The sequence below is a fragment of the Nonomuraea sp. NPDC050202 genome (assembly GCF_040656115.1).
GTDB lineage: Bacteria > Actinomycetota > Actinomycetes > Streptosporangiales > Streptosporangiaceae > Nonomuraea.
The window spans coordinates 185,220-268,770 of the sequence record NZ_JBFALF010000015.1; the positions used below are offsets into that span (position 1 = coordinate 185,220).

The following is an 83,551-nucleotide window of genomic DNA, read 5'->3' on the forward strand; positions in this document are numbered from 1 at the left end:
GGCGGCGTTCCCGTGCAGCACGTCCAGCAGCAGCCGGCCGTAGGCAGGCAGGCCGGCGGGCGCCGGCTGCGCGGTGAGGGTGAGCGGGGCGAGGGTGTGGGCGCCGGCGCCGATGCCGGTCAGCGCCAGGGTCATGCTCTCCGGCTCCAGCCCGAACCGCAGCACGTTGGGTACGGCCTCCTCACCGAGGCCGAAGGGCAGGTGCGGTACGGGCCGGAAGCGTACCGCGACCTCCTTGCGGTCGTGGCCGAGCGCCTTGCCGGTGCGGAGCCGGAAGGTCGTGCCGGACCAGCGCCAGCTTTCGAGCTCCAGCTCCACCTCGGCGAAGGTCTCGGTGCCGATCTTCCGATCGCGCAGGTCACGCTCGCCGAGGCTGAGCGGTGGTTCCATGGCCACCAGGCACAGCACCTGGAGCAGGTGGTTCTGCACCATGTCCTTGAGCGCGCCCGCGCCGTCGTAGTAACCCGCCCTGCCTTCCAGCGCGAGCGACTCGTCCCAGACGATCTCCACCTCGGCGATGTGCGCGCTGTTCCAGATGGGCTCCAGCACCCGGTTGGCCAGGCGGCTGCCGAGCACGTTCTGGACGGTCGTCATGGCCAGGAAGTGGTCGACACGGAACACCGCCTGCTCCGGCACGACCTCCGCCAGCAGCCGGTTCAGCGCCACGGCACTGTCCAGATCCTCACCGAACGGCTTCTCCAGCACGATTCGGCTGCCCGCCACCAGGCCCGCGTCCCGCAGCGCGGCGACCGTACCGGGGAAGACCGCTGGGGGGAGGGCGAGAGGTAGACGGCGACGGGCTCGTCGCCGGCGATGGCCGACGCGACGTCGGCGACGTCGGTGGCCTCTGCCCGCAGGTAGCGGGTGGGTTTCGTGATCGCCTGCCTGGCCTCGGCGGGCGAGGAGACGTCATGCCGGTCCAGTTGCTCGGCCGCCCAGCGCTGGAACTCCTCGCCGGTCCAGTCTGCCCGGTCGACACAGGTCAGCTCGAAGCGGTCGTCGAGATGCCCGGCGGCCCGCAGGGCGGCCAGCGCAGGCAGCAGGTAGCGCGCGTTGAGGTCGCCGGTGGCGCCGAAGATGACGAGCCGGTTGATCATGCTGTCACGCCCGCCGTTCCCATGAGGCCCGGCTGGTGGAAGGCGGATCCAGATCGAGCATGCGACTTCCTTTCGTCGTACGGCGTACCACGGAGGACAGCCCGCAGGCACAAGTCGCCCCCGAAGACCGCCGGCGTCGCCGAGACAGGCAGCAGCGTGCCGCGGTGACGGAACCACACCCTCCGCTGAGCGGCCACGATGCCCTGGTCATGGACGCGCCCTGACAGTCCATGACTGGCCTACCCCCGCCGTTTCGCCATGTAAACGCCGCACTACATCAAGTCACCGCACGGCCGTCATGCCCGCCTCCTCGCTCGGGCGAGGGCGACGCCCCCATCACGGCTGCCTGTGCGATCACGTGCCCGCCGCCCTGGAGGGCGGTGCCGGCCGTCGGTGCGCCACAAGCAAGTGCCTGAAGCCGCCGCCAACGTCGCGACCACCGCCACCGCCGCCAACGTCGCGACCACCGCCACCGCGGCCGGCCTGACGGCCGCCGCTACGCCCGCGCAGGCCGACATCGAAGACCTGGAAGGCCAAGGCATCGCCACCGGCCCCACCGGCTGCGTGTTCGGCAGCAACGGCGACATCGAGACGTGCAAGGGACTCATCGCTGGCTTCGTGCCCAGCGAAGGAGCAGAGGAAGCCCGCAACCACGCCGCAGCAGCCTGACCGCTGCCGAATGGACGCCGGTGCCCGCAGGCGCCAGATGTCCACAGCGGCAGCTCCTCCCGCGCCGGAGATCGCGCGTGCCGGGATCGCCGCCTCCCGTCCGGGACCTCCACGGCGACGTCCCTGGACGGTAGGGCTGACCTCACTGCGACAAGGGGGTGTACGGCAATGTGGCCGGGGCCGGCGACCGGGAGTCTGGGCCGTAGCTCAGGTCGTCCACAGGAGGTCCGATGTCCCCTGTTCTCCGTGCGCCACTCGGCCGGGTGATGCGGTGGCATCGGCCGCTGATGCTCATGGTCGCCTCGATGCTGCTCCTGCTGGTCGTCTCGGCCGCCGGGCTCGTGTTCGACGACCGGGTCCTGCTCGGCGCCCCCGTCTGGCTCAAGCCGTTCAAGTTCGCGGTGTCGATGGCCGTCTACGGCACCACCCTCGCCTGGATGTTGTCCCTGCCCCACCGGGGCAGGAGGTGGACCTCGGGACTGGCCACCGTCTTCGCCGTCACCGGGTTCGTCGACACCGCCATCGTCGCCATCCAGGCCGCCCGTGGCACCTTCAGCCATTTCAACAAGTCCACCGCCTCCGCCGAGAGGGTCATGCAGGTCATCTTCGGCAACGGCGTGCTGTGCATCATGCTGGCCAACCTCGCGCTCGCCATCATCCTGGCCGTCCAGCGGGTGCACGCCGACCGCGCGATGAGCCGGGCGATCCACACCGGCCTCGGCCTGGCCGTCCTCGGCATGGCCCTGGGCTTCCTCATCCCGGCGCGGGGAACGGCGCAGACCGCGCTGACCACCGGCGGCGAGACGGTCCTCCTGAGCAGCGGGCACAGCGTGGGTGTGCCCGACGGCGGGCCCGGCCTGCCGCTCACGCAGTGGAGCACCACCGGCGGCGACCTGCGGATCCCGCATTTCGTCGGGCTGCACGGCCTGCAGTTCATGCTGATCGCCGCCTTGCTGCTGGCCGCGCTGGCGGCGCGCCATCCCCTCCTGCGGGAGGATCGCCTCCGTGCTCGCCTGATCGGCGTGGCGGCCACCAGCCACACCGGCCTGATCGCCCTGCTCACCTGGCAGGCCTTACGCGCCCAGCCCCTCATCCGCCCGGACGCTCTGACCCTGGCCGCCGCGGCCCTCTTGGCGGCTCTCACCGCCCTGGCCGCCGTTGCCGTCCTGAAAGCCGGGCGGGTCTCCGACGGCAACCCGCCTGCGGCTCGACAGGCCCACCTCGACGGCGGCCGAGCGGGCTGACCCGCCGCATGGGGACCAGACCGGGTCACCCGGCGGTCCGGACGGGGACCGGGCCGGGGTCACCCGGCCGCAGCGTCGAAAGCTGCAGGCAGGTCAACGGACCCGTGGTCGTGGGGACACAACCTCCAGGTGCGGCGCGTAGCCGTACTTTGCGATCCAGCGGGGGAGACCGCGCAGATCTCTCAGGCCGAACGCGGTGTGGTGCGCGGTGTCGGCCTGGTGGACGAGGTCCTGGCCGTGCAGATGCACCTCGCTGGCGTCGGCCCCTTCGTCCTCGAAACGTGCCAGCACCGCCGCACCCGCCCGACACAGCGGGCTGCTCGGCTTCCAGCGCCGGGCCAGATGCCGGCGTGCGAGAGCGGAGCTCGGCTGATGGTCGGCGACGCTCGATCGCCAGTGCGCCCGCCTCCATCGCTTCCGGATGAGTCGCCGCCGGGCCTGGTTGATCCGGCGGCCGAGCCCTTCGAACTCGGGCAGCATGTGATCGCGCGGAGCTCTGCCAGCGTCCGGATCCGCCCTTGGGGGAACAGCCGTACCGCCAACAGCGGTACCAGCGAGTAGCAGCGGCTGCCGCCGCGGCGGCGTCGGGTGGGGCGAAGACGTAGGTGAGGAGTTGTTGCCAAGCCCTGGTCGCGGCCGCCGGAGGCTCCTGCGCCGCGGCTGGGCGATGACGTGCGTGCCGTGCCGGAAGCGCGGAGTCCACGCTTCCGGCGGGCTGGGTCAGGTGCAGCGCCAGGAATAGGGGTCGTTGTAGTTCAGGTAGTAGGCGCTCGAGGTGTTGCCGTACCGCTGGCGGCATGCCGTGTTGATGTTGATCCAGAGGTCGTAGATGCCGTTGTAGCACCTCCATCCGTTGACGTTGAAGGCCCGCAGCTTGATGACGGTGCCGGGAGCCTGCAGATCGCAGGCGTCGCGCTGGAGGTCAAGACCGCGTACGGCTGCGGACGCGGGTCCGGCCGCCGCCGTGACGCCCGTGACCACCGTCGTTGTCAGGGCCAGGGCGATGAGCAGTCGTCGCATGACTGCTCCCTTCTGTCGGATGAACCCAGGTGTATAGGGGCGGACGATTGACTGACATCGCGTCCGGGCCCGGACAATGAATTCCGGACAACCGCGAGGGAGCTCCGCGATGCCGCGTCCCGAACGTCCCGTCGACCCCGAGCAGGGGCCAGTAGCGCGGTTCGCGACAGAGCTGCGGGCCCTGCGGGAGAAGGCGGGCAGTCCCCCCTATCGCCGCCTGGCCGAGCAGGCGCACTTCTCCAAGGCAACCCTGGCCGACGCGGCCCGCGGTCACCGGCTGCCGACCCTTGAGGTCACGCTCGCCTACGTCGAGGCGTGCGGAGGTGACGCCGAGCAGTGGCGGGCCCGCTGGCACGAGGTCAGAAGCGAACTCCGCCTACCTCCTCTTCCCGAGCCGCAGCCGTTCGCCGAGCCGACTACAGAACCGCTTACCGAGCCGCACGCCGAGCCGACGGGTGAGCGGACGCGGGCGCGTCGAGTGCCGCTGCTGCCTGTGCTCGGAGCTCTCGCGCTGCTCACTGTGATCGCCGTCACCGTCACTGTCGCCGTACTCGCCGGCGATGACTCCGCGCCGCGCCCGTCGGAGCCGGTAGCGCGGTTCGCGGGAAGCAGCGTGCCGGTTGGCGACAACGCCGACCCCAAGGAGACGGGCTGCTCCTATGACGCGGCGGTCGCCACGATCGACAGCATCGAGGTCAACACCAGCGACCGACACTTCCTCGGGGTCGCCGAGCTTCGCTACTCCCCCCGCTGCCGGGCCGCCTGGGGCAGGTTCACGCCCAGCGACCGGTTGAGCTACCTACGGGGCAGCACAGTATCGATCGTGGCCCACCGTCCAGCCACCGGAACGAAGGGCGTGCCGTATACCACCTCGTTCGACGGCCAGGCGGTCTTCGGCAACATCCTGCTCGCCGAACGGGGCTGCCTTCAGATCACCGTCATCGTCAGGGGCCTGGCAGGCACCGGCTCGGCCAGCACCCTGTGCAAACCCTGACCTCATGTCTTCTACAGGAAATCCGTGGGTTTCCTCAGGCCGCCCCGAGGAGATACCGCTCGCCGCGGTGAAGTTACGTGGCGTCGCTGGTGAAGGTCGCAGAAGACCTTTCCCGGCTCCGGGCCGGGCCACGCGAGTTCGAGGTGCACGCCCCTGTCCGAGGGGGAACGCAGAGTGGATCAGTTCCGGCCGAGTCCGTCCAAGGCTCTGTTGGACACCTTCGCCGCCCGGCTTCGCTTGTGCCACACAGCGGTGATCGTACGGACACCCACCGCAAGCACGAGAAGGAGAAGTCCGATGCACGCTCAGCTCAAGGCGGCCCTGCTGACCGCGGCCACCGTCCTGACCCTCGGCCCGGCAGCCCTCGCGCTTCCCGCCGCGGCCGGCGCCGGCACGCCGGCCGTCGCGCAGGCAACCGGCATGCGGCCCACTGCACTCACGGACGATACGTGCGGCCACTACACCAAGAGCGGAACGGAGTACTACCGCAACTGTAAGGACACCAGCGAAAAGATCTGGGTCACCTACAGGAGGTCCTCCGACAACCAGCATTTCTGCGTCCCGGCGGGGAAGCAGGTGGAACTCGGCTACTACCTGAATGTCTACGGCGTCTATCACGACAGCTGGGGCTGCTGACGTTCAGGCCGCCCGGGCTGAGCCAGGCCTGACGCTTGGTCCAAGCCCGGGCGGCCGTGGGCGGCGGCATGCAGCACCACGGCGCCGTCCGGCTGCCGGGGTGACCGCCTCGAAGGCGTGCCCCTGATCGTGCCGACCCCCCTCAGAGAGGGGGCGCCGGACGAGGTCCGGGATCTCGGTCAGGCGCACGTCGTACAGATCGGTCCGGCCGTCGTCGTGGCCGACCGCCAGGAGCCCGGCGTGCGGCGAGATCGCCATCGCGGTGGCGTGCCCGCCCGTCTCGCCGGCGATCCGCGCGGCCGGCCGGAGCGTGCGAGCCACCCCGTACGTACGGCGCAGCGAGCCTTCCACTGCTCGGCCTGGTTCTCGCTGACCACGCCTCAACATCAGGACAACGGTGGCAGCTGATCTCCATACTGCGGCAGGCCCGGGCTTGCGAACCTGCCGAGCCCGCGGCCATGCTCGCACTCGCCGGCCGCAGGCGATCCCGGGGCGCGGTGCACTCCCGTGATCCAGGTGTCCCTGCCGGGGCAGGTCATGACGATAACGGCGGCGCCCGTGGTCCGGCGCGTGGGTCGAGGTCTCCCGATGGGTGCGCGCGCTGGCCGGGCTGGCGCTGCTGACGCTGGCGCTGCTGGCCGCGAGCCTGGTGGGCGCGGCGAGTACGGGCTCCGGTCTGCGCGCCGGCAGCCGTAGCGGGCGGCGAGGTCGCGCTGGCTCGCCCAGGTGTTGATCAGTCCTTGCAGGCGCTCGCGGGGGTCGGAGAGCTGGTCCAGGCGGCTGGTGAGCAGGTCCAGGTGCCACGCGTGCTCGGACAGAATTCTTTAAGTCAGTCGCCTGACTAACTCTACGGCTCACATCTGTGCTAGCTTCTTCTCAGGCAAGCAAGTCAGTCAACTAACTAACTCGGGAATCGAGGGATCTATCATGATCGTTGTCACGGGAGCCACAGGAAATGTCGGCCGCACGCTGGTCCGCATCCTCGTCGAACAGGGCCATGAGGTGACCGCCATCTCGCGCCGCATCTCCGATGGCGACGTACCGCCCGGCGTCCGCGCGATCGCCGCCGACCTCTCCCAGCCGTCCGCCGACCTGCCGTCCGCGGCGGATGCGGTCTTCCTGCTCGTCGGCGGAGACCTGATGATGGCCGGCGACCCAGTTCGGGTCGTCACCCCGTTCGCGGCCTACGGAAAGATCGTCCTGCTCTCCTCCCAGGGAGTGGCCACCCGCCCGGACTCCCTGTCCCACGGGCAGGCCTTCGCTGCCTTCGAACAGGCCGTCATGGATTCCGGCACCGACTGGACGATCCTGCGCCCGGGAGGCTTCGCCTCCAACGCCTACGCCTGGGCCTCCTCCATCAAGGCAGCCCGTACGATCGCCGCGCCCTTCGGCGACATCGGCCTCCCGGTCATCGACCCCGACGACATCGCCGCCGTAGCCGCCACCACCTTGACTCAGCCGGGCCACTCGAAGGCGATCTACGAACTGACCGGCCCCACGCCAACCACCCCGCGCCAGCGCGCGGCCGCCATCGGGGACGCCATCGGCGAGCCTGTCACCCTCATCGACCAGACCCGGGAAGAGGCCCGCGCCCAGATGCTCACGTTCATGCCCGCCCCGGTGGCCGACACCACCCTCGACATTCTCGGCACCCCTACCACCCGCGAACAGACCGTAAGCCCCGATGTCGAAAAGATCCTCGGCCGTGCTCCCGCCACCTTCGGCGACTGGGCCAGGCGCAACGCCGCGGCCTTCCGGTAATGCCAAAACCCTGTCGGAGCGCTCGTCACCAGGTGATCTGATCCCTCCAGAGCACGTCGACCACACGCCGCTCACAGGTCGGAACAGCCCGCCACCGTCCCATGACCCGCGCTTCAGATCACCTTGCCGCAACACTCGGCCGGAGCCGGCATCGACATGCCGGCAGGCCTGCCGGTTGACTACGCCGCGCGGACCCGCGCCGGCTGAGGCAGGGTGAAGCCTTTGGCGAACAGCCAGATGGGCAGGACCAGGACTTCGAACAACCCGCCCGGCGCCAGCAGGAGCAGGCCCGCTCCCGCGTTCATGTCCAGGACGCCGAGGAGGTCCAGCGGCACTCCCAGCAGCAGCAGGGCGTAGCCGATGAGTCCGAGGACCGCGATCGGCTGCGGGACGATGCGTGAAACGAACAGCAGGTAGGTGAAGACCAGGCCGCCGATGGCCGTGGGGATGTACACCCACAACATCGTGTTCGGGACGGCTTGCAACTGCGTCAGCAGGTAGAGGCCGCAGGTGGCGGAGACCGCGAACTCGATGACCCTCATGACGGGGTACCACAAGGCCAGCTTCTGGTTGAAGTCCTTCAGGATTCGGTACATGAGCAGGCCGATGGCCACCACGGCCAGGCCGGAGCAGATCATGAGCGCGACGCCGGCCGTCAGCGCCGTAGGGTCGGGGTTGCCGTCGGTGAACGCCTGGGTGAGGGTGGTGCCGATCATGGCCGAGACCATCTGGAAGATGAACAGGGCTCCAACCGTGACCGCGATTGTCCGGGGTGCCATGACGGGGCCGTCCTTTCTGGAGGAGGAGGTTGGACCTGCTGGCCCGCTCCTGGTGGCGTGGTCAGCCGGCGGCCGCCGCTGCCACCAGGACGAAGGCGGCGACGCCCCAGCGGAGCAGCGTCTCGGAGCCGGTGATGTCGCCGGCCGTCCTGGCCGCGTCCCCTGGCGTGATGAGAGCCTCGATGGCGGCGAAGTCGGCGAAGACGGCCAGGACGGTCATCAGCAGCAGGGCGATGCCCGCGATCAGACTGGCCGCACGCATGGACCAGCCGGCGTGGTTCACGACCGCCCCGTGGCGGCGGTGAGGGGGGAGGGCTTGAACCCTTTGACGACCAGCCAGAGGCCGAGCGACCCCTCCCACAGGAAGATCGGAACGGCTGACATGGCTGACAGCACGGAGACCTGGGGGTGGAGGCCGAACAGCACGGCGGCCGCGGACAGCAGGAGCAGGGGCGCTCCGATGAGGCCCAGCACGGGAATGACGCGCGGCACGAGCCGGGCCCGGTACAGCAGGGAGCCCAGCAACAGGGCGTTCACGGCCGGGATGAAGCCGGGCCCGAGAAGGAACGTCCCGTTGTGGATCGCGACGAGCGCGGTGCCGGTGGTGATGAGCGAATCGGTGTCGGCTCCGGCGGCCGCGGCCTGCCGCAGGGTCACGACGGCCAGGAGGCTGGTGATGCCGGCGACGATGATGGCGGCTTCCAGGACGCGCGCGGCGACGAAGCCGAGCGCGGGAAGGGAGGTGACAATGGTGATCAAGTAGAGCAGCCCCGCGACGAGCGCGGTCCTCCTCATCGCGTCCATCGGGCCTCGTGCCGGCGCCGGAATGTGCACGTTGGTCGCCATGCCGATGCCTTTCGTGGCCGGTCCATGCCGGACGGCTCTGGCAGGAATCGGGCGCCCCGGCTCCGGCAGCTCTCGCTCTACGAGTGGGACAGAAGCCTGCTCAGGTTCTTCTCATGAGCCGCTCCGGCCGCTGGCGGCAGCCGGAGCGGTGGTGTCTCGCGCGGGCCAGGATCAGACCGAGAGGCCGATCCTCGCGGTGTAGACCACCCGCCCGTTGTTGCCGCTGAAGGAAAGGTCACGGGCGCCCTGGACGGCCGGGCCGATGTCCTGGATCCCGAGGTCGAGATCGTTGCAGCCGCCGCGGTCGCCGTTGCGCTCCCGAAGGCGGACCAGGACCTCGGTGGTGAACGGCTCGTGGATGTTGAGCGTGACGTTCTCGTCGTTCCTGGACTTGTCCAGGCGGTGCGGGCCGGACACGTGCCGCTCGGCCCCGCCGTCGATTTTGAGGTAGACGTCGACCTCGTCGCCGTCCCCTCCGAAGCCGTCGCGGGTTTTGACGCAGTGCAGGTTGGTGATGTCGAGGTGTGCCACAGTGGGCCTCATTCCGGTGAAGGGAACAACCGTGCCCCCGCTCGATCAAGAGGCATCAGCACAGCCGATAACTGCGGCAGGCCCGATGGCGGGAGAGGGGGCCCAAGTGAACCGGTCCGGATTCGATGGAGGACCACAGCAGCACTCGCAGCGGAACTCGGCATCCCAGCACAGCAGGCCGTCATGATGAACTGGTTCACCTGGCGAACCAAGGTGCCTCCGCAGGCATGGCAACGCGACGGGCTCTCCGCCGTCAGCTCACTCATTCGGACACCGATGCTCCTGTCGCGTTTCGTGCATGCCAGCCCTGTACGCCCCGGCCAAGAAAACGTCGGACCGTCGCAGGCTGGACTCCCCGGAGCCCGCCGGACGAGTCGCCGGGCCGAGATCCTGCCGAGTTGAGCAGACTCCTGGTAGGAGCGGTAACCGCTTGCCGCCCGAGGGACGACGTGATCGCCCTGCTCGCGGGCATCGTCGAAGCCCTGGACGAGGGCGGGAGCCTGGTCATCACCTACCGCGACCTCACCCGGCCGACAGGCTCCTGACCTGCTTCCTGGACCCAACAGGTCAGCAGTTACCCCCAGTTCCGCCTCGCCGCCGGCCGGCTCGCCACCCCATGCACCGCGGCCGGGCTGGAGGTGTGCCGCGACGAGATCGGCCCACGGGGCCTGCGCCTGCTCACTGCCGCCAAAACCGGGGCGATGTGGCCGATCCCGTTCCACGCGAGGTCGGCGTTGTCCAGCAGCAGCTTGTCCACGTCGATGGAGTGCTCGCTTCAAGTCCGCGGGGTCGGCGACCTTGAACGTCGAAGGATGCACGGACCCGTCGCCGTGGACGACGCCGCCGTAACCGTGGATGGTCAGGTAGTACTCGTGCCAGGCCTGCGCGGGCAGGACGACCCGGCAGGCACCGCCCCCGTCAAGACCGCGTGTAACGCCGTGAAGGCTCTTCGCATGGGTTCGCTTTCTTGGCAGGGGGCTCTCACGGCCGCGGGACCGCGAACCGGTACAGCCGCTCGTTGATCTTGTAGTAGAGGTTGCCGAAGCCGTCGGCCGTCAGCCCTTCCATCCCCGCCACCGTCAGCAGCACGGTCGCCGTCTTCGTCGACCTGTCGATGCGGAAGACCTGGTCGCCGAGGGTGCCGTACACGTGACCCGGGTCCTGGTCCACGGTCAGCAGCACCCCGTCACGCCAGGCGAGGCTCGGCTTGGCGGCGTAGTCGGGGTCGGCGAACAGCCGCTTCGCCGTGATCGTCCCGGGTTGTGCGGGATCGAGGGTGAACAGCGAGCCACCCGCCAGGCCCCACAGCTCGCCGTCCACCTCCGCCAGGGCCGTGACGGCCTTGGGCGCCGTCAGGGGGAGGGGGTGCAGACTCACGGCGCCGGTGGCGGGGTCGAAGGAGAAGAGCGTGGCCGACGCGCCCGGCGCGTAGACGGGATCCACGCCCAGCGCGCCGCGCGTGGAGGTGCCGCCGAACAGCCTGCCTCCCGCGTAGGCCAGCGAGACGACGGACTGGTCCGGCACCACGCAGAGGGTTCGCCCGGCCGTGCCCTGTTTCCAGACGGTGAGGGCGCCGCTCCGCTTGCCGTACTTCGGCACCGTGCCCATGTAGACGGTGCCGTCCGGGCCGCCGGCGAGCGCGTACGGCCGGTCCTGCGGCGGCGGTCCCTTGCCCGGCTCGCAGTCGTCGGCCTTGTCACCCGCCGCGCCGCCGGTGTACAGGAGCGCGGGCGGCCAGGAGCCCCCGGGGACGTAGCCGTAGAGCTTGGCCGACGGGTAGGCGCCCAGGTAGAGCCGGCCGTCGTGGGCCAGCACGCTGTCGGTCTGGCTGAGCCCGCCCAGCGTCGGTGTGTCGGGCCGGCTGTCGTCGCCGTCGCTCCGCAGCGGGTCGTGGATGCCTGTGCCGCCGGTCAGGTAGCCGCCGGTGTAGACGCGGCCGTCGGGGCCCGCGCCGAGCGCGTTGATCGCGGCCGGCAGCACGGGGGCGCCGGAGACGAGCCTGCTGCTGGAGCCGCCGGTCGCCGGGTCGTAGGTGAAGATCCTGGTGCCGTCCACGGTCGCGCCGAGCCCGACCAGGGTGCCGCCGGACCAGGTGTACCCGGTGACGTCGAGCCCGGGCCGGACGGAGGTTGCCTGCACGGACCTGGTGCCCACGTCGTAGGAGTGCAACACCCCCTCCTTGACGAACCAGACCTTGCCGTCGCGGGCCGGCGAATGGCGCAGGTCCACGTCGGTGATGGTGGTGTCGGTGACGGCGGCGTACGAGCCGTCAGCCTCGCGGACGACCCGCAGGACGAGCAGTGTGCGATCGATCCAGGCGAACAGCCTGCCCCCGGTCCAGGTCAGCCCGCCCACCATGGAGTTGTGCGCGTACGCGGCCGGAAGCAGGTCGTCCACCTGGCCGGTGACGTTGTCGAACCTGATCAGCCCGGCGTCCGTGCCGGTGCCGAGGTAGGTGGCGTTGGCGTCCGGGTCGTGGGCGAGGCTGCGCACGTATTGCGCGCCGGCCACGACGGGCACGGTCCCGATCGTGGTGAAGGCGCCGTCGTCGTACTTGAAGTAGCGGCCGTCGTTGTACGTGCCGCCGTACACCTTCCCGCCCGCTCCAGGTTCCAGGTCCCAGACGAACGAGTAGCCGCCCTCCGCGCGCCCGAGATCGGTGACCGTGGACTGGCCGGGGACGTACCGGTACAGCTTGGAGTTCGGGTAGGTGCCGAGATAGACGCTGCCGTCGGTGGCCGTGGCCGCCGCCCAGCCGCCGACGGTGGGCGTGGCCGCGCTGTCCGGGATGGTGATCTTCCTGGTCACCTTCCCGGTGGCCAGGTCGACCTCCGCGAGCTGCGGGTTGACGTCGGCGGTGCCGGTGTAGAGGGCGTAGGCGCTGCCGCCCGCGAACGTGGTGGCGTTGGGCGCGCTGCTCTCGATCTGCACGCCCAGATCGGTCAGGTCCTTGGTGATCAGCACCTCGTCCCAGTAGGCGGTGCCCACGTCGGCCACGCCCGAGTAGACGAGGGCCGAGACGGTGGCGGTGCCGGCGGGCGCGACGCCCGAGGTTGTCACACGATTCCACCGCCGGCCTGTCGCCGAGGCGTTCGCGCCGCCGGCGAGGAGACGGCCGGAGGCGTCCCTGAAACGCAGATACAGGTGCGCGGTGCCGCTCTCGGCCCATACCTGCGCATTCAGGGTGTAGCGCGTGCCGGCCGTGGCGGGCAGGCCGGACATGCTCTCCCTGCCGTAGGCGGCAGCCGGGTCGGCGTCGGTGACGCGCGCGGTGGTGCGTCCGTCCCAGAGCACCGGGTCGACGCCGCCCGGGCTGTGCGAGCCGCTCCACCCGGTGAGCCCGTCGTCGAAGTCGTCGTTGACGATCCGTAGGTCGGCCGCGGACGCCGACGCTCCTGGCAGCGCCGTGAGCAGCGCCGCCAGCAGCGCCGTCGCGGCCGATCCGCACAGCAGGGCGCGCCTCACGCGCCTCAGCCTTCCACCTGGGCCGAGCGGCGACGGGCCCGCTGCCGCTCCGCTCCCGATGAGGGACTGTTCTCGAGGATCTGCACAGCACCACCTCCATGATGGCGTTCATTTGTGCGCAATAACGGTCCTGACCGTAACCTCGCGAGCGTCGCCCGTCAATGCGATGACCGCCGGGTGTTCCGGGGGCACCCATCGCCCCAGTCCGTACGCCGTTCGGCCACGATCGGTGATCGTCACGGCCGTGCGCATTCCGGTACGAGTCGAGGTGCGCTCAGCAGTCGACGATCAATTTGCGGTAGAGGTCGTAGGCGGCTTTGGGCTGGTAGCCGCTGGCGGGTGGCCGGCAGTCACCATGGCGAGCCGCCCGGCCGGGCAGAGGCCGGTCCGTCCCACTCGGCGGGTGTTTCACGCATCCGAGCACACCTGCTCAGGCGCGACTCCACGTACGGGCCGCTGGACCTGCCCGTCACCGCCGCCACCGGCCGCTTCCGCACCCGGGACGCCCTGGCCGGTCGCCTGAAGGCCGGCGCCCGCAAGGTGCTGCTGTCGGCCCCCGGCAAGGGCCTCGACGACTTCCTCCTGGCGGTCGGCGAACGCGCGGTCAACGCCGCAACGCATGGTGGCGGAGGAGGCCGGCTGGCTCCGTGGTGCGCGGACCGCGTCGTGCTCCGCGAGGTCAGCGACCGTGGACCGGGCATTCCCGCACGGCTTCTCGCCGACGCGTCCCTTCCACCGCCTGCCGCGGCCGGAGGGGGGGCTGGTTGACGCGCCGCCTGGCCGACGGTGTGTCCTTCATGGACGGTGCCGCCGTGCGGCTGGGCATGCGGTTGTCCCCGCCGGCCCGCCGAGCCGGGGCTCTTACACCGCATCACCGGAGCCGGCCGCACCCGCACCCGCACCGCTCGCCCGGCACATGCACACGATCCTGCAGGGCCGTGCGCAGGTTGAGCAGCGCCGGCTGCGCTTGCCGACGTGTCCCTTGCCCCCCGCCGTCCGATCCTGGCGTGGGGGAGGACCAAGGTCCTCAGGCCTCGGGCCGTACGGCACTGAGCGCCGGCGGCCGCAGCCGGTGTGATGGAGGTGAGACCAGGACGCACGGCAGGACAGGAAGGGGAGGCCCGCCATGGCCACCACCATCGACAAGCCTGTGATGCACACCAGCGCGGCCAAGGCGGAGCACAAGACCCCGGCCGACTACGTCTGGGCCGTCGCCCGGATCTCGATCGGCTGGGTCTTCCTCTGGGCCTTCCTGGACAAGACCTTCGGCTTCGGCTTCGCCACCCCGGCGGCCAAGGCCTGGATCAACGGCGGCAGCCCGGCGACCGGCTTCCTCAAGGGCACCGGCGAGCACGCCCTCGGCGGCTTCTTCACCGGCCTGGCCGGGCAGGCGTGGGTGGACTGGCTGTTCATGGCCGGCCTGGCCGGAGTCGGCCTGGCGCTCGTGCTCGGCATCGGCACTCGCATCGCCGCCGGCGCCGGAACCGCGATGCTGCTCCTGATGTGGGCGGCCGAGCTGCCCCTGACCACCAACCCCTTCATGGACGACCACCTCGTCTACTCGATCGTCCTCATCGGCCTGGCCCTGGCCGGCGCCGGCACCACCCTCGGACTCGGCAACCTGCCCGTCGTCCAGCGCACCCCGTGGCTCAAGTAGCCGCCCCGGCCACCCGCCCGCCCAGCCCTCAGGGCGGGCGGATCTTCGTCGACCTGAAGGAGAAATCATGATCCTCGTGGGAGTGGATGGCTCGAGGGCCGGGCTCGAGGCCGTCGGCTGGGCGGCCCGGAAGGCGGCCCAGCGTGCGGTGCCGCTGCTGGTGGCGCACGCGATGCCGCGCGCGGCGTCGCGCTCGCCCACCCGGCCCCACCGCTACGGCCAAGATCTCGTTTCGTTCACGGTGAGACCATGAGCGACGACGACCGTCAACTTGGGATACGGCGCAGGCCGGCGGCCCCCTGAGATCGGGTACGACTGACCGAACGCGCAGGTGGTCCCCGATCCATGACCTCGTGATCGACTGGGCTGCTCCGGTCCTGCCGCGGAGGATTACCGCGGGTGAGCGGCGGGAAGACATTCCACCTCCCCCTGGCGTGCGAAGGGGACCACATGACCACGATCACGGACCAGATCCGCGACCGGGCACAGCGAGATCGGCTCGCCGATGCACTGCTCGACACAGCGCCCCACCTCGGCCACCAGCGGACTGACAGGACCGTGGGCCGACTGGAGCGCTCCAGCGGTTTCCGGCGAGCGAGCAACGGAGGGATCTGACATGTCCAACCACTTCACCGGCCTCAGCCTCGGGCCGCCACTCGGCGACCAGCGCCTCGACCTGTGCGACCTCTACGCCTTCGGCGCACCCGGCGATCCGAGCAGGATCGTTCTCATCCTCAACGCCAATCCCAACGCGGACGCCCTCCACCCTGACGCCGTATACCGCCTGAACATCGACAACGACGGCGATTACCTGACCGACGTCGCATCCAGTTGGGTCTTCAGCCCGCCGGCATCCGACGGCTCTCAGACCTACAGCGTCTTCATGGCAACCGGTGCGGAGTCCCGCAGGCCGGAGGCGGTCGGCACCAAGATCGTGTCGGACGCCGCCGTTTCCTTTGGCCCCCAGGCCAACGTGGTCAGCAGCGGCGGCTACGAGGTGGCCGCCGGTAGCCGCAGTGACGCCTTCTTCTTCGACTTCGACGGAATCAAGAATCTCTTCGACACCAGCGGCAACCGGAATTTCACCGCACCGCACCTGGGCGGGAAGTCCCCGTGGACCGGCGTCGACTCCAACAGCACGGCCAACGTCTTCTCCCTGGCCATCGAACTGCCGGCCGCGGAGCTGGCGCCCAACCCCGAGCTGCACATCTGGGGCCGGTGCAGCGTCCTGCGCGACGGCGAACTCGTCCACGCCGACCGAGCCGGACACCCGTCAATGAGCAGCTTCTTCAACACCGACGACACGAAGGAGGAGTACAACGCCAGCGAGCCGGTCAACGACCGGACCAGGTGGACGGACGAGTTCGTCCACCTGTTGGGCCACACCGGCGGCTACTCGCGTGAGGAGGCGATCACCGCGCTCGACGAGCACGGCCTCCTGCCGGATGTACTGCGCTTCGACCCGTCCAAACCAGCCGCGTACCCTAATGGCCGGACATTCGTGGAAGACGTCATCGACATCCGCGTCGCGTTCCTCACCAAGAACGAGGCCCCGCCCACCGGGCTGACGCCGCACACCGACACCCTGGACCGGTTTCCGTACCTCGGCGACCCGCACCCGGCAGCCACCTCCTGACGTGCGACGTGCGCGCCGATCCGCTCGGCCTCGGTGGGGGCGCCGGTACCGAGGTTGACGGTGATCGTGCCGGAGGGGGTGTTCGACAGGAGATGCTGCTCGTCGAGCACGGCACTGTCGCCACGGCGGACAGCGACGCCGGTCGACGAGCCCATACATGCAGTTCGAAGCCTCACCCACCGATCGCCGGGGATCTCCGCCGTGCCTCATGACCGTGGTCAGCGCAGGATGGTGGTGCCGAGGTCCCACAGACGCCGAGGCGGCCCAGAACATCCAGGCGCAGAACCGGGTACTCAACCTCGAGGTCATCCGCTGGGCCCACCCGCCGGGCAGCGCCCGCAAGGACGGCGTCCCCGCCGACGCCCATCCCGCCGACTCGGCCGGCACCGATCCGCGGTTACCTCAACGCGACTTCGCCTGGCGGCACGACTGGGGCACGCGTCACGACACCGAAGCGAGCTCCACCGGTGTCGTGACGCTGCTCACCACCAGCGGCGACACCCGCGAGGCGTGGATCGCCGCCGGGCAGGCCCTGCAACGGGTCCCGCTGCACGCCTGCGCGCACGGAGTCAGCGCCGCCTTCCACACCCAGGCGCTGGAGATGCACCATCTGCGCGAGTTCCTGCGCCAGGAGCTCTGCTCGGGCCGGTACCCGCAGATGGTCATGCGCCTGGGGATCACGTTCGACCAGCATGCGGCCGTGCGCCGTCCCCTGCCCGATCTGGTGGATTGAGGGCAAGTCTGTACCGCGTCAAACGCAGGGGTCTCGCCCCAAGGACAGGTGGTCAAGGTTTCGGGCTGCAGGCAGGAGCGCTGTGGAGGTGTGGCCGGCGCGGAAGCTCCATCACTGTGACCGTCCGCGTCCCGGCCTCGGTGACGGCCGACCAGGTGCGCCTGTCGATCTCCGACCCGTCCGGCAACGCGCTCGACGTGGCCCGCGTGTACGAGATCGAGGTCGTGCCCCGTGGCTGAGCACCGCTGACCGCCCGCCTCGTGGCGCGGCCGGTGATCGCCATCGTCCCCGCGCCGTCGCGCCGCCAGGGGTGCTCGCCGTGGACGACTTCGCCTTGCGCCGCTCCCGCCGCTACGCCACCCTCGTCATCGACGCGGAGACCCGCCTGCCCGTCGACGCCTGGAACACCCGCGACGCCGAATCCACCGCCGACGACGGCCACACGCCGGCCTGGTGTGAGAGCTGACTTCTGTCATGCGGGACCCGTGACACAGCGCACTGACCTCCGCCGAGCGGAAGGCTCATGCTGGGCGCCATGACCATTCGTCGATTCAGCACGTTCGCCTCGCGGCTGGGAGCCGCGACCCTGGCCGCCGCCCTGCTCGCGGCGGCGGCGGCACCCGCGGCCGCCGCCGAGGACGGCGGCCTCGACCGGCAGCGGCTGCGCCAGACGCTGGACGCCGTGCACGAGGCCGGCATGTACGGCATCTCCTCGAACGTCGCGGACGGCCGGCGGAGCTGGAAGGGCGCCGCGGGCGTCGCCGACGTCGAGACCCGCCGCCCGATGCGGCCCGAGATGGTGCACCGGGCCGGGAGCATCACCAAGTCGTTCGTCGCCGTTGGCGTATTGCAGCAGGTCGCCAAGGGCACGATCGAGCTCGACGCCCCCATCGGCCGCTACCTGCCGGACCTGATCCCGGGTGAGCGCGGGCAGCAGATCACCGTACGCATGCTGCTCAACCACACCAGCCACATCGCCAACCACACCGAGGTGCTCTTCCCGACGGTCGAGAGCCTGGACGCCAACCGCTTCCGCGCCTTCCCGCCGGAGGAGCTGGCGCGGGCGGGGCTCGGCGCCCCCGCGACCGGGCAGCCGGGGGTGACACCCGGGTCGTACTCGAACACGAACTTCGTCATCGCCGGCCTGCTGCTGGAGAAGGTGACGGGCACGAGTGCCGAGCGGTACCTCACCGACCACGTCTTCCGGAAGGCCAGGCTGCGGAACACGTCGTTCCCGCGTACGCCGTACCTGCCTGGGCCGAGCTCCAAGGCGTACGAGGCGCTGTTCGGCTACTTCGACCCGCCCAAGGACTACAGCGTCTACAACATGTCCTGGGCCTGGACGTCGGGTGCGGTCGCCTCGACGATGGAGGACCTCAACCGCTTCTTCCGGCTGCTGCTGCGCGGCGAGCTGCTCGACGCGACTCTGCTCGCCGAGATGCACAAGACCGTGCCCGTCCGGTCGTTGTCGGGCGCCGTGATCGACTACGGTCTGGGGATCTTCCCCCTCGACCTGCCGTGCGGCAGGTTCTGGGGGCACGACGGGAGCATCCCCGGCATGCAGACCTTCGCGTTCTCCGACACCGGCGGCGACCACCAGTTCGCCTTCGGCACCAACCTGCGGAACTACCAGCAGCTCGACGAGAACGGTAGTCCTGTCACGCACGCCATCGACTTCGCGATCGGGAACCACCTGCTGGAGGCGGCGTGCGGGCCTGACGCGGGGGCGGCGACCAGGGCGGCACGGCCGCTCTCGGCGATCGGCGTGGACGGGGGCACGGCCACACCGTGACCGGCGGCGCGGCGCGGGCGGGTCACCGATCGGCGGCCCGCCACAGCGCCGCCGCCCAGAGCTCGCGGGCCATGACGAGGGCCGGAGACGACCTGGACCACTCCGTCGCGCTCGAACGGTCACTGGCCGCTCGATCAGGCACTTTCGCGGCCTGGCCACCCGTCAGGACAAGACCGCCACTTCCTGCGTTGCCGTCGTCACCATGGCCTGCCTCCTGCGCGGGCTGTGATCAAGGCGTGGCTGACCTGCCACCCCCAAGACATCCGAGATCGGATCGCTCACTGGAACGACGACCCGCGGCCATTCGTGTGGAAGAAGACCGCCGGAGAGATCCTCGAAGCCCTCGCCCGAGCTTGCCGACGAATTTCAGCGCAGGACACCAGCGGCCTCTGCTGGAGAACGGCGAGCCGTCGAGGTCGATGGGGGAGATGGATATCGGTGCTTTGAGCTTCGAGTGGTTAGGACGCCGGTTCGTCGGCGCCGGGTGGCTCGAAGAAGTCATGCGGCGAGGGTGGTGGCAGGGTGACCGGTGATGGGCGCAGGCCGTCGATGAGCAGGGCGAGGTAGCGCCTGCGGTCCTCGCCCTGGGGATCTCCGGGGTGGACCGTGGCCAGGTTCATGACGGTGAGCACCGTCAGATCGCGAGGAAGCAGTTCCGGTCGCACCACGCCCGCGTCGATGGCCCGGCGCAGCATGGGTTCGATGGCCTGCACGAAGAGCTGCGTGCTCTCGTTCGCGAACGTCACGAACTCGTGGGCGAGTGAGATGATGACCCGCCGCCGGGCGAGTACCTCGGTGACTGCCTCGAGCATCCCGGTGAGGTCCTGCCACGGGTCGTCGGTGTGTGCCGCTGTGATGGGCTGGAGCTCGGTGGTGAGGACATGGTCGAAGACGGCCCGGACGAGTTGGTCACGCGAGCGGAAGCGGCGGTAGACCGTCATCACGCTCACGTTCGCGCGTGCGGCGATCTCCTCGAGCGTCGCCTGGGGCCCGATCTCCTCGAACGCCAGCACTGCGGCGCCGACGATGCGCTCATGGTTGCGGACTGCGTCGGCTCTCACCAGGTCACCCGTAGCGAGTTCAACCCGTAGACGGTGCTGAAGATCCGGTAGCCGACCTGCTCGTCCGCGAGTGTGAGGTTGGGGAAGCGCCGCAGCAGGGCCGGGAAGGCGATGCGCATCTCCATGCGTGCCAGCGGCGCGCCGAGGCAGTGGTGCACGCCGTGGCCGAAGGCGATGTGTCCGGGGGCGCCCCGGGTGATGTCGAGGGCGTCGGGGTTGTCGATGTGGCCGCCGTCGCGGTTGGCGGCGGGAAGCGAAAGGAGAACCAGCGAACCGGCGGGGATGGCGTGGCCGGCGATCTCCACCTCGGTCGTGGTCGTGCGCGGTGACGGCGAGTGCACGATGGACAGCCAGCGCAGCAGTTCCTCGACGGCGGGCTCGGCCCGCGTCGGATCCTCGCGGATCACGGCGAGCTGGTCCGGGTGTCGCAGCAGGGCCAGGGTGCCCAGGCCGAGCATGTTCGAGGTCGTCTCGTGCCCGGCGAGCAGCAGCAGGGCCGCGATGCCGTTGAGCTCGTCGGTGCTCAGATCGTCGTCGTGCTCGCGCACCAGCATGCCCAGCATGTCCTCGCCCGGGTCGGCCTGTGCGCGGGCGACCAGGCCGGCCATGTAGGCGCGGTTCTCCCGCAGCGCCGCGGTCTGTTCCTCGACCGGCAAGGAGATGTTCAACAGGCGAACGGAACGTTCCTGGAACTCGGCGCGGTCGGCGTACGGCACGCCCAGCAGCTCGCAGATCACCAGCGACGGGACGGGCAACGCGAAGTGCTCCACCAGATCGGCCGGCTTGCCGGCCTGTTCCAGATCGTCCAGCGCCGCCTCGACGATCTCCACGATGCGCGGCTCCAGCCGGCGCATCCGGCGGATGGTGAACTCCGGGGTGAGCATCCGCCGCAACCGGGTGTGCTCCGGCGGGTCGAACGCGAGCAGAAACCCGGCCCGCAGCTTGTCCTGCTCTTCCTGGCTCATCTCACCGGCCGCGGCGAACGGTGTCATGGCGTTGCTGAACCGGGTCGGATCCGAGAGCACCTCGCGCACATCCTCGTGCCGGAGAACCAGGTACGCGGGCTGGCCGAACGGCGTCACCACCTGTACCACACCCTCACCGTCCCGAGCCCGGGCCAGTTCCTCGACCGGGTCGAGTCCGTCCCGCCGCATCTCCAGCGACAACTCCGGCGCCTGCGTCATCGCCCATCCCCTTTCGTGATCAGATTGTTTGGCACAACGTAGCAGATAAGTGAAAGGCGGCCTAACACTTAGAGGTTGTGTAGATCGAAGGTGGAAGTGCCCGACTCGCCGCCGACCACGACCGGGCGCTGCGCGGCATTGCCGAGATCGACGGACAACACGTGAGAATGACCGCAGCTCAACGAACCGGGAACGAAAACCCGCATCCGCGCCGCCATGATTGCCTCCTGCGGGGCGAAAGCCCACCTGGCGGAAAGTGCGACGTCAAGACGCTCGCCGGCGAAGCGGGCGTCGATCGCACCGCCTTCTACGGCACGCGCCCCTACGCTCACTTCCGCGTCGAGTTCAAGCGACGGTTTCAGGCATTGCAGCAAGCCGGAGAGAGCCCCGATCCGCGCGACGCCCGGATCACTCGCCTCAAGACAGAGAACACCAAGCTCAAGGAGCGACTGGCACAGGCGGAGCAGACGATCGATGAACTCACCAACTTCCGCCGCCAGACCCTGACCCAGCTCGCCCCCAGCATGAGCGGCTGAGCAGGAAGGACCTGGAGAAACTGGTATCGAGCCTTCTCGGCAACGCGGCACGACGCGAGGTTGTCCACGTGATGGAGCAGTTCGAGACGTTCCAGGCCTTCCACCGCGAAGGCGTCGAAGGCCCAGACAGTGAGAGCTTCGAGGGCGCGAGGGGCCACCCCCCGGCCTCGGGCATGCGCTGCCGTCCAGTAGCCGACCTCTGCAGATTCCGGATGGGAACCGGTCCGCTTGAGGACCACGTTGGCAGCCAACTGGCCCTCGCCGACCCCGCTTCGACCTTCATATACGGCGAAGCTCAGCCGTTCCCCGGTCGCCCAACCGGATCTTTGGACTTCCAGCCACTGCACCGCATCATCGAAGCTCTCGACAGGGTTCGTCCAACGACGCAGTGTTGGATCACGATAAGCCTCGGCCAACGGCGTTCCGGCCGGCGGCGTCCGGCGCTCGTGGCCCTTCCTGGATGGCCGCGGGCCTTGGCCGTCGGCGAAGTTGCTGGTCCAGGTGGGCCCGGACTCCTGCATGCTTCAGGTCGTAGCGGTCTCGTACTGCGGGCGACCGGTGGTGCGGTAGGTCTGGATCGTCAGCCCCTTCGGGGTGGACTGCAAGTCGACCAACTCGAGTCCTACGTCCGAGCCGGTGGCGGGGAAGAGCCGCGTGCCTTGGCCGACGACCACGGGATAGGTGAGCAGCACGATCTCGTCGACCAGCCGGTGTTTGAGCAGCCAGCGAATCAGGGTGCCACTGCCCCACACTTGCAGCTCACCGCCCGGCTCGGCTCTCAGCTCGCCGATGGCGCCGGCGACGTCACCGGACAGAACGGTCGTGTGCGTCCATTGCGGCTCGGTGAGCGTGGTCGAGGCGACGTACTTGGGCCGCGTGTTCAACGCCTCTCCGACGGGGTTTGACGGATCCATGCCTGCTCCCCAGGAGCCGGCGAAGATCTCGTAGGTCCGCCGACCGAACAGGAACGCGTCGGCGCGCTGGAAGGTCTGGCTGATGAACGTCGAGGTCTCGTCGTCGAGCAGTGGCGGGGCCCATCCGAAGCGCTCGAATCCGCCGCTGCCGTCCTCGTCCGGCGCGCCGACTTCGCGCCGGATCCCTGCATCAATCCGTCGATGTCCCTGCGTCACTCCGTCGACGGAGACGTTCGTGACAGTCGTCAGTTTCATGGTCGCAGTTCCCTTCGCGCGGGGGTCGTCGTTCGGTTCGACCGGACCGCGGCGCCGATCTCATCGGTCGTGCACGGATCTGCCTCGATCCGCACGGCGACAGCCGCACGCTACTGCCGCAGGTTCGCGCGAGGTCGGAAACCCGTCATACCGGCTCACCTGCTCCTCAGGTAGATGCTCGGCCACAAGCCGCGAAACTAAACGATCAACCGCTTGTTACCGGCGCGGTCGATCAGCCGGCTACCGCCAATTTCTGCACTCAGTATCGCGGGCCGGTGCTGATCCGCCGCGAGGGCGACCATGTACGGAAGGTGTGAGTCGGCGGCAGCCGAGGCCACGGCCGCACCGCCGTGGTGCACGTCTGACAGCGGTCGGCAGCGGGGAAGCGCGAGGGTGGGCAGATCGAGAAAGGGCCGTAGCGTTTGCGGGTGACTTCACTGATGCAGACCTACGCCTACCTCCACGAGTCGGCCGTGCACGAGTCGGCGGTGGGCCGCACGCTGGCGCTGGAGACCTCCGGCGGCGCCACCCCGGCCGGCGAGACGGCCAATCCGCGCTTCTTCGAGGGTTTTCTGACCGCGCCGGACGCCGCGGCGGCGGCGCTGCTGACGGTCGCCGACGTCGCGGCCGCCCGCTACTACCAGCCTCGGCCGGCCGGCTCGCTGGACCCGGTGGTCACCGCCGGTGGCGACCCGATGGTGAACTTGCCTCTGTTGAGCACGTGCGGGCCGAAGCGGCTGCGGTCTCGTTGTAACGGCGCTCGAAAGCGATCAGCCGGTCTTCGACCTGGTCAAGGCCGGTGAAGTCGTTGCGTGGGGGCCGTGTGAGCATGGGCCGGCTTCTTCAACCGCCGCCGCTCGCAAGCGGTCAAGGCGATCTGGCGAGCACGAGAGACGGGCACGCGGAACGCTTTCGGTGATCTTACGAGGGGCGCTGCCACTGTGCCCCGAGTTCCACCGCCCCGGGCGCCCAGGCACGCGTGGACTGGCCCGCGCATCTGACGGAGGCGGCCTTCAGGCCCGCCGGGCCCGGCATCGGTGAAACCTCATCCCGCCGGACGGCTCACGGCGGGCGAGGTGTCCATGCGCCAGGCCTGCCGCAGGATGACGGCCAGGCACACCACTTCCACGGCGGCCAGGACCAGGTAGTGGGGTTTCACCGATCCGCCGCCGATGATGAACGCCGCGGTCAGCGGGACCGCCACCAAGGTGACCCGCCGGGCCACCGCCGGTTTCAACACACGCGACAACACCACCATCACGATCGGGATCTCGACCATGACCGCGGATCCCACCAAGAGCAGCGGGGTGATGGGAACGCCCTCGGCATGCCCCGCCATGAGCCCCCGCAGAAACCCGGCGTCCAGGAAACTGAGGACATCCGCGTAGAGCATGGTGAACATGACGACGATCCACAGGGTGGAGAGTCTTGCCCGCACGTCACTCATGTCGGCCTCGGCGCCTTTCTGGGTCGTTGGACGGGGTCCGGGGATTCCCGGCCGGTTCCGCGCGGCTGCCGACGATGACGGAAGCTGCCCGTACCGGTGATGAGAACAGGCTGGCGCGAGGGGCGGGCGCATCGCTACGGCCGCAGGTCGGCGCCCGGATGGCCGAAGGTTGGCGGGACGGAATCTACTTTGGTCGGATTCCGCTGGACCGGGAGCGGCCGTACCCTTTGATCGTGACGACCCCGGCAGGCCTGGACCATCGGATCCTGGTCCCCGCCAGCGCGCTCAGCGGCCCCGAACCCGTCCCGGCGCGCCCGGCCGGACACACCAGGCGCGACCGGGCGGCCGATGTGGCGTTGTTCCTGCTGGCCATCGGCCTCACGGCGCTCGGCGTGGTGGAAGGCCTCGGCCAGCATCCCGCACCGGTGCCGTTCGCGGTGGACGCCGCCCTCGGCGGGCTGAGCTGCCTGGGGGTGTGGCTGCGCCGGCGTTGGCCGGTCGGCTTCGCGGCGGTCGCGGTGGCGTTCAGCGTCTATTCGATGTCGGCCGCGGGGGTGGCGCTGATCGCGCTGTTCACCGTCGCGGCGCACCGGCGCGTGGCGGTGGCCAGCCCGATCGTGGCCGGGTGCGTGCTGGTGCCGTTCCTGACGCCGCTGGTCCGGCCGGACGTCCCGGTGACGCCCTGGTGGCAGGTCCTGCTGGGTTTCGCTTGCATCGCCGCGGTGCTCGCCTGGGGATGTTCGTACGAGCCCGGCGGCAGTCCCTGCGCGAACGGCTGTGCCGTCGAGGCTGGAGAGCCTGGACACGCGCGAGCCTGGCCCGGGGAACGGGTCACCGGCCAGCCGGTCGGCGTTCATGCCACGAAACAGCCGGTACTGCGTGCGCGTGTCGCCCTGGACGACCATCGCGTCGGCGTAGCCACGCCACTCCGCAGATCCTGGACGAGCAGTCCCTGCGTACCGACGGCACGGTCGAGACCGGCACCGTGCGCGGCTACCACGCGCACCGCACGGTGGACGCGCCCGGCGCCGACCCGCTCGACGACGCCTGGTTCGCCGCCCCGAACGACGAGGTCGAACGCCGCCGCGACCCTTCCGGCGGGCACGTCAGGCGGCGTACCCAGACCGTCTACAACGGCCTGCTCGGCACGCCCGAGCGGGTGATCGAGCACGGCTGGACCCACGTCACCGGCGACGAGCGCTGCACGTGGACGGCGCCGGCGGCCAACGTGGCCCTGTGGCTGCTCGACGTCCCGGCCTCGGTGACCCGCTACCCGGGCACCGCGTGCACCGGGGCCGAGGTCAGCCGCGAGGAGTACGCCTACGACGGCGGCGCCTACGGTGCCGCCCCGGCAACCAGGGGCGAGCGCACCGGCTCGCGCGTCAAGCTCACCGCGGCGCCCCCCTGGGCCACCACCACGACCACCTACGACCACCTACGACCGGCTCGGCCGCCAGCACAAGGTCACCGATCCCAACGGGCACGTCACCACGACCGCGCACAGCCCGGCGATCGGCTACCCGATCACCACGACGACCACCAACGCGCTCGGCCACGCCAAGACCACCACCTGGCTGCGCAGCCGCCAGGCGCCCGCCATCGAGACGGACGCGCGCGGCAAGAAGACCGTCATCGGCTACGACGCGCTCGGCCGCATGGAGACCGTGCACCTGCCGACCGAGCAGGGCCCCGGCGCGCCCCCGAGCCACCAGTACGGCTACGACATCGACCCCAACCGCGCGGGCCCGCCCGTGTTGCGCACCCGCGCCGCGGGCACCGGGTACGTGCGAATCCGTTCGGCGATGTGCTCGGCCTGGTCGAGCCCGTCCCAGATGAGGTGCAGCATCGCCCGGGTCCGCTGCCGCTCGTCCCGGGCGTAGATCCGGTACCCGAAGTACGCCGCCGCGATCGCCCGGTGCAGCCTGGCGGTCAGCAGGGTCCGCTCGAAGTACGCATGGAGCTGCTGGAAGTGCTCGGGCGCCAGCGCGCGCCGGGCCCTGGCGATGTCGCGCACCGCGCTTTCGGCCACCCGCACCCCGTGGTCCTTCTCCGTCAGCACATGGCGCAGGTACGTGGGCGGCATGTGGTCGCCCGGCGTCACCCAGCCCCGGTCCAGCACGTACTGCGCCTCCCTGGCCAGTGTGGGATCGGCCTTGCAGGCGGCCGGCGACAGGTGGTCGACCACGTCGAGCCAGAAGTGGAGCCGCTTGTTCACGCCGTGGCGCACATACGTGACGGGCGGCTCGATCCATTTGCCGGACACGCTGCGGTGATAGCTCGAGCAGTACGGCTCGTAGTCGAGCCGGGAGTGGTTGGCGGTGTTCGTCCCGAGACTGTAGAGCACCGAGGTGATGATCTCGTACGACTTCGACAGCGCCGAGGCGACGTCCCGCGCGGCCGCCCGCCCGTAGGCTCTGGCCGCGAACTCCTGATAGATCGTCTCCACGCGGCGTGAACGAGGAGGGGGTGTAGGCTTCCGGGCTCGCGGGCCACGGCAAGCGGCCTGCTCCCGATGCTTTCCTCGCATACCCGGTGAGCGGGCGGCCTGGTGATGCGGTGACGCGGCCTGCGATCACGGCGCGCGGGCGGCTAACGCGGCGTGACCAGGCGGGCCTCGTAGGCGGCGATGACGAGCTGGGCGCGGTCGCGGGCGTTGAGCTTGGCCAGCAGGCGGCCGATATGCGTCTTCACGGTCCCAGGACTCACCTGGAGCTGCGCGCTGAGCTCGGCGTTGGACAGTCCGTGGGCGACGAGGGTGAGCACTTCGCGCTCCCGGTCCGTCAACGTGTCGAGCCCGTGAAAGGGCTGCTGGACCGGCCGCCGTACGAACTCCGCGATCAGCCTGGTGGTGACGGCCGGCGCGAGCAGCGTCTCACCCGACGCCACCACGCGGATCCCCTTCAACAGTTCGTCCGGAGGCGCGTCCTTGAGCAGGAACCCGCTGGCACCCGCCCGCAGCGCCGAATAGACGTACTCGTCGAGGTCGAAGGTGGTCAGGATGAGCACCCGGGTGTCCCCGGCGATCTGCCTGGTCGCGGTGATGCCATCCATCTCGGGCATTCTGACGTCCATGAGCACCACATCGGGTGACTCCGTACGTGCGAGCGCCACCGCCTCCCGCCCGTCGCCCGCCTCCCCGACCACGGTGAGATCGTCCTCCGAATCGATCAGCAAGCGGAAACTGCCGCGCAGGAGCGCCTGATCGTCGGCGATGAGCACCCGAATCACGAGCCTCCCCCTGCCACACCCACCCCTACCAGGCCCGGCCCGGTCCGCGGACGTCCTCTCCGGACCCGCCGACTCCGCTTTTCCCAGCTCACGCTCAAGATCCTCGTCATCACGTCCATCATGGCCGATCCGCGCCTATCGCTCCCACCACGTCGATGCCTTTCGGAACGCCGGCCGTACGTAACTCCATGCGGCACTGTGTCGAATGGCCCCGCCGTCCGCGCACGCCCGCGCCCCGCCGTCCGCGCACGCCCGCGCCCCGCCGTCCGCGCACGCCCGCGCCCCGCCGTCCGCGCACGCCCGCGCCCCCGCCGGAACGCCCGGCGCCGCGCCCGCTCATTCCGTCGAAGTCCCAGGCGGGTCAAGGGATCTCCCATGACGCGTGCACGCCGAACCCCGTTCCCGGGAGCGGGCCGGCCTCGAAGGTGCCGCCGTACAGCAGGGTCCGTTCGCGCATCCCCGCCAGCCCGTGCCCACCTGGCCGCCCCGGCAGTACCCGCTGCCCAGGCCCGTCGTCGACCACGGAGATCCGCAACCTTCCATCGGCGACCGACACGCTGGCCCGGCAGTGGGCGGGAGCGGCGTGCTTGACGACGTTGGTGATCGCCTCCTGGACGATGCGGTAAACGGCCGGCGCCATGCTGTCGGGCACGGTTCCGTCCACCGACAGGTCGACCTGCACACCGGCCTCCGCCGCCTGGCGCGCCAGGGCCGGCAGGTCGGCGAGCCGGGGGAGCGGCGCGCTGTCGGGCGCGCTGCCGGGCTCGCGCAGCACCCCGAGAAGATGGCGCATCTCCGCGAGCGAGCCGCGCCCGATCTCCTCGATGGCCCGCAACGCCCTGCGCCCTTCCTCCGGATGCTTGTCCAGGACCTTGGCCGCCACCCCCGCCTTGACGGTGATCACGCTCATCGAATGGGCGACGACGTCGTGCAGCTCGCGCGCGATCCGCAAGCGCTCGCCGGCCGCTGCCTGCTCGGCCTGCCTCCTGGCCTCGCGGGCGGCGAACTCGCGGCGGGTGCGCGCCGCCGTGCCGAGACTCCAACTCGCTGCGAAGGCCAGCCAGGCCGCACCGACGATGACGACGGGGTCGGGCCAGCCGTTCGCATATCGTGGTGAGCCCGAGATCGAGACCAGCAGCGATCCTCCGTTGACGAGCAGGCCCGACGCCAGGGCGATCGCCGATCGCCGCACCGGCCGGCCCGTCGCCACCGGATAGATGGCCAGGGCCGCCACGGCCGTCGGCATCAGCCGGTTGGCCTGCAGCGCCAGCACGGCAAGGCCGATCAGGAGCGCACCGTAGTAGGCGGGCTCCGGCCATATCCGCCGCACCGCCACGGGCACCGCGAGCAGCCAGCAGAGCGCGGTGGTCACGGCGTTCGTGGCCGGCTCCGGCGGACTCGCCGTGGACGCCAGCACGAGCAGCACCGCGACCATGGTGTCGGCCAGGATGAGCAGCCAGGGCGGAGGCCTTCGGGCGAGCAGATTCACAGCCCGACGTTATCGAGGAACGGCCCGGGCGCGAATCGGAGCACGGGCCGTCGGACCAGGGTCGTACTCCGCCCACGTCCCGCCCGTACCGTATGACCCTGGTCCGACCCCAAAGATCGGATCCGGCTCCGATGTGCGGCCCACCGCCGTGCAGCATCGTTGCCGCCATGAACCGACGCAGACTCATCGCCCTGTGCCTGGCGGCCTGTCTCGCCGTGCCGCTCGGCGGTATCGCGCTGGCCTCGGCGCAGGCCCACGGCCTCGTGTGGAAGGACTGTGGTGACGGCCTGCGATGCGCCGAGCTGGTCGTTCCCGTGGATTGGGCCGATCCTGGCGGGCCGAGAACCTCGGTGCACGTGGCCAAACTGCCCGCGACGGGCAAGAGCATCGGGCCGCTGATCGTCAACTTCGGAGGGCCCGGCACCAGCACGTCGATGCTCAGGCGGAAAAGCCAGCCCGACGCTCAGGCGGAGCTGCCCGGCCTGCTCGATGAGTTGCGGAGGAGCTTCGACGTCATCGCCATCGATCCGCGCGGCCTCGCGGAGCCCGCGAGCGGCGACAAGGTGAGCTGCGCGGAGCCCGACGCCTCCATCTACGGACTGCTCCTGGCCAGGACGAAGCAGGACTGGGACGCCCACGCCGCCAAGAACGCTGCCCATCAGGCGAGCTGCCGCATCATGGCCAGATCGGCCTGGCGCGGGATGACGGCGTGGAACGTAGCGCACGACATCGACGCCCTGCGCGCCGCACTCGACCAGGACAGGCTCGTCTACGCGGGCAACTCCTACGGCACCGTCTACGCCCAGGCCTACCTGGAGCTGTTTCCGCAGCGGGTCGGCCGGATGTACTTCGACGGCACCGCCGATCACACCCAGCAGGAGTTCGAGCCCTGGATACGCAACTACGCGCTCACGCAGGAGCGCCATCTCACCCGCTTCCGCGACTGGTGCGCCCGCCGCACCGACTGCGCCCTTCGCGGTACGGACGCGGGCAAGGCGTGGGATGAGCTCGTCGCCAGGGTGCGCCGCGCGCCACTGCCGGCGTCGGCCGGACGGACGGTGCACGAGGGGCAGCTGTACGCCGGCGCGATCAAAGGCATGAATCCGGCATTCTGGCCCCAGCTCGCCACCGCCATCCGCAAGGCCCTCGATGGCGACGCCGGCGACTTCCTGGAAGAACTGCTCCCGGATGAGGGCGGCGCGTCCGTGAGCCAAGACTCCTTGTGCAACGACTTCATGCCGAAGCTGCCCACGTACGAGGAGTTCCAGGGCATCGAGGCCAGACTCCGTGAGATCGCGCCGAGGATCGGCTGGCTCGAGGGACGCTTCGAGCTCGGTCGGTGCTGGGGGCGCAGCGGGGGCGCCTCCTGGGCGCCGCACCCGCTGCGGGTGAAGGACGCCCCACCGATCCTCTTCGCGATCGGGGAGCTCGACAACAACACCAACTATCGCGGGCAGGCGCACGTGGCCGAGCAGATCGCGTCCGCGCGCGTCCTGTGGCACGGCGACGGCCACGCGTCGTGGGCGCGAAACAGCTGCCTGCGGCGGCACGTCCGCGCCTACCTGACCACAGGGAAGCTGCCTGCCCCGGGCACGCGCTGCCCGGCCGAGATCATTCAGAAGGTGGGGAAATGATCGAGGTCACAGAACTGACAAAGCTGTACGGTTCCACCCGCGCGGTGTCCGGGCTCACCTTCCGCGTCAAGCCCGGGCAGGTCACCGGCTTCCTCGGGCACAACGGCGCCGGCAAGTCCACCACCATGCGCATGATCCTCGGCCTCCACACGCCCACGTCGGGCAAGGCGTTGATCAACGGCGTCCGCAAACAGGACCTGCGCGACCCCATGCGCGAGGTCGGCGCCATGCTCGACGCGGCTGAGGTGCAGGGCGGGCGCAGCGCGTTCGCTCACCTCCAGGCGCTGGCGTACGCGGGCGGGATCGGGCGCCGCAGGGTCGTGGAGGTGCTGGAGGAGGTCGGCCTGGCCGGGGCGGCCCGCAAGCGGATCGCCGGCTACTCCCAGGGGATGCGCCAGCGCCTCGGCATCGCGGCGGCACTGCTCGGTGACCCGGGCGTGCTCATCCTCGACGAGCCGGTCAACGGCCTCGACCCCGACGGCATCCGCTGGCTCAGGACACTGCTCAGATCCCTGGCCGCCGAGGGGCGCACCGTCCTGCTGTCGAGCCATCTGATGACCGAGATGTCCCTCACCGCCGACCGGCTCATCATCATCGGCCAGGGCCGGCTGATCGAGGACGCCTCGATGGCGGACCTGCTGGCCCGTTTCCAGAGCGGCGTACTGGTCCGATCGCCCCACGCGGCCCGCCTGTCCAGGGCACTCGAAGCGGCCGGCGCAACCATCCGCCCCGCTCACGACACCGAAGCCGGTGAGCAACCGGTGCCCGGTCGGCCCGCAGCCGCCGGAGTCGATGCGCGCCCCGTGCGGGACGCCGGCGCCGGAGAGGAACTGCTGGTGACCGGCCTGACCGCGGCCGCCATCGGCGACATCGCCCTGGCGAACGGCTGTGCCGTTCACGAGCTGGTGTCGCGCCGGACATCACTGGAGGAAGCCTTCATGGAGATCACCCAATGAGCAACGTCGTCGCATCGGAATGGCTCAAGCTACGCTCGCTCCGAGCCACCTATTACGTCCTGGCCTCCACGCTCTCGGCCCTTGCGCTCACCGGCTTCGCCGCCTACTCGATCTCGCGCTACTTCGACACCAACGGCCCCGGCGGCGATCCCGTCGGCACGGGTCTCAGCCTCAGCGCCGACATCCCTCCTGTGCTGTTCGGCATGCTGGGTGTGTTCGCCATCTCCGGCGAGTACGCCACCGGCATGATCAGACTCACGCTGACCACGATCCGGAGCCGGTGGACGCTCCTTCTGGCCAAGGCCGCCGTGGTGGCCGCCGTGGCCGCAGTCGCGGGCCAAGTGCTGGCGTTCGCCACCTACTTCACCGCACAGGCCGTGGTGGCCGGGCGTCCGATCGGCGCCTCGTTCGCCGAACATGCGGCCCTGGCCGAGGTGCTGACCACCGGCGCCGGCTCCGCCGTCGCCGCGGTGCTGGGGCTGGGCCTGGCGACGGTCCTGCGGTCGACACCGGGAGCGCTCATCGCGCTGGTCGTCCTCCCGCTGTCCCCGATCGTGCTCGAGCGCTTCCTTTCCGCTCCGTGGAACGACTGGATCAGCTCCCTGACGATTCCGTCACTGGCCAGGCAACTGGCCGCCGTGCCCGACGCGGGAGCCTTCGGTCCCTCAACGGCCGCCGTCATCCTAGTGGGTTACGTCGTGGTGTCCCTCCTGCTGGCAACCCTGGCGATCAACCACCGCGACGCATGACCGGACACTTATGGACTTTCAAGAGCCAGCTGGACCTGGAACGCCACGGCGGCCGTACCCCCTGACGGCGTCATCATTCGCGTGCTGACCCGCATCCTCGCGCTGACCAGCGTGATCTGGCCCAACGACAAGACCGGCCAGCCGATCAAGCGGTCCCTGATCGCCTTGACCACAAACCGTGGCCAGACCCCTTGGCATCAATCAGCTAGGACAATTTCGTGCCTGAGCGTCTTCGCCTCACCCCTGGGGTTGGACAAAGGTCACAGACCATGACCACCGTCTGTCGTTGGCCAGCTGGGCGGTGGGTGGGCAGTTCCTTCGGAGTAGGCCCGCCCCGCAGCAGAAGATCTCACACGCCGGTCAGGTCATCCGGTGCCACCAGCACCGGGATCGGCCAGCGTCACCATCGTCTCGAGCAGCGTCGTGTATACAGTGCCGGGTTCAGCGGACTCCTCCCAGCTCGACTCTTCCTCGGCCGCCGGACTGGTTTCCGCCGCCGGAAGGAACAGCCACCACAGGTTGTGCCAAGGGTCAAGGAACCGGGCGATGCCGTACCCGCCGTAGAAGGGAGACACCGGAGTGACAACGGTCGCACCGCGTTCGACCGCTCTGCGCATCGTCTCCTCGGGGTCGGCGACGTACACCTGGGTCAGGGCCGGGGTGAACGGCCAGCCGGCCTTACGGTCAGCGACCATGAGCAACGAGTTGCCGATCTTGACCTCGGCGTGGATCAGCGTTCCGTCTCCGGCGTAGAAGTCAGGGGTGCGGGCTTCCTCCCGCTCGGTCCCGTCAAAGACAGCGACGAGGAAGTCGATGAAAGGGGCGGCTCCGTCGACGACAACGAATCCGTTGACGGTGTTCTCACCCCGGGGTTCGGGATCTCGCTTGGTCATCTCCATGCCGCGAGGCTAGAGATGATTGCGGTCAGCTTTCTGCCGCAATAGCGGCCCAGGAGACGTCCTGCCGGGTTCAGCTCGTCGGCTTGGATCGTCTCTGCAGCGGCCGGCTTGGCCCGGTCAGGACCGGTGACGGTGTCCAGGCCGGCCCAGCGCCCCCTCAACTGCGGGAGCACACTCATCGTCCCACCGCGAGCCCAGGAGCGCTGCTTCACCGACGTCGTTACCGAACCTTCGTGTGTTCCCGATGACTTCGGCGCCGTCCGAACGGGCGTGAAGCTCCGCATGGGTCAGCTCGTGCGAGGCGATCACGGGATCGACGCCGCGCGGGGACGGTATCACCGACCGGTTGAGCACGGCGATGCCGCGTTCCCGGTCGCCGCCGATCCTCCGGTAGTGCACCGGCCCGCCCGAACGCGGAGGGTCTCCACGCTGGAGTGCCGTCCGCCGGGGCCTTGCGGTCGCGGACGGCTGTCGGCTACCGGTGCGCTGCCAGGAACGGCAGGACGACGCCGGCCATCTCGTCGGGTACCTCCTCGGCGAGGTCGTGGCCGGCGTCGAAGACGTGACCGGTCACGTCGTGGGCCATGAGCCGCATCTGCGACTCGTTGCGGTCGCCGATGAACGCCGAACCGCCGAGCGCCAGCACCGGGATGTCCAGCTTCTGCTGCGCGGCCTGCCGATTCTGCTCGGCGTCGACGAGCATCGCCCGGTAGATCGAGAGCATCGCCCGGATGCCGCCGGGCATGGAGTAGCAGCGCACATACTCGTCGATCGCGTCGGGGGTCGCGCTGTCCGGGCGGCTGCGCTCGAACTTGATCATGTAGGTGATCAGCTCGCGCTCATGTCCGGCGATCAGCATCTCGGGTACGTCCGGCTGGAAGTAGAAGCCCAGATGCCACAGATGCATGCCGCTGGAGACGTTCTCGGCGGTGAGCGCGGTGTGGTCCTCGAAGCCGAACCCGGGGAACAGCGCCTCGGCGAACACGAGGGCGGTGACGTGATCGCGGTGCCGGGCGGCGAGCTGGTAGCCGATCACCGCTCCCCAGTCCTCGCCGATCACGGCGTAGCTCTCGTGGCCGAGTTCGCTCATCAGCGCGGCGATGTCGTCGCTCATCGTCGCGGAGTCGTATCCGCTCGCGGGCCGGGCGGAGTCGCCGAGGCCACGCAGGTCGGGGACGACGACGGTGTAGTGGGGCGTCAGCTTCGGGACGAGGTGGCGCCAGTGGTAACCGGTCTTGGGCACGCCGTGCAGCAGCACCACCGCCGGCCCGGAGCCGGCCGTCCGATAGTGCAGGCTCGTGCCGTTGACGGCGGCGCGGCCGGTGCGGACGGGTGTTCGGTCATGGTCGAACATGGGGGACTCCATATTGTGGATCGCTTGATACAGATTGCGGGCATGAAAAATCAATCGAGGGCGGCGAGCGCCACCTCCACGAGCGGCTCGAGGGCGCGAGCGTCCGGCGTGATCTTCGCGGACACCAGCAGGCCATGGAGAAAGGTGACGAGGAACGCGGCGAGCGTGTGCGGGTCGTGCCGCGCCGCGATCTCGCCCCGTTCCGCCGCGACCCGCAGCACCTCGGCAATGGCGTCCCGGCTGGCGTCCTGCATGTCGCGCACGACGCGCCTGGTCGACGCGTCCTGCGGCAGGCGCTCACAGGCGGCGTTGACCGCCAGGCAGCCCCGGCCTTCGTGCTCGACGGCGATACGGACCCGCTCGGCCAGCATCGTACGGATCGCCGAGCGGGCATCTGCTCCCTCCTGCAGACTGCGCAGGGCGTCCGCCGCGAGCGTGACGCGGTAGTGCTCCAGCGCGGCCCGGTAGAGGCCGTCCTTGTCGCCGAAGGCCGCGTACAAGGACCCCTGCCCGAGCCCCAGGAGCTGGGTCAGATCGCGCACGGTGGTCGCCTCGTAGCCGCGCGTCCAGAACAGCTCCATCGCGCGGCTCACCGCCGCCTCGGTGTCGAACTCCCGGGTCCTTGCCATGTCCCCACTCTAGCGTATCTGGATCGTGCGTTCAAAAAAGCTTCCTTGCCACCGGCCGAGCCGGGCGGTGGCGGAGGCGGAGAAGAGCTCGTACGTGGCGAGCGTCATCGGGTCTCGGACGCGGATCTACGGTGCCCCGCAGGGTCGGCGAGGGCTCTCCTGGCTGCTCAGCCGGGCTGGACGGTGCCGAGTCCGGACGGGGTGTGCCAGGGCTGGTGATGCCTTCCTGCTGCCTAGCGGGGTGTCGCGAGGATGTCCCGGAGCACGTCCTCCATCGTGACGCGGGCCAGCTCGGCTCTCAGTGTCTCCTCGATGCCCCGGTAGATGCCCTGCATCGCCGGCTGGATGCCGTAGCCCACCACGCACCCCTGATCCGGGGTGGCGCGGTGCATCGCGAACAGCGGGCCGGGCTCCACCGCGTCGTACACGTCGAGCAGAGTGATCGACTCCAGCTCGCGCGCCAGCGACCAGCCGGCGCCCACGCCGCGCCGGGACTCCACGAGCCCCGCCTTGCGCAGCTCGCCGAGCAGCCGCCTGATCACCACGGGGTTGGTGTTCGCGCTGGTCGCGATCTGCTCGGACGTGGCCACCTCATGACCCTGGCGCTGGTAGAGGCTGATCCAGGCCATCGCGTGAGCGGCGATGGTCAACCTGCTGTTGGCGCTCACGATCTCCTCCCCTCGGCCGTAACTCACCATGTTACGACCGTCCAGTCGTAACAACAAAAGTTGCGACATGTCGTCGTAACAACTAGCGTTACGACTATTGAAGGATCGAACAGCGAGGTGGGAACAATGAACAAACCGCTCACTGGCAAGGTCGCCCTGGTCACCGGAGGGTCCCGCGGACTGGGAGCCGCCACCGTCAGGCTCCTGGCCGAGCAGGGCGCCGACGTCGGGTTCACCTACGTCAACTCGGAGAAGCAGGCACAGGCCGTCGTCGACGAGGTGCGCGGCACGGGCGCGAAGGTCGCGGCCTTCCGGTCCGACCAGGCGGACACGAGCGGGGCGCCGGCGCTGATCGACGAGGTGGTCGCGCACTTCGGCGGCCTGGACATCCTCGTCAACAACGCGGCGATCTCGGTTGCCGGTACGGTGGACGACCCGGACGCCGACACCGCCGCGCTGGACCGCATGCACACCACGAACTACCTCGGCGTGATCGCGATCATCCGGGCCGCCTCCCGGGCTCTACGTACGGACGGCCGCATCATCACGGTGAGCTCGGGACTGGGCACCCGGGTCGGCCTCCCCGGCCTCGCCGACTACTCGGCGACCAAGGCCGGGATCGAGCGATACACCATGGGCGTCGCCCGCGACCTCGGACCCCGGAACATCACGGCCAACGTGGTGGAAGCCGGACTGATGGAGGGCGGGATGGAAACCCACCCCGAGACCCTCAAGGCGCTGCTCAGCACGCTGTCGCTGCAGCGCAAGGGCCATCCGCAGGAGATCGCCGCCGCGATCGCCTTCCTGGCGAGCCCCGCCGCCTCGTACGTCACGGGCGCGGTGCTGGACGCCCACGGTGGCTACAACGCCTGACCCGAAGGCCGTTCCCGTGGGCGGGCCATCGCCGCCGTAGGCGGAGGCCGGCTCGGTGGTGGCTGAACCATCCGATCAGCCCACACAGGGTGACACCGCCCGCGACGCGCCCCGCAAGGAGCGCAGCAGGCCATGTCGCGTGCGTTTCGCCCGCGCTTAGCTGGTCTTGGCCACCGGCACAGCATCGGCCGTCACCCTGGCCTCCACCACGCTGACCGGACCGGCCCACGCCGCCACCGGTTCGACCGTGGAAGCGTCCGCCGAGAACCGAGGATTCGTCGAGAACGTATTCGACATACTGCTGGGCAAGAACCCGATACCCGCCAGTCCGCCGCCGGCCCCGTCCTCGTACCGGGCCAACACGGATAAACCCCTGCCCCCTACGACGCCTACACCGGAGCCGGAGGGGTTCAGCCGGGGTGGGGACGTCCATGAGCAACACCAGCTCGTTGGGCAGTTCCTGGCCGTTGCCGGGAGGGGCGTCGGCCGGGACCGCGCGGAAGGACACTCGCTGGCGCAGATCGGGCACGCGCAGGTGGCCGTCGTCGGCGACAAGCAGGCCGGACACGTCCACCCTGCTCCAGCACCCTGCTCCAGGTCCAACCCTGGCGGCGGCTCCACACCCACTTGAAGACGACGGTGTTGGGGATGAAGCGGCGGCCGTTCTCGGCGGTCACCTCGGCCGTCTTGCTGCCGGGGGCGCTGCCCGGCCCGGTCACCGCCGTACGGCGATCGGCGACGGCCCCCCGCTCCGGATTCGTCCACAGCGCTCAGGGCTTCAGCCCGGGGATGAAACGGACCATCCCGCGAAGCGGGACAAGTACCGCTGTTTCGCTGTCAAGGTGAAACGGCGTCCCGGCTCGGACGGGCCGGTAGTTCGCCTCGTTCGTGGTCGAGGTGGCCGCCGGCCCGCTCGTGGCCACCGGCGCGGAGGTAGGGATCGATCTGGGGCGTCGCATCTCGCGGTGCTGTCGGACGGCCGGAAGATCACCTCGCCCACCGCATGACACCATGCGGCACAGGCTGAATCCCCGGCATTCGCTCCGGGGAGCGCGTCAACACGCCGACATCGAGACCCGACCTCGACGCGCCTCGGCAACGCCGACGGCTATGCCGGCCTCGATGGCTTGTGTGATCATGCACGACAATGCGGATCATGGTTCTCGCACGCACCGTTCAGGGAAAGGTCCAGGGCCGGATCGAGGACGGGACCGCGGTGTTCCGCAGCATCCCGTTCGCCCGGCCGCCCGTGGGACCGCTCCGCTTCGCGGCCCCGGGCCCGCCCGAGCCGTGGGACGGGACCCGGCAGGCGCTGTCGTTCGGCCCGCCACCCCCGCAGGCGGGGCTGCCGCGGTCCAGTGACGACTGGCTGACCGTCAACGTCTGGTCGCCCGATCCCGGCGGGTCGGGCCTGCCGGTGATGGTGTTCGTGTACGGCGGGTCTCACCTGCGGGGCACGGCGTCGAACCCACCCTGGCCGCGGGCGTGCCGGAGGGCGGTCGGGTGCTGGAGATCGGCACCGGCGTGGGAGTGGGGCCGGCCTGGCTGGTCAGCGGCCTGCTCCCGCGGACGGACGCGACGGTGACCACGATCGAGCACGATCCCGACCGGGCCGGGCCGGCGGCGCGACTCCCGGCCGGATTTCGGACCTCCACGTGGGGGGATGCATTGGAGTTGCTGCCGAAGCTGGGGACGTACGATCCGGTCTTCGCGAACGCGGCCACCATCGCCATCCACGTCAACGAAGGGACATCCCCCGGATGAGCACCGACAAGCGGCCTGACCCCGGGCATCCGATCAGAGCGCCTGCCGGGGTGCCGACGATCGCCCCAGGGAGCAACGTGGCCACCCGGCATCACCTCATACGATGGTCATCTTGCACCCAGGCCGCCGAACGGCCGGACGAACGCGATCCCCCGGCCCACGTCGGGGAGTCGTTCGACACCCTGGAAGACCATGACCATCTCGTCCTGACCCCTCTACGCGAGGTCGTCGACGGCCAGGCGCACCGGCGGCGCCCAGCCAGGCCGGGCGCGGGCGGGATCCGGTTCGGGCAGATCGGACCTGGACCAGCAACCCCGAGGAATGCACCCGCATGACAACCAGTGCTCAGCAGCTGATCGAAACGGCAGGTCTCGCACCGCTGGCCGGCCCGTTCGACTGGGAACAGGTCGAGCACCGGCTCGGGGCGCCCGTGCCGCAGGACTACCGCAAGCTTCTCGACGCGGGAGGCGGCGGACTCTGGCTGAACTCCTTGAGGCTCTACGTTCCGGCGCCCGGGCCCGGTCTCAAGCACGTCGATCTCGAGCGGTCGGGGCTGGAGTTCGAACAGCTCCAAGACCTGTTCGAGGACGAGGTCGTGGAACCGCCCGACGATCTCGCCCCTGATTCCAGGCTGCTGCCCTGGGCCTCGGCCGGCACGGGGGTCACGCTCTATTGGCAGGTCTCACCCGAGGCGGCAGCTGATTCGTACCCGATCCGGGTCTCGGACCGGAACGGCGACGTGTGGGAGAGGTACGACCTGCTCACCACCGACCTTCTCCTGGGAGTCGTCCAGGGCGAGGTGCACAGTGAGCTGCTCAACGAGTCGTGGATGGAACGCGACGTGCTCTTCAAGCCCTACGCCGGCGAGTAGAACGATTCGGCCATCGCGTTGACGCCAGCAGACCTCGGTGCGGCCGACCGAGCGTCGGATGTCCAGGCCTGCTGGAGGACAGGCAACTGTCCACCCGCACCTGCAGCGTCACCGCCAAGAGCTGGCCGAACAGCTCCGGCGCATCGACGCCGCGCACCAGGCCGCGCAACGCAAGCTGGCCGCGCAGCACTTCATCCAGCTCGAACAGCACCGCCACAGACTGGATCGGGTGGTGCGGAACGCGACGGACGTCCTGGCGAAGGTGCGCTCCCAGGACGCTGGTACCCCTGAATGAGAAAGGCGGAGAAGGGCGGTGAGAAAGTAAGCGCCGTTCGAGTAGGGGAGAGCTGTTCACCTCATCGCCTTGTTCAGCGTTGGCTGACCAGTCGGTGGCGGCGCCATCGTCGGCCCGGTGAGGGCCCTGGCGTCGGCGAGCATGCCGGTGTCGAGGAATTCGTGATCGGTCACTGTGCTGTCGCCGGTTCCGGTAGGTTGTGCGCCCGCCGGTAGGCCATTGGAGGCAGACCCACGTGGGTGTTCCTGGTGCTACACCTGCCCACCCGAATGAGTCTCACGAAGCGTGACGAAAAGGATACATTCCCGAATCATCTTTCGGTAGTCGTACGGTTACCGTTCGCCTAACGTATGTGGGGCTGATCTCTCCCCCGAGAGGAGCCCGGCATGTACACCAGTCCGCCCGCAGCGGACCCGACGGCCACTCCGCAGGTCCCCATCGGCGCGGCCATGCGGAACGCGACCCGATACATGGCGGTCGCGGCCTACCTCGATCCGTCGTTCCGTGAGACGGCGCTGCGCGAGCTCATCCGCAATCGGCACCGGGGCGTGGCGCCCTCGCACGGCGGCTTCGACGTGGTCCCGGTGTTGCGGCACTGCCTGCGCGCACGATCGTTCCTGCTCGCCCGGGAGATCGTCCTGACCGTCGTGCTCGCCGGCGGCCTTCTCCTGCTCCCCGAGGTCACGATCCAGTGGCTCGCCGTGGTGATCCCGTTCGCGCTGCTCACCCTGCGGCCGCTGCGCCGGCTCTCCCGCCCGTACAAGATCCTCGTCTGGTTCGTCATCTCGACGCTGGTGTCGATACCGGCCGCCTTCGCCGTCGTGGCCATCGCCACCGCACGGGCGATCAGCTCCTTCCTCGAAGGGGGCGCGCCGCCGAGCGGTGCCGCGCTGTCGCTGCAGTTGCTCCTCGTGGTGCTCCTGTCCCTCGGCGTGGCGGCCGGCTACCGCATCGCCGTGTTCCGCGTCATCGGCCGCGACCTGCGCCCCGGAGCGCCGCCACCGCCGCCCGGCCCGGCGGCCGACGCTGGGGCCGAACAGCGGCTGCGCTGGATCGGCGCGGCGCAGCACGGGAACGTCACGCTCTACTCCGGCCGCAACCCGTTCCTCGGAGCCGGCGACACGGCCCGGGCCTGGACCATCGCGGTCGAGCTGGACCGCACGCCGGGCCCGCGCGACGGCTCGGGGCCGGCGCGGCCGCTGGTCGAGATCGACCCGGTGGAGCTGCACACGTTCGTACGGGAACGGCTGGCGCAGATGAGCGCGCAGTCCCACCCGGCAGGCATCATCAACCTGCGCATCCGCGACCAGATCGTCGCCACCGGCCGCTTCAACCAGTTGCACGGCTGGAACGGCAAGGGCCCGGCGCTGCATCCACTGGTGGATCCCGGCCAGCTCTGCCCGTGGACGAACCTGCCGGAGCAGGTCGTCGCCGCGGTGATCCGTACCCCCCAGGCAGGCGCGCGGCACTACCAGCGGCTGGACATCAACTCCGAGGGCCCGCACGTCCTGGACCCGGCGGGCCGCACCGTCATCCCGGCCGTGGACCGGGGGACCTCCGTCACCGCGTTCGTGCACCTCGCGGTCGAGGGCCGCATGCTCTACACCGAGTTCGTCGTCACGGTTCTGCCGCCCGTGACCGGGGTGTACCGCTCGGTGGACGAGCTGCCGCTCTCCTCGCCCCCGCTCCTGGTCTACCACGCGCTGCGCGGGCGCTGGCTGTACCTGTTCCGCGACATCGTCGCCGCTCCGGTACGGCTGCTGCGCATGGCCTGGCAGGCGTTCCGGCACGCCATCGGCGTGGACGACCCGCGGGCGTACACCGCCTACGACTACGGGGCCCGGCTGAGCCTGCGCGAACTGGGCGCCTCCGAGCGGGCCGACACCCTCATCCAGGAGCTGGACACCTTCAAGTACACCAAGCTCGTCGAGGAGCGCCTGACCTCGGCCGTTCTCGACTTCCTGGAGGACAAGGGCGTCGACACCACCGCCTACCGGCGCCAGGCCACCGCGGTCTCGATCTCCAGTACGACCCACTACGAGTACAGCGGCAACTACCCGGGCGCGCAGTTCGGCGGCCCCGGCTCCCAGTTCGTCCAGAACGTGAACACGCAGCGGGGCGAGGCGAACTCATGACCTCCGACAAGGACAAGTACACCTACAGCGGAACGTTCACCGGCAGCCAGTTCGGCGGCCCTGGCTCCCACTTCACCCAGAACGTCAACACGGGCGGCCAGGGCGCCGACCCTGATCTGGTACGACTCCAGGCGCTGCTCACCGACCTGATGGCCCGCGTCGCAGTCCACTCCACTGAGATCGACCACCCTGAACGGGCCGGCCGCGACGCGGAGGAGATCCTCACCGAGGCCGCCCGGCCGGCGGCGGAGCGGGACACGGGCCGCCTCGCCGACGCCTTCCGCCGTCTGCGCGACCGCCTGCGCCCGATCGCCGATTTCGCCGACTCGCTCAGCAAACTCGCCGACCTCCTGACCAAGTTCCTCCCCTCCTGAACGAACCCGGAGCCGTGCACGCCGAACACCCCATCCATCGACCGCCAAATGGTTCGCCGGCGACCATCAATGCCGGATAGGAAGCTTGGCGTGCTGGCTATTTGCTCCTGAAGAAGTCTCCGGGGGTAGGTGCTTCCGACCTCGGCAGTACAGCGCTGGGCGGTCGGCCGGGCTGAGAATGACGTCGGGGTCATTTCCGCCGGAGGTGGGTGGCCGGTGCTGCGGGTCTGGGACAACAGATCGCGTCATGGGAGGCGCTGTTGCCGCGCTTCTGCCGGATTCCGCTGGACGGGCGGGTCCCGCGTTCCACCACCTTGATCAAACTGGTCCGGCTGGCGGCACCGGAGGTGTTCGAGCAGCTCAACACCGCGCTGGTGGGCAAGCTCGCCGAAGACAAACTGCTGCGAGGACGCATCATCACACCCGTTCCCAGCTGGCCTCCAGCGCGTGGCGGAGGGCGGTCAGCGCCGCGTCGCGACCGGCGAACGTCGCGGCCGGAGGAGGCGGCAGACCGTTCAACCCGGACGGAGCCGGCACGGGTTTGCCAACAGCCGCCGCCATAGTGTCACCTGCCTGACCTGGGGGCGCTCCCGCGCGATCGGGTGGGCGCGACCCTGGTCCGGCACTTCCTGGACCGCTGGGAGGCAGACGACGCCCTTCAGGTGCTGCTGCGCACCGGGGTGACCAACCAGGCCGCGGCCGAGCGCACCCGCGCCATCTTCGCCACCCAGCTCGCACCACTGATCACCGCCTTGGCGGACGACCCGACCGGCGAGGACGGCCGCGTGGCGACCCGGGCCGCGCTGGTGGCCTCCCAAATGCTCGGGATGGCCCTGTGCCGCTACATCCTGCGCTTCCCGCCGGCGGTCACCATGTCGGACGACGACATCGTCGCCTGGCTCGGCCCGGTCATCCAGCGCTATCTGACCGGCAGGGACCCGACGAACGGCCCGCTCTAGACGGAGCCCGCCGCCGCACGCCGGTCCGGCCCCGGGCGGGGCCGGTCGTGCCAAGGCCGGCGGGCACATAGGCCAACAGCTGTTGACATCGATGGCAGCGGCACCTACGGTATGCCTACAAGTGTTGACCAACAGATGTTGACAAACCTTTGGGAGGGCACCATGTCACCCACCGTCACCCATGCCGACGTCCTGGTCGTGGGCGCGGGACCGACCGGGCTGCTGCTGGCTGGGGATCTGGCCGAGGCGGGCCTGTCGGTCGTGCTCGTCGAGCGACGCCCGCACAAAGTCAGCAACCTGTCCCGGGCACTGGTGGTCCACGCCCGGGTGCTGGAGCAGTTCGACGCCCGCGGCATCGCCGACGACGTCGTGGCGGGCGGGCACCCCATCAGCCGGCTGGCTCTGTTTGAGGCGGCCCGGCTCAACCCTTCGCGGCTGCCCACCCGCTACCCGTTCGTCCTGTTCACCCCGCAGTACAAGGTGGAGAAGGTGCTGGAGCGCCGGGCCCGCGAGGCCGGGGTCACCTTCGTGTACGAGACCAAGGTCGTCGCGGTGGCGCAGGACGCGGACGGCGTCACGGCCCACACGCAGGACACCGGCGGGCAGCCGGGCACCACGTTCCGCGCGTCCTACCTGGTCGGCGCCGACGGGGTGCACAGCTCGATCCGGCCCGCGATCGGTCAGCCCTTTCCTGGTGACACGATCCTCAGCTCGCTGATCCTGGCCGACGTCAGGCTCGGCGAGGCACCGGACCGGCCCTTCGTCGTGAACGCCGTCTCGGACGGGTTCGCGCTGCTCACCGAGATGGGCGACGGCCTGTACCGGGTGACCGGCTGGAACCGGCGCCACCAGCTTCCCGACGACGCGCCGCTGGAGGCGGCCGAGGTCAAGGAACTGCTCCAGATGAACTTCGGGACTGACTACGGCATCACCGAGATCCCTTGGATGTCCCGGTTCCACAGCGACGAGCGGCAGGCCCCGGCCTACCGCGTCGGGCGGGTGTTCCTCGCCGGTGACGCCGCGCACGTGCACTCCCCAGCGGGCGCCATGGGCATGAACACCGGCCTCCAGGACGCCGCCAACCTGAGCTGGAAGCTGGTGGCCGTGCTGCGCGACGGCGCCGACGACAGGCTGCTGGACACCTATCAGGCCGAACGGCACGCCGTCGGCAAGCTGGTGCTGCGGATGAGCGGGACGCTGGTGCGGGCCGCCCTGCTGCGCGGGTTCGCCGCCCGGCTGCTGCGCCGCGCGGCCGGAACGGTCGTCAGCAACTTCGGTCCGCTGGCCGACAAGGCGGCGTCCATGGTCACCGGCATCGGCATCGCCTACAAGGCCCCGCGCGGCGCGCACAAGCTGACCGGACGGCGCGCCCCCGACGTGGAGCTGGCCGAGGGGCGGCTGAACGAGCTCCAGCGCGGTGGCAGGTTCGTGCTGATCACACCGGCCGGTCAGGACGCGGACGTGCCCGGCCACGTCGTCCACGCCCACTGGACCGGCGACCGACGCACCACGGCCCTCGTCCGTCCCGACGGCTACTTCGCCTGGGCCGCCGACCGCCCCGACGACGAGGGCCTCCGCACCGCCCTGGCTACCTGGGCGGGCACTGCCACCAAAGCGGCCTGAGGGTGTCAGGGCCCGGGCGCGGGGAGGTGGCGCTGGGTCATGGTGACAGGACTCCACTGGACCTCACGTTCCAGTCTCCAAGGTGTCCACGTTCAAGAGGGCGGCCCGATGACGAGCCGGGGGCTTGCACCGGCCAACACCTGGGAAGTCGGGGTGATTCGCGAACTTTGTGGTGGCACGGCATATCCAAGATCCCGTGACACTAATCGCTGGAGATCCGCTGCGGATCGGAGATTACTGGTTGGCCGGACGGCTGGGGGCGGGCGGCCAGGGTGTGGTCTACGAGGCCTACGACCGGACCGGGCGCCGGGTGGCGATCAAGATGCTGCACGGCGTCGACGTGGGCCTGCTCAAGCGGGAGGCCACCGCGGCCCAGCGGGTCTCCTCCTTCTGCACAGCGGCCGTGATCGAGGCCGACCTCACCGGACCGCGGCCGTACCTGGTCAGTGAGTACGTGGAGGGGCCCAGCCTCGGCTCCGCCGTACGGGACGGCAGAAGCTTCACCCCGGGAGAACTGCACCGGCTGGCGACCGGCGTCGCCACCGCGCTGACCGCGATCCATGACGCGGGCGTGATCCACAGGGACATGAAACCGGACAACGTCCTGCTCGGCCCCGACGGCCCCCGAGTGATCGACTTTGGTCTGGCACGGACGCTGGAGATGTCGCTGACCGCGACCGGGCTGATCTCGGGAACGCCCACGTACATGGCGCCAGAGGTGTTCACCGGCGAGCGGGCCGGGGCGCCCGCCGACGTGTTCGCGTGGGGCGGGATCATGCTGTTCGCCGCGACCGGCAAGGACCCGTTCAAGGCCGAGACGCTCGGCGCGGTCATGCACCAGGTCATGTCGGTCGAGCCGGATCTCACCTGCCTGCCGGAGTCGCTCCGCCCGCTGGTTCACGCCGCGCTGCGCAAGGACCCGCTGGAGCGGCCCACGGCCCGCGCCCTGTTGCTCGCCCTGATCAGCGGCGACGGGCAGCTCGACACGGCACGGCTGCTCGCCGAAGGCGGCCGTGCGTCACACCTCGCGACTCAGGCGCACGACCCCGGCCTCGGCCCGCTCGCCGAGGAGGCCTACGGCCTGCTCGCCCCGGCCGATCGCGAGCAGGCGGCGAAGGTGTTCCTGCGGCTGGTGACGGTGGACGAGGACGGAGAGCTGTCCATCCGGCGGGCCCGCCTGAGCGAGTTCACCGAAGCACAAGGAGTGCTTCGGGTCTTCGGCTACCTCCTGGACATCAGCGGCGATGAGGTACGGCTGGCCCGGCCGGCCCTGCCGCACGCGTGGCCCCGGCTGCGCCGCTGGATCGAGAGCAACAGGGACGGAATGGCCGCCCACCGGGAGATCCTTTCGGCAGCCCGGCGATGGGACGAGCGCGGTCGACGGGACGGTGACCTGTTCGCCGGGCAATCGCTGGACAACGCGCTGCAGTGGGCCGCCACCGGCCGCAAGGACATCTCGCTGGCCGGCTTCGAACGAGACTTCCTGGACGCGGGCGCCGCTCTGGGCCGCCGCAGGGCGCGCAGGGCCCGGCTGGTGTCGCTGAGCCTCGCCGTCCTGCTGGTTGTCTCGCTGGCCGCGACCGGTGTTGCGGTGTGGCAGGGCAAGCTGGCCGACGACCGGTTCCGCGCCGCAGAGGCGGCCAGGATCGCGGTGACCGCAGGAGCGATCCGCGCCACCGATCCCGAACTCGGCGGGCTGCTGAGCGTGGCCGCCTGGCGGCTCGACCCGACCGCGCAGACCCGCAAGGCCATGAACGGCTCCCTCGCCCAACGCGAGAGCGGCATGTTCCAGGATCCGGCCGCCCAACCCGGCACGATCCGCACCCTCAGCGCCGACAGCCGGACGCTGGTCAGCGTCAGCGACAACGAGGTGCGCCTGTGGGACGTGGCCGGCCGCCGCCAGATCGGCACGTGGAAGCTGGACGTCAAGGGCACGCCGATCGACATGGCGCTGAGCCCGTCCGGCGCAGTCCTCGTGCTCCTGACCAGCAGGGGCGTGCACGCCTGGGAGGCGAAGACAGGCAAGACCAGGCGAGCGTGGTCGTTCCGCCGCGCCATCGGCGGCGAGCAGTTCGATCTGGCCTCCGTCCGCTTCGGCACGGTCGACCGCTATGTGATGGTGCTGCAGGGAGAAGAGGTCTTCACCCTCTGGGACCTTCAGACAGGACGCACCGCGCAGCTCCCCGGCTACTGGAACGGCGCGATGACCCCAGACGGCTCGGCGATCTACATGCAGTACCGCAACACCAGGCGAATCGGCAGATTCGCACTGCCCAGCCTGAAACTCACCGGCACCAGGCCGGAGCAGGAGTCGTGCGACTCCTGCTCCGGCCCGCTGGCTGTCACCAAGGACGGCCGGCTGGTCGAAGCGCTACCGGGACGGCGGCTCGGCGTGGCCGACCTGAAGGACCCGACGGGCTTCTCGACCGACGAGTTGATCGGCATCGGCCCGACCCCGTGGAATCAGGGAAGCCTGATCTTCAGCCACGACCAGAAGCTGTTCGCTTCGGCGACAGACGACCAGATCCAGCTCTGGCGGGACGGCATGCTCCTCACCGCACTCACTGTCCGCTCCGCATCAGACCCTCACCAGTGGTCAGCCGGGGTGATGTCGCCGCAACCGCGATTCGACCCCGACGGGAAGACGCTGCGCTACCTCAGCGAGGACCGCGTGTTCTCCCTGGACTTCTCCGCGCTGGCCGCACCGGCCGACCCCGAATCCGACACGGCCGCCATCAGCCCCGGCGGCAAGCTCACAGTGGAACTGCTCAACACTGACTCGAGCACCGACGCCTACGTGCGGACGACGCAGAAGCGCGAGCTGCTCCTGCGTGACGGAGCCACAGGCGAGTTCGACTTCACCGGCGCCGCCTTCAGCCCGGACGGCAACGTGATCGCGCTGACCACCTTCGAGATCAACGAGACGCCGCGCGGCGACGTCGAGAACATCAGCCGCCTGCGCATCCACGACGCCGTGACCAGAAAGGAGATCAAGCGGCTCACCGTGAGCGACGTCGGCCAAGCGTTTCTGCGCGGCGTCAGTCCAGACGCCGGCAAGGTCGCGGTGGAAATCCACCTAGTGGACGACTCGACGAAGTCCACGCTCCAGCTCTGGGACTGGAAGGCCGGCCGCGCGCTGTGGTCGGTCAACCTCACCAGGCTGACCGACGTCGCCTTCAACCACGACGGGACTCGGCTCGCCGTGCTGGCGCAGGACCCGGACATCCTGGACGCCGCGACGGGCAAGCACGCAGGCCCGATGCTCCGCGCCATCGGCCGGGCGACCACCCTCACCCACGCCGCGTTCACCCGGACCGGCCTGCTCGTCACCGCGGACAGCCGGGGACGCCTGACCGTCTGGAACCAGGACGGCTCACCCAGAACGGTCATCACAGGCACACCCGGCACGCCCACGGCGCCGCTCGCCGTCTCTCCGACGGAGGACCTGGCCGCCCTGGTGGGCGGCGACGGCCAGGCCCGCCTCTACGACCTGACGCTGGGCCAGTCCATCGGCGCGGTTCCGGACGACGACCGCGGGGCCGTCCAGCGGGTGGCTTTCACGCCGGACGGCACCCGCCTGATCACCTTCGACCAGTTCAACGCGCGGCACGAGTACCCCGTGGCGCCATCGGCCGTGGCCGACGCCCTGTGCGGCCGGTTCGGCCGGACGCTCACCGAGCAGGAGTGGGCGGCCCACCTGCCGGACATCCCATCGGTGGAGGTGTGTCGGTGATGGGCGCGGCGCGGCCAGAGAGTTGACCTTCGAGAGCCTCACGGGAGGCGCGGGCCAGCGCGTGCCCAGGAATCGGTCGCCGGCACGGGAGCACCCTTCACCATGACCTGCATGGTGAGGGCGTCGGCGGCGCAGCAGCCGATCCGCATGCGCGTCAGGTGCCAGCCGTCGTCCCGGCCGGACGGCACGACGAAACCGGTCAGCCGGATCGACCGGGTCACGGCCGACCAGCGCCGCCAGATGCGCCTCCTCGGCCGCGCGGGCGCGGTAGGCCGGCGACGCAGGGAAATCGCAGCGCAGCCGGGGCTCGGGTCCGGGGTTCAGCTCACGCGGTGGAACGGCAGCCCGATGTTCTCCCCCTGCAGCAGCCTGTCGATCGACTGCTCCATCACCTTGCTGTCGTTCAGGTGCGGGAACGGCTCCTCGGCGGGGACGTCCACTCCGAGGAAGCGGCACAGCGGCTCCCACCCTTCCCGCACGTCGAACACCAGCAGCCGCTCGGGCGGCAGGCTTGCCTTCACCGTGGCCACGTGCCGCTCGAACGCCAGGAGGCTGTCCTTCTCGTCGAGAGGCTCGCCGAAGGCCCGCTCGCTGCCCAGCCCCTCCCGGATCATGCGCTCGAGCAGCGGGCGGGTGGTGTTCATGTTCTCGACCAGAGGGGCCATCTCCGGTGCGAGCTTGTCTGCCTGTAACCGCGCCGGCCCGTTGGCGATGAGCGCCTGCATGCTCGCGATCCAGGTGTGCGGGTCGCGTACCGTGAGGACCACCTTGGCCTGCGGGTAGGCGTCGGCCAGCTCGCGCCAGAAGAACGAGGCCGGCCAGTCCACGGCGGAACGGAACCCCTCGAGCACGTGGTCCCAGTCCGGCACCACGTCATGGCCGGCCAGCGGCGCCCACCGCCGGGCACGATCGGGATCGGACCCGACGTCGAACATGTGGTGGCAGGGCCCGAACCCCAGCCGCTCCAGCGCCGCCTTCATCGAACTCGTACCGGTGCGCGGGAAACCCGCGCCGATCACGGTCAGCATGGTGCTCCTCCATGGTGTCGGCTGCCCCGATCATGGTGCCGCGACCATGGCCCTGGCAATCCTCGCACTTCTACGGCTGCTTGCTCTCTCGTGCCCACAGGTCCTCCACGAGATCCACCCCCAAGGGCGTGGCATAGGCGACGGGGTAGACAGGCGCGAGTTGTCTAGTTGTCCCCTATTTTCCAACTGTCACTATAAAAACGCAGGTAGAATTGCCTTGTGTTAGCCGTGAAACGATGCGCCCGCTGCGAACAACAAGCCTGGTGACGAATTCCATCGGAACAAGGCTCTGTCCGACGGGCTTGCCGCCTATTGGCAAGCCATGCACTTCGATCGTCAAGCGGCGACTACGAAGCAATGCGCGATTTGCATGTCAGAGTCCTGCTGGTATTGATCCCCGAGAATCCATTTGCAGCCGCTGCGGCCGTAGTTGTAGTGCGGGGATGACTTGGAGCAACGGCGTGCAAGCCGCCATCCCCGCCGTTGCAGGTGTTCGTGTACAGACGGAACAGGCTGCCGCTGAAGCTGGTCCGGTCGCCGCTCCTGGGGCCATCGCCGCGTGGAGGTAGAGGGTACGTCCCCTGGCGGACCGAGCTTTATCGGTACCTTTCGAGCAGAGAGTGGAATGGCCTCTGCCGTGCCCTGGTGATGACTTTGACTGGCATACTTGCGATACATTTCAGGTACATGACCTGAGTATTCCGGCCGTGTACCGTCGGGTGCTTTGCTCTTCCGCGGGAACCTCGGCACAGTGGAGGCAATGATGATGGCCATCCGTCGGTTCGGTCCGCGCCACACCGGAGTGATCGCTCTCGCGATCGCGACGGCCGCGCTCGGTGCGGTCACCTTCACCGGCCACGCACACGCGACGGCGGCGATCGGTGCGGTCACCTTCGCCGGCCACGCACAAGCGGGCTACTATTGGGTCGGGCCGTTCAACTCGCTCAACGCCTGCAAACGGGAGCGACCCAAGTACAAGTCGTCGTGGACCACGCCGGGGCCGTGCTTGTATTACACGGTTAACCCTCCAGGTTCCGGGATCTGGCAATTCAAGGTGACCACGCGGTATTGACCCACGCTCTTCGCACGTGAGCATGGCCTGAGAGTGGCGATACCAGATGGAGAAGCAGGGTACTCGACAAGGAGCCTCCCAGGTCCGCAGCGTCATCAGGTGAGGACGCTGCACCCGTTCAGCCAAGCAAAGCCGGGTGACCAGGCATATTCCCTGCATATTTCACGGTGCTACCGACGCGTGCACCATCACTCCTGTGAACCCTGGCCCCGGGAGCGCTCGCGTCACAGGGATTCGAGCATGACGAATCGTCGTTAGAGGCCATAGGCGCTCCGGAGGCTGATCTCCGTTCGAGGGAAGCCTGACCCGCCCCGGTGTGATCGGAAGGCCCATTGTCATAAGAGATGACAACATCCGGCACCCCGGCGCCACCTGTGACGTAATCACCACCTTCGAAAATGTCCACTACCGGGCCGATGACGAGTGCTGCTGGAGCGGGCGAGGCACTGTCCTGCGCGGGACGTTCCCATTCGGGACCTGACGCTCAGACAGCGCCCTCCGCACCATCTCTTGCAGTTCTCGTCTCGGTCCTCGTGCGTTCCCACTGATCGCAAAGGAGTTTCCCATGAACACATACATGAGGGTCGCCCTCGTGGCAACGGTCGCCGCAGGATCCATGCTCGTCGGAGCGCTGCCGGCACAGGCCGCGAACCGCGACAACTGCCGCGGACAGGTCGCCGGCATCACCACCAGCGGCTCTGCCATCGTCGCCACGTACGTCGTCGTATGCAACCGAGTCCAGGACCGCATCATCGTCTCGGCAGACGTCAACCGCCACAGCACCCCGATGACGACCAAGCGCCAGACGAAGACCTGTAACAACACCACCAGGTGTAGCGTCCATCCCCGGATTTCCAATCCCACCGGCAGGCAGCTGTTCTCCGGAGCGGTCTTCGCTGCGATCGCCGCTCGAGGTAGCTACATAGCGGGATGCGGGTATGTGGAAAGCGTGCTGCGCGGAGGCCTGGCCCTCGACGCGATCATGACCTGTAGATCCGCGGACGAGTCTCACTGACCAGCTCGCTCGTGGACGTCACGCTGAGGGCTCGGCTCTGTCCGGGCCGATGGGTGCTCAGCACCAGGAAACGGTTGGAAGAACTGGGCCGCCGCCGCTGGGTCAGGGCGTACTCGATGGCGTCGAGCTTGGCGTCGAAGTCCGGGTCGGGTGAGTCTTTCCAGGTCTTGGTGCGCTGGAAGGTGATCTCGCTGCGGTTCAGCAGGGTGCGTAGCGCCTCCCGGCCGAGCGTGAAGGCGCGGCCGGGCAGGCGGTGCAGGTAGTCGAGGAGTTTGCGGATGGACCAGGGGGTGAGGGGCTGGCCGAGCTTGGCGGGACGGGTGGTGGCCGTCTGCGTGACGAGGTCTTCGTCGTCAGGACTGAGCAGGCGGGGACGGCCTCCCTCCCATTAGGGTCCAGGCAGGCCAGCCCGATCTCGTTGAAGCGGTGGATCACATCGCGCACGGTGTCCTCATCGGCCTGCACCAGCCGGGCGATGACCGGGACGGTGTTACCGCCGGCCGAGGCCAGCAGGATCATCGCCCGCCGATGACGGACCGTGCTCATCGTGCCGCGCCGCACGATCCGCTGCAGCTTCTGCCCTTCCCGATTCGTGAGCCTGCGGACCCTGACCGGTTGCGTCACCTGACCTTCCGAGCGCTGATCGAACATGATCAGCCGGCAGGACCGTCCCGCACGCCAACCCAGTGATCGTTTCCGGTCACAGCACTACATGAAGGGCGGCCGAGGAGCGCCGCGACAGCGGGATCCCGCGCACGTACACCGGTCGTCACGTACCTCAGGACGGCACTCAGTAGCGCCGCGATCGGGGTGAGTCCGAGTCGGTGCACGACCGGGGACTCACGACACCGGCACGAGAGCCCACTGCTGTTCGGGCAGGTTCTGGTCCGGCCACTGGATGACCTGCGCCCCGTCGGCGGCCGAGCCCTGCGCGACGCTCAGCAGCTTCCCGCTGTGCCTGGCGCGGATCTTGTAGTACGAGCCTGACGGTTCGAGGGTGAACGCCTGGTCGAAGGCGAGGTTCTGCACCCACAGCGCGGCGTTGGCGGCGTCGGCCGTGCTCCCCTGCCAGATGGACACGGCCCGGCCGCTGTTGCGGTTGAGCAGCGTCCGGTAGCCGCCGCCGGTGTCGGTGACGTGCCAGTGCTGGTTGTGGCCGCCGTTGTCCGCCCACTGCACGAGGTTCGTGCCGTCGGCCAGGCTGGCGGTGTAGGCGTCCAGGAGCTTGCCGCTGCGTCGGTTGACCAGCTTGTAGTAGGGCCCGGCGGAACGTCCGAAGTCGATGTCGGCGTGGCGGAGGGTGTCGAACCCGACGGCGATCAGCACTCGGCCGGTGCGCGGGACGTAGGTCAGGTTGCGGAAGTAGCCCCCTTCGATGGTGGTGTGCTGCCGGGTCCACGCGCCGGTGCTGCTGCCGCTCGGGTTGGTCCAGACGTCTCCGCTGCCCGCGGCGTTGTAGAGCAGCCGCCCGTCGGGAAGCCGGATGATGACCGGGCTACCGCCCGTGGTGAGCGCGGGCGAGCCGGAGGCGACCGGGAGTGCGGTGATGTTCGATCCCGCCGCCCCGCCGACGGAGAAGAAGGTCAGCGGGTTCGAGGAGATCTTGTAGCGGACGTTGTCGCCGCCGCCGAAGTACTCGTACGTCATCATCCACTGGCCATCGGTGGTCTGCACCACGTTGGGCATGCCCGGGCGTCCGCCGCCGATCTGGCTGACGCCGCCCACGTTCTGGGTGAGGCCGGCGACGTCCAGCACGGGTGCGCTCCACGAGCTGGTGCTGGTGCCGTTCCAGGTTCGGTGCGCGATGACCTGCCCGAAGGAGTCACCCGCCGTGGCGTTGTCCCCTCGCATGGTCAGGACGCCCGTCGACGGGTGGTAGCCGGTGTAGTCGTTCTCGTCGGAGTAGTAGGCGACGAGCTCGTTGTCGTACACCATCAGGAACGGCTCCCAGACGGGGTCGACCTGCCGGTAGGTGTTGGCGCGCGCGATGCGCTGACCGATGGCGCCGGCGCTGCCGCCCTGCCAGCCGCCCGTGGTGATGATGTTGAGGAAGCTCCAGGACGCGCCCTGGTCCGTGCTCGCGTAGAGGGCGATCGCCATGTCGCGACGGTCGCCGTCGTTCGTCGGCACCCAGTTCGGGTCCGCGGCCTTCTGCTCGGTGTAGTAGACATCCTCGCCCGTCACCACGGTCGACAGCAGCAGCGTGCCCGCGGCGAGGCTGCCCACGTTCTGGGGCAGGACGTAGAAGTACGGGCTCGCCCAGTTGCTGGTGTACTTCGCGTACGCGGGATTGTTCGACATGTACGCCGGCGCCCGCACGTCCGAAAGCCACTGCCAGGTCGTGCCGTCGTCGTCGCTCTTGTACACCGGGATGACCTGGCCCACGGCCGTGCCCGACGGGCCGAGAGTCGCCTTCTCGAACCCGGCGACCAGCCGCCCGCCCGGCAGCGCCGCCGCCTTGGGGACCGCCACACAGTTGCCGTAGCCCTTGGTGCACCGGGCGTTGCCGGGCAACTGGTAGAGCGTGCCGGGTGTCGGGCTGACGGCCTGGGCGGGCAGGGCCGTCAGGATCAGCAGCAAGGCCGCTAATCCGGCGATCAGAGTCCTTGTCCTTGTGTTCATCGTGCCTCCTATTCGGGGGGGTGAGCAGGCAGTTCAGGAGATGAGCACGCGCACGTCCCAGGGGCAGAGCTCCACGGTCGTGCCCTCGGGGACCGGAGCGCCGTCGAGCGCGTCGGTCAGGTCGGCCGGGGCCTGGACGCGGGCGGGTTCCCAGCTCCAGTTGTGCACCACGTGGACGCGGCGGCGGTCGGGGGACGTACCGGTCGTGACGGTGACGGAGGCGGGCAGGTCGTGCCAGCCGCTCGCCGGGACGGGCGCCAGCCACAGGGCCAGAGCGCGGGCGAGGTCGCGGCCGGGCACGGTGCCGACGCAGGTCACGTGGCCCTGTCCGTGGCGGCGGGTCGTGACCGCCGGCCAGCGGCCGAAGTGCGGGTGGTCGTAGGTGGCGAGCACGTCGGCGTCGAGGACGGTGAGACCGTCCGCCCACCGCGTCGCGCTCGCGCCGGAGGAGAGGTCGAGCGGGCCGCCGGGAGCGCCGTGCAGCGGGAGGTCGCGCGTGAGGTTGCTGAACTCGTCGTAGCGCACGCCGGCCGCGGCTACCAGGCGCGCGGGCGCCGGTTCGTGCCGGGCGCGGGCTTCGTGGTCGGCGTACGCGGTACGCGGGCCGATCACCAGGTGGCCGCCCGCGTACGCGTAGGTGGCGAGCCAGTCGATCGTCGCGTCGTCCGCGAGGTACAACGCCGGGGCCAGCAGGACCGGATGGCGTCGTACGGCCTCCTCGGGCGCCATGCCGGTCCGCTCGCCGTCGGGGTCCTGCAACTGGCGGGCGTGCAGGATGCGCACCTGGCGGCCGGCGTCGAAGGCGCCGCGGTAGAAGGGGTCGAAGATGCGGTCGTAGGAGGCCGGGTCGGGTTCGCCGTCGGGGGTCGCCAGCGGCGGGTGCTTCTGCATGAGCCACTTGCTCGGCGTCGAGTAGATCATGGCGATGTCGGCGTCCGGCTCCAGCCCCGCGACCAGCGGGCCGGCGGCCTCGAACTCGGCGCCCAGGCGGGCCAGTTCGGCATAGGTGCGGCCGGGCAGGCCGCTGTGCGGCAGGACGCCGCCCCAGTAGGTCTCCGCACCGAAGCGCAGGGTCTGCCACTGCCAGTACTCGATCATGCGGGCGCCGCGGGCGACGTGCGCCCAGGCGGCCTGGCGCCACTGGCCGTCGTAGGCGGGACGGTTGTCCCAGGCGAAGCCGATGGAGCTCGCGTTGGTCTCGGTGACCAGGAACGGCGCCTGACGTGAGGCGAACATCCAGTCGGCGGTCCGGTACATCGCCCACACCCCGGTGGTCTTCCACCTCTGCTCGTGCCCGTCCGGAGTGAGGTCGGGCAGCGCGAGGCCGTCCTGCATGTCGTAGTACGGGTTGCCCGCGGCGATGTCGAGCCGCTCGGCGAGCCGGTCGTCCTGAACGCCCTGCCGGGTGTAGGAGATGCAGGTGGTGACGAACTGCTCGGGGCGGGCGTATTCGCGGACGATGCCGGCCTGCCAGGCGATGAACTCGGTGACCTGGTCGGCCTGGAACTGCCGCCAGGCGAGGTCGTACTGGGGCTGGGCGTTGCCGTCTGGTGTCCACAGGTCCGCCCAGGTGGACAGGCGGTGGGACCAGTAGACCAGCCCCCATTCGCGGTTGAGGGTCTCCACGTCGCCGTACCGTTCGCGCAGGTGGTCGGCGAAGCGCTGGAAGACGCCGTGGTTGTGCAGCAGGTGCAGGCCGGGTTCGTTGTCGACCTGGAAGCCGATGACCGCGGGGTGGCCGGCGTACCTGGCGGCGATCTTGCGGATGACGCGTTCGGCGTGGAAGCGGAAGGCGGGATGGGTGAAGTCGACCTCCTGCCTGGCGCCCCAGCCGATACGCCGCCCGGTGGCGTCCTCGCCGGTGATCTCCGGGTACTGCCTGGCCAGCCACGGCGGCACCGCGTAGGTCGGGGTGCCCAGGATGACGGAGATGCCACGTTCGTGGGCGCCGTCGAGCACCGGCTGCAGCCAGTCGAGGTCGAACCGGCCGTTGTCGGGCTCCCAGGTGGACCAGACCGACTCGCCGACGCGGATCACGGTGAAACGTGCCCCTGCCATCAGGTCCAGGTCGCTCTTGAGCCGCTCGTCAGGCTGGAGGCCGGGATCGTAGGCGGGCTCGTACTCGTGGTAGTAGGCGGCGCCGAAGAGCACGCTGGCGGGCCGGTTGGCCATTGGGGGAAACCTCCGGAAAGGGATGGACGGCGTCACTGCTTGACGCCGCCGGTGGTCAGCCCGCTCTGCCAGTAGCGCTGCAGCAGCAGGAAGGCCACGACGAGGGGCGCGACGGACAACAAGGACCCGGTCACGACGAGTGCGAGCATGTCGCTGTTGGCGCCGGAGCCGCCGCCGACGGCTTGCGACGCCCAGGAGGCGAGGCCGACGGTGATCGGGTACAGGTTCGGGTCGTTGAGCATGATGAGCGGCAGAAAGTAGTTGTTCCAGGTGGAGACCAGCGTGAAGAGCACGACCGTCACCAGGCCGGGTGCGAGCAGCCGCAGCACGATCTTGAAGAAGATCGCCGCCTCGCCCGCCCCGTCGATGCGGGCGGCCTCCAGGATGCTGTCCGGGACCGCGTCCTGGGCGTAGATGCGCATGAGGTAGAGGCCGAAGGGGCTCACCAGCGACGGCAGGATGATCGCCCACGGCGTGTTGACCAGGTCCGCCTTCGCGAACAGCAGGTAGGTGGGGATGGCCAGGGCGGTGGCCGGCACCATGATGGCGCCGAGCACCAGGTTGAAGGCGGCGCGGTCGCCGCGGAAGCGGAACTTGGCGAAGCCGTACCCGGCCGAGGCCGCGAGCAGCGCGGCCCCGGCGGCGCTGACCACGGCGTAGACGACGGTGTTGAGCAGCCAGCGCGCGAAGACGCCGTCGTCGTGGGTGAAGGTCGCCTGGATGTTGGCCAGGAGTTGCGGGGCGCGGGAGAACCACAGGCCGAAGGTGGTGAACAGGTCCTGGGTGCTCTTGGTCGAGGCGACCACGAGCCAGAACAGCGGCAGCAGGAAGTAGGCCAGCGCGGCCAGCATGGCGATCGTCAGCGGAGTGCTGCGCCGCTGGACCGGCGACTTGTGCGGCGGTGTCCGGCGGTGGGTCACCGGGGTGCGGGAGGCGACCCGGGTCAGGGTGGTCACGGGGTCCTCCTGCGGTTGGCGGTGAGCAGGACGGCGTAGGAGACGATCACGATGACCAGCCCCAGCAGGAACGACACCGCGGCCGCGTAGTTGATCTGCTGGCTGGTGAAAGCCAGGGAGTAGGCGTACAGGTTGGCCGTGTAGGCGCTGTCGATGACGTCCGGGGCCAGGCGCTGCAGCAGGTTCGGCTCGTTGAACAGCTGGAAGCTGCCGATCACGGAGAAGACCAGGGCCAGCAGCAGCGCCGGGCGCAGCGCGGGCAGCTTGACGCTCCAGGCGATCCGCCAGGCCCCCGCGCCGTCCATCGCGGCCGCCTCGTACAACTCCTGGGGTACGGCACGCAGCGCGGCGTACAGCAGGATCATGTTGTAGCCGACGAACTCCCAGGTCACGATGTTGGCCAGGCTGGGCAGCATCCAGTCGTCGCTGAGGAAGCGCGGCACCGGCAGGCCCAGGGCGCTGCTGAGCTGGGCGAACGGGCCGTAGTCCGCGCCGTACAGGTAGCCCCACATGAGTGAGGCGACCACGCTGGGCACCGCGTACGGGACGAAGATGCCCAGCCGCACCACGCGGGCCAGCCGCATCAGGCCGCTGTCGAGCGCGAGCGCGAACAGCAGCGCCAGCAGCAGCATCACCGGGACCTGGATCACGAAGAACGCCGCCACCCGCGCCACCCCCTCGAGCAGGAGCGGGTCTTGGAGCGCGGTGAGGTAGTTCTCCAGCCCGACGAACGTGGTCCCGCCGATGAGCCGGTTCTGGAACAGACTCAGGTAGGCGGCATAGCCGAGCGGAGCCAGGAACAACACCAGGAACAGCACCAGGAACGGGGCGACGAACAGCGGCCCCGCCCCGCCGGTGCGCAGGCGGCGCCGCGGACGGGGCGGCCCCTTGGGGGAGGCCGCGGTCATGGCAGTCATCGTGGGGATCTTTCTGCAGTAGGAGGTCTGTCCCGGCGGGGCCGCGGGCCGTGACCGGACCCTGGCCCGCCGGTGGTCACTGGGCCTGGACGGTGAAGCCCTGGCTCCTGGCGAAGGTGGTGATCCGGGTCTGCCACTGCTCCAGGGCGGCGACGGTGTCGGTCTTGGCCGACAGGGACTTGCCGACGGTCTCGGTCCAGTCCGTCACCACCCGGTCCAGGAATGGCGGCCACTGGAAGGAGGGGCCGACCGTGCCGCTGATGTCGGCGAACACCTGGTTCACCTGCTGCCCGCCGTAGAAGGCGGGCTTGTCGCCGACGAAGTCGGGGTCGGCGAGCAGCGCCTTGGTCGCCGGGAAGAAGAACTGCTTGGTCGCGAACATCTTCGCGCTTTCCGGATCGCTGTTGAGGAACTGCGCGAACTGCGCCGCCGCGATCGGGTTCTTCGTGGTCTTGACGACCGCGCTGGTCGAGCCGCCCCAGTTGCCCGACACGGGCTTGGCGGTGTCCCATTGGGGGAGCGGGGCCGCCCGCCACTTGCCCGCCGTGGACTTGGCCGAGCCGGACAGGAACACCGGTCCCCAGGCGGCGGTGATCCAGGTGGCGTACTTGCCCTTGTTCAGCGCCGAGAACCATGAGTCGGTGAAGTCCGGCTCGACGCCGATGACCCCCTCCTTGGCCAGGCCGCCCCAGTACGCGGCGAGCTTCTTGGACGGCTCGTCGTTGACCTTGATGGTGATATCGCTCTTGTTAGCGCTCACATACGGCTTCGCCCCTGCCTGCCAGAGCAGGCCGTGCCAGGCGGCCGCCTCGTTCGCGGCGAGGTTGGTCAGGTAGACCTCCGGGTCGGCGGCGTGCAGCTTGCGGGCCGCGGCGGCGAACTCGTCCCAGGTCTTCGGCACGTCGATGCCGTGCTCGTCGAAGATGTCCTGCCGGTACAGCATGCCCATCGGCCCGGTGTCCTGCGGGATCGCCCAGACCTCGCCCTTCGGGCCGCTCACCTGACCCCACGTCCAGTCGACGAACGTGTCCTTCAGCGCCGACGCGCCGTACGGGCGCAGATCCAGCAGGCTGTCGGTGATCGTGAACGTCGGGATGTACTGGTATTCCATCTGCACCACATCGGGCGCGCCCGTGCCGGCCTGCAGTGCCGTGCGCAGCTTGGTGTACTGCGGCACGCCCTGGCCGGCGTTGACGACCTTGACGTCGATGGCCGGGTACTTCTTCTCGAACAGCGCGACCTCCTGCTCGATGTCCGGAACCCACGTCCAGAACGTCAGCTCGGTCGGCGTCGACATCGCCTTGTCGATCTCGGCCTGGCCCACCGCCTTGCTCGCGGCGGCGGGCGGGGAGGAGTCACCGCCGCCGCCGGTGCCGCCGCTGGCGCCGCAGGCGGCCAGCGCCACGCTCAACGACGTCGCGGCGGCCATGGAGAGAAGGGCTCGACGGCTGTATAGGGACATGGATGAACTCCCATCGATGGGGCCGGGGGGTGATCGGTGCGCCCGGCGCCGGGCGCGAAAGTCCAAGCTGAGCTCCCGGTCAATGCCGCCCGGGACGTGGCGGCTACCGTATGACCGCGCGGTCATGTTCGCGCGGTCATACGGCAGCCGTCAAGAGTCGGAAACAAACTGGCAACCTGAGTGCGCTGGCCAACCGTGCATCCTTTGCATACTCTTGACGGCACGAGTGGAAAGGCGTACATATGACCGCGCGGTCATAAAGGGTTGGACGGAGAGGGGAGCTGCATGCCCAGCAGTGCGGATGTCGCACGTTTGGCGGGGGTTTCGAGGAAGACGGTCTCCAGGGTCTTCAACGAAGAGCCGTACGTGTCGGCCGAGGTGCGACGGCGGGTGATGGACGCCGCGGACACCCTCGGCTACCGCCTGAACCAGACGGCCCGCGCGCTCGCCTCCGGGCGGACCCGCACCGTGGGCGTCGTGACGCTCGGCACGCCGGGCTACGGCCCCGCCACGCTCCTGGTGAGCATCGAGCGGGCCGTCCGCGACACCGGGTACGCCCTGCACGTCGTCAGCACGATGGACGGCGACCCGGCCGGCATCGCCAGCGCCGTGACGTCCCTGCTGGAGCAGGGCGTGGACGGGATCGTCATCTCCGAGCCGGTCGACGAGGGCAAGGCCGCCATCCGCGTGGACGTGCCAGTGCTGTTCCTCGGCGCGCCACCCGCCTTCGCCGCCGCCCGGACGCTGACCACCAGCACCGGGTCCGAGCTGCTGGCGCGGGCGGCGACCGACCACCTGCTCGACCTGGGTCACGCCACCGTTCACCACGTCGCCGGCCCGCGCCGCTGGTACGCCGCCAGGGACCGCATCGAGGGATGGCGGGCGGCGCTGGAGGAGCGCCGCCGCATCGTGCCGCCCGTCGTCGCGGGTGACTGGTCGGCCGCGTCCGGGCATGCGGCGGGCCGGGAGCTCGCCCGCGACGACGACGTGACCGCGGTCTTCGCCGCCGGCGACGAGATGGCGATCGGCGTGATCCGTGCCTTGCTCGAAGCGGGCCGGCGGGTGCCCGAGGACGTCAGCGTCGTCGGCCTCGACGACATGCCGGTCGCCGCGTACGTGACCCCGCCGCTGACCACCGTGCGCCAGCCGTTCGACGCCGCGGCGAGGGAGGGCCTCAAGCTGCTCGTCCACGCCATCGAGAACCCCGGAGCCGACCTCCCGGCGGCGACCGACCCGCCGGTCGAGCTCGTGGTCCGCGCTTCCACCGCACCCCCGCCGTCCAGGGCCAAGAGCCCGTCACAAGGAGAGATCTCTTGGCACACCGCCTGACCACCGAACCCGGCGACGACCGGGTGCTCCGGACGCCGGGCATCGCCTACGGCGGCGACTACAACCCCGAGCAGTGGCCGGAGCACGTCTGGGCCGAGGACATGCGGCTGATGCGCGAGGCCGGGGTCACGATGGTCAGCGTCGGCATCTTCTCCTGGGCGCTCCTGGAGCCCGCCGAGGGCCGCTACGACTTCTCGCGCATGGACCGCGTCCTCGACCTGCTGCACGACAACGGCATCGCGGCCGACGTGGCCACCCCCACGGCCGCGCCCCCCGCCTGGTTCTTCCACGCCCACCCCGGCGCGCTGCCGGTGGACCGCGACGGGCGCACCCTGTGGCCGGGCAGCCGCCAGACGTTCTGCCCCAGCAGCCCGGCGTACCGGTCGGCGGCGCTGCGCATCGCCGAGGCGATCGGCGAACGGTACGCCGCCCACCCCGCCCTGGCCATGTGGCACGTGCACAACGAGTACGGCTGCCACAACGCCGCCTGCTACTGCGACACCAGCGCCGCCGCATTCCGCACCTGGCTGCGCGCCCGCTACGACGACGACCTCCAGGAGCTCAACCACGCCTGGGGTACCACGTTCTGGAGCCAGTGGTACTACTCCTGGGAGGAGATCCTGCCGCCCCGGGCGACCGGCGCCGACCCCAACCCGACCCACCAGCTCGACTGGCGGCGGTTCTGCTCCGACGAGCTGCTCTCGCTGTACACCGCCGAACGTGACGTGCTGCGCCGGGCTGCCCCCGGCGTTCCCGCGACGACCAATTTCATGGTCATGCCCACCTTCGACGCCTTGGACTACTGGCGCTGGGCCCCGGCCTCGGACATCGTCTCCAACGACCACTACCTGATGTCCGGCGACCCGGAGCCCGAGCTCGACATCGCCCTCAGCGGCGACCTGACGAGATCGCTCGGCGGCGGTCGTCCCTGGCTGCTGATGGAGCACTCCACGGGCGCGGTCAACTGGCAGCACGTCAACCGGGCCAAGCGGCCCGGCGAGATGTACCGCAACGCCCTGGCCCACGTGGCCCACGGCGCCGACGGCATCGCGTTCTTCCAGTGGCGGGCGGCGCGGGCGGGGGCCGAACAGTGGCACTCGGCGATGCTGCCGCACGGGGGCACGGACAGCGTCATCTGGCGGGACGTCGTCCGGCTTGGCGCCGGCCTGAAGGCCCTGGCCGAGGTGCGGGGCAGCACCGGCGATGCCCAGGTCGCCGTCGTGTGGGACTGGGAGGCCCGCTGGGCGCTCGAACTCCGCTGCCAGCCGAGCGGCGAACTGCGCTTCCAGCAGTTGGTCCGCGACTGGTACGCGCCGCTGTGGCGGGCGGGCGTCGCCGTCGACTTCGTCCGTCCCGGCGACCTCCGGGACGACCGGTACCGGCTGGTGCTCGTCCCGAGCCTGTACCTCGTCCGCGACGAGCACGCCGCGCAGCTCGCGGGCTTCACCGAGAGGGGCGGCACCCTGGCGGTCGGCTTCCACAGCGGCGCGGTGGACGAGAACTGCCACGTCCGGCTGGGCGGCTACCCCGGCGCGTTCCGCGACGTCCTCGGCTTGCGTACCGACGAGGTGTTCCCGCTGCTGCCCGGCGAGAGTCTCGCTCTCACCGGCGACGTGCCGCCGGGGGCGACGGCCACCCTGTGGTCGGAACGCGTGCGGCTCGACGGGGCCGAGGCTGTCGCGCGGTTCGCCGACGGGCCGCTTGCGGGCGTCCCCGCCGTCACCCGCAACCGCCACGGCGCCGGATCGGCCTGGTACCTCGCCACCCGCCCCGATCCGGGCACGCTGGCGGCGCTGCTCGACCGCGTCCGCCGGGAGGCGGGTGTACGCGAGGTACGTGCGGCACCGCCCGGCGTCGAGGTGGTCCGGCGCCGCGGCGACGACGCCGGCTACCTGTTCCTGATCGACCACGCGGGCACCGGCGCCCAGGTCGCGGCCGATGGTCTCGAACTGCTGACGGGCAAGCCGGTGCACGGCTCGGTGACCGTCCCCGCAGGGGGCGTCGCGGTCGTGCGCGAGCCGCTGCCCTGAGCCGGCCGAGGGCGCGGCGATCTGGACGCGGTCCAGGCCGGGGTACGAAGCCCACCGCGTTCCGCCCGACCGGAGCATGGATGGCGTGCCGCACCAATGGGCAGGCGTGCGGCCGAATCCCGGCAGATCGGGCGCCACCACGCGGAACGCCGGTGCCAGCCGCCTGGCCAGGGGCAGGAAGTACCGATGGGAGCAGCCCAGCCCGTGCCTTCCTCCAGCGCGTCCGCTCTCCGGGCGGCCAGGACGACGCCACGGATCCCAGCGGGGCACACATCACGCAGGAAGTGCGGGTGATTTGCCCATCGGGTGACGCGCGAACCCGGCGGCGAGGGCTCGCCGGTTTGTGGGTATACCGCGCGTCAGGCCGGCGCTGGGCTGGTCGGTGCCGCCGGGTGCCCGGGATCGTCGCGGTGGAAAATCGCCAGGAGGGCGAACCAGACCAGGATCATGATTCCGGCCGGGCGCAGGAATTCCTCGGAGAGAAGGGTACCGGCGAAGGAGTAGCCGGCGAGCCAGGCGCCGGTGATGACGCCGACCACGCGGACTGGCCAGTAACGGCTGACCAGGGAACTCGCCACGATCCAGACGCCGGCGAGGACGTGGCCGCCGAGCCGGACCGCCCAGGCTGTGTCGTACTCGACTGCGTTGATCATGAGGATGCCGGCGAGTACGTCGAGCGCCACCCAGCCGTAGCCTGCGGCTTTGGCCCAGGGCGCCGCCTCCAGGCGCGATACCAGAAAGAGGATCGAGAGGTGGAAGAAGACGCCCAGGTATTCTCCCCATGCCACGTCTGGGTCCGTGAAGAAGGCGATCACGGCGGGGAGGAACAGCAGGAGGGGGAGTAGCGCCACCAGGCGCAGGCTGGCGTAGTGCCGTCGAGGATCGAGCATCGGAGAAGTCCTTGCACATCGAGCTATGTGGTCGGGACGAACACTAGAAAGTGAACTGTTGATATGTCAACACTTGGGCCGGGTGGGGCGACTGAGCTGTGGCTGCGGTGGAAACGCGCCCATGAGATGGTCCGTGCCGCCGTCGTCGCCGAAACCACGGCGGCGTCCGGTGTCTCTGAGCCGGAACTGGGCGTCTTGGTCTGCCTGCACGAGTCCGGCGGGAGTTTGCGGCAGAACGCCCTCGCCGCCGCCCTCGGCTGGGATCGGACGCGGCTGTCGCACCTGCTGACCCGGATGGCCGACCGCGGCTACGTGGCCCGCGACAAGGTTCCGAACGGGGTGGAGGTCGCGCTGTGCCCGGCAGGCAGGCACTTGATCGACGCGACGTTGCCGACACTGGAGATGGCCACCCGACGTCACCTGCTGGACCGGCTCGGCCCGGACGACGCCAAGACGCTCAAGGCCCTCATCGATGGCCTCCTGTCGGGCGAAGGGGTGGCAGCCGAGGCCAAGACCGGGGCGCCCGATGCGGGGCCATGAGGGGCCGGCACCCCTCCCCGGCCACCGTCATGCGCATGCTCCGCGACCACGACACCAGCATCGTCGAGATGGGCGAAGGAGCCGACAATGCGAGCAACGGTTGTCATCCCTCGCCGGTACCCGAGCCGCGAACGGTCCTTGGTCGTGATCCAATGGCGCGATTCAAGATCACTTGAATACTGACGGTGAACTGGTACAGCCATGGCCCCGAGAATGCAGACCGGCAACAAGGTCTACATCAGGATCCGCAAGCATCGGGCTGGGAGAAGTGACCAGATCCTCAAGAGCTGGTCCATCAAGACCCGCAAGGGCTCCGGAGGCCGCAGCATCGGCTTCGCCGTCAACCGCGGGGACCGCATCCACGTCGACCTCGATTTCTGGTTCGATCTCCCCCGCGGGGACTGTTACAGGTGCATCAAGCGCGGCCGCAGCCGCAGCATCTGACATATCGCCACGGGGTCGCAGGGGAAAGTCGCGGAGGTTGCGGCGTTGGTGGAACGCGCCCCCCTTTTATCGGCCGCGTCGTGACAGCGTGGCCCGGTATCCGAAAGCAGCAGCCGCTTCCGGGGTCGTCCAGCGCGAGGGTCGCCGGGCCGCAGTTTGGGCAGCGGCGTCGTCGGTCACATGACCACCGCCATCTGCCCACATCGAGTTCAAAACAGCCGCTTAGCGGAATGTGGCTATCCGGGTACGGCGTGTCGCCGTCCGCCTGGCAGCCCGGCGCGATGCCGGGAACGGGGCCGTCGTGCCGGCCGAGCAGCACGCTGGCCACCCCAGTGCCGTGCGCCTCCGGGCGCCCCCGCCGGCGGTGGCCGGCCACAGGTCGAGAATCTGGGTCACCGCACGCCGGCGAACGCCGGATGAGTGTCATCGATGATCGTTCTACTCCGGATCTTGGTGGATGGGTTCAGATCCCGAAGTGAGCCGTCATGTCGAGGCTTGAGGGCTTGCGGGAAGGGCGAACACCACGCACGTAGCGCGAAGACGCCATCGAGGGGCGTCTTCGCGCTGGGTCGGCCGCTCTCCGTGCGCGGCCGCTCTCAGCAGCGGGCCAGCGCCACCGATCGCGCCGATGCCATCTCGTTGTCCAGCTCATTCAGCAGCACATCGTTCCAGGGAACGTCGTACCAGGGATCGCGTCCCGTCGGGTGGGCGGCGATCTGGATCGCGGCCGTCCTGCTGGCCGCGAAACGATCAACCCGGCACTCAGCACAACAATCCGGAGGATGAAGAACAAGCTGAAAGTGCGTTCCCGGTGCCGTCCTCACGTCGAGGGCGAGGACGGCGCCTTGGGAAAGCGGACGCGATCGAGACGCGGGCCGAGGTCGGTGTGCTGGGCTGTCAGTTCGGGATGGCGCTGCCGTCGCAGCCGCGGTCGATGCGGCCGGTGACGAAGTACTCGACCACGTCGGCGGCGCATTCCGGCAGGCGGGTGACGGAGCCGTGAACGTCGTCGCGGACGGTGTAGACGGTGCCGCCGATGGCGCGCTGTGTCTGCAGTGTCCACTCATACGCTGACATGTACTCATGCAGGTGCCCGGACAGCACCAGCGAGCCCTTGCCGCGTTTGACCGGGCCTTCCTGGACGGGAAGCGGCCAGCCGGGACATTCCACTCCCAGCCCCCAGGCCCGGCCGGTCACCGGATGGCGCCTGACACGCTCCTGGTAGGCGTTCCAGGCGGCGGTGAAGGCGGGCCGGCTGGCGTCCTCGTTGCATTTGACCGCGCGGTTCATGGTCAGGTTCAGCGTCTCGGGCAGGCCGGGCACAGGTGCTGCCTTCGGCGGGCCGAGGAGTTCCTTGACGGTGGGCGGGGCGGTGGTGCCGGTCGCATCACGCAGTTCGGCCAGGGCCCTGCCCGCTCGTGCCCATTCGGTGGAGTTGCGGCGGGCCAGGTCGGCGACGGCCGAGCCGTCGATGGGCCGTTGCAGGTCGGTGAACGTCTTCGGTGTCTTGTCGTGGTCGTGCACCAACCGCAGCACCGTGTCGCGTACCTGCTGTGTGGTGGATCCCAGGCCGTAGATCTCGTCGTTGCGCGCCAGCCAGGCCGCCATGCGGGCGAAGTTGCGTTCGGCGGCGCCGGCGCTGCCCGCGAGGTGGTCGTCCTGGCGGGTCCACGGCGGCGCGGTGCTGTCCAGGAAGACCCGGCCGGAGTTGCGGGGGTGGTTGCCGCGGTACAGCATGCCGAGGTGGGTGCCCCAGGACACGCCGAGCAGGTTGAGCCGGCGCTCGCCGAGCGCGGCCCTGATCAGGTCGAGGTCGTCGGCGACGTTCTCGGTGGTGAGCGCGCCGAGGAAGGCGGGGTCGGAACGTCCGCAGGAGCCGTTGGCGGCCACCTGGGCATCGTAGATCTTGCGGGCCGCCTCCTGGGTGAGCGGGCCGGGCTCCGGCCGGGGACCTTGCGTGGGCGGGCAGGCGACCTTGGTGCTGGCGCCCACCCCTCGGGGGTCGAAGCCGATGAGGTCGTAGCGCTCGTTGAGCTTGGCGATCTCCTCGTTCCTGAGCCGGATGCGCAGGACGGGATCGAGGTATCCGCTGTTGCCGGGCCCGCCGGGCAGGATCACGGTGGCGCCGAGCCGCCGCTTGGGGTCGGTGGCGGCGAGGCGGGTCACCGCGATGCCGATCTTCTGCCCGTCGGGGCGATCATGGTCCAGCGGGACACTGACCGTGCCGCATCGCAGCCGCTTCATCTGAGCGCGGAACGCCGGTAGTTGCTCCTCGGTCACGCCCATGGCCCGGACCACCTCGTCGGTGTGGGCGGGGCAGGGCTTCCACTCCACGCTCGGAGCCGGCCGGTCAACGGTGGCCGCCGCAGGGGCGGGCTGCGCCGCCGGCACCGCCGTTCCCGCAAGCGTCAGGCACGCGAGGGCAGTCAGCCGGCGTACGGGTGCCGCGAAAAATGTCATGGCAGCCATCGCTACAGCAGCGCTTGTTTCCTCCCGGTTTCCCCCGCCTCGCCGATCGAGGGCGGAAACCGTGAGGAAACCCCGCCTGGTCTAGGCATGAGCCCGACCATCGCGGCCGGCGCCACCGCTGGACCGCGATACTCCGACGGAAGGAACTCTCTCGTGAATCGTGCGACAGCGGCCGGCTTCGCCGGACTGGCCTGCGCCATGCTGACGCTGAGCACCCTGCCCGCCGCGGCGGACCCCGCGGCGAGCCAGGCCCGGCTGGGCGACGTGCAGCAAGCGCTGGACGCCCTGGCCAAGTCCCCGCAGGTGGTGGGCGCCATCGGCGAGGTCTACGTCGACGGCGAGCGCGTCGACAGGGGCTCGGCCGGCACCCGCCTGCTGAATGGCAAGGGCGGCAAGATCCCGACCGGCTCGCGCTTCCGCGTCGGCTCCCAGACCAAGCAGATGACCGGTGTCGTGGTGCTGCAACTGGTCAAGGAGGGCAAGCTCAAGCTCGACGACAAGCTCAGCGACCTGCTCCCGCAGGTGGCCGAGAAGGACCTGGTGGAACGGGCCGGCGAGATCACCCTGCAGCAGCTCGTCCAGCACACCTCCGGCATCCCCAACTTCTTCGACGACAAGCTGGTCGGCACCTTCGACTTCACCACCTACTACCCACCGATCGAACTGGTGAAGAAGTCCCGCACCCTGCCCCGGACCCAGGAGCCGGGCGAGAAGTTCTCCTACTCCAACACCAACTACATGCTGCTGGGCCTGATCATCGAGAAGTACACCAAGCACACCCTGGCCGCCGAGTTCGAGCGGCGCGTCTTCGATCCCGTCGGCATGGACGACTCCTACCTGCCCACCACGTTCCCCGGCGGCATCAAGGGCCCGCACGGCCACGGCTACTTCCCCGACAGCACGGGCAAGCTGCGCGATGTGGACCGGCTCAACATGAGCTACGGCTACGCCGCCGGCGGCGTCATCTCCACCGCGCACGACATCAGCGCCTTCCAGCGGGCCTTCGCCCAGAACCGGCTGCTGCCCGAAGAGCTGAAGAAGGTGCTCATGGGACCGCCCAGAAGCGCGCCGCAGCCCTCCGGGCAGCCGTCCGGGCCGCCGTCCGAGGGCGGGAGCGGCCAGCAGCAGCCGCCCGCGCTGCCGTGCGGGGGCCAGCCAGCGATCATGCCGCTCAAGGGCAGTGCCCCCGGCTTCAACGCGGTCACCTTCACCTCGCCCGACGGCCGGATGCAGTTCGCCCTGTCGGCCACCCTGGCCGTCTCCAACCTCGACGAATCGGTGCATCCGCTCCTGGTCAAGGCCGCCGAAGCGGTCTTCTGCCCGCAGAAGTGACAACAGGCCTGAAGCAGGGATAACAGCGAGGAAACAGCGACTCCACCACGCTCTAGCCCTTGACGAATTCCTTGACGAAAGGGCAGACCCAGTGACTGGAGTCAGCAGAAGAGCCGTGCTGACCGCCGGCGCGGCGGCGCTCGCCGCGCCGGCGGTCCCGGCGAGCGCCGCGTCCGCGCAGGAACGACCCTTCCGCGCCGCGGCGGGCATCGAACGACCAGCGCGGCCGAACGTGCTGTTCATCTTCGCCGACGACCTGGGATGGGCCGATCTGAGCTGCTACGGCTCGCCGGACATCCGCACGCCCCACCTGGACACGGTGGCCGCGCACGCGGCGGCGTACATCACCGGGCATCGCGAGCGGCCCTGGCTGCTCAACCTCAACTTCACCGCCCCGCACTGGCCCTGGGAGGCGCCCGGCGACCAGGACGTCAGCAAGGACCTCACCGCCCGCATCAAGGCCGGAGAGCCGGGAGCGCTCCAGCACGCCGACGGCGGCTCGCTGGGCACCTACCGCAGAATGGTCGAGGCCATGGACGCGGGTATCGGCCGCGTGTTGAAGGCGCTGACCGACAGCGGGCAGCGCGACACCACCCTCGTCATCTTCTCCAGCGACAACGGCGGCGAACGCTGGTCCTACCAGTGGCCGCTGAGCGGGTCCAAGGGCCAGCTCAACGAGGGGGGCATCCGGGTGCCCACCATCGTGCGCTGGCCCGCCGCCCTCGACGGCCACCAGGTCAGCGACGTCCCCGTCATCACCATGGACTGGACCGCGACCATCCTGGACGCCGCCGGCGTGCGACCCGCCGACAGCCACCCCCTGGACGGGCACACTCTCCTGCCCTACCTCATCGACGGAGCCCCAGCCCCGGACAACACCCTGTTCTGGCGCACCAGCCGGGCCGCAGCGCTGCGCAGCGGCCGCTGGAAGTACCTACGCGCCAACAACGTCGAAAAGCTGCACGACGTGCCGGCCGACCCCCGAGAACAAGCCAACCTCGCCAAACGCCACCCCGACATCCTCAACCAGCTCCGCACGCGCTGGGAGCAGATCGACGCCGGCCTGCTTCCCTACCCCACCACGCCCTGAATCACGCCGGGCTTGACGGAGACCACCTCGACCCCTTGCTGAACCCAAGGCCAGCGGAAAGCCAGCGGATCAGGCGCCCGCCGGCGGTCCGCTGACGGTTCCGTACCTGGATCTCGTGCATCGAATGCGTAGGTGTCCTCGGGCGGGGGCTGAGGGTGGTCGTGGGCTTGCCGCCCGGGCGAGCGAGATGAGCGCGTTGGCGACGGCGAGGGCGGGCGGCCAGAGCAGGGGATCTGGGAACGTCGCGGAGTTCAGGCGCGTCGAAGATCACATGGAGGCCGTCCCGGGAAGGATCAGGAAAGCGACCGCCCTGCTGCTCTCCCCGGCTCCGGCCGGGATCGCTCTGGTGCTGATCACGTTGCTCGCCCAGGCGCAGAGCTTGCTCAGTTTGCCGCACGACGAGACTCCGCAGGAGATTTCGGCGGCGATGTGGCGTTCCGCGGCGAGCCAATCCGATAAGGAGTTCCACGACCGATTGCTCGGCCTTGGCATATTCACTGCGGTGGCCACCGTCGTATTCGGGCTGCTGGCGTGGCAGGTGCGGCGTGGCACGCGGCGGCCCACCCTTCTGCTCGCGACCGCCACCGGGCTGACCGCTGTTTATGTGGCCATGCTCTGGCAGGTATTCGCCATGGAGCCGTCGGGGCTCCTGCTCGTGTCCGACAGCGGACAAGAAAGTCACGTCATCAACCTGAAGCTGCCCGGTTGGTACGGCCCGCTCCGCGGGCTCCTGGTCCTGGCCGCCGCGGTCGCACAGGTATGGGGTCTCATTCTGCTGACCGGTAGGCACGGAGTGGAATGGTGGACCGTTCACCAGAAGTGGCCGGCCGGGGCGGGCCCCGCACCCCTGTGGATGAGCCCGCTCCGCCAGGCGGCCTTGCTGATGCTGCTCACCCCCGCGTTGTTACTGATCTACGCCCTGGCGAACTATCCCGGCGCCGTGGTCGGTCTGGCCATCGAACGCGGCGAACCCGATTTTCTCCCCCATCTCTTCCTCCAGGATATGGAGGTTCACGTCGAGTTTTTCGGGATCACCGCGGCCCCTGTCGTGGTAGCGGGCCTGATCCTTTGGCGGCACCACGCCCGGGAACGGCTGGCGGCCGGTTTGCTCGCCGGTCTTATCGGAATTCCCTACGCGGGCGGTCTGCTGGACTCTGCCCTGCATCACAGCGACACAAGTTACTTCCACAATTACGTGGGCACGGGGATCATCACACCCTGGTGGCACGTGCCGGCGGTATCGACCGCCGGCCTCACCCTTCTCCTCCTCCACCTGGCCAGCTTGGCCCTCCTCTTCCGAATTCCCCGCACGAGAGCCGCGTTCTCCGCGGCTGGGTCAGGTGGTGGAGCGGGACCAGAATAGGCCATGCGGGATTGCGCCGGTCGGACCGAGCAACATGGCGAGGATGTCGTGCTCGCCGCGCCGCGATCCGGTGCTTTCTACAACCGGGTCGTACACCGGACACATCCGGCAGGTGGCACCGGGCGCACATCGCTCCAGCCCACCTTCCTCACGATCTCGGCGTGATGGTGGACACCGTCAGGAGCCAGCCATTGCCTCCCGAGCACGTGGCCGGTCTTGCGGTCGATCACGATCTGCCTTACGCCCTGCCCCGTCTTCTCCTGGAGAGCCAGCCCGTCGAGCCCGAACGTCCGCGGCACGTCGTCGACCACCGTGATGCCCGGCTCCTTCGCGAGGAGCAGGTAGGCGGCAGCCCTGGTGCCGGGCGCCGCCGGTGAGGTGATGAGCCGCGAGGCGGCCTCCTTGAGCCAGCGCTCGCGCTCGGTGTCCACCTGAGGGCGGTAGCTTTCCAGCAGCCGGGACTTGAGGGCCGCCGGCTCCTTGGGGAGGCTCCGCAGCTCCGTCAGCGTCGGCTTCAGCCCATCGGCGAGCTCCAGCCCCGCCTCCAGATCCGTTGAGGAGTATGCGGGCATGTTCTTGTCGCACCCCCGTGCGGGGCACAGCTTGGGGGAGCCGTCCCGTCGCCACGCCTTCAGGTCCTCGGCCGTGTACGGCTTCGACGACACCGGCTCGTGCCAGCCGTAGACCTCACGGTCGGGCCCGAAGGCGAGGGCCTCCATGGCGCGTTCCTCGACCTTGTAGCCATGATCGCTCTTCGTCCGCACGACGTGCTCGGTGTCTCGTCGCCAGTAGCGGCCGTTCGCCTCCGGTGTGGCCGCCAGCCTGGCGGCCGCGGCCTCCAGTTTCTGCATGGGCGTGACCGCGACCGGCTCCACCGAAGATCGAGGGACGAGGGCCACCACCACGCCGACCACGAGCACGACAGCCGCCGCGACGAGCGCCATCCCCGTCCACGACCTTCTGCCCGCCCCCGCCATCGACACATGGGACACCGGTGCAGCTGCGAGTATCCGCTCCCGCGCCGCCAGCAGTTGCTCGGCCGAGGGAGGCGGCACATCGGGCATGACCGAGTCGATGACCTGGAACTCGTTCATCCCAACACCTCACGCAGCTTGGTCCTGGCCCTGCTCAACCTTGACGCGACAGTCCCCGAGGCGATGCCGAGCGCCGCCGCCACCTCGTCGTAGCCCAGCCCGCCGTACGCGATGAGGAGCACCACGTCGCGCTCTCCCTGTGAAAGCCGTGCCAGCGCTCCGGCCAACCGGTCGACCGTCACGCTCGCGCTGAGCCTGTCCACGATCCGCTGGTCGTGTCCTTCGTCGTCAGGTGGCGGCCCTGTCCGGGCCAGGGCGCGGTACCGGCGCACCTCGGCGCGCCGGTGGCGGCCGATGAGGTTGGTCGCGATGCCGTACAACCATGGCCTGACCTCGCCCAAGCCCGAGTCGAAGCGTTCACGTTGCCTGAAGGCGATGAGGAACGTCTCGGCGGCGAGGTCCTCGGCCACGTCGGGGTCGAGCCTGCGTCCGATGTAGCGCCGGATCTCCTCGTAATGGGCCTCGAAGACGGCCTCGAAGATGCCGGGAGCAGTGATCACACACTTGATTGCCCGCAAGCACCCGGTCCTTCCAGGAAATCTTGAGGAGTTGTCGTAGCGTACGTGTGCCTCGGCCACGCCAACGACCGCTACCCGCGCCTGTACACCAACCCCCGACATCGCCGCTGGTTACATCGAGGACCTGTGGCCAGCCGAGATTGCGCCGACGCCGTGCGGCAGCCGTCCAGGGATGTAGCCCGTGCGACGTCGCGAGCGCGAACGTGGCCGGGCATGAAGAGTTCCGCGCCACCCTTTTGGATTCCGGAATATAGAACGTGGTGGCGTTCGCTCATGGCCAGACCGCGAATCTTCGACGAGAGCGTCGTTCTCGAAGCCGCAGCGGCGCAGTTTCGCGTCCACGGCTACGCCGACACCTCGACCGAGCAGCTCTGCGAGGCGGCCGACGTGCGGCGCAGCAGCCTGTACAACGCGTTCACGTCCAAGGATGAGCTGTTCGTCCGCGCACTCGAGCACTACGCATCCACCATGCGGGCGCGCCAGACATCCATCCTCACCGACACCTCCCTCAGCGGCGCCGACCGGATCCGGGCCGGCCGCATGGACGGAGGCATGCCGGACGGCCCTGACGCCGGTGAGGGCGCACTCCTGGTCAACACCCTCATCTCCGGTATCCGCGTGACGGCCCAGACCGGAGTCACCCCCGAAATTCTGCACCGGATCGCCCTCGACGGGCAGCCGGTGATGCGGATGCGACGCATGCGCTCGGTGATCGGCTCGATCTGCGTCACGGTGACGTGCCGGAACGGTGTTGCGACCGGAACAACTTCCTGGACGCGCGTTCGAGACGGACGTGGTCGTGACGATCGCCGCCGCAGGCCCATTCTCCGGATTCTTACGGGACAGATCGCGTCCACGTCCATGGGGACAGGCCGGTAGAGATGTGGTTCCAGGGGGTGGTCATCCACACGGATGATCTACGCCGGACAGCCTTCGAAGATCCACAGGACACACGCCTCAGCGGTGTGGGGCCAGGCCGTGCTCGTAGGCATAGATGACGGCGTGAACTCGGGTGGGTAGTCCGAGCTTGCGCAGGAGGCTCGCGACGTGGTTCTTGACCGTGCCTTCCTCGATGGTCAGGGCTCCGGCTATGTCCGCGTTGCTCAGCCCGCGAGCCAAGTGCCGAAGCACCTCGAGTTCGCGAGGGGTGAGCCGTTGCCGGGCGTCGGTGTCGGGAGCGGGTGACAGCGTTGCGAAGCGGTGGATCAGCCGGGTGGTGACCTGCGGGTCCACCAGCCCGTGTCCGCGGTGCAGCGCCCGCACCGCCTCCAGGAGCAGTTCGGGATCGCTGTCCTTGAGCAGGAACCCCGAAGCCCCCGACTGGAGCGCGCCGAAGAGGTACTCGTCGGTGTCGAACGTCGTCAGCGCGAGCATCTTCGGCGGGCTGTTCGTGGCGGCCAGCTGCCGGATCGCGGACAGGCCGTCGACGTACGGCATGCGCAGGTCCAGCACGGCCACGTCGGGGCGTCGCCACAGTGCCTGGTGCACGGCCTCGGCCCCGTCGGCCGCCTCACCGACCACCTGAATGTCGGGCTCGGCGTCCAGCGTCACGCGCAAGGCGTCGCGTACGGCGGGCTGGTCATCGGCGATCATCACGCGAATGGTCACGCCGCTCCCTGTCCACCGACTTGCCGGATCGGCAGGACCGCCTCCACCCGCCAGCCGCGATCTTGTCGCGGCCCTGCCGTGAGGGTGCCGCCGTGCTGGTGCACGCGTTCGCGCATGCCCCTGATGCCCCGCCCGTCCGCTCCGGCCCGGCCGTGGCCGTCGTCGGTGACCGCAATCGTCACCGCGGCGCGGTCGCGCAGCAGGTGTACATTCACGTGGCTGGCTCCGGAATGGCGTGCGGCGTTGGTGAGTGCTTCCTGCGCCACGCGGTAGATCGTCTGGGCCACGGTGGGTGGCAGCGGGATGGCGGGCCCGGCGCGGTGCACGGAGATCGGCAGGTGTGGCGTGGACAGCCGCCTGGCCAGCTCCTCGATCCCTTCGAGCGCCGGGCCGGCAGGCGGCTCACGCAGGGAGTCGAGCAGGGCGCGTACCTCTCGCAGCGCGGTCGCGGAGAGCTCGGCGATGATGCTCAAGGCCCGATCCGCCGCATCCACCTGGCCGCCGTCGGCTTGGTCGCCGGCCTCGGCATGGCCGGCCTGGCCCCGATTGGTGGCCTGCGCCCGGTTGTGCAGGGCCCGGCGGGTGGCGGTGGCCTGCATGCGGATCGCGGTGAGGTGGTGGCCGACGCTGTCGTGCACGTCGCGGGCGAGCGCGGCGCGATCCTCGGCCATCGCGCGCCCGGCCTCGGCGTGGTCGAGTCGCGCCGCCTGCGCGGCGCGCTCCCCGTGCAGCCGCAGGGCGTTGCCGACCGCGACCGGGGCGACACCCATGATGACCAGGTCGGTGACCACGGAGAGCCCTCTGAAGGCTTGCGGGACGAGCAGGCCGTAGCCGATGGTCCAGGCGATGGACAGGCTCATGACCAGCCAGGGGCGGCGCGGCAGGCGGTAGGCCGCCGCGCCGAACATGACCATGGTCACCAACCGGCCTTGCCAGCCAGGGATCACCAGGCCGAGCAGGGCGATCGCCGCTGAGAGCAGCGCTCCTGGCAACGGGAAGCGGTTGCGTAGTGTCAGGGGCAGGGCGGCGGCGAGGCCGGCGCAGGCCAGCAGGGGGAGCCCGGGCTGCGGCGCCCTGCCGTCGAGCAGGGCGAGCGCGGTGAGCGTGGCCGTGGTCGCGAGCACGAGCAGTCCCTGTCTGGCGTACACGCCCGTTACGCTACTTCGCCGGTCCGCAGGAGGCGCCGCGCGGCGGCAGCTCGCCGGTGGTGAAGTAGCGGTGCACGTGCTCGCGTACGCAGGGGTGGCCGGAGAAGTACAGGGCATGCCCGCCGGCCGCCGTCAGGAACCGGGCGCCGGGCAGCTGGGCGGCCAGCCTCCGGCCGTCGCCCGTCGGGGTGTTGTCGTCGTAGGTGCCACCTGCGATGAGCACCGGTGGCAGGCCGGGCGCCTTGATGGGGTGCGGCGGGTAGGTTCCGGTGGGCGGCAGGCCCGCGCAGTGGTTGGCCATCGGCCAGACCGACCGCCACCCGATGTGCGGTGTGTCGCGGCGCAGCGCCGTCTCCAGCTTCTTGAGCTTGTCATAGCCGGGGTAGGGCAGATCCGCGCAGAGGATGACGCGTGACAGGTCGGGGTCGGGCATCCCTTCCACCTTGGCGAAGAACGAGGCGTCACCGGCCCGGGCCCGCGCGAGCCCGGCGGCCAGGCGCTCCCAGGTGGCCTCGTAGGTGAAGTTGGCGCGGGAGGCGATCTGGGTGTCGCTGATGCGCACCCCGGGGCCGGCCTCGGGGGCGGGGATGGGCTCGCGGCGGGCCTTGACCATCACCTCGTCCCAGACGGCCAGGGGATCCTCGCCGCGCAACGCGCAGGTGGTGGTGCCCCTGCACCAGGCGGCGAAGCGTTCGGCGTTGGCCTCCAGCGCGTGGGCGCGCCGGTGGAGCCACTCGCGCAGGTCGGGCGTGGTGTGGTCCCACACGCTGTCGAGGTACATCCGGCCGACCCTGCGGGGGAACAACTCGGCGTAGGCCTGCCCGAGCGCGGTGCCGTGCGAGTTGCCCAGATAGGTCAGCTTGGCCTGGCCGAGCGCCTTTCTGATCGCCTCCATGTCATGTGCGATCTGCCAGGAGTTGAGGTTGCCTGACAGCACGCCGGCCTCTTCGGCGCACGCTTGTCCGAACGCACGGTTCTTCGCGGCGTACGCGTCGTAGGCCGCCTTGGCGGGGAACACCCACTCGGTGGCGAAGGGGGCGGGCAGGGGACATGTGATGGCGGTGGACCGGCCGAACCCCCGCGGATCGAAGATCACCACATCGAACCATCTGGTCAGGTCGGCGAAGGACTGTTTGACGCGCCGCAGCAGCGCGATCTGCTCGCCCGGCCCGCCGGTGTTGACCAGGAGCACCCCCTTCTTACGGGCCTGGTCCTGGGCGGGCAGCTTGGCAAGCCCGATCGTCACCCGCGGCTCTGATCGTCGGGCCCAGTCGGCCGGCACCTTGATCTGCGCGCACTGCAGACCGTCCCCGCAGTCCTGCCATGACAGGGGGGTGGATGTGGCCGGAGCGAGGGTGGTGGCCGCGCTGATGATGAGCGATAGGGCGATGTTCATGCCGGCAGGATGGCCGGGCCCGCACCGCTCTCGCGTCCCTCTTTCTGCATATCTTTCGTCCGGGACTGCGGCATGGAAGGCGGGCGACCCGGGTCAGGCCCACGACGGCCGGCTTGAGCTGCCCCCATCGCGTTTGAGGGATACCGACATGAGGAGAGACGTTGGATCGCGATGCCAGCTTCCGAGCGTTCGTGGATGCCCACCGACGCTCGTTGTTGCGCCTGGCCTACCTGCTCACCGGAGAGACCCACCGTGCCGAGGACCTGCTGCAGAGTGTGCTGGTTCGCATGATCGGGCGGTGGCCGAGGTTACGCCACATCGACCACCTCGACGCCTGCGCGCGTAAGGCCACGGTGAACCAGTACACCTCTTGGCGGCGGCGCCGTGGCTCCGGCGAGGTGCCGAGCGCCGACCCGCCCGACCGCGCGTACTCGACCGAGGACTCCGCCGTCCTGCGGGTCGTCCTGCATCAGGCGCTCATGCGGCTGACCCCCAAGCAGCGTGCCACGTAGGAGGTCATGCCCTCGGGGGAGGTGTTTCCTGAGCAGCGCGCGGGCGTGCACGCGCACCAGCGGGTCGTTGTCGACATGGATGATGCGCGCGGCGGGGTCGAGCGCCTGGGCGAGTCTCGTGGGTGTTCTGCATCGTCGGCAGTCCGGTGCCGGAACCGTGTCGACCAAGATCACTGTTCGGCAGGAGCTCCATTGGACGCCAAGTCCGTCATTTCTCATGAGGTAGCGCCGTGGGCAGAGGCTAGGCGGTCGTGCGCAACCGGGCCTCGGCGGCCCAGTGGGGTGCGTTCCAGCGGTCGGCGATGGTGGCGGCCAGGGTGAAGTGGGCGGCGGCCTCGTCGGTGCGGCCGAGGAAGACGGCCAGTTCACCCAGGGTGTGGGCGACCGGGCGCAGCGCCAACGACAGGCTCGCGGCGCCCGCCGGGGGGCCGTTGCGATGCGGAAGCAGCGTCGCGTAGATCTCCTCGGCGGCATCGCGGTCGTTCAAGGCGACGACGGCCATCGCGCGCAACGTTGTGAGGAAGGTGAAGAAGAAGTCGGGGCGGATCGGGCGGGGTGACGCGCGGACCTCGCGGGCTTCGGCGTCCAGGCCGTTGGCGTGGAGGGCGAGCGCGAGCAGGTCGCAGACCATGGGGCCGAGCGCGGCGTGGAGGGCGCGCACGTCGTCCAGGTGCGCGCCGAGCGTGCCCTCGTTCAGCCGGATCGTAGCCAGGGCAAGTTGGAAAAAGCCCGTGTGCACCGATCCGATGCGCCGCATGCCCTCGTCGGCCTTGATGTAGAGGCGCTCGGCGTCGGCGAATCGGCCTTCGACGAGCGCCAGGCTCGCCAGCGTGATCTCGGCGACGGAGATCGCCTCGCGCATTCGGTAGGTACGCGCGAGTTCCAGGGCCTCGGTGATCACCTGGTGCATGGTCACCGGGTCATTGGCGGCGGCGGCGACGCCGGCATGGTTGAGCAGCCCAGTGACGCGGTAGACCGGCAGGTCGTGCTCGGTGCCGATCTCCACGAGCTCCCGGCAGAGCTCGGCGTCGCCGTGGGCTTCGGCCAGGATCTCGAGTGCCGCGGCCCGCAACCGGGGTTCGGTGGCGAGGTCGAGCGCCTCCTGCGCTGCCTCTGCAACGGTCGGGTCGTCCTCGCCGACCAGTTCGTTCGCGTACGCCGTCAGGAGCCGGGACCGCACCGAAGGGGTCAGGTCACGCTTCAGCAGGCGGCTCAGGCGGTCGACGACGGGCCGGTCCACCGTGCCGTACGTACGGGCCCGCCAGGCGGTGGGCTCTGTCCACGCGGTGAATGCGGCGATCATCAGGTCGTCGCGGCCCAGGGACTCTGCGTACTCCACGGCTTGACGGCGCGTCTCGCGGGCGGCTGCGACGGACCCCGCCCGGATCTGCGCGCGCAGCAGCCTGCCGAGCAGTTCGACGCGTTCGTCCGGTCCGGTCGAGTTGGCGACGGCATCGGTGAGGAGGTCGGCCGCCACGTCGTGGGCGTAGCGGGCCTCGGCAAGCTCGGCGGCCTGGACGCAGTAGCCGACGGCCTTCGGTGAGCCGGCGCGCGCGTAGTGATGGGCCAGCGCCGCGATGTCGTCGGTTCCTTCGAGAGCGGCGGCGATCCGGGCGTGCATCCGGGTAGCACGCAATCTGCTGACGTCGGCGATGAGCGTGTCCCTGACGAGGGCGTGGACGAAGCGGATGAGGCCTGGGCCGGGCTCGTCGAGGAGCCCGGCGATGACGCCCGCGTCCAAGGCGTCCATCACCCCGTCCTCGTCGGTGTCGGCGGCCTTGACGAGGACGTCCACTGAACTTTCCCGGCCTGCGACCGCGGCCAGCCGGAGGACGGACACGCCTCCCTCGGGCAGGCGCGCGAGCCGGCGGCGCAGGACGTCCCGTACGCCTTCGGGGACCTCGGAGAGGGCGACCAGCGCGCCTTCGCCGTTCAGCAGCCGGGCGCTTTCGCGCACGTAGAACGGGTTGCCGCCGGTGCGCTCGGCGATCCCTGCGATGGTCTCCTCGTCGGCCTCGCATTCGGCCCGTACGAGCTCCGCGACGGCCTCGTCGTTCAGCCCCGGCAGCGCCAGGCGGAGGGGCGTGGCGCGCGCGAGGGAGGCCAGCGTTTCGGTGAGGTGCCCGCTCTCGTCCGCGCGGTACGCGGCGACGACCAGGATCGGGGCCCGCATGCCGAGGCCGCCGCCGAGCAGTTCCAGCGTGGTGGCGTCCGCCCAGTGCAGGTCGTCCAGCACGACGGCGACCGGGCGTTCCGTGGCGACCGTCGCGAGCCACTTCCACACGGCTTGGCGCAGGCGGAACCGTCCAGCGGTGGCGTCGGCGTTCACCGGTCCGGTGTCGGTGAGCAGCGGCGCGAGGTCGTCCGCGAACTCGCCCGGGGACGTGGACGCGGCGACGGCGCTCAGCGCCTCAGTCCAGGCCCACGCGGGCGGCGCGCCGTCGACCTCGGGGCAGCGGCCGACGGCGACCAGCCATCCGTCACGTTCGAGCCGCCTGCCGAGGTGTTCCAGCAGCGTCGACTTGCCGAGCCCGGCCTCGCCGGTGACAAGGGCGATACGGGCTCCGTCGGTGGCGGCCCCGGTGGCCGCCGTGACCAGTGCCGACAGCTGGGCCTCGCGTCCCACGAACGGCGCCTCGACGATCGGAGCCGTCCCCGGGAGAGGGGCCGCCTGCGGCAGCGGTGCGGTCAGCGGGGGCGGGGGCGGGGGCGGGGGCGGGGGCACGGTCGCGCGTAGGACGTCTGTGCGCTGGGTGAGGATCGCCTCCTCCAACGCCGTCAGGTCCGGGCCGGGGTCGAGCCCGAGCTCCTCGGCGAGGATGCCGCGGGCGCGGCGGAGCGTCGCCAGCGCGTCGGCTTGGCGGCCGCTGCTCCACAGTGCCAAGGCGTGCAGCCGCCAGCCTTCCTCGCGGAGGGGCTCGTCGCGGGTGAGCCGCTCGGCCTCGGGAACCACCGCGGCGGGGTCGCCGATGCGCAGACCCGCCGCGACGTGCAGCTCGGTGGCAACCAGGCGCAGCTCGTTCAGCCGGGCCGTCTCGGCGGCGGCCCACGGCTCGTCGGCGACCTCGGCGAACGCCGGTCCCTGCCACAGCCCCAGCGCCTCGGCGAGCCGAGCCTGCGCGGCGCGCAGGTCGGTGTCCGTACGCGCTTGGCCCAGCAGGCCCTCGAACCGCCACGCGTCCACCGCCTCCGGTGGCAGCCGCAGCGCGTAACCCGGCGCCGCGCTCACCAGCAGCCGGGCCGGCGTGCGCGGCGGGCGTCCGGGCTCCAGCAGCCGGCGCAGGTTGGACACGTACGCCTGCAGGGACATCAGTGCCCGCGCGGGCGGCTCCCCGCGCCACAGATCCTCGATCATCCGGTCGACCGGCACGACCTGCCCACGCGCCGCCACCAGCAACGCCAGCACGCCCCGCTGCCGCGGCCCGCCCAAGGGAACGGGCTCGCCGCCGACCTCGGCCACGAAAGAGCCCAGCACCCGGATGAAGACCATGATCCGCACATCTTACGTGGACGTTCCAAGTCCCCTCCAAATCCCCTCCAAACACCCAGGAGCAGCCTGAACACATCGCAACCGATGAAGGGGCGGGAACAGATGAGCGTCAACACCCGGGACATGGAGATCGTCCACCGCGTGCTCCGCCGTGAGTCACGGCTGCTGGTGGAGCTCGTGGCGGCCGTCGCCCCGGGTGACACCGCTCGCGCCAAGGTGATCGCCGGCCACTTCCGCGTCTACCGGCTGGTCCTGCACAACCACCACGAGGGCGAGGACGAGCTGCTGTGGCCGCCGCTCCTTTCCCGGGTGGACCTGGAGGCCGACATCGTCCTGCGCATGCAGGCCCAGCACGAGCGCGTCGCGGTCACCCTGAGCAGGCTCGACGCCGCGCTCCCCGCCTGGGAGGCCACCGCGGGCGCCGACGAACGCGACACCCTGGCGGCCGCCCTCTGCGAGCACCGCGCGGTCCTGCTGGAACACCTCGACGACGAGGAGGCCACCCTCCTCCCGCTCGTGGCCGAGCACATCACCCAACAGGAGTGGGCCTGCCTGGGCGGCCACCTGGTGAACAACACGCCCAAGCTCACCCTGTTCACGCTCTTCGGCGCCGTCCTGGAGGACGCGAACCCGGCCGAGCGCGCCATCGTCCTCAGCGGCCTTCCCGCCCCGGTCCGCGTCATCTGGCACGTCATCGGCCGCCCCCGCTACGCCCGCCACATCCGCCGTGTCCGCGGCTGAACCCTGCCCGTCCGTACATACAAGACATGCAAGGAGAACGACCATGTCGCTGAAGAAGCTCAACACCGTCCTGGCCGCCGTCGTCGTCCTGTTCACCCTCTACCTCGGATTGTCCTTCGTCCTGCCCCTCGGGACCACCTTCCCGGGGCTGGCGAACTGGCCCTCTGACGGCAGCGGCTTCTCCATCGTGAAGGGCAGCCGCGAGATCGCGATGGGCCTGGCCATGGGCATCCTGCTGGTGACGGGCCACCGCCGCCCGTTGGGCTGGGTCCTGCTGATGGTGGCCGTCGCCCCGTTCGGCGACATGGTCAACGTCCTGGCCCACCACGGATCCACGGCCGCCGCGCTCGGCATCCACGGCCTGACCGCGGCGCTGATCGCGGTCACGGGGTTGCTGACCCTCCGCGAGACCAGCACCACCCCGGCGACCGCCGCGCAGCCCGCCTGACGCCCGCATTCTCTGACAACTCGAAAAGGGAGACGACGATGACCATCAACGATCTGCGCGGTGTCCTCAAGGGGCGCGTGCTCCTGCCCGGTGACGACGGCTTCGAACAGGCGTCCACCGCGTGGAATCTGACCGTCAGGCAGCCGGTGGCGGCCGTGGTGGAGGCCGCGGATGCCGATGACGTGGCGGCGCTGGTGCGTTACGCGCGGCGGGCGGGCATGACGGTGACCGCGCAGCCGAGCGGGCATGGCGCCTCGGGTGACGTGGAGGGCCTGATCCTGTTGCGTACCGGCCTGCTGAACGAGGTGGAGGTACGCGCGGAGGAGCGCATGGTCCGGGTGGGCGCGGGCGTGAAGTGGGGGCAGGTGCTGGCGGCGGCCGGTCCGCTGGGCCTGACCGGCCTGACCGGCAGCGCGCCGGGAGTCAGCGTGACCGGCTACACCCTGGGCGGCGGGGTGGGCTGGTTCAGCCGCAAGTACGGTTTCGCCTCCGACAGCGTGCGGGCCATCGACATCGTGGACGCCGAGGGCGAGCAGGGCCGGGTGACCGCCGAGTCCGATCCGGAGCTGTTCTGGGCGCTGCGCGGCGGTGGCGGGGACTTCGCGGTGGTGACCGCACTCGAACTCGAGCTGTATCCCGCGCCGGTCCTGTACGGCGGGCGCGTGATCTGGCCGGAGCACCGGACCAGGGAGGTGTACGACGCGTTCCTGGAGATCACCGCCGAGGCGCCGCGTGAACTCAGTGTCTGGATCAACCGGCTCCAGCCACCCGGCGCGCCGCCGATGGTCACGCTGGATCTGGTCCACCTGGGTGAGGCGGCTCAGGGGGAGGACCTGCCGGCGCGCATCGACAAGATCGGGGACGCGATCTCCGACAGCCGCGGCGTCGTCCCGGTCGCCAACCTGGGCGGCATCACCGCCGAGCCCACCGATCCGGCCCCGTCCATCACTCGTGCGGAGCTGCTCACCGGCCTGGACGCCGACGCGGTGGAGCTCCTGCTGGCCAAGCCGGTCGAACCGCTCATCAACGTGCAGATCAGGCACCTGGGCGGGGCGCTCGCCGAGCCGGGCGGCGGGGCCGGGGCGAGCGGCGCGGTGGCTGAGCCGTACCTGCTCGGCCTGCTGGGTCTCGGCCTGCCGCACGTGGCCGACGCGACGCGCGCCAAGCAGGCCGAGGTCGTGGCCGACCTGGAGGCCTACACCAGCGGCCGCAAGCCGTACACCCTGCTGTCCCCCGGTGACACGGCGGCGAAGTCCTTCTCCGGCAGCGCGCTCGCGCGGCTGCGGGAGATCAAGCGGGCCCGTGACCCGCACAACGTGTTCCGCGCGAACTACCCGGTGCTCGGATGATCGGTTCCCAGCAGGTCACGGCCCCT

Annotated in this window: 80 protein-coding genes and 5 pseudogenes (1 of these 85 running past the window's edge); 47 read left to right on the forward strand and 38 right to left on the reverse strand. The window is 69.9% G+C overall.

Annotated features, from left to right (window positions below; all coding sequences use genetic code 11):
* Positions 1-744: pseudogene (locus AB0I79_RS33585) on the reverse strand (glucose-6-phosphate dehydrogenase); its annotated part reaches 138 nt to the left of the window's first position; the annotation flags it as partial.
* Positions 657-1,097 (reverse strand): hypothetical protein, encoded by a 441-nt coding sequence (locus AB0I79_RS33590; protein ID WP_357881695.1) that lies wholly within the window; start codon positions 1,095-1,097, stop codon positions 657-659. The pseudogene AB0I79_RS33585 and the gene AB0I79_RS33590, both read right to left, overlap by 88 nt.
* Before the next feature lie 393 nt (positions 1,098-1,490).
* Here AB0I79_RS33590 and AB0I79_RS33595 point away from each other — a divergent pair, with 393 nt between their 5' ends.
* Together AB0I79_RS33595 and AB0I79_RS33600 are read left to right on the forward strand one after the other, a co-directional pair.
* On the forward strand, positions 1,491-1,766 hold the full coding sequence (locus tag AB0I79_RS33595) for a hypothetical protein (protein ID WP_357881698.1): 276 nt from the start codon (positions 1,491-1,493) through the stop codon (positions 1,764-1,766).
* A 230-nt stretch (positions 1,767-1,996) separates the two neighbouring features.
* Entirely contained in the window at positions 1,997-3,010 is a 1,014-nt protein-coding gene (locus tag AB0I79_RS33600) for a hypothetical protein (protein ID WP_357881701.1), read from the forward strand.
* Between the two features lie 93 nt (positions 3,011-3,103).
* Here AB0I79_RS33600 and AB0I79_RS33605 read toward each other — a convergent pair whose 3' ends face one another.
* Together AB0I79_RS33605 and AB0I79_RS33610 are read right to left on the reverse strand one after the other, a co-directional pair.
* Positions 3,104-3,490: a hypothetical protein gene (locus tag AB0I79_RS33605; protein ID WP_357881704.1), complete on the reverse strand. Its 387-nt coding sequence runs from the start codon at positions 3,488-3,490 to the stop codon at positions 3,104-3,106.
* 240 nt (positions 3,491-3,730) lie between these two features.
* Entirely contained in the window at positions 3,731-4,030 is a 300-nt protein-coding gene (locus tag AB0I79_RS33610) for a hypothetical protein (protein WP_357881707.1), read from the reverse strand.
* Positions 4,031-4,139: 109 nt separating this feature from the next.
* On the opposite strand from AB0I79_RS33610, the gene AB0I79_RS33615 reads away from it, so the two are divergent.
* The 4 genes from AB0I79_RS33615 (at position 4,140) to AB0I79_RS33630 (ending at position 7,421) form a co-directional block, all read left to right on the forward strand.
* A complete protein-coding gene (locus AB0I79_RS33615) occupies positions 4,140-5,024 on the forward strand; it encodes a helix-turn-helix domain-containing protein (RefSeq protein WP_357881710.1) in 885 nt (294 codons plus the stop codon).
* Positions 5,025-5,321: 297 nt separating this feature from the next.
* On the forward strand, positions 5,322-5,660 hold the full coding sequence (locus AB0I79_RS33620; RefSeq protein WP_357881713.1) for a hypothetical protein: 339 nt from the start codon (positions 5,322-5,324) through the stop codon (positions 5,658-5,660).
* Between the two features lie 129 nt (positions 5,661-5,789).
* Entirely contained in the window at positions 5,790-6,068 is a 279-nt protein-coding gene (locus AB0I79_RS33625) for a hypothetical protein (protein WP_357881716.1), read from the forward strand.
* Positions 6,069-6,587: 519 nt separating this feature from the next.
* Complete coding sequence (locus tag AB0I79_RS33630; protein WP_357881719.1) at positions 6,588-7,421, forward strand: NAD(P)H-binding protein; 834 nt, start codon at positions 6,588-6,590, stop codon at positions 7,419-7,421.
* 179 nt (positions 7,422-7,600) lie between these two features.
* On the opposite strand, the gene AB0I79_RS33635 is transcribed toward AB0I79_RS33630, so the two are convergent.
* From AB0I79_RS33635 to AB0I79_RS33650, 4 genes are all read right to left on the reverse strand, one after another.
* Positions 7,601-8,200, reverse strand: coding sequence for a DUF4386 family protein (locus AB0I79_RS33635; protein ID WP_357881722.1), 600 nt, complete (start codon positions 8,198-8,200; stop codon positions 7,601-7,603).
* A gap of 61 nt (positions 8,201-8,261) precedes the next feature.
* Complete coding sequence (locus tag AB0I79_RS33640; protein ID WP_357881725.1) at positions 8,262-8,462, reverse strand: DUF4386 family protein; 201 nt, start codon at positions 8,460-8,462, stop codon at positions 8,262-8,264.
* A 17-nt stretch (positions 8,463-8,479) separates the two neighbouring features.
* Entirely contained in the window at positions 8,480-9,004 is a 525-nt protein-coding gene (locus AB0I79_RS33645) for a DUF4386 domain-containing protein (protein ID WP_357881728.1), read from the reverse strand.
* Between the two features lie 213 nt (positions 9,005-9,217).
* A complete protein-coding gene (locus tag AB0I79_RS33650; RefSeq protein ID WP_357881731.1) occupies positions 9,218-9,577 on the reverse strand; it encodes a hypothetical protein in 360 nt (119 codons plus the stop codon).
* 398 nt (positions 9,578-9,975) lie between these two features.
* Between AB0I79_RS33650 and AB0I79_RS33655 the strand changes: the two genes are divergently transcribed.
* Positions 9,976-10,122 (forward strand): hypothetical protein, encoded by a 147-nt coding sequence (locus AB0I79_RS33655; RefSeq protein ID WP_357881734.1) that lies wholly within the window; start codon positions 9,976-9,978, stop codon positions 10,120-10,122.
* Between the two features lie 436 nt (positions 10,123-10,558).
* Here the strand turns inward: AB0I79_RS33655 and AB0I79_RS33660 are convergent, their stop codons facing one another.
* Positions 10,559-13,042, reverse strand: coding sequence for a hypothetical protein (locus AB0I79_RS33660; protein ID WP_357881736.1), 2,484 nt, complete (start codon positions 13,040-13,042; stop codon positions 10,559-10,561).
* 339 nt (positions 13,043-13,381) lie between these two features.
* On the opposite strand from AB0I79_RS33660, the gene AB0I79_RS33665 reads away from it, so the two are divergent.
* The 9 genes from AB0I79_RS33665 (at position 13,382) to AB0I79_RS33705 (ending at position 18,860) form a co-directional block, all read left to right on the forward strand.
* The gene (locus tag AB0I79_RS33665) at positions 13,382-13,810 is read left to right on the forward strand and encodes a hypothetical protein (protein ID WP_357881738.1); all 429 of its coding nucleotides are present in this window, start codon (positions 13,382-13,384) and stop codon (positions 13,808-13,810) included.
* A gap of 358 nt (positions 13,811-14,168) precedes the next feature.
* Entirely contained in the window at positions 14,169-14,699 is a 531-nt protein-coding gene (locus AB0I79_RS33670) for a hypothetical protein (protein WP_357881741.1), read from the forward strand.
* Positions 14,700-14,766: 67 nt separating this feature from the next.
* On the forward strand, positions 14,767-14,952 hold the full coding sequence (locus tag AB0I79_RS33675) for a universal stress protein (RefSeq protein ID WP_357881744.1): 186 nt from the start codon (positions 14,767-14,769) through the stop codon (positions 14,950-14,952).
* 197 nt (positions 14,953-15,149) lie between these two features.
* Positions 15,150-15,314 (forward strand): hypothetical protein, encoded by a 165-nt coding sequence (locus tag AB0I79_RS33680; RefSeq protein ID WP_357881747.1) that lies wholly within the window; start codon positions 15,150-15,152, stop codon positions 15,312-15,314.
* Position 15,315: 1 nt separating this feature from the next.
* Positions 15,316-16,335: a DUF4331 family protein gene (locus AB0I79_RS33685; protein ID WP_357881749.1), complete on the forward strand. Its 1,020-nt coding sequence runs from the start codon at positions 15,316-15,318 to the stop codon at positions 16,333-16,335.
* Positions 16,336-16,543: 208 nt separating this feature from the next.
* Entirely contained in the window at positions 16,544-17,068 is a 525-nt protein-coding gene (locus AB0I79_RS33690) for a hypothetical protein (protein WP_357881751.1), read from the forward strand.
* Between the two features lie 116 nt (positions 17,069-17,184).
* Entirely contained in the window at positions 17,185-17,307 is a 123-nt protein-coding gene (locus AB0I79_RS33695) for a hypothetical protein (RefSeq protein WP_357881918.1), read from the forward strand.
* Positions 17,308-17,387: 80 nt separating this feature from the next.
* Complete coding sequence (locus AB0I79_RS33700) at positions 17,388-17,534, forward strand: hypothetical protein (protein WP_357881921.1); 147 nt, start codon at positions 17,388-17,390, stop codon at positions 17,532-17,534.
* Between the two features lie 69 nt (positions 17,535-17,603).
* Entirely contained in the window at positions 17,604-18,860 is a 1,257-nt protein-coding gene (locus AB0I79_RS33705) for a serine hydrolase domain-containing protein (RefSeq protein WP_357881754.1), read from the forward strand.
* A 458-nt stretch (positions 18,861-19,318) separates the two neighbouring features.
* On the opposite strand, the gene AB0I79_RS33710 is transcribed toward AB0I79_RS33705, so the two are convergent.
* Both AB0I79_RS33710 and AB0I79_RS33715 read right to left on the reverse strand, forming a co-directional pair.
* Positions 19,319-19,921 (reverse strand): TetR/AcrR family transcriptional regulator, encoded by a 603-nt coding sequence (locus tag AB0I79_RS33710; protein ID WP_357881756.1) that lies wholly within the window; start codon positions 19,919-19,921, stop codon positions 19,319-19,321.
* Positions 19,918-21,105, reverse strand: a complete 1,188-nt coding sequence (locus AB0I79_RS33715; RefSeq protein ID WP_357881758.1) for a cytochrome P450 — start codon at positions 21,103-21,105, stop codon at positions 19,918-19,920. The genes AB0I79_RS33710 and AB0I79_RS33715 overlap by 4 nt, the downstream gene beginning before the upstream one ends.
* Positions 21,106-21,272: 167 nt before the next feature.
* Here AB0I79_RS33715 and AB0I79_RS33720 point away from each other — a divergent pair, with 167 nt between their 5' ends.
* A complete protein-coding gene (locus tag AB0I79_RS33720) occupies positions 21,273-21,641 on the forward strand; it encodes a hypothetical protein (RefSeq protein WP_357881923.1) in 369 nt (122 codons plus the stop codon).
* Between the two features lie 38 nt (positions 21,642-21,679).
* Here AB0I79_RS33720 and AB0I79_RS33725 read toward each other — a convergent pair.
* Together AB0I79_RS33725 and AB0I79_RS33730 are read right to left on the reverse strand one after the other, a co-directional pair.
* A pseudogene (locus AB0I79_RS33725) lies at positions 21,680-22,162 on the reverse strand (GNAT family N-acetyltransferase); the annotation flags it as partial.
* A 3-nt stretch (positions 22,163-22,165) separates the two neighbouring features.
* Positions 22,166-22,810 (reverse strand): dihydrofolate reductase family protein, encoded by a 645-nt coding sequence (locus tag AB0I79_RS33730; protein ID WP_357881761.1) that lies wholly within the window; start codon positions 22,808-22,810, stop codon positions 22,166-22,168.
* A 428-nt stretch (positions 22,811-23,238) separates the two neighbouring features.
* Here AB0I79_RS33730 and AB0I79_RS33735 point away from each other — a divergent pair, with 428 nt between their 5' ends.
* A complete protein-coding gene (locus tag AB0I79_RS33735; protein ID WP_357881764.1) occupies positions 23,239-23,613 on the forward strand; it encodes a hypothetical protein in 375 nt (124 codons plus the stop codon).
* Between the two features lie 242 nt (positions 23,614-23,855).
* On the opposite strand, the gene AB0I79_RS33740 is transcribed toward AB0I79_RS33735, so the two are convergent.
* Positions 23,856-24,257 (reverse strand): DUF6326 family protein, encoded by a 402-nt coding sequence (locus AB0I79_RS33740; protein ID WP_357881767.1) that lies wholly within the window; start codon positions 24,255-24,257, stop codon positions 23,856-23,858.
* 233 nt (positions 24,258-24,490) lie between these two features.
* On the opposite strand from AB0I79_RS33740, the gene AB0I79_RS33745 reads away from it, so the two are divergent.
* The gene (locus AB0I79_RS33745; RefSeq protein ID WP_357881770.1) at positions 24,491-25,420 is read left to right on the forward strand and encodes a hypothetical protein; all 930 of its coding nucleotides are present in this window, start codon (positions 24,491-24,493) and stop codon (positions 25,418-25,420) included.
* A 554-nt stretch (positions 25,421-25,974) separates the two neighbouring features.
* On the opposite strand, the gene AB0I79_RS33750 is transcribed toward AB0I79_RS33745, so the two are convergent.
* The 3 genes from AB0I79_RS33750 to AB0I79_RS33760 form a co-directional block, all read right to left on the reverse strand.
* Entirely contained in the window at positions 25,975-26,703 is a 729-nt protein-coding gene (locus tag AB0I79_RS33750) for a hypothetical protein (protein WP_357881773.1), read from the reverse strand.
* 143 nt (positions 26,704-26,846) lie between these two features.
* A complete protein-coding gene (locus tag AB0I79_RS33755) occupies positions 26,847-27,485 on the reverse strand; it encodes a response regulator transcription factor (RefSeq protein ID WP_357881775.1) in 639 nt (212 codons plus the stop codon).
* Between the two features lie 361 nt (positions 27,486-27,846).
* On the reverse strand, positions 27,847-28,974 hold the full coding sequence (locus AB0I79_RS33760; protein ID WP_357881778.1) for a sensor histidine kinase: 1,128 nt from the start codon (positions 28,972-28,974) through the stop codon (positions 27,847-27,849).
* A 167-nt stretch (positions 28,975-29,141) separates the two neighbouring features.
* Here AB0I79_RS33760 and AB0I79_RS33765 point away from each other — a divergent pair, with 167 nt between their 5' ends.
* The 3 genes from AB0I79_RS33765 to AB0I79_RS33775 are packed head-to-tail and all read left to right on the forward strand — an operon-like array spanning position 29,142 to position 32,313.
* Positions 29,142-30,608 (forward strand): alpha/beta hydrolase, encoded by a 1,467-nt coding sequence (locus tag AB0I79_RS33765; RefSeq protein WP_357881780.1) that lies wholly within the window; start codon positions 29,142-29,144, stop codon positions 30,606-30,608.
* A complete protein-coding gene (locus tag AB0I79_RS33770) occupies positions 30,605-31,564 on the forward strand; it encodes an ATP-binding cassette domain-containing protein (protein ID WP_357881783.1) in 960 nt (319 codons plus the stop codon). Before AB0I79_RS33765 ends, AB0I79_RS33770 begins: the two co-directional genes overlap by 4 nt.
* On the forward strand, positions 31,561-32,313 hold the full coding sequence (locus AB0I79_RS33775; protein ID WP_357881786.1) for an ABC transporter permease subunit: 753 nt from the start codon (positions 31,561-31,563) through the stop codon (positions 32,311-32,313). The genes AB0I79_RS33770 and AB0I79_RS33775 overlap by 4 nt, the downstream gene beginning before the upstream one ends.
* 365 nt (positions 32,314-32,678) lie before the next feature.
* Here AB0I79_RS33775 and AB0I79_RS33780 read toward each other — a convergent pair whose 3' ends face one another.
* The 4 genes from AB0I79_RS33780 to AB0I79_RS33795 all read right to left on the reverse strand — a co-directional run bounded on the left by AB0I79_RS33780 (position 32,679) and on the right by AB0I79_RS33795 (position 35,863).
* Positions 32,679-33,212, reverse strand: coding sequence for a VOC family protein (locus tag AB0I79_RS33780; protein WP_357881789.1), 534 nt, complete (start codon positions 33,210-33,212; stop codon positions 32,679-32,681).
* 475 nt (positions 33,213-33,687) lie between these two features.
* Positions 33,688-34,566: an alpha/beta fold hydrolase gene (locus AB0I79_RS33785; RefSeq protein ID WP_357881792.1), complete on the reverse strand. Its 879-nt coding sequence runs from the start codon at positions 34,564-34,566 to the stop codon at positions 33,688-33,690.
* Between the two features lie 50 nt (positions 34,567-34,616).
* Positions 34,617-35,195 (reverse strand): helix-turn-helix domain-containing protein, encoded by a 579-nt coding sequence (locus tag AB0I79_RS33790; protein ID WP_357881795.1) that lies wholly within the window; start codon positions 35,193-35,195, stop codon positions 34,617-34,619.
* Positions 35,196-35,428: 233 nt separating this feature from the next.
* Positions 35,429-35,863 (reverse strand): Rrf2 family transcriptional regulator, encoded by a 435-nt coding sequence (locus AB0I79_RS33795; protein ID WP_357881798.1) that lies wholly within the window; start codon positions 35,861-35,863, stop codon positions 35,429-35,431.
* 126 nt (positions 35,864-35,989) lie between these two features.
* Here AB0I79_RS33795 and AB0I79_RS33800 point away from each other — a divergent pair, with 126 nt between their 5' ends.
* The 11 genes and pseudogenes from AB0I79_RS33800 (at position 35,990) to AB0I79_RS33850 (ending at position 48,490) form a co-directional block, all read left to right on the forward strand.
* On the forward strand, positions 35,990-36,736 hold the full coding sequence (locus AB0I79_RS33800) for an SDR family oxidoreductase (RefSeq protein ID WP_357881801.1): 747 nt from the start codon (positions 35,990-35,992) through the stop codon (positions 36,734-36,736).
* A gap of 1,156 nt (positions 36,737-37,892) precedes the next feature.
* On the forward strand, positions 37,893-38,321 hold the full coding sequence (locus AB0I79_RS33805; protein WP_357881804.1) for a carboxylesterase family protein: 429 nt from the start codon (positions 37,893-37,895) through the stop codon (positions 38,319-38,321).
* Complete coding sequence (locus AB0I79_RS33810) at positions 38,222-38,500, forward strand: hypothetical protein (RefSeq protein ID WP_357881926.1); 279 nt, start codon at positions 38,222-38,224, stop codon at positions 38,498-38,500. The genes AB0I79_RS33805 and AB0I79_RS33810 overlap by 100 nt, the downstream gene beginning before the upstream one ends.
* 331 nt (positions 38,501-38,831) lie before the next feature.
* Positions 38,832-39,371: a hypothetical protein gene (locus AB0I79_RS33815; RefSeq protein WP_357881807.1), complete on the forward strand. Its 540-nt coding sequence runs from the start codon at positions 38,832-38,834 to the stop codon at positions 39,369-39,371.
* 58 nt (positions 39,372-39,429) lie between these two features.
* Positions 39,430-39,666: a hypothetical protein gene (locus AB0I79_RS33820; protein ID WP_357881810.1), complete on the forward strand. Its 237-nt coding sequence runs from the start codon at positions 39,430-39,432 to the stop codon at positions 39,664-39,666.
* Positions 39,667-40,052: 386 nt separating this feature from the next.
* The gene (locus AB0I79_RS33825; protein WP_357881813.1) at positions 40,053-41,801 is read left to right on the forward strand and encodes a hypothetical protein; all 1,749 of its coding nucleotides are present in this window, start codon (positions 40,053-40,055) and stop codon (positions 41,799-41,801) included.
* A complete protein-coding gene (locus AB0I79_RS33830) occupies positions 41,798-42,175 on the forward strand; it encodes a hypothetical protein (RefSeq protein ID WP_357881815.1) in 378 nt (125 codons plus the stop codon). Before AB0I79_RS33825 ends, AB0I79_RS33830 begins: the two co-directional genes overlap by 4 nt.
* A 266-nt stretch (positions 42,176-42,441) precedes the next feature.
* Positions 42,442-42,582 (forward strand): annotated as a pseudogene (locus tag AB0I79_RS33835) (ISNCY family transposase); the annotation flags it as partial.
* 195 nt (positions 42,583-42,777) lie between these two features.
* Complete coding sequence (locus tag AB0I79_RS33840) at positions 42,778-43,134, forward strand: hypothetical protein (RefSeq protein ID WP_357881818.1); 357 nt, start codon at positions 42,778-42,780, stop codon at positions 43,132-43,134.
* A gap of 162 nt (positions 43,135-43,296) precedes the next feature.
* Complete coding sequence (locus tag AB0I79_RS33845; RefSeq protein WP_357881821.1) at positions 43,297-44,757, forward strand: FAD-dependent monooxygenase; 1,461 nt, start codon at positions 43,297-43,299, stop codon at positions 44,755-44,757.
* Positions 44,758-44,953: 196 nt separating this feature from the next.
* Positions 44,954-48,490, forward strand: a complete 3,537-nt coding sequence (locus tag AB0I79_RS33850; RefSeq protein ID WP_357881824.1) for a serine/threonine-protein kinase — start codon at positions 44,954-44,956, stop codon at positions 48,488-48,490.
* A 38-nt stretch (positions 48,491-48,528) separates the two neighbouring features.
* On the opposite strand, the gene AB0I79_RS33855 is transcribed toward AB0I79_RS33850, so the two are convergent.
* Positions 48,529-48,711, reverse strand: coding sequence for a hypothetical protein (locus AB0I79_RS33855; protein ID WP_357881826.1), 183 nt, complete (start codon positions 48,709-48,711; stop codon positions 48,529-48,531).
* Between the two features lie 99 nt (positions 48,712-48,810).
* Entirely contained in the window at positions 48,811-49,518 is a 708-nt protein-coding gene (locus tag AB0I79_RS33860; protein ID WP_357881828.1) for a sulfotransferase family protein, read from the reverse strand.
* A 760-nt stretch (positions 49,519-50,278) separates the two neighbouring features.
* Between AB0I79_RS33860 and AB0I79_RS33865 the strand changes: the two genes are divergently transcribed.
* A complete protein-coding gene (locus AB0I79_RS33865) occupies positions 50,279-50,590 on the forward strand; it encodes a hypothetical protein (protein WP_357881831.1) in 312 nt (103 codons plus the stop codon).
* 565 nt (positions 50,591-51,155) lie between these two features.
* A complete protein-coding gene (locus AB0I79_RS33870) occupies positions 51,156-51,605 on the forward strand; it encodes a hypothetical protein (protein ID WP_357881834.1) in 450 nt (149 codons plus the stop codon).
* Between the two features lie 112 nt (positions 51,606-51,717).
* Here AB0I79_RS33870 and AB0I79_RS33875 read toward each other — a convergent pair.
* From AB0I79_RS33875 to AB0I79_RS33900, 6 genes and pseudogenes are all read right to left on the reverse strand, one after another.
* Positions 51,718-52,229: pseudogene (locus AB0I79_RS33875) on the reverse strand (helix-turn-helix domain-containing protein); the annotation flags it as partial.
* 216 nt (positions 52,230-52,445) lie between these two features.
* The gene (locus tag AB0I79_RS33880) at positions 52,446-54,227 is read right to left on the reverse strand and encodes an RICIN domain-containing protein (RefSeq protein ID WP_357881836.1); all 1,782 of its coding nucleotides are present in this window, start codon (positions 54,225-54,227) and stop codon (positions 52,446-52,448) included.
* 33 nt (positions 54,228-54,260) lie between these two features.
* Positions 54,261-56,399, reverse strand: a complete 2,139-nt coding sequence (locus AB0I79_RS33885; RefSeq protein ID WP_357881839.1) for a beta-galactosidase — start codon at positions 56,397-56,399, stop codon at positions 54,261-54,263.
* 32 nt (positions 56,400-56,431) lie between these two features.
* Positions 56,432-57,355, reverse strand: a complete 924-nt coding sequence (locus AB0I79_RS33890; RefSeq protein ID WP_357881842.1) for a carbohydrate ABC transporter permease — start codon at positions 57,353-57,355, stop codon at positions 56,432-56,434.
* Positions 57,352-58,272, reverse strand: a complete 921-nt coding sequence (locus tag AB0I79_RS33895) for a sugar ABC transporter permease (RefSeq protein ID WP_357881845.1) — start codon at positions 58,270-58,272, stop codon at positions 57,352-57,354. Before AB0I79_RS33895 ends, AB0I79_RS33890 begins: the two co-directional genes overlap by 4 nt.
* Before the next feature lie 76 nt (positions 58,273-58,348).
* Positions 58,349-59,734 carry an extracellular solute-binding protein gene (locus AB0I79_RS33900; protein ID WP_357881848.1) on the reverse strand — a complete coding sequence of 462 codons (1,386 nt, stop codon included), beginning with the start codon at positions 59,732-59,734 and terminating at the stop codon, positions 58,349-58,351.
* Between the two features lie 285 nt (positions 59,735-60,019).
* Between AB0I79_RS33900 and AB0I79_RS33905 the strand changes: the two genes are divergently transcribed.
* Together AB0I79_RS33905 and AB0I79_RS33910 are read left to right on the forward strand one after the other, a co-directional pair.
* Entirely contained in the window at positions 60,020-61,063 is a 1,044-nt protein-coding gene (locus AB0I79_RS33905; RefSeq protein WP_357881851.1) for a LacI family DNA-binding transcriptional regulator, read from the forward strand.
* Complete coding sequence (locus AB0I79_RS33910; RefSeq protein ID WP_357881854.1) at positions 61,048-63,093, forward strand: beta-galactosidase; 2,046 nt, start codon at positions 61,048-61,050, stop codon at positions 63,091-63,093. Before AB0I79_RS33905 ends, AB0I79_RS33910 begins: the two co-directional genes overlap by 16 nt.
* 359 nt (positions 63,094-63,452) lie before the next feature.
* On the opposite strand, the gene AB0I79_RS33915 is transcribed toward AB0I79_RS33910, so the two are convergent.
* Positions 63,453-63,983: a hypothetical protein gene (locus AB0I79_RS33915; protein WP_357881857.1), complete on the reverse strand. Its 531-nt coding sequence runs from the start codon at positions 63,981-63,983 to the stop codon at positions 63,453-63,455.
* 126 nt (positions 63,984-64,109) lie between these two features.
* Here AB0I79_RS33915 and AB0I79_RS33920 point away from each other — a divergent pair, with 126 nt between their 5' ends.
* Both AB0I79_RS33920 and AB0I79_RS33925 read left to right on the forward strand, forming a co-directional pair.
* Positions 64,110-64,523, forward strand: a complete 414-nt coding sequence (locus tag AB0I79_RS33920; protein WP_357881860.1) for a MarR family transcriptional regulator — start codon at positions 64,110-64,112, stop codon at positions 64,521-64,523.
* Between the two features lie 213 nt (positions 64,524-64,736).
* Positions 64,737-64,967, forward strand: coding sequence for a hypothetical protein (locus AB0I79_RS33925; protein WP_357881864.1), 231 nt, complete (start codon positions 64,737-64,739; stop codon positions 64,965-64,967).
* 897 nt (positions 64,968-65,864) lie between these two features.
* On the opposite strand, the gene AB0I79_RS33930 is transcribed toward AB0I79_RS33925, so the two are convergent.
* Complete coding sequence (locus AB0I79_RS33930; protein WP_357881867.1) at positions 65,865-67,427, reverse strand: alpha/beta hydrolase; 1,563 nt, start codon at positions 67,425-67,427, stop codon at positions 65,865-65,867.
* 162 nt (positions 67,428-67,589) lie between these two features.
* Between AB0I79_RS33930 and AB0I79_RS33935 the strand changes: the two genes are divergently transcribed.
* The 3 genes from AB0I79_RS33935 to AB0I79_RS33945 all read left to right on the forward strand — a co-directional run bounded on the left by AB0I79_RS33935 (position 67,590) and on the right by AB0I79_RS33945 (position 71,221).
* Entirely contained in the window at positions 67,590-68,768 is a 1,179-nt protein-coding gene (locus AB0I79_RS33935) for a serine hydrolase domain-containing protein (RefSeq protein WP_357881870.1), read from the forward strand.
* 91 nt (positions 68,769-68,859) lie between these two features.
* Positions 68,860-69,858, forward strand: a complete 999-nt coding sequence (locus tag AB0I79_RS33940; protein WP_357881873.1) for a sulfatase-like hydrolase/transferase — start codon at positions 68,860-68,862, stop codon at positions 69,856-69,858.
* Between the two features lie 346 nt (positions 69,859-70,204).
* Positions 70,205-71,221: a hypothetical protein gene (locus tag AB0I79_RS33945; RefSeq protein WP_357881876.1), complete on the forward strand. Its 1,017-nt coding sequence runs from the start codon at positions 70,205-70,207 to the stop codon at positions 71,219-71,221.
* A gap of 77 nt (positions 71,222-71,298) precedes the next feature.
* Here AB0I79_RS33945 and AB0I79_RS33950 read toward each other — a convergent pair whose 3' ends face one another.
* Together AB0I79_RS33950 and AB0I79_RS33955 are read right to left on the reverse strand one after the other, a co-directional pair.
* Positions 71,299-72,315, reverse strand: coding sequence for a hypothetical protein (locus tag AB0I79_RS33950; protein WP_357881879.1), 1,017 nt, complete (start codon positions 72,313-72,315; stop codon positions 71,299-71,301).
* Positions 72,312-72,815, reverse strand: a complete 504-nt coding sequence (locus tag AB0I79_RS33955) for an RNA polymerase sigma factor (protein WP_357881882.1) — start codon at positions 72,813-72,815, stop codon at positions 72,312-72,314. The genes AB0I79_RS33950 and AB0I79_RS33955 overlap by 4 nt, the downstream gene beginning before the upstream one ends.
* Before the next feature lie 231 nt (positions 72,816-73,046).
* On the opposite strand from AB0I79_RS33955, the gene AB0I79_RS33960 reads away from it, so the two are divergent.
* Positions 73,047-73,712: a TetR/AcrR family transcriptional regulator gene (locus AB0I79_RS33960; RefSeq protein ID WP_357881885.1), complete on the forward strand. Its 666-nt coding sequence runs from the start codon at positions 73,047-73,049 to the stop codon at positions 73,710-73,712.
* A 78-nt stretch (positions 73,713-73,790) separates the two neighbouring features.
* Here AB0I79_RS33960 and AB0I79_RS33965 read toward each other — a convergent pair whose 3' ends face one another.
* Genes AB0I79_RS33965 through AB0I79_RS33975 form a run of 3 tightly spaced genes read right to left on the reverse strand, consistent with a single transcriptional unit; the run spans position 73,791 to position 76,985 of the window.
* Positions 73,791-74,441, reverse strand: a complete 651-nt coding sequence (locus AB0I79_RS33965; RefSeq protein WP_357881888.1) for a response regulator transcription factor — start codon at positions 74,439-74,441, stop codon at positions 73,791-73,793.
* Entirely contained in the window at positions 74,438-75,589 is a 1,152-nt protein-coding gene (locus AB0I79_RS33970; protein WP_357881891.1) for a sensor histidine kinase, read from the reverse strand. The genes AB0I79_RS33965 and AB0I79_RS33970 overlap by 4 nt, the downstream gene beginning before the upstream one ends.
* A 10-nt stretch (positions 75,590-75,599) precedes the next feature.
* A complete protein-coding gene (locus AB0I79_RS33975) occupies positions 75,600-76,985 on the reverse strand; it encodes an alpha/beta hydrolase (protein WP_357881894.1) in 1,386 nt (461 codons plus the stop codon).
* A gap of 191 nt (positions 76,986-77,176) precedes the next feature.
* Here AB0I79_RS33975 and AB0I79_RS33980 point away from each other — a divergent pair, with 191 nt between their 5' ends.
* The gene (locus tag AB0I79_RS33980) at positions 77,177-77,497 is read left to right on the forward strand and encodes a sigma factor (protein WP_357881897.1); all 321 of its coding nucleotides are present in this window, start codon (positions 77,177-77,179) and stop codon (positions 77,495-77,497) included.
* Between the two features lie 30 nt (positions 77,498-77,527).
* On the opposite strand, the pseudogene AB0I79_RS33985 reads toward AB0I79_RS33980, so the two are convergent.
* Positions 77,528-77,648: pseudogene (locus AB0I79_RS33985) on the reverse strand (SAM-dependent methyltransferase); the annotation flags it as partial.
* Between the two features lie 90 nt (positions 77,649-77,738).
* Positions 77,739-80,987, reverse strand: coding sequence for a BTAD domain-containing putative transcriptional regulator (locus tag AB0I79_RS33990; RefSeq protein WP_357881900.1), 3,249 nt, complete (start codon positions 80,985-80,987; stop codon positions 77,739-77,741).
* A gap of 102 nt (positions 80,988-81,089) precedes the next feature.
* Here AB0I79_RS33990 and AB0I79_RS33995 point away from each other — a divergent pair, with 102 nt between their 5' ends.
* Genes AB0I79_RS33995 through AB0I79_RS34005 form a run of 3 tightly spaced genes read left to right on the forward strand, consistent with a single transcriptional unit; the run spans position 81,090 to position 83,525 of the window.
* Positions 81,090-81,728 carry a hemerythrin domain-containing protein gene (locus AB0I79_RS33995; RefSeq protein WP_357881903.1) on the forward strand — a complete coding sequence of 213 codons (639 nt, stop codon included), beginning with the start codon at positions 81,090-81,092 and terminating at the stop codon, positions 81,726-81,728.
* Between the two features lie 43 nt (positions 81,729-81,771).
* A complete protein-coding gene (locus AB0I79_RS34000) occupies positions 81,772-82,176 on the forward strand; it encodes a DUF4267 domain-containing protein (protein ID WP_357881906.1) in 405 nt (134 codons plus the stop codon).
* A gap of 38 nt (positions 82,177-82,214) precedes the next feature.
* Positions 82,215-83,525, forward strand: a complete 1,311-nt coding sequence (locus AB0I79_RS34005; RefSeq protein ID WP_357881909.1) for an FAD-binding oxidoreductase — start codon at positions 82,215-82,217, stop codon at positions 83,523-83,525.
* Positions 83,526-83,551: the final 26 nt, after the last annotated feature.

Excerpts from the sequence above, each read along its gene's own strand:
- AB0I79_RS33590 (WP_357881695.1), bottom strand. The coding sequence starts at position 1,097 with ATGATCAACCGGCTCGTCATCTTCGGCGCCACCGGCGACCTCAACGCG.
- AB0I79_RS33600 (WP_357881701.1), top strand. The coding sequence starts at position 1,997 with ATGTCCCCTGTTCTCCGTGCGCCACTCGGCCGGGTGATGCGGTGGCAT.
- AB0I79_RS33605 (WP_357881704.1), bottom strand. The coding sequence starts at position 3,490 with ATGCTGCCCGAGTTCGAAGGGCTCGGCCGCCGGATCAACCAGGCCCGG.
- AB0I79_RS33610 (WP_357881707.1), bottom strand. The coding sequence starts at position 4,030 with ATGCGACGACTGCTCATCGCCCTGGCCCTGACAACGACGGTGGTCACG.
- AB0I79_RS33615 (WP_357881710.1), top strand. The coding sequence starts at position 4,140 with ATGCCGCGTCCCGAACGTCCCGTCGACCCCGAGCAGGGGCCAGTAGCG.
- AB0I79_RS33620 (WP_357881713.1), top strand. The coding sequence starts at position 5,322 with ATGCACGCTCAGCTCAAGGCGGCCCTGCTGACCGCGGCCACCGTCCTG.
- AB0I79_RS33630 (WP_357881719.1), top strand. The coding sequence starts at position 6,588 with ATGATCGTTGTCACGGGAGCCACAGGAAATGTCGGCCGCACGCTGGTC.
- AB0I79_RS33635 (WP_357881722.1), bottom strand. The coding sequence starts at position 8,200 with ATGGCACCCCGGACAATCGCGGTCACGGTTGGAGCCCTGTTCATCTTC.
- AB0I79_RS33640 (WP_357881725.1), bottom strand. The coding sequence starts at position 8,462 with ATGCGTGCGGCCAGTCTGATCGCGGGCATCGCCCTGCTGCTGATGACC.
- AB0I79_RS33645 (WP_357881728.1), bottom strand. The coding sequence starts at position 9,004 with ATGGACGCGATGAGGAGGACCGCGCTCGTCGCGGGGCTGCTCTACTTG.
- AB0I79_RS33670 (WP_357881741.1), top strand. The coding sequence starts at position 14,169 with ATGGCCACCACCATCGACAAGCCTGTGATGCACACCAGCGCGGCCAAG.
- AB0I79_RS33675 (WP_357881744.1), top strand. The coding sequence starts at position 14,767 with ATGATCCTCGTGGGAGTGGATGGCTCGAGGGCCGGGCTCGAGGCCGTC.
- AB0I79_RS33680 (WP_357881747.1), top strand. The coding sequence starts at position 15,150 with ATGACCACGATCACGGACCAGATCCGCGACCGGGCACAGCGAGATCGG.
- AB0I79_RS33685 (WP_357881749.1), top strand. The coding sequence starts at position 15,316 with ATGTCCAACCACTTCACCGGCCTCAGCCTCGGGCCGCCACTCGGCGAC.
- AB0I79_RS33690 (WP_357881751.1), top strand. The coding sequence starts at position 16,544 with ATGACCGTGGTCAGCGCAGGATGGTGGTGCCGAGGTCCCACAGACGCC.
- AB0I79_RS33705 (WP_357881754.1), top strand. The coding sequence starts at position 17,604 with ATGACCATTCGTCGATTCAGCACGTTCGCCTCGCGGCTGGGAGCCGCG.
- AB0I79_RS33715 (WP_357881758.1), bottom strand. The coding sequence starts at position 21,105 with ATGACGCAGGCGCCGGAGTTGTCGCTGGAGATGCGGCGGGACGGACTC.
- AB0I79_RS33720 (WP_357881923.1), top strand. The coding sequence starts at position 21,273 with ATGACCGCAGCTCAACGAACCGGGAACGAAAACCCGCATCCGCGCCGC.
- AB0I79_RS33730 (WP_357881761.1), bottom strand. The coding sequence starts at position 22,810 with ATGAAACTGACGACTGTCACGAACGTCTCCGTCGACGGAGTGACGCAG.
- AB0I79_RS33740 (WP_357881767.1), bottom strand. The coding sequence starts at position 24,257 with ATGAGTGACGTGCGGGCAAGACTCTCCACCCTGTGGATCGTCGTCATG.
- AB0I79_RS33765 (WP_357881780.1), top strand. The coding sequence starts at position 29,142 with ATGAACCGACGCAGACTCATCGCCCTGTGCCTGGCGGCCTGTCTCGCC.
- AB0I79_RS33770 (WP_357881783.1), top strand. The coding sequence starts at position 30,605 with ATGATCGAGGTCACAGAACTGACAAAGCTGTACGGTTCCACCCGCGCG.
- AB0I79_RS33775 (WP_357881786.1), top strand. The coding sequence starts at position 31,561 with ATGAGCAACGTCGTCGCATCGGAATGGCTCAAGCTACGCTCGCTCCGA.
- AB0I79_RS33780 (WP_357881789.1), bottom strand. The coding sequence starts at position 33,212 with ATGGAGATGACCAAGCGAGATCCCGAACCCCGGGGTGAGAACACCGTC.
- AB0I79_RS33785 (WP_357881792.1), bottom strand. The coding sequence starts at position 34,566 with ATGTTCGACCATGACCGAACACCCGTCCGCACCGGCCGCGCCGCCGTC.
- AB0I79_RS33790 (WP_357881795.1), bottom strand. The coding sequence starts at position 35,195 with ATGGCAAGGACCCGGGAGTTCGACACCGAGGCGGCGGTGAGCCGCGCG.
- AB0I79_RS33800 (WP_357881801.1), top strand. The coding sequence starts at position 35,990 with ATGAACAAACCGCTCACTGGCAAGGTCGCCCTGGTCACCGGAGGGTCC.
- AB0I79_RS33805 (WP_357881804.1), top strand. The coding sequence starts at position 37,893 with ATGGTTCTCGCACGCACCGTTCAGGGAAAGGTCCAGGGCCGGATCGAG.
- AB0I79_RS33815 (WP_357881807.1), top strand. The coding sequence starts at position 38,832 with ATGACAACCAGTGCTCAGCAGCTGATCGAAACGGCAGGTCTCGCACCG.
- AB0I79_RS33820 (WP_357881810.1), top strand. The coding sequence starts at position 39,430 with ATGTCCAGGCCTGCTGGAGGACAGGCAACTGTCCACCCGCACCTGCAG.
- AB0I79_RS33825 (WP_357881813.1), top strand. The coding sequence starts at position 40,053 with ATGTACACCAGTCCGCCCGCAGCGGACCCGACGGCCACTCCGCAGGTC.
- AB0I79_RS33830 (WP_357881815.1), top strand. The coding sequence starts at position 41,798 with ATGACCTCCGACAAGGACAAGTACACCTACAGCGGAACGTTCACCGGC.
- AB0I79_RS33845 (WP_357881821.1), top strand. The coding sequence starts at position 43,297 with ATGTCACCCACCGTCACCCATGCCGACGTCCTGGTCGTGGGCGCGGGA.
- AB0I79_RS33860 (WP_357881828.1), bottom strand. The coding sequence starts at position 49,518 with ATGCTGACCGTGATCGGCGCGGGTTTCCCGCGCACCGGTACGAGTTCG.
- AB0I79_RS33865 (WP_357881831.1), top strand. The coding sequence starts at position 50,279 with ATGATGATGGCCATCCGTCGGTTCGGTCCGCGCCACACCGGAGTGATC.
- AB0I79_RS33870 (WP_357881834.1), top strand. The coding sequence starts at position 51,156 with ATGAACACATACATGAGGGTCGCCCTCGTGGCAACGGTCGCCGCAGGA.
- AB0I79_RS33880 (WP_357881836.1), bottom strand. The coding sequence starts at position 54,227 with ATGAACACAAGGACAAGGACTCTGATCGCCGGATTAGCGGCCTTGCTG.
- AB0I79_RS33885 (WP_357881839.1), bottom strand. The coding sequence starts at position 56,399 with ATGGCCAACCGGCCCGCCAGCGTGCTCTTCGGCGCCGCCTACTACCAC.
- AB0I79_RS33895 (WP_357881845.1), bottom strand. The coding sequence starts at position 58,272 with ATGACTGCCATGACCGCGGCCTCCCCCAAGGGGCCGCCCCGTCCGCGG.
- AB0I79_RS33900 (WP_357881848.1), bottom strand. The coding sequence starts at position 59,734 with ATGTCCCTATACAGCCGTCGAGCCCTTCTCTCCATGGCCGCCGCGACG.
- AB0I79_RS33905 (WP_357881851.1), top strand. The coding sequence starts at position 60,020 with ATGCCCAGCAGTGCGGATGTCGCACGTTTGGCGGGGGTTTCGAGGAAG.
- AB0I79_RS33915 (WP_357881857.1), bottom strand. The coding sequence starts at position 63,983 with ATGCTCGATCCTCGACGGCACTACGCCAGCCTGCGCCTGGTGGCGCTA.
- AB0I79_RS33920 (WP_357881860.1), top strand. The coding sequence starts at position 64,110 with ATGGTCCGTGCCGCCGTCGTCGCCGAAACCACGGCGGCGTCCGGTGTC.
- AB0I79_RS33925 (WP_357881864.1), top strand. The coding sequence starts at position 64,737 with ATGCAGACCGGCAACAAGGTCTACATCAGGATCCGCAAGCATCGGGCT.
- AB0I79_RS33930 (WP_357881867.1), bottom strand. The coding sequence starts at position 67,427 with ATGACATTTTTCGCGGCACCCGTACGCCGGCTGACTGCCCTCGCGTGC.
- AB0I79_RS33950 (WP_357881879.1), bottom strand. The coding sequence starts at position 72,315 with ATGAACGAGTTCCAGGTCATCGACTCGGTCATGCCCGATGTGCCGCCT.
- AB0I79_RS33960 (WP_357881885.1), top strand. The coding sequence starts at position 73,047 with ATGAAGAGTTCCGCGCCACCCTTTTGGATTCCGGAATATAGAACGTGG.
- AB0I79_RS33975 (WP_357881894.1), bottom strand. The coding sequence starts at position 76,985 with ATGAACATCGCCCTATCGCTCATCATCAGCGCGGCCACCACCCTCGCT.
- AB0I79_RS33990 (WP_357881900.1), bottom strand. The coding sequence starts at position 80,987 with ATGGTCTTCATCCGGGTGCTGGGCTCTTTCGTGGCCGAGGTCGGCGGC.
- AB0I79_RS33995 (WP_357881903.1), top strand. The coding sequence starts at position 81,090 with ATGAGCGTCAACACCCGGGACATGGAGATCGTCCACCGCGTGCTCCGC.
- AB0I79_RS34000 (WP_357881906.1), top strand. The coding sequence starts at position 81,772 with ATGTCGCTGAAGAAGCTCAACACCGTCCTGGCCGCCGTCGTCGTCCTG.
- AB0I79_RS34005 (WP_357881909.1), top strand. The coding sequence starts at position 82,215 with ATGACCATCAACGATCTGCGCGGTGTCCTCAAGGGGCGCGTGCTCCTG.